The organism is Actinomadura sp. NEAU-AAG7, assembly GCF_018603865.1.
Taxonomy (GTDB): domain Bacteria; phylum Actinomycetota; class Actinomycetes; order Streptosporangiales; family Streptosporangiaceae; genus Spirillospora; species Spirillospora litoris.
Map to the genome: position 1 here is coordinate 56210 of NZ_JAHFZY010000004.1, position 112764 is coordinate 168973.

Consider the following 112764-nt stretch of genomic DNA (forward strand, 5'->3'; position numbering starts at 1 on the left):
TGACCGACGCCGCGCAACTGCTGGTCGCGCACGCCGAGCGGATCCTCTCGCTCGTCGAGCAGGCCCAGTCCGACCTGGAGGCGCACCGCGGCTCCGTCGTCGGGCGGCTCTCCCTCGCCGCGTTCCCGACCGCCGTGCGCGGGCTGATGCCCGCCGCGCTGCGCAGGCTCCGCGCCGAGCACCCCGACCTGCGCGTCCTGCTCCGCGAGGAGGACCCGCTGCAGAGCGGGCCGCTGGTCTCGCGCGGCGACCTCGACCTGGCCGTCGTGCAGGACTGGAACAACGAGCCGCTGCCGCTGCCCGAGGGCCTGTGCAAGGGGGTGATCTGCGCCGACATCGCCGACGTCGCGCTCCCCTCCGACCACCCGCTCGCGGGGCGCGACACGATCGAGCTGAAGGAGCTGGCCGGTGACACCTGGATCAGCTCCTCGCCCGACAGCATCTGCTGCGACTGGCTCCTGCGGACGCTGCGCGCCGTCGACAGCGAGCCCCGCATCGACCACATGGCCTACGAGTTCGCCACCCAGCTCTCGCTCGTCTCGGCCGGGCTCGGCAACGCGATCCTGCCCCGCCTCGGCCGCTGCGACGTCCCGCCGGACGTGGCGGTCGTGCCGCTCGCCGAGCCGCTGACGCGCCGCGTCTACGCGCTCTGGCGGGAGGAGGCGGCGCGCCGCCCGGCGATCCGCGCGGCGGTGAAGGCGCTGCGCTCGGCCGTCCCGGCCGCGGGCTGAGCCGCGGCGGCGGGCGGGGCGCGGCCGGTGGGCCGGGACACCGCCCGGCCTGGGTAATCTGACGGGCGATGACCGAGAAGACGATCGTTCACCTGCTGCGGCACGGTGAGGTGCACAATCCGGACGGGATCCTCTACGGGCGGCTGCCCGGCTACCGGCTGAGCGAGGACGGCGTCCTCATGGCCAAGGCCGCCGCCAAGTGGTTCGGCGACCGGGACGTGACCGCGCTGTTCTCCTCGCCGATGCAGCGGGCCCTGGAGACGGCCGCGCCGCTGGCCGAGGCGTTCGACCTGCCCGTCACGGTGGACGACCGGCTGATCGAGGCCGAGAACCACTTCGAGGGGCTGACGTTCGGGGCGGGCGCGGGGTCGCTGCGCCGTCCCGAGCACTGGCGCCACCTGGTCAACCCGTTCCGCCCGTCGTGGGGCGAGCCCTACCGGGACCTCGCCGCCCGGATGCGCGCGGCGGTGATCAGGGCCAGGGAGGCCGGGCGCGGCCACGAGGCGGTGTGCGTGAGCCACCAGCTCCCGGTGTGGATCCTGCGGCTGCACGCCGAGCACCGCAGGCTCTGGCACCATCCGAACAAGCGCGAATGCGCCCTGGCCAGCGTCACGAGCCTCACGTTCGAGGGCAGCCGGCTCGTGGAGGTCGCCTACAGCGAGCCCGCCGCGGGGCTCGCGAAGGGGCCCAGTGTCGCGGGTGCCTGAGGGCACCGCTACCGTTTGTACTACGTCCTGTAGTAGTAGGAGGGTCCGTTGAACCCCCGACTTTCCCCCGCGCGCGCCGGAGCCGCCGCCGTCGCGCTCTGCGGGCTGCTCGCCGGCTGCGCCGGGACGAGCGCCTCCGAGAACGGCGCCGGCGGCAACGACAACCGCTTCATCTCGGGCAACGGGAACGTCACGGAGTTCAAGCCCGGCGACCGCAAGAGCGTCCAGGACGTCGAGGCCGAGGGCCTCGCCGGAGGCCGGCACCGCCTCGCCGACCTCAAGGGCAAGGTCGTCGTCGTGAACTTCTGGGCGTCCTGGTGCGCGCCCTGCCGCGGCGAGGCCCCCTCGCTGGAGCAGGTCTACAGCGAGAACAAGGCGAAGGGCGTGGAGTTCCTCGGCGTCAACTTCAAGGACGCCAAGGAGAACGGCAAGGCCTTCGAGCGCAAGTTCAAGGTCACCTACCCGAGCATGTTCGACGCGGACGGGCGGGTCACGCTCGCCTTCCGCGAGGTCCCGCCGAGCGCGATCCCGAGCACCCTCGTCCTCGACCGGCAGGGCCGCATCGCGGCCCGCGTCATCGGCGCCACGACCTACTCCAAGCTCGGTCCGCTGGTCGCCAAGACCCTCGCGGAGAAGTGAGCCCGCCATGATCCCCGGAAGCGGCGCGGGCCGATGAGCGCCGCCGAGACCGTCACGAGCGGGTCGCTGCTCGCGGCCGCGCCGCTGGCCGCGCTGGCCGGGCTGGTCTCGTTCGCCTCGCCGTGCGTACTGCCGCTCGTCCCGGGCTACCTGTCGTATGTGACCGGCATGTCCGGCGCCGACCTCGCCGAGCAGCGGCGCGGCCGGCTGCTGGCGGGCGTGTCGCTGTTCATCGCGGGCTTCAGCCTCGTGTTCGTCAGCTACGGCGTGCTGTTCGGCGGGCTCGGCCGGTGGCTGCTGGAGTACCAGGACCCGATCACCCGCGTCCTCGGCGTCGTCACGATCGTGTTCGGGCTGGCGTTCATGGGGTTCGTCCCCGGCCTCCAGTGGACGCTCAAGTCCGGCAGGATGCCCGCGGCCGGGCTGGCCGGGGCGCCGCTGCTCGGCGTCCTGTTCGGGCTCGGCTGGACGCCGTGCATCGGCCCGACGCTCGGCGCCGTCCAGGGCCTGGCGATCACGGAGGCGAGCGCCGGGCGCGGCGCGCTACTGTCGCTGGCGTACTGCGCGGGCCTCGGGCTGCCGTTCGTGGCCACCGCGATCGCCTACCGGCGCGCGCTCGGCGCGTTCGGCGCGGTGAAGCGGCACTACCCCCTCGTGATGCGCACCGGCGGCGGGATGCTGGTGCTCATCGGGGTGCTGCTGGTGAGCGGCCTGTGGGGCGATCTGACCATCGAGCTGAGGTCGTGGATCAGCGGCTTCGAACCGGTTATCTGAGATGGGCGAGACGACGGACGAGATCACGGACGAGGCCATCGCCGCCGCCGAGGGCGCCGAGGCCGCCGAGGGCGAGGCGGGGACGCGGGCGCCCACCGCCCGGCAGGCCCCCGGGGAGGTGCCCCGGCCCACCGGCATCGGCCCGCTCGGCTGGCTGCGCTGGGGCTGGCGGCAGCTCACCACGATGCGCACGGCGCTGATCCTGCTGTTCCTGGTCGCGCTGGGCGCGGTGCCGAGTTCGATCTTCCCGCAGCGCGACCAGGCGCCGGAGAAGGTCGCCAAGTACGTCGAGGACCACAAGACCCTCGCGCCCTGGCTCGACCGCTTCTCGCTGTTCGACGTGTTCTCCGCGCCCTGGTTCGCGGCGATCTACATCCTGCTGTTCGTGTCGCTGGCGGGCTGCGTGGTCCCGCGCGCCGTCAAGCACTACCGGTCGATGCGGGCGCGGCCCCCGGCGGCGCCCCGCAACCTCGGGCGGCTGCCGCAGTCGGCGTCCTACGAGACCGACGACGCGCCCGAGGACGTCCTCGCCGAGGCGCGCCGGGTATTGCGCGGCCGCCGGTTCCGCGTGGACGTCTCGGGGGGCGCCGCGTCCGCCGAGAAGGGATACCTGGGCGAGACCGGCAACCTGCTGTTCCACCTGGCGCTGCTGGCCCTGCTGTTCGCGCTCGGCCTCGGCAACCTGTTCGGCTACCGCGGCAACATCCTGCTGACCGAGGGCAAGTCGTTCGCGAACTCGCTGAGCCAGTACGACGACTTCAAGCCCGGACGCGCGTTCGGCGGCGACGACCTCTCGCCGTTCTCGATCACGCTGGACGACTTCACCGCCACCTACGAGACCAAGGGCGACAAGCGCGGCCAGGCCACCGACTTCCACGCCAAGATCCGCTACCGGAACTCCCCCGGGGCGAAGGAGAAGAGCTGGGACCTGCGGCTCAACCACCCGCTGAAGGTCGGCGGCGCCAAGCTCTACCTGCTCGGGCACGGGTACGCGCCGGTGTTCACCGTCCGCGACGGCAAGGGGAACATCGCCTTCCAGGACGCGGTGCCCTTCCTGCCGATGGAGCCGCGCAACCTCACCTCCGAGGGCGTCATCAAGGCGCCCGACGCCGAGCCCGAGCAGCTCGCCTTCTACGCGATCCTGTGGCCGACGGCGATGGCCAGCGAGGACCGGAAGCAGATCGTCTCGGCCTTCCCCGGGCCGATCCGCCCGGTCGTGACGATCTCCTCGTTCAAGGGCGACATCGGGCTCGACTCCGGCACCCCCCAGTCGGTCTACAAGCTGGAGGGCGTCGGCAAGACGCTCCAGCCCGTCAAGGACGGGCAGAAGCTGCTGGAGCCGGGCGAGTCGTTCAAGCTCCCCGGGAACGCGGGGACGATCACCTTCGACGGCCTCCGCGAGTACACGACGATGTCGGTCAACCGCGACCCGGGACGCCTGCCCGCGCTGGTCGCGGCCGTGCTCGCGGTGCTCGGCGTGGCGACCTCGTTCATGGTCAGGCGCCGCAGGGTGTGGGTCCGTGCGAGCGCCGGGAAGGGCGGGCGTACGGTGGTGGAGGTCGGCGGCCTCACGCTCGGGAACCCGACCTCGGAGTTCGACGACATCGTGACCGCGCTGCGCGGTCCCGGGCACGAGGCGCCGGAGGCCGAGCCCGCGCCGGAGAACGAGCCGCAGAACGAGCCGGAAACCGCTGAGACCGAGGCCGAGGCGGGACCGGCCGGGCACGACCCCGACACAGAACCGAAGGAGTGACGAGGGTGGGCGACGCCGACCTCGCGAACCTGAGCGACAAGCTCATGCTGACCACGGTGGTGCTCTACATCATCGCGCTGTTCGCCTACGCCGCGGACCTCGGCTTCGGCCGCCGCCGCTCGGCCGCGCTGGTGGCCGAGAAGGCCGAGGCGAAGGTCCTGGTGGGCGCCGGCGCCGCCGCCCCGACCCCGGCCGAGGAGGCGGCCGAGGAGGCCGCCGCCCCCGGGAGGCCGGACGGCGGGCGCCGCCAGGCCGACTGGGCGCGCCTCGGCGTCGTGCTGAACCTGCTGGGCTGGGCCGCGCACCTCGGCATGCTGGTGACGCGGGGGCTGTCGGCCGACCGCTGGCCGTGGGCGAACATGTACGAGTTCCTCGCCGCGATCGCCTTCGCCGCCGTCACCGCGTTCCTCGTCGTGATGTGGCGCTACCAGGCGCGGTTCCTCGGCGCGTTCGTGATGGTCGCCGCCGTGGTCGCGCTCGGCATCGACAACCTGTGGCTGTACGACTCGGTCGGCCCGGTGAGCCCGGCGCTGAACTCCTACTGGATCGCCATCCACGTGACCGCCGCGATCACCGCGACCGGCGCGTTCACCGTCGCCGGCGCGGCCACGATCCTGTACCTGGTCAAGTCGCGGGCGCAGGAGCGCGGCGGCGTCGCCGAGGGCGGGGTGCTCGCGCGGATCCCGGCCGTCGAGGCCCTGGACCGGCTGTGCCTGCGCGTGACGATGTTCGCGTTCCCGATCTGGACGGCCGCGATCATCATGGGCGCGATCTGGGCGGACGAGGCGTGGGGCCGCTACTGGGGCTGGGACCCCAAGGAGACCTGGTCGTTCGTCATCTGGATCGGCTACGCGGCCTACCTGCACGCGCGGTCCACGGCGGGCTGGAAGGGGCGCAAGGCCGCGATCCTCTCGCTGATCGCCTTCGCCGCGCTGCTGTTCAACTTCTTCGGCGTGAACTACATGTTCTCCGGACTGCACTCCTACGCTTGATATTCACGGCTGATATTCACGGCCAACGGGGGGACCGCAGCGGCGGTCCCCCCGTTGTCGTGTTCGCGGAACCGCGTCATCAGCGGATACGTCCCTGGCCTGAGGGCAGCGGGTGACCGGTGGGGATGACGCGGTGTCGGGTTCCGGCTTACCCTGCCTCCGGGACCCGGACGCTCGTCGACCCCCGCCGGGGTCCCGCCGACAGAGGAGCCCGATGCGCTTCAAAGGCATCCACCGCAAGCCCCGGGAGCTGAGGAATCGGGAGGCCGCCCGGGGCCGGCGGACCGACTGGAACGACCCGTCCGACCGGAACGACCCGACCGACTGGAACGACCGTCCGGGCGACACCGCGTACTCGCCCTCGCCGCCCGACTCGGGCGGACCCCCCGAGGCCGGACGCGTGCGCCCGCGCGGCAGCCAGCCGCGCGACCGGTTCGGCCGGTTCCGCAAGGCGGGGCGCGACGACGAGTTCACCGCCGGCCCCGACCGCCCGGACGAGGCCCGTCCGGGCGACGCGCCCGAGGGCGTCGTGGGCCGCTACGGGCGGCGCCGCCCCGGCGGCGGGGCGCGCGACCACGCGCTGCGCGCCTTCGAACTCGACGACGACACGCTCCGCGTGGAGCCCTATCCGCCGGGCATGCCGCACGTCGCCGACGGCCGCCGGCACTGCGGCGTCCTGGAGGGCGTGCTGTACCGGCAGTGGGACGCCCGGCTCGGCCCGCCCACCCCCGAGGTGATCCGCGCCGTGGACAGCCTCGCCGGGCTGCCCGCGCCGCTCAAGGAGAAGCTCGCGGCCGGGCTCGACGGCATCTATGTCGGCCCCGGCGGCGTCCCGCAGCTCGACGACATGGGCCACCTGCGCGACCGCCCGCTGCCGTCCGGCCGCGCGACGTGGGACATCTGCGCGGGCGCCTACGGCGACCGCAAGATCGTCGTGGGCGACCGGCCGTCGCCCACGCCCGACGTCATGCTGCACGAGGTCGGGCACGCGCTCGACGACATCGACGGCGACGACGGCGCGTGGACCTCCGACAGCCCCGCGTTCGTCGCGCTGTACGAGCAGTGCCTTCCGCACCTGGCCAGCGACTTCCACCGGCAGCCCGACGCGCTCGGCCGCCGCGAGTTCTTCGCGGACGCGTTCGCGGCGATCTCGTCCCGGCAGCGTCCCGCGCTGGTCGATATGCTCGCCGGCAACATCCGGACGGCACTTGAGGTCATGCTCTTCTTCAACCGCAGATACGGGATCTAGGACCCCCGATGGCCCCGACGCACACCGATGCACACCAAGGGTGATCGACGATGCAGGTGATCCGGCTCCCCGACGGCAGGCTCCGGGTACCCCACAGCGTCCTCGCCGACACCGGCGCGGACGAGCCGGGCCGCGGGCGGATCATCGCTGACGCCTACGTCGAGATCGGTCCGGACGATCCCGACTACGACCGGCTGCTCGACCAGTCGCTCACCGAGGACGAGCTGGCGGAGCGACGGCGGCGCTGGCGCGACGAGGACGCGGAGCTCCTCAGACGATTCGAGGAGTGGAAGGCGGACCGGACGGAGGACTAGGGCGCTTCCCCGTGAGGCGCCCTTCCCGCCGTGCGACGGTCCGGAAAGAAGTTCCGGGACGATGCCGGGACGGTAAGGTCAGCGTGCCGAGTGCTCGGCGACCGGCTCCTCGCCGCGCAGCAGCGCGTGCACCTCGGACTCGCGGAAGCGGCGGTGGCCTCCGGGAGTGCGGATGCTGCTGATCCGGCCCGCCGCGGCCCATCGTGTGACCGTCTTCGGATCGACCCGGAAGAGGGCGGCGACCTCTCCTGGGGTGAGCAGGCGCTCGCTCGTGCTCTCCACGTTTTCTCTCCCCCTTTGTCCCGCTCTCGTCGCGGGTGGACTGTTTACAGTGTGGCGGTTCAAGACCGATTTCTCCCTTGTTTTCGGAAAACATCACGCTGGGTAGTCGCATGACCTGCCGTGATGACCTGATGTGCTCGCGGGGTCGCTCGCAGCGGCCATCGGACCCCCGGCTGACCAGCCGTGTCACGCTCGCGACGCAGGGTTGACCGGGAGGCGGCGCGCGGGCGGCGGCGAAGCGAATAGTCTCCGGATCATGTCTAGTCTCCGGACCACGTCCGATCTCGTCTCGCTGGCCGAGATCGAGGGCGCGGCCGAGCGGCTCGCGGGGATCACCGTCCGGACGCCGCTCGTCCCGTTCCCGCTCCCGCCCGGTGCTCCCGCGCTGCTCGTCAAGCCCGAGTCGTTGCAGCCGGTCGGCGCGTTCAAGCTGCGCGGCGCGTACGCCGCCATCTCCTCTCTCCCGGATGACGTTCGGAAGCGGGGGGTCGTGACGCACTCCAGCGGCAACCACGCGCGCGCCGTCGCCTACACCGCCCGCGAGCTGGGGATCCGCGCCGTCCTGGTGATGCCGCACACCACGCCCGCCGTGAAGGTCGACGCGTGCCGGGAGCTCGGCGCCGAGGTCGTGTACGTCGAGCCGACCGCCGAGGCGCGCGTCGAGACGGCGGACCGGCTCGCGAACGCGCACGGCTTCACGATGATCCCGCCCTACGACGACCCGCGCGTGATCGCGGGCCAGGGCACGGTCGGCCTGGAGATCGTCCAGGACCGCCCGGACGTGGACGTCGTGCTCGTCCCGATCAGCGGCGGCGGCCTCGTCTCCGGCGTCGCGGCGGCCGTCAAGGCGCTGCGGCCGCGGGCGCGGGTCATCGGCGTCGAGCCGGAGCTGGCCGCCGACGCCCGCGACTCGCTGCGCCTCGGCCGGCCCGTCTCCTGGACGGCCGAGGACACCGGCCGCACCATCGCCGACGGCCTGCGCGTCCAGCGGGTGGGGGACCTCCCCTTCGCCCACATCCAGGCGCTCGTGGACGGCATCGTCACCGTCACCGAGGACGAGATCAAGGCGACGATGCGCCGCCTCGCCCGCGAGACCCGCCTGGTCTCCGAGCCGTCGGGCGCCGTGGCCACCGCCGCCTACCTGCACCACCGCGACGAACTCCCCGAGGGCGCGGCCTACGCGTCGGTGCTGTCGGGCGGCAACGTCGACCCGGCCCTGTTCCAGGAGGTGTACGCCTGACCTGCCGCGGGGTCGCGAGAGGGCGGGGGTAGGCTTTGCGGTGTCATGCGTTCCGTATTCTTCTACACCGCCGCGCGGTTGATGATCTTCGTGGCCACCGCGGGCGTGCTGGCGCTGCTCGGAACCCGCGGGTTCCCCCTCGTCCTGCTGGCGCTGCTGATCAGCGGCATCGTCAGCTTCGTCCTGCTGTCGGGCCAGCGCGACCGGATGTCGGCGGCCGTGCTGACCGGCGTCCGCGACCGGCGCCGGAGGTTCGAGCGGGCACGTACCAAGGAAGACGCGTAGCACTACCCGGCGTGGGCGGTGCGCGGCGGTGGTTCCGCTAGCTCTTAGGGTGGACCCATGACCCGCGCCTCACTCGACAAGCAGCCCGCCGACGTGGCGGCGATGTTCGACGGCACCGCCGAGCGCTACGACCTGCTGAACACCCTGATGACCGGCGGCCAGGACCGGCGCTGGCGCAGGGCGGTCGTCGCGGCGGTGGACGCGCGGCCCGGCGAGCGGGTGCTCGACCTCGCGGCCGGGACGGGCACCTCCTCGGTGCCGTTCGCCGAGGCCGGGGCCGACACGGTGGCGTGCGACTTCTCCCTCGGCATGCTGCGGGTCGGGACGCGGCGCCAGGCCGGCGTCGAGCGGCTCAGCTTCGTCGCGGGCGACGCGCTGCGGCTCCCCTTCGCGAGCGGCTCGTTCGACGCCGTCACCATCTCCTTCGGGCTCCGCAACGTCGCCGACACCGGCGCGGCGCTGCGCGAGCTGCGGCGGGTGGCCAAGCCGGGCGGGCGGCTGCTGGTGTGTGAGGTCAGTCACCCTCCGAACACGCTGCTCGCGCTCGGCCACAAGGCGCACCTGCGGTACGGGCTGCCGCTGCTCGCGCGGGTCAGCTCCAACCCCGGCTCCTACACCTATCTCGCCGAGTCGACGCTGGCGTGGCCCGGCCAGGCGGCGCTGGCGCGGCTGATCCAGGACGCCGGGTGGACGTCGGTGCGATGGCGCGACCTCACGTTCGGGGTCGCGGCGCTGCACCACGCCACCAATCCGGGATGACCGGGACGGCAGGTGGTTCGGGGACCGCTCCATATTTGGATCGGCCCAGAAGTACCCACCAGTCGTGATAAAGGAATAGACTCCCCACCGGATCCTTGTGAAGTACTTCACAAGCGAACGAGCTGAAGAGGAAAGCCGTGACCGACTCGACCCGACACGCGGACGTCATCGTCGTCGGGGCCGGCCCCGCCGGGGCCTCGACCGCCTACTGGCTGGCCCAGGCCGGCCTCAGCGTGCTGCTGCTGGAGAAGGCGACGTTCCCGCGCGACAAGATCTGCGGTGACGGGCTCACCCCGCGTGCGGTCCGCGCCCTGATCGGCATGGGCGTGGACGTCAACGATCCGGGGTGGGGGCGCAACAAGGGCCTGCGGATCTACGGCGGCGGGGTCAAGGTCGAACTGCCCTGGCCCGAGCTCGCGAGCTTCCCCGACTTCGGGCTCGTCCGCAAGCGCGCCGACTTCGACCAGCTCCTCGCCGAGCACGCCGCCAAGGCCGGCGCCCGGCTGCTCCAGGGCTGCACGGTCACCGGCCCGATCCTGGACGAGCGCACCGACCGCATCACCGGCGTCACCGCCACCTACGAGGGCGAGGAGACGTCCTTCCACGCGCCGCTCGTCGTCGCGGCCGACGGCAACTCCACCCGGCTCTCGCTGGCGATGGGCCTGCGCCGCCGCTCCGACCGCCCGATGGGCGTCGCGGTCCGCCGCTACTTCGAGACGCCCCGCCACGACGACGACTACATGGAGGCGTGGCTGGAGCTGTGGGACGGCGAGCGCCTGCTCCCCGGCTACGGCTGGGTGTTCGGCGTCGGCGACGGCACCTCCAACGTGGGCCTCGGCCTGCTCAACACGAGCAAGGCGTTCCAGAACGTCGACTACCGGGGCATGCTGCGGCGCTGGTGCGCGCAGATGCCCGCGGAGTGGCAGTTCTCGGAGGAGCACGCCACGTCCAAGATCCGCGGCGCCGCGCTGCCGATGGGCTTCAACCGGCAGCCGCACTACACCCGGGGCATGCTGCTCGTCGGCGACGCCGGGGGCATGATCAACCCGTTCAACGGCGAGGGCATCGACTACGCGCTGGAGTCCGGCCGGCTGGCCGCCGACATCATGGTGCAGGCGCTCGCCCGCCGCACCCCGGCGCAGCGCGAGCGGACCCTGTACGAGTACCCGCGCATCCTGAAGGACGAGCACGGCGGCTACTTCACGCTGGCGCGGGTGTTCGTCCAGGCCATCGGCGACCCGCGCGTGATGAAGTTCCTCACCGCGCACGGCCTGCCGCATCCGACGCTGATGCGCTTCACGCTCAAGCTGCTCGCCAACCTGACCGACCCGAAGGGCGGCGACGCGATGGACCGGGTCATCAACGCGATGCAGAAGGTGGCCCCGGCAGCATGAGCGCACACACGGGCGCACACAGGCAGGGGCCGCCAGCGACCCCGACCCGGAGGGGAGTGCTATTGACCACCTTGGCTAGGGTGGCGGACCGCGGAGGCGCCGCCCCGTATCGCGTCGCAGGTTCGAGAGGGAGGCGGTAGAGACATGGATCTCTATATCCCGATCATCGTGCTGGGGGTGCTCGCGTTCGTGTTCGCCGCCGGTTCGGTGGCGATGGCCTCGCTGACGGGGCCCAAGCGCTGGAACCGGGCCCGGTTGGACGCCTACGAGTGCGGCATCGAGCCGACGCCGCAGCCGGTGGGCGGCGGCCGTTTCCCGATCAAGTACTACCTGACGGCGATGCTGTTCATCGTCTTCGACATTGAGATCATCTTCCTGTACCCCTGGGCGGTCGCGTTCGACCGGATGGGGATCTTCGGCCTTGTGGAGATGGTCCTTTTCATCGTCACCGTGCTTGTGGCGTACGCCTACATCTGGCGGCGCGGCGGTCTGGAGTGGGACTGACATGGGCCTAGAGGAGAAACTCCCGAGCGGGTTCCTGCTGACGACGGTCGAGCAGGTCGCGGGTTGGGCGCGCAAGAGCTCGGTGTGGCCGGCGACGTTCGGCCTCGCGTGCTGCGCGATCGAGATGATGGCGACCGGCGACCCCCGGCACGACTTCTCCCGCTGGGGGATGGAGCGCGCTTCGGGGACGCCCCGGCAGGCCGACCTGATGATCGTCGCGGGCCGGGTGAGCCAGAAGATGGCGCCGGTGCTGCGGCAGATCTACGACCAGATGACCGAGCCCAAGTGGGTCATCGCGATGGGCGTGTGCGCGTCGTCCGGCGGGATGTTCAACAACTACGCGATCGTGCAGGGTGTGGACCACATCGTCCCGGTGGACATCTACCTGCCCGGCTGCCCGCCGCGGCCCGAGATGCTGCTGGACGCCATCCTGAAGCTGCACGACAAGATCCAGAACACCAAGCTCGGCCCGCAGCGCGAGCGCCAGATCGCCGAGCTGGAAGAGGCCAAGCGCCGCCGGCTCCCGCTGCTCGGACAGGGGGCCTGATGTCCTCCCAGCATCCCGAGCAGCAGGCCGAGCAGGCCGCCGACCGGCTCCCCGCGCAGGTCGAGGAGGAGCGCCGCGAGCAGCCGATCGCCCGCACGGGCATGTTCGGCTCGAAGACGACCGGCGACACCTCCGGGTACGGCGGGCTCGTCGTCCGGCAGAGCCCGAAGGTCGGCGCGCCGCGCCCCTACGGCGGGCCGGACGGCGCCGCCGAGCCGGGCGAGTTCGACGAGATCGCCGACCAACTGGAGCGCGCCTTCCCGGACTATGGGGACGCGATCGAGCGCGTGGTGATCCACCGCGGCGAGATGACGTTCTTCGTCAAGCGCGAGCACCTGCGCGAGGTCGCCCGCACCATGCGGGACGACCCGTCGCTGCGCTTCGAGCTGTGCTCGGCCGTGTCGGGCGTCCACTACCCGCAGGACACCGGCGCCGAGCTGCACTCGGTGACGCACCTGCTGTCGATCACCCACAACCGGCGCGTCCGGCTGGAGGCGACCTGCCCCGACGCCGACCCGCACGTCCCGTCGCTGGTGCCGGTGTACCCGACGAGCGACTGGCACGAGCGGGAGACCTACGACTTCTTCGGCATCGTGTACGACGGGCACCCGGCGCTGACACGGATCCAGATGCCCGACGACTGGGTCGGTCACCCGCAGCGCAAGGACTACCCCCTCGGCGGCATCCCCGTCGAGTACCGCGGAGCGGAGATCCCGCCGCCCGACGAGCGGAGGTCGTACACATGAGTTCCACGAAGTACACCGAGTACGACGCCTACGCCGCCGCCGACGAGGCGACCGAGGGCCGGGTGTTCGACGTCGCCGGGCAGGACTGGGACGAGGTCGTCGCGGGCGCCGAGGACCTCGGCGACGAGCGGCTCGTGGTCAACATGGGCCCGCAGCACCCGTCCACGCACGGCGTGCTGCGGATCATCCTGACGCTCGACGGCGAGACGGTGGACGAGGCCCGCGTGGTCATCGGCTACCTGCACACCGGCATCGAGAAGAACATGGAGTTCCGCACCTGGACGCAGGGCACCACGTTCTGCACCCGGATGGACTACCTCGCGCCGATCTTCAACGAGACCGCGTACTGCCTCGGCGTGGAGAAGCTGCTCGGCGTCACCGACCAGGTGCCGGAGCGGGCGCAGATCATCCGCGTCATGCTGATGGAGCTCAACCGGATCTCCTCGCACCTGGTCGCCATCGCGACGTTCGGGCTCGAACTCGGCGCGACCACGGTCATGCTGAACGGGTTCATCGAGCGCGAGTACACCCTCGACCTGTTCGAGGAGATCACGGGCCTGCGCATGAACATGGCCTACGTCCGTCCGGGCGGGGTCGCGCAGGACCTGCCGAGCGGCGCGCTCAGCAAGGTGCGCGACTACCTCGACCGGATGCCCAAGCGCCTCCAGGCGCTGCGCAAGCTGATGGACTCCAACCCCGTCTACCTCGCGCGGACCAAGGACGTCGCCTACCTCGACCTCACCGGGTGCATGGCGCTCGGCGTCACCGGGCCCGTCCTGCGCGCGACCGGCCTGCCCTGGGACCTGCGCAAGTCGCAGCCCTACTGCGGCTACGAGACCTACGACTTCGAGGTCGCGACGCAGGACACCTGCGACGTGTACGGCCGCTACCTCGTCCGGATGGCCGAGATGGAGGAGTCCCTGAAGATCGTCGAGCAGTGCGTGGAGCGGCTCCAGGGGACCAGGGGGCCGGTCATGATCGAGGACAAGAAGATCGGCTGGCCGGCGCAGCTCGCGATCGGCGCGGACGGCATGGGCAACTCGCCCAAGCACATCGCGCACATCATGGGCACCTCGATGGAGGCGCTGATCCACCACTTCAAGCTGGTCACCGAGGGCTTCCGGGTGCCCGCGGGGCAGGCGTACTCGCACATCGAGTCGCCACGCGGCGAGCTCGGCGCGCACGTGGTCAGCGACGGGGGCACCCGTCCCTACCGCGTGCACTTCCGCGAGCCGTCCTTCGTCAACCTGCAGGCCACGCCGGCGATGGCCGAGGGCGGCATGATCGCCGACGTCATCGCGGCCGTCGCCAGCATCGACCCGGTCATGGGGGGAGTGGACCGATGACGGCGAACGCGGCGGACGGAACGAGCCGGGCCTACGAGCCGGACGTCCGGGAGCGGCTGGAGCGGGACGCCAAGGAGATCATCGCCCGGTACCCGAAGCCGAGGTCGGCGCTGCTGCCGATGCTGCACCTGGTGCAGTCGGTCGACGGGCACGTCACGCGGGAGGGCATCGAGTTCTGCGCCGAGCAGCTCGGGATCACGCCCGCGCAGGTGACGGGCGTCGTCACCTTCTACACGCAGTACAAGCAGAGGCCCGTGGGCGAGTACCACGTCGGCGTGTGCATCAACACGCTGTGCGCGGTGATGGGCGGCGACCAGATCTGGGACGAGCTGAGCGAGCACACCGGGGTCGGCCACGACGAGGCCACCCCGGACGGCAAGGTCAGCCTGGAGCGGATCGAGTGCAACGCCGCCTGCGACTTCGCGCCGGTGATGATGGTCAACTGGGAGTTCTTCGACAACATGACTCCCGAGAAGGCCAAGAAGCTGGTCGACGACCTGCGCTCGGGTGAGCGGGTGCTGCCCTCGCGCGGCCCGAACACGCTCGCGAACTGGAAGGACGCCTCGCGCGTGCTCGCCGGGTTCCCCGACGGGCTCGCGCACGAGGGCGTCCAGGCCGGGCCCGAGTCGCTGCGCGGGTTGGAGCTCGCGCGCGAGCGCGGCTGGGAGGCGCCGCCCGCCGACGCGGGCCGCGAGCGGCCGGAGGAGCCGGTGCGGCCGGGTGAGATCACCGACCCGCCGCCGAACGAGCCGGGCAAGCCGATCGGCGGCGATGTGAAGCCCGGTAGCCAGGAGGGGCGGAACCAGTGACCACGCTCACCCCGATCCTCACCAGGAACTGGGACCAGTCCGACTCGTTCACCCGCGAGGGCTACGAGCGCGAGGGCGGTTACCGGTCGCTGCGCACCGCCTTCGGCATGGAGCCGGACGCGATCGTCCAGGCCGTCAAGGACTCGGGCCTGCGCGGCCGCGGCGGCGCGGGCTTCCCCACCGGCATGAAGTGGGGGTTCCTGCCGCCGAGCAGCCCGAACCCGCGCTACCTCGTCGTCAACGCCGACGAGTCCGAGCCGGGGACCTGCAAGGACATCCCGCTGATGATGGCGAACCCGCACGTCCTGGTCGAGGGCGTCATCATCAGCTCCTACGCGATCCGGTCCAACCACGCGTTCATCTACGTGCGCGGTGAGGTCCTGCACGTGATCCGCAGGCTCCAGCGGGCCGTCGCGGAGGCGTATGAGGCCGGGTACCTCGGCAAGGACATCCTCGGCTCCGGCTACGACCTGGACGTGGTCGTGCACAGCGGCGCCGGGGCCTACATCTGCGGCGAGGAGACGGCGCTGCTGGACTCCCTGGAGGGATTCCGCGGTCAGCCCAGGCTCAAGCCCCCCTTCCCGGCGGTCGCGGGCCTGTACGGCGGCCCCACTGTCATCAACAACGTCGAGTCGATCGCGTCCGTTCCCTCGATCGTCGGGAACGGCGCCGACTGGTTCGCCTCGATGGGCACCGAGAAGTCCCAGGGATTCGGGATCTTCTCGCTGTCGGGGCACGTGACGCGGCCCGGCCAGTACGAGGCGCCGCTCGGCATCACGCTGCGGGAACTGCTCGACATGGCGGGCGGCATCCGCGAGGGGCACCGGCTGAAGTTCTGGACGCCGGGCGGCTCGTCCACGCCGATCTTCACCGAGGAGCACCTGGACGTGCCGCTGGACTTCGAGTCCGTCGGCGCCGCCGGGTCGATGCTCGGCACCCGCGCCCTCCAGATCTTCGACGAGACGACGTGCGTCGTCCGGGCGGTCCTGCGCTGGTCGGAGTTCTACGCGCACGAGTCGTGCGGCAAGTGCACGCCGTGCCGCGAGGGCACCTACTGGTACAAGCAGATGCTGAAGCGGCTGGAGGCCGGGCAGGGCGCGGAGGAGGACCTCGAAACCCTCCTGGACCTGTCCGACAACATCCTCGGCCGCTCGTTCTGCGCGCTCGGCGACGGCGCGACGAGCCCGGTGGTCTCGTCCATCAAGCTGTTCCGGGACGAGTACCTCCAGCACTTCGAGCAGGGCGGCTGCCCGTTCGACCCGTCCAAGTCCACCCTCTGGGGAGGTGCCAAGTGACGGTCACCAGCGACTCGGCGGCTGTCGAACAGGTCGAGATGATCTCGTGCACCATCGACGGCTTCGAGATCGAGGTGCCGAAGGGCACCCTGATCATCCGGGCCGCCGAGCTGCTCGGCATCCAGATCCCGCGGTTCTGCGACCACCCGCTGCTCGACCCGGTCGGGGCCTGCCGCCAGTGCCTGGTGGAGATCCCCGACGCCGGGAACGGGCGCGGGATGCCGAAGCCGCAGGCGTCCTGCACGACGACGGTGATGCCGGGCATGGTCGTCAAGACCCAGCTCACCTCGCCGGTCGCCGACAAGGCGCAGCACGGCGTGATGGAGCTGCTGCTCATCAACCACCCGCTGGACTGCCCGATCTGCGACAAGGGCGGCGAGTGCCCGCTGCAGAACCAGGCGATGTCCAACGGGCGCGGCGAGACGCGGTTCGTCGAGGCCAAGCGGACCTTCCCCAAGCCGCTCGCGCTGTCCAGCCAGGTGCTGCTCGACCGCGAGCGCTGCATCCAGTGCGCGCGCTGCACCCGCTTCTCCGACCAGATCGCCGGCGACGCGTTCATCGACCTGTTCGAGCGCGGCGCGAAGGAGCAGGTCGGCACCGCCGACGGCAAGCCGTTCCAGTCCTACTTCTCGGGCAACACCGTGCAGATCTGCCCGGTGGGCGCGCTGACCGGCGCCGCGTACCGGTTCCGGTCGCGGCCGTTCGACCTCGTGTCGCAGCCGAGCACGTGCGAGCACTGCGCGTCCGGCTGCGCGCTGCGCACCGACCACCGGCGCGGGAAGATCACGCGCCGGCTGGCCGGGGACGACCCGCAGGTCAACGAGGAGTGGAACTGCGACAAGGGCCGCTGGGCGTTCACCTACGCGACCCGGCCCGACCGGCTGACGCACCCGCTCGTCCGCAACGAGGCCGGGGAGCTGGAGGTCGCCTCCTGGCCCGAGGCGCTGTCGGTCGCCGCGCGCGGGCTCGCGGCGGCGCGCGGCTCGGCCGGCGTGCTGACCGGCGGCCGGGTCACGCTGGAGGACGCCTACGCCTACGCCAAGTTCGCGCGGATCGCGCTCGGCACCAACGACGTCGACTTCCGCGCCCGCCCGATGTCGGACGAGGAGTCGCGCTTCCTCGGCTCGTCGGTGGCGGGCCGCCCGATCGAGGTGACCTACGCCGACCTGGAGAAGGCGCCCGCGGTGCTGCTCGCCGGCTTCGAGCCGGAGGAGGAGTCGCCGATCGTCTTCCTGCGCCTGCGCAAGGCGTTCCGCAAGAAGGCGCTGAAGGTCTTCTCGGCCGCGCCGTTCGCGACGCGCGGCCTGCGCAAGGTCGGCGGGACGCTGCTGCCGACACAGCCCGGCGCCGAGGCCGAGACGCTCGGCTCGCTGATCGGCGAGGGCGGGCACGCCGGCGTCCGCGCGCTGCTGGAGGCCCCCGGCGCCGTGATCCTGGTCGGTGAGCGGCTCGCCGGCAGCCCCGGCGCGCTGTCGGCCGTGGTGCGGCTCGCGCAGGTGACCGGCGCCCGGCTGGCGTGGGTGCCGCGCCGGGCCGGGGAGCGCGGCGCGGTGGAGGCCGGGGCGCTGCCCGGGCTGCTGCCGATCGGCCGCCCGGTCGCCGACCCGCGGGCGCGCGCGGAGGTCGCCCGCGCCTGGGGCGTCGCCGAACTGCCCGCCGAGCCGGGGCTCGGCACCGACGCGATCATCGCGGCGGCGGCGCAGGGCCGGCGCGGCGCGCTGCTCGTCGGCGGCGTCGACCCCGAGGACCTGCCCGACCCGCGTGCCGTGCTGGCGGCGCTGGAGGCGACCCCGTTCGTGGTGAGCCTGGAGCAGCGTCCGAGCGCGGTCACCGACCGCGCGGACGTGGTGCTGCCGGTCGCGGCGGTCGCGGAGAAGTCCGGCACGTTCGTCGACTGGGAGGGCCGCGGCCGCCAGTTCGACGTGGTGCTGAGGTCCGCCGGACGGATGTCGGACCTGCGCGTCCTGAACACGCTCGCCGACGAGATGGACGTCCACCTGGGCCTGCCCGGACCGGACGCGGCGCGCCGCGAGCTGTCCGCGCTCGGCGCCCACCGCGGCGAGCGCCCGGACGCCCCGAACGTGCCGCAGGCCATCGCGCCGCACCCCGAGCGGGGCGAGGCGCTGCTGGCGACCTGGCGGCTGCTGCTCGACCGGGGCCGCCTCCAGGACGGCGAGCCGTTCCTCGCGGGCACCGCCAAGCCCGCGGCGGCGCGGCTGTCGCCCGCGACGGCCGCGGAGATCGGCGCGGACGGCGCGGTGCGCGTGTCGGGCCCGCGCGGCGAGGTCACGCTCCCGCTGGAGATCACCGGCGACCTGCCCGACCGGGTGGTCTGGCTGCCGACGAACTCGGCGGGCTGCGCCCTGTACCGGGATCTCGGCGCGGTGGCGGGCGGTGTCGTGCGCGTCGCGGGCGCCTCGGGCGGTACGCTCACCGGCGCCGCCCCGCGCGGCGGCGCCATCGCGGCCAGGGACGTCCCGGGCGGCGTGGCCGACGGACCGGCCGACGAACCCGCTGGAGGCTCCCGATGAGTCCGCTCACGCTCGCGGCGGCGTCCGCGAAGGAACCCACGCTGAAGAGCTTCGGCGACGACCCGTGGTGGCTGATCGGCGGCAAGGTCCTCGCGATCTTCGTCTTCCTGGTGCTGACCGTCCTGCTGTCGATGTGGGTCGAGCGGCGCGTGATCGGCCGGATGCAGCTCCGGGTCGGCCCGAACCGGGTCGGACCGCAGGGGCTGCTCCAGGGCCTCGCCGACGGCGTGAAGCTGGCGCTCAAGGAGGACATCGTCCCCCGCCAGGTCGACAAGCTGGTGTTCATCCTGGCGCCGATCGTGTCGGCCGTCCCGGCGTTCATCTCCTTCATCATCATCCCGTTCGGGCCGACGGTGTCGGTGTTCGGGCACCAGACGGCCCTCCAGGGCACCGACCTCCCGGTCGCGGTGCTGCTGGTGCTCGCGATGTCCTCGATGGGCGTGTACGGGATCGTGCTGGCCGGCTGGTCGTCGATGTCGCCCTACTCGCTGCTCGGCGGGCTCCGCTCGTCCGCCCAGGTGATCTCCTACGAGATCGCGATGGGCCTGTCGTTCGTCGCGGTGTTCCTGTTCGCGGGGTCGATGTCGACCTCCGACATCGTCGCCGCGCAGCACGACAAGTGGTTCGTGGTGCTGCTGCTGCCGTCCTTCCTCGTGTACGTGATCACGATGATGGGCGAGTCGAACCGCATCCCCTTCGACCTCCCCGAGGGCGAGGGCGAGCTGGTCGGCGGCTTCCACACCGAGTACTCGTCGCTGAAGTTCGCGATGTTCTTCCTCGCGGAGTACATCAACCTCGCGACGCTGTCGGCGCTCGCCACGACGCTGTTCCTCGGCGGCTGGCGGGCTCCCGCGCCGATCTCCACGGTGTGGGCGGGCGCCAACGCCGGCTGGTGGCCGGTGCTGTGGTTCCTGGTCAAGCTGTGGCTGTTCATCTTCTTCTTCATCTGGCTGCGCGGCTCGCTGCCGCGCGTCCGCTACGACCAGCTGATGAAGCTCGGGTGGAAGGTGCTCATGCCCTTCTCGCTCGGCTGGATCCTGCTGGTGTCGACCATCCGCGCGCTGCGCAACGAGGGCCACGACATGCGGCAGATCGTCATCATCGCCGCCGTGGTCGCGGCGGTGGTGCTGGTGGCCACGGTGATCTGGGAGATGGTCCGCGGCGGCGAGGACGAGAAGGAGATCGTCCCCGGAGCGGGCCGGGACGTCGCGCCCGATCCCGCCGCCGGCGGGTTCCCGGTGCCGCCGCTGGACGCGCCGCACTACCACGGCGGTCCGGCCGGGGCCACCAAGGTCAAAACCCCTCCTGAGGAGGTCACCAGTGGGACTCACTGATTTCCTGAATCCCGTCAAGGGGTTCGGGGTCTCGTTCCACCAGATGTTCAGCAAGAGCGAGACCGTTCAGTACCCCGAGGTGAAGAAGCCGACCGCGCCGCGCTTCCACGGCCGGCACCAGCTCAACCGGTGGCCGGACGGGCTGGAGAAGTGCGTCGGGTGCGAGCTGTGCGCCTGGGCGTGCCCCGCCGACGCCATCTTCGTCGAGGGCGCCGACAACACCGCCGACGAGCGGTACTCGCCCGGCGAGCGGTACGGCCGCGTCTACCAGATCAACTATCTGCGCTGCATCCTGTGCGGGCTGTGCATCGAGGCGTGCCCCACCCGGGCGCTCACGATGACCAACGAGTACGAGCTCGCCGACGACAGCCGCGAGAGCCTCATCTACACCAAGGAGATGCTGCTGGCGCCGCTGCGCGAGGGCATGGAGCAGCCGCCGCACGAGATGCGGCTCGGCGACACCGAGGAGGAGTACTACCGCCTCGGCCTCCAGCCCGAGGAGTCCGCCCCGGCCGAGTCCGGCGGCGCCTCCGCCGCGGGCCGGGCGCGCGGCCGCAGGGGCGGTGAGACCCAGTGAGCGCCGGGCTGACCGGCCACGCGCTGGCGGGGCACGTCGCCTCCGGGCAGGTCCTGGCCGGGCACGTCGCCGACAAGCAGTCGGGCGAGCCGTTCTTCTTCTGGCTGCTGGCCGTCGTGTCGGTCTGCGCCGCGCTCGGCATGATCTTCATGCGGAAGGCGGTGCACTCGGCGCTGCTGCTGGCGACCGTGATGCTCTCGCTGGCCGCGCTGTACGCGATCCAGGACGCGCCGTTCCTCGCGTTCGTCCAGGTCATCGTCTACACCGGCGCGGTGCTGATGCTGTTCCTGTTCGTGCTGATGCTGGTCGGGGTCAGCTCCACCGACTCGCTGGTGGAGACGATCAGGGGCCAGCGGTTCTGGGCGGCGATCGGCGCGATCGGGTTCGTCGCGCTGCTGGCGGTCGGGCTCGGCAACGCGGCGCTCGGCGACTCGGCCGGGCTGAAGACCGCGAACGGCGACGGCAACGTCGTCGGCCTCGCGCGGCTGCTGTTCAAGGACTACGTGTTCGCGTTCGAGGCGACCAGCGCCCTGCTGATCACGGCGGCGCTCGGCGCGATGGTGCTCGCGCACCGCGAGCGGACCGAGCCGAAGCCGACGCAGCGCGACCTGTCCAAGGGGCGGTTCCTGTCCGGCGACCACCCCGGCCCGCTGCCGGGCCCGGGCACCTACGCCCGGCACAACGCCGTCGACATGCCGGCGCTGCTGCCCGACGGGACGCCGTCCGAGCTGTCGGTCAACCCGATCATCGCGGCGCGGACCGACACCGTCGAGCGGCACGTCGACCTGCACGGCGAGACCGAGGAGGAGGCCCTCGGGCAGGACGTGGCGGCTGTGCGGGCGGTGACCCGGGAGTCGCGGGACGCGGGCGCCGAGTCGCGCGTCGTCAAGGCCGGATCGCCGGTCGCGGGCGCCCCCTCCGAGGGCGGCGCCGGCGGCGGGTCGGCCGGCAACGAGCGTGAAGGCGAGGCTGGTCAATGAGTCCGGGGCACTATCTGGCGCTCTCGGCGATCCTGTTCACCATCGGTGCGCTCGGCGTCCTCGTGCGCCGCAACGCGATCGTGGTGTTCATGTGCGTCGAGCTCATGCTGAACGCGACGAACCTGGCGTTCGTCTCGTTCTCCCGCATGCACGGCGAGCTGGACGGCCAGATCATCGCGTTCTTCGTGATGGTGGTGGCCGCGGCGGAGGTCGTGGTGGGCCTGGCGATCATCATGACCATCTTCCGGACGCGCAGGTCCTCGTCGGTCGACGACGCGAACCTGCTGAAGTACTGAGAGGCCAGTGATGAAAGCGGAAGGCATCCAGGCCGCGTCCTGGCTTCTCATCGCGCTGCCGCTCGCGGGCGCCGCGATCCTCCTGCTCGGGGGGAGGCGCACCGACCGGTGGGGCCATCTGCTCGGCGTCACGATGTCGCTGGCCTCGTTCGTCGTGGGCGCGGCGATGTTCGTCCAGATGCTGGGCTACGAGGCCGAGGAGCGGCGCCGGACCCTGCACCTGTGGGACTTCATCGACGTCGGCTCGTTCAAGGTCGGGATGGACCTGCTGGTGGACCCGCTGTCCATCAGCTTCGTCCTGCTGATCACCGGGGTGGGTTCGCTCATCCACATCTACTCCATCGGCTACATGGCCGAGGACCCCGACCGGCGCCGGTTCTTCGCCTACCTGAACCTGTTCGTCGCGGCGATGCTGCTGCTGGTGCTCGGCAACAACTTCCTGGTGCTGTTCCTCGGCTGGGAGGGCGTGGGCCTCGCGTCCTACCTGCTGATCGGGTTCTGGCAGTACAAGCCGACCGCCGCGACCGCCGCGAAGAAGGCGTTCGTCGTCAACCGCGTCGGCGACCTCGGGCTGATCCTCGCGATCGCGCTGATGTTTTCCACGTTCGGGACGATCGGCTTCGACCAGATCCTCGGCACCGGCGCCGAGCACGTGGGCCTGGCGTCCCAGCTCAGCACCGGCACCGCGACCGCGATCGGGCTGCTGCTCCTGCTCGGCGCGTGCGGCAAGTCCGCGCAGCTCCCGCTCCAGTCCTGGCTGCTGGACGCGATGGAGGGCCCGACCCCGGTGTCGGCGCTCATCCACGCCGCGACGATGGTGACCGCCGGCGTCTACCTGATCGTCCGGGCCGGGCCGATCTTCGAGATGTCCGACACCGCGCAGCTCGTGGTGACGATCGTCGGCGCGGCCACGCTGCTCGCCGGTGCGATCATCGGGTGCGGCAAGGACGACATCAAGAAGGCCCTCGCCGGGTCGACGATGTCGCAGATCGGCTACATGCACCTCGCCGCGGGGCTCGGCAAGCCCGGCTACGTCTTCGCCATCGCGCACCTCATCGCGCACGGCTTCTTCAAGGCGGGCCTGTTCCTCGGCGCCGGTTCGGTCATGCACGGCATGAAGGACGACGTGAACATGCGCCACTACGGCGCGCTCCGCACGATGATGGTGATCACCTACGCCACGTTCGGGCTCGGGTACCTCGCCATCATCGGGTTCCCCGGCCTGTCCGGCTGGTTCACCAAGGACGGCATCATCGAGGCCGCGTTCGACAAGGGCGGCACGTCCGGGGCGATCCTCGGCTCGTGCGCGCTGATCGGCGCGGGCATCACCGCCTACTACATGTCGCGCGTGATGTTCATGACGTTCTTCGGTGAGAAGCGCTGGGCCGAGGACGTCCACCCGCACGAGTCGCCGAAGGTGATGACCGTTCCGCTGATGCTGCTGGCGGTCGGCTCGGTGTTCGCGGGCGGGTTCCTCATCCTCGGCGGGTTCTCCGACTTCCTGGAGCCGGTCGTCGGGGCGCCCGAGCACGAGCACGAGTTCAAGCTGATCACCGCCGCCGGCGCCGGCACGTTCGTGCTGATGGTCATCGGCGTCGCGATCGCCTGGCGGCAGTACGGCAGCCGGAAGGTGCCGCGCGAGGCGCCCGCCGGGTCGTTCGTCACCGTCGCCGCCCGCAAGGACCTGTACGGGGACGCGCTGAACGAGTCGCTGCTGATGCGGCCCGGCCAGTGGCTGACCCGGCTCGCGGTCTGGTTCGACGGCCGCGGCGTCGACGGCGCCGTCAACGGCCTGGCCGCGGGGGTCGGCGGCAGCTCCGGGCGCATCCGGCGCCTCCAGACCGGCTTCGCCCGCTCCTACGCCCTTTCGATGTTCTTCGGCGCGGCTCTCGTCGTCGCGGCGCTCCTGGTGGTGAACGTGTCGTGAATGACTTTCCCTGGCTGAGCGTCCTCATCGCGCTGCCGCTCGTCGGCGCGGTGCTCGTGGCGGTGCTGCCGCGCGAGCGCGAGGCGCTGGTCAAGCAGGTCGCGCTCGGCGCGTCCGCGGTCACGCTGGCGGTCGCCCTCGTGATGGCGGCGCGCTTCGACGCCGGCGGGTCGCGCTTCCAGTTCACCGAGAAGTACTGGTGGATCAAGGAGTTCGGCGTCCACTGGGCGCTCGGCGTCGACGGCGTCGCGCTGGTGCTGATCGTGCTGTCGGTGATCCTCGTCCCGCTGGTGATCCTCGCCTCCTGGAGCGAGGACGACCGGTCGGGCGGCGTGGACGTGCCCGCCAAGCGGTCGGTGAAGACCTACATGGCGCTGCTGCTCACGCTGGAAGCGGCGATGATCGGCGTGTTCGCCGCGACCGACGTGTTCCTGTTCTACGTCTTCTTCGAGGCGATGCTGATCCCGGTGTACTTCATCATCGGGTACTACGGCGGCGCGCAGCGCTCCTACGCCGCGGTGAAGTTCCTGCTGTACTCGCTGTTCGGCGGGCTGCTGATGCTCGTCGCGGTGATCTGGCTGTACCCGCTGTCGGCCAAGTCCACCGCCGAGGGCGGCCTCGGACACGGCACGTTCATGTTCGACGAGCTGTCGAAGATGAACATCGACCCGACCACCGCCAAGTGGCTGTTCCTCGGCTTCTTCGTCGCGTTCGCGATCAAGGCGCCGATGGTGCCGGTACACACCTGGCTGCCCGACGCGGCGCAGCAGTCCCCGCCCGGCGCGCTCGTGCTGATCGTCGGCGTCCTGGACAAGGTCGGCACCTACGGGATGCTGCGGTTCTGCCTGGAGCTGTTCCCCGGCGCCGCCAAGTGGGCGACGCCGGTCGTGCTCGGGTTCGCGGTGCTCAGCATCATCTACGGCGCCGTCCTCGCGATCGGGCAGGTCGACCTGAAGCGGCTCATCGCCTACACCTCGGTGTCGCACTTCGGGTTCATCGTGCTCGGCATCTTCGCGATGACCTCGCAGGGCCAGTCCGGCGCGACCCTCTACATGGTCAACCACGGGTTCTCCACCGGCGCGCTGTTCCTCGTCGTCGGCTTCATGATCGTCCGGCGCCGGTCGGCGCGGATCGGCGACTACGGCGGCGTCCAGAAGGTCGCGCCCGTCCTCGCCGGGACGTTCCTCGTCGCGGGCCTGTCCGGGCTGTCGCTGCCCGGCCTGTCCACGTTCGTATCGGAGTTCCTCGTCATCGTCGGGACGTTCAGCCGCTACCGCTGGGCCGCCGTGCTCGCGGTCAGCGGCGTCGTCCTCGCCGCGATCTACATCCTGTGGATGTACCAGCGGACCATGGGCGGGCCCAAGGCCCCGGCCGTCGAGGGCATGCGGGACCTGTCCGCGCGCGAGAAGTGGGCGGTCGCGCCCATCATCGCGATCATCGTGGCGATGGGCCTGTTCCCGCAGCCGGTGCTGCACGTCATCAACCCTTCGGTGAAGGAGACGCTGGTCCGGGTCGATCGGCATGATCCCGCGCCGAAGACCACCGGGAACGTCGCCGAGAACGGAGCCCGTCCATGAGCCGCAGCAGTCAGGTGAGCGCCGTCCTCGCGCAGGGGGGTGACATCCCGGCGCCGCACATCGAGTACGACCAGATCGGCCCGCTGCTGCTCGTGCTCGGGATCGCCGTCGCCGGCGTGCTGGTCGAGGCGTTCGTCGGACGCACCTGGCGCTACTACGCGCAGGTCCCCCTCGCCTTCCTCGGCCTCGCCGGCGCGTTCGCGTGGACGATCGTCCTCGGCGTCCACGACGAGCCGCACCACGTCGCCGCCGAGGGCGCGCTCGGCGTGGACGGCCCCACCCTGTTCCTCCAGGGCACCATCCTCGTGCTCGCGCTCGTCAGCCTGCTGCTGATCGCCGAGCGCGGCGGCAGCGTCGTCGGCGGCGGGCACTTCGCCGCGCAGGCGTCCGCGCTGCCGGGCAGCGAGGCCGAGCAGCGCAGCGCCGCCGCCGGGATCACCCAGACCGAGGTGTTCCCGCTGATGATGTTCGCGGTCGGCGGGATGCTGATGTTCCCGGCCTCCAACGACCTGCTCACGATGTTCGTGGCGCTGGAGGTCATGTCGCTGCCGCTGTACCTGCTGTGCGGGCTCGCCCGCCGGCGGCGCCTGCTCTCCCAGGAGGCGGCGGTCAAGTACTTCCTGCTCGGCGCGTTCTCCTCGGCGTTCTTCCTGTACGGCGCGGCGCTGCTGTACGGGTACGCGGGCTCGGTGCGGCTCGCCGACATCTCCGCCGAGATCAGCAAGGACGCCGGGAGCGAGACGCTGCTGCTCGCGGGCGTCGCGCTGCTGTCGGTCGGGCTGCTGTTCAAGCTCGGCGCGGTGCCGTTCCACATGTGGAAGCCGGACGTCTACCAGGGCGCCCCCACGCCGATCACGGCGCTGATGGCCTCCTGCACGCTCGTCGCCGCGTTCGGCGCGATCCTGCGCGTCTACTACGTCGGGTTCGAGACGCTCAAGTGGGACTGGGAGCCGATCATGTGGGGGGTGGCCATTCTCACAATGGTCATCGGCGCGGTCATCGCGATCACCCAGACCGACCTCAAGCGGATGCTGGCCTACTCCTCGATCGCGCACGCCGGGTTCCTGCTGACCGCGGTCGTCGCCACCTCCAGGGACGGCCTGTCCAGCGCGCTGTTCTACCTCGCGGCCTACGGCTTCACCACGGTCGGCGCGTTCGCGGTGATCACGATGGTGCGGGACGCGGGCGGCGAGGCGGCGCACCTGTCGCGCTGGGCCGGGCTCGGCAAGCGCTCCCCGGTCGTCGCGGGCACCTTCGCCTTCTTCCTGCTGGCCTTCGCCGGTATCCCGCTGACCAGCGGCTTCACCGGCAAGTTCGCGGTGTTCAAGGCGGCCGTGCAGGCCGACGCCACACCGCTGGTGATCGTCGGTGTGATCTCCTCGGCGATCGCGGCGTTCTTCTACGTCCGGGTGATCGTCGTGATGTTCTTCAGCGAGCCGGAGGCCGACGGCCCCACGGTCGTCGCCGGGCCGGCGACCGCGGCGGCGGTGGCACTCGGGTTGACGGCTACTGTGGTACTCGGTGTGCTCCCCCAGCCGATCCTGGACCTCGCGGGACACGCCACGACACATATGTTCGTCCGGTAAGGGGTCATGGGTGAGCAACGCCTTCGCTGAGGAGTCCGGGCAGGCCACTGGTGGGGGGGCGACCCCCCGCACCCCCCGGAACGGCCCGTCCCAGGGCGCGCGGGGGACTGCGTCCCCGCGGGCCCTGCGCGAGGAGACCGGCCCGTTCGGCCTGCACGTCGACGCGGAGCTGGCGGCCGACGCCAAGCGGCGCCTCGGCGCCGTGGAGGCGCTCCTGCTCGACTCGGTCCAGGGCGAGGACCCGCTGCTCACCGAGGCGTCCAAGCACCTGGTGGTCGCGGGCGGCAAGCGGTTCCGCCCGATGCTGGTGCTGCTCGCCTCGCACTTCGGCGACCCCGCCGCGGCCGGCGTCGTCCCGGCCGCGGTGGTGGTCGAGCTGACCCACCTCGGCACGCTCTACCACGACGACGTCATGGACGAGGCGACCGTCCGCCGCGGCCAGGAGTCGGCGAACTCCCGCTGGACCAACACCGTCGCCATCCTCACCGGCGACTACCTGTTCGCCCGCGCGTCCGACCTGCTCGCCGACCTCGGGCCCGAGGCCGTCCGCATCCAGGCCCGCGCGTTCGCGCGGCTCGTCCGGGGGCAGATCCAGGAGACCGTCGGCCCGGCGGAGGACGCCGACCCGCTCAAGCACTACCTCCAGGTCGTCGCCGACAAGACCGCCTCGCTGATCGCGGTCTCCGGCCAGTTCGGCGCGCTGCTGTCGGGCGCCCCCGCCTCGGTCGTCGACACGATCACCTCCGCGTGCGAGAAGATCGGCATCGCGTTCCAGCTGTCGGACGACATCCTCGACATCGACTCCGACGCCGAGCAGTCGGGCAAGACCCCCGGCACCGACCTGCGCGAGGGCATCCGCACGCTGCCGGTGCACCACGTCCTCGCCGGGACCGACGCCAAGGACGCCCGGCTGCGGGAGCTGCTCGGCCAGGACCTCGCTGAGGACGACGCCCTGCACGCCGAGGCGCTCGCGCTGCTGCGCGCGCACCCCGCGCTGGACCTCGCCCGCGCCGACCTGCGCCGCTGGGCCGAGGACGCCCGCACCGAGCTGCTCACGCTCCCCGACATCCCCGCGCGCTCGGCCTTCACCGGCCTGTGCGACTACGTCGTCTCCCGCACGGGCTGAGGGCCGCTCAGACGCTCTGGGGGGTCTCGGTGACCCCGCGCGACTTCATCGCGTGCAGCACGAGGTCGATCAGGACCTGCTTGCAGGAGCCGAGCTCGCGCGCGTCGCAGAGCATCACCGGGACCTTCGGGCCCAGGTTCAGGGCGAGCTGGATCTCCTCCAGCTCGTAGGAGCGGGCGCCCTCGAAGCAGTTGACGGCGACGACGAACGGGGTGGAGCGCCGCTCGAAGTAGTCGACCGAGGGGAAGCAGTCGGACAGCCGGCGGGTGTCGGCGAGGACGACCGCGCCGAGGGCGCCGAGCGCCACCTCGTCCCACATGAACCAGAAGCGCTCCTGCCCGGGCGTGCCGAACAGGTAGAGGACGTAGTCGTCCCGCATCGTGATGCGGCCGAAGTCCATCGCGACCGTGGTGGTCTTCTTGCGCTCCACCCCGGCCATGTCGTCGACGCCCACACTCTCGTCGGTGAGCAGCTCCTCGGTGCGCAGCGGCTGCGTCTCCGACACCGTCCCGACCATCGTGGTCTTGCCGACGCCGAAGCCGCCCGCGACCACGATCTTGACCGCGGTGGGGAGCCGGCGTGCGCGCACCTCGCGCCTAGAGCGCCCGGAGTCCATCGATCACCGCCTTGTAGAGCCTGATGTCGTGCATGTCCGCCTCCGGTTCCGGTTCCTGCATCGAGACGAACCCCTTGTCGAACAGGTCGCCCAGCAGCACCCGCACGGTCGCGACCGGCAGGTCGAGGCGCCCGGTGATCTCGGCCACCGACAGCACCGACTGGCACAGCCGGATGATCGACAGGTGCTCGGGGCCGAGCCCGATCGCGCCCTCGGGCTCGGGGCCCTCGGCCACCACGAGCGTGATGAGGTCGAACCTGCCGCGCGTCGGCTCGATCCGCCCGCTGGTCATCACATAGGGGCGCACCATCGGCCCGGCGTTCTCGTCCAGCAGCCTCGGGTCCTGGACGGGCGGCCGCGGTGCCGGCACCGCCGGCGGCGGCTCGTCCCGCCAGGGATCCAGCGGGTGCTCCTCGGGCGGCATCATCAGGCGCGTCCCTCCACGGCGGCCTCGGTGCGGGCGGGTGAGCTGAGGTGCTGCCCCATCGCGGTGACCAGCATCGCCATCTCGTAGGCGACCAGCCCCACATCGGCCTCCTCACTGGCGAGCACCGCCAGGCACGCCCCCTTGCCCGCCACCGACACCAGCATGAAGGCCGACTGCATCTCGATGATCGTCTGCCGCACCGGGCCGCCGCCGAAGCGGGTCCCGGCGCCCTTGGCCAGGCTCTGGATCCCCGCCGAGACCGCCGCGAGGTGCTCGCCGTCGTCCTGCGTCATGCCCTTGGAGGAGGCCATGAGCAGGCCGTCGGCCGACAGCACGACCGCGCTGCGCGCGTGCGGCAGCCGGTGGACCAGGTCGTCCAGCAACCAGCCCAGATCGGATGGAGAACCCGCCTTCTGCATCACTGGTCTTCCTCGCCTTCCTCTGCGTCACTGCCGAGGGCCACGGGCGCGGTGCCGTTCGCGGCGCCCGCCGCGTCGGTGCGGCCGCGCTGGGTGCCGCGCTGGTACGAGCCCATGATCTGCTTGATCTCCTCGGGCGACCGGCCGGGATCGTCCTGGCCGTCCGCCGCCTCGGCGGTGGCCGCCTCCCCGGCCCGCAGCGGCTCGGCGAGGTTCGCCTGCGGCACCCGGACGGGCAGCCCGGACGGTGTCGTGGAGAGTTCGGCCACGGGTGACTGGTCCTCCGCCTCACTGGTCGGTGCGTCGGTGGTGGTCGCGAGAGGCCCCCCGTCCACCGCCCCGGCCGGCGCCGGCGGCCCGGCGGGCGCCTCGGGCTCCGGCTCCTCGGCCGGCTCGGCCGGCTCGGACGCGGGCGGCGGCACCGCGACCAGCGCGGGCCCGGACGGCTGCGCCGGACGGTCCGGCGCCACGGTCAGCAGACCGCCGGAGGGCGTCGCCGAGGGCGCGCCGACGGCGGCGGGCCGCCGCACCTCCAGCCCGTTCCGCGTCCGCGCCCCGGCGGGCGCCGGTCCCTGCTCCTGCTCGACGACCAGTTCCTTGGGGATCACCACGACGGCGGTGGTGCCGCCGTAGGCGGAGCGCTTCAGCGACACCTGGAGCCCGTACCGCCCGGCGAGCCGGCTGACCACGTACAGGCCGAGCTGCACCGAGCTCTGGAGGTTGAACTCGGGCGGGTCCGCGATCCGCTCGTTGATCTCGGCGAGCCGCTCGTCGGTCATGCCGAGCCCGCGGTCCTCGATGTCGATCGCGAAGCCGTTGGCGACGAGGTTGCCGCTGACCTGCACCACGGTGTCGGGCGGGGAGAACGACACGGCGTTCTCGATCAGCTCGGCCAGCAGGTGCGTGACGTCGCCGACCGCGCGCCCGGCCAGCCCGAGCGGGCCGAACGGCAGGACGGTGACGCGGGTGTAGTCCTCGACCTCGCCGACCGCGGCGCGGACCACGTCCACCATCGGCACCGAGTTCCGCCATCCGCGGGCGGGCAGCGCCCCCGACAGCACGATCAGGTTCTCGGCGTTGCGCCGCATGCGGGTGGCGAGGTGGTCGAGCCGGAACAGCTCCTCCAGGTCCTTCGCCTCGATGTCGTGGCGCCGCTCCATCGTGTCGAGCATGGTGAGCTGCCGGTGCACGAGCGTCTGCGTCCGCCGCGCGAGGCTGAGCAGCACGTCCCGGATGCCGCGGCGCAGCTCCGCCTGCTCGACGGCGGTGCGGATCGCGGTCTCCTGGACGGCGTTGAACGCCCGGCCCACCTGCCCGATCTCGTCGGTGCCGAACTCCAGCGGCGGCGCCTCGGTGGCCACGTCCACCTGCTCGCCGTGCCCGAGCCGCTCGACGACCCCGGGCAGCCGCCGCTCGGCCAGCTCCCACGCCGCCGCCCGCAGCCGTTCGAGCTGCCGCATCAGCGCGCGTGCGGTGGTGATCGACACCACGACCGAGGCGATGACCGCGAGCAGGCCGAGACCGCCGGCGAGCACCAGCCGCACGACGACCCCGACCGCCACCGGCTTCGCCCGGTCCACCAGGCGGTCGCCGCCGTCGAGGACGACGTCCTCCAGACCGGACAGGACCGTTCCCATCAACGAGCGCCACTCCTCGGTCTTCACCCGCAGCGGCGAGCCGGGACGGCCCTGGTAGACGTAGTCCTCCAGGAAGCGGAGCCGCTTGTACTGGGCGGTGCTCGTCAGCCGCTGGTACTGGGCGAGGTCGTCGGAGGGAAGCTCGGCGGCGGCCTCCTCGTGCAGGTACCGCTGGGTGCCGACGAGCGAGACGAACTGCGCGTGGTCGGCGGGGGTCAGGCGCCCGGCGGCGAGCGCGCCCGACAGGAGCGTGTCCTCCCGGGAGAGCATCTCCTTGGCGCGCGTGAGGGAGTTGAGGGCCCGGCTGTCCCGGGCGATCTCCTCGTTGTTCACCGTGCCCGCGGCGTTGTAGACGCGGAACGCCGAGTCGATGACCTCGTTGTAGGGCCGGACGGCCGCCTGCCGGTCGATCGACCGCGAGTCGATCGCCTTGCGTCCCGTGGCGATGGCGTCGAGGTGGCCGGCCGTCTCCCTGATGCGCCTCTTGAGCGTCCCGCTGGCCGTGCCCATCGCGTCCTCGCCGACGGCGCGGTCGCGGAACGCGGCCTCCGAGGCGTCGACGCGGGCGCGTTGCGCGACGAGGGCCTGCCGCTGCGCGGCCCCCGGGCTGCTGAGGTAGATCGCCGAGAGCTTGCGCTCCTCCTGGAGATCCGTCACCAGCGTGACCATCGGGCGGGTGACGTTCTGGTCGATGGTGCTGGCCGACAGCAGCCCCAGGCCCTCGCGCAGCGTCACCCACGCGGCGAACGCCCACAGCGCGGCGAGGGACACCAGCAGAGCCGTGATCTTTGTCCGCAGACGCGTGTTGCGGATGCGCATCAACCTGTCCTCAACGAGTTCCGGAAGACTCGCGGTCCGTCGCGAGGGTCGCCGACGTCGAGCCGCTGCTGTCCTGGGCGCGCGGACGGCGGGGTACGCCGCGTCGCACAGCGCAGTACTTTAGCAACGCTCAGGGTTCAAATGGCGCACTTTGTCCACATGGAACGGACGGCGCCAGGAAGTCACATTGGTGATCTGCGTTACAAACTATTGACGGTCCTCCGCCTGATCCGGAGCGGTCCGGGAGGTGGCCGCCAGGTGAAGCGCGGACACGACCGACGCGCGCACGATCGCCGCAGGGTAGTAGAGGTCCTTGTCGTGCCACAGGGCCGGACCGGCCGCGCCGTTCTCCAGCGTGTTCCGCGCCGCCCGGTGGAGGAATTCATATCCCCGGGTAAAAGATTCTTGTACCTCCGGGCGGGCGGATCGGGTGAGCGCGAGGATTTGCAGCCCGTACGCGGTCTCCTCGGCCGAGCCCTCCCACCGCCCCCACGAGCCGTCCGGCCGCTGGGTGGTCACGACCCAGTCGCGGGCCCGCCGCACGGCCTCCGCCGCGGCCCGCCCGCCGAAGTCGTGGAGCGCGAGCGCGCAGCACGCCGTCGCGTAGTAGGGGGACGCGTGCCACCGGTCGACCCAGCTCCCGTCGGCCCGCTGGCGGTCGCGCAGCAGATCCGTGAGCTTGAGGACGGCCGTCCGGTACCGGTCGGCCGGGCCGTCCGCGGCCGCCCCCGGAGTCTCGGACGGCGCGGGCGCGCAAGCCTTCCGGGACGCCCGGCGGGCACGGAGGTACTGGCCGAAGGCGTCGAGTACGTGGGCGTTCACGCTGACCGAGAAGCCCTGCTCGCCCGGCCAGGTGCAGAAGTGCGTGTCCGTCTCGAACTCCCACAGCGCGTCCGGCGCGCGCTGGACGCCGAGCAGCCCGAGGGCGTGGAGGGTCACGGACGTGGTGTCGGCGTCCACCGGAAGCCCGCCCGCGGCCGCCGCGCCGTGCGGGCCGAGCGCGGCGGCGAGGTCGGCGACGATCCGCGGCGGCACGTCGACCTCCAGCCCCGCGCGCGCCAGGCCGCTCAGCACCCACGACCTCTCGAACACCGTGACGGGGATGCCGCAGGGCGCGAGGCCGTCGTGGTCGGCCACCACCCGCTCCAGGAACCGTTCGGCTCGCCGCCGTGAACCCGTCCAGGCGCCGTTCTCCCCGGGGGCGTCCAGCCAGGCGGCCGTCGCGGCGGCGGAGGCCCCCACCGTCCCGCTCTCCTCCGGATGGATCGCGGGGTGGCCGCGGGCGGCGGAGCCGGCGACCTCCAGCGCGTGGAGGATCTTGGCCGGCAGGCCCGCGCCGCCGCGCACGGCCGCCTGGACCATCGCCAGCCGCGCGCCGTCCACGCCCGCCGGGGGGCTCAGCCGTCCGGCGAAGCGCAGGCCGGGCGGCGCGGCACGGGCGAGCCGGTCGTTGATCGCGTCGGTCAGGGACGTCACGATCAGGTCCAGCGCGGGCATGTCCGGGACGGCGCACGCGTCGATCGCCGGGAGCGTGCACGCCAGGAACCGCAGCCCCCGCTCGGCCGCCCGGAGCAGGGACTCGGGGTCGGGGACCTCCGCCGTGCCGGAGCCTGTGGGCGCGGGGGGCAGGCTCGCCAGGCTCGCCAGGACCGCCTCGACGGCGCTGAGCGTCGGCACGAGCGCGTATCCGCCCGGCCCGCCCCAGCCCCCGTCCGGGCGCTGGGCGGCGACCAGGTACTCCAGCCGCCGCCGGTGACCGGTGAGCCACGGGGCGAGGGCCACGAGCCGTCCCGTCTCGTAGACCGACGGCGACACCTGCCCCCAGGGCATGGCCAGCAGGTCGCCGACCAGGGCGCGGGCGGCCGCGGGGAGGTCGACGTCCGGGACGATCCCGGCCGCCGGGCAGGCGTCGCCGACGGTCACAGCGCCCCCCAGTAGTCGGTGACCCCGTAGAACCCCGTGCTGAACCCGATCTGCCGCTCCAGGTAGACGGCGGCCTCGTGGCAGTCGTCCTTGAGCGGCTCGATCAGCTTGTGGGCGTGCTCGACCAGCTCCTCGATCCGCGCCGAGACCTCGGACCGCTCCAACCCCAGCATGAGGGCGTTGAGGTCGCCCCACTCGACGTCCCGCCGGTAGGTGGCGAGGTCGTTGAGCAGCCTCAGCACGCGCTGCACCTGCTGGCTCGCCTCCCACAGCTCGTCCACGCGGGCGACGGTCGCCTCGTCGCCGGTGACGATCCAGTGCGAGAGGTTGACCCAGGTCGTCCCGAAGTTGTCGGCGTTGTCGAGGTACTCCTCGAACGTCGGCAGCGGGCCGGAGCCCCGGGCGGACTTCCACTCCCACTCCCGCGCCATCGCGGCCAGCCACCGGGCGAGCTGCTCGCGCCATCTCGGCAGGACGCCCGCGGCGGGCCCCTGGGCGAGATCTCCCATTATCTCGCCCAGAAAAGTCGTGATCGAGCCGCGCGGAGCCGGGTCCGCGCCGTCCGCGACCGCCAGGCAGTCCTCGACCAGGCGCTCGACCTCCTCGCGCGTCCCGGCGACGTAGTCGATCTGCCAGTCCGCGGCGAAGTTCCACATCGAGGTCTTGATCAGCATCCGGAGGCGGGCCGCGTCCGCCCACGGCGAGCCGAACGCGTTGGCGAGCGCCACGGCGGCGAAGAGCCGGCCGTCGAACGGCCTGCTCGGGAACAGGTCGGGATAGGAGCCGACGCAGCGCTCCAGGTCGCGCTGGCACTCCATCGCCAGCGCGCAGATCCGTCCGTGCTCGGCGGCGGCCGACACCTCGCTCGCGAACGCCCGGCCCAGGTGGTCCCGGGCCCGCCCGCTTCCGGGCGCGGTCACCGCTCGACCGGACGCAGGCGGATCATGACCGGCTCCCGCGGCTTCAACGTGATGTCGACCCTCGGCCGCACCTCCGCCGTGTTCTCCAGGACCGGGCGGAACCGGCTCAGGAGCGTCGCCAGGATGAGGGGCGCCTCCAGGAAGAAGAAGACCCTTCCCGCGCACTGGTTGGGCCCGCCGCCGAAGGCCAGGTAGGCGAAGCGGTGCCGGGTCCGGTCCGCCGCGAACCGCTCGGGGTCGAAGACCTCCGGCTCCGGCCAGACCCCGGGCAGCCGGTGGGTGAGGTACGGGGAGATGGCCACGGTCGATCCGGCGCGGATGCGCACGCCGTCGATGACGTCGTCGGCCGCGACCGTCCGCGGCGTGATCCACGCGACCGAGTACACGCGCAGGACCTCGTGCAGGAACATCTTCGTGTACACGAGCCTCGGCAGGTGCTCGAAGCCGGGCTTGTCGGTCCCGACCACGGTGTCGATCTCGTCGTAGAGCCTCGCGCGGACGTCCGGGTGGGCGTCCAGCGCCGCCCAGAGGAACGACAGCGCCGACACGGTGGTGTCGGTGCTCGCGACGAACAGGCCGACGACGCCGTCCCGCACCGCCTTGTCGTCGACGCCCCGGCCCGCGTCGTCGCGCGCCCGGATCATCATCGACACGACGTCGCGGCCGTCCGCGCCGTCGCGGCGCGCCTTCCGGACGATCGGGTAGACGAGGTCGTCCACGGCCTGCACGCACCGGTTGAACATGCGGTCGCCCGGCAGCGGGACCGAGAGCGGCACGAACGGCATCAGCATCCGCGACCGGAACGACGACGTCGTCGCGGTCACCATCACCTGGCCCAACTCGTCGATGCCCGACAGGGAGATGCGGTCGCCGACGAGCACCCGGATGATCGTGCGGTACACCACGCGGGTCATCTCGGCGAAGGCGTCCACCGGACGGCCCGCTCCTCCGGAAACCCCCGCTCCGGCGCGGCGGGCGAGATCGTCGACGGCGTCGGCGATGGTGGCGGTCATCTCGTCCGCGAAGCCCGTGATGCTCGGCCCGGACAGCAGCGTCTGGAAGACCTTGCGCTTGACCGGCCAGCTCGGGTCCACATCGGAGCCCTCACCGGTGAGCCGGCTGAGGGGTTTCCACATCATCCCCTCGCGGCGGTAGTTCGCGACGTTGTCGCGCAGGACGTATTGCAGATGATCGGGATGGGTGATCAGGTACGGGCGGAACGGTCCCAGGTTGACGCGCGCGATCTCGCCGCCGGCCTCCCGTCCCACCTCCTCGAACGCCCGCAGTGGATCTCGGAGTAGCCGGGGGAGATGGCGTAGCGAGAGCGTCTTGGCCTCGTGGGCAGGGCGGGGACCGGCATCGATGGACATTCTGGGCCCTTTGTGAAGTCAACGGGGAAGTGGTTCACGAAGGTGGCTCGGAAGGGGGAAGCGAGTGCTTTCGGAGCTTTTGCGAATGAAGGCGGTGCATGGCCGTTTTATCGGAAGTATCACATGATCAATTAACGGAAACAAGCGTCGAGACCGGAAAAATCATGCCGTCTCGCTTGTGAGGTAGGTCACTTTGCAAGTGATTCGTCAAAGTGATACGCGGCACTCGCAGTGCCATTCAATGATCTTCTCAATCGATTCCGGGATCGATTGATGGTCCGCCTACAGCCCGTTCGAGGTGGGGAGAATGGCGGGCCAGGCGAGGCCGCTGGAGACCTTGAACCTGCCGGTGACCGTGCGGGTGCCGCAGCGCGCCGTGACCGTGTAGCGGCCGGGCTTGGCGTCCCGCCGGACCGTCGCGACGCCCTCACCGCGGTCGCCCTCGCCGCGCAGCGGGACATGCCTGGTGAAGGCGGGGGAGTCGGCCCCGTGCGGGTGCGGGCACCGCGGCACCGCCACCTCCACCCGCGAGCCGGGACGCGCCGCGCCCGGCTCGACCGAGACCTCTCCGCGTCCCAGGCCGGAGGTCTGCCCCGCCGCCGGTGCCGCGAGGCCCGCAGTAACGAGTGCGGTTCCCAACACGGTGACGCTGAGCAGGCGCAACGGGGGGCTCCTCGGCCGGGAGGGGATGTGACCTCCGGCACTCTAGTGCCTACCGGACGCCCACTCTAGGCGGCTTCGGACACCGGCTTCGGTATCCGGGCCGTCCTGCGGGCGGTTCTCAGCCCGTCCCAGGTCAGGACGATGAGCGCGAGCCAGACCAGGAGGAAGCCCGTCCAGCGGCTCGCGGGCATCTCCTCGCCCTGGACGAGCAGCCCGATGAGGAACTGGAGCGCGGGCGCCAGGTACTGGAGCATGCCGATCATGCTCAGCGGCAGCCGGATCGCCGCCGCGTTGAACATCATCAGCGGGAAGGCCGTGACCAGGCCCGCCGTCGCCAGCAGGGCCGCGTGCCCGGGGCCCGCGTGCCCGAACGCCGCGTCGCCGCGTCCTTCCAGGGTCAGCGCGAGGACGAGCGCGGGCACGAACATCGCCGCCGTCTCCACCCCGAGGCTCTCCGCCGAGGGCATGTTGGCGAACTTCTTCAGCAGCCCGTAGACGCCGAACGAGAACGCCAGGATCAGCGCGATCCAGGGCGGCTCCCCGTAGTCGGCGGTCAGCAGCACGACCGCCGCCGCGCCGAGCCCGACCGCGCCCCACTGCCAGGCCCGCAGCCGCTCCCGGAAGACGGCGACGCCGAACACCACGCTGATCAGCGGGTTGATGAAGTACCCGAGCGCGGCCTCGATCGTGCGCCCGCTGTTGACCGCGTAGATGAACACGCCCCAGTTGACGCTGATCATCACGGCGGCCAGCGTCAGCAGCCCCAGCTGGCGCGGCCTCAGCGCCCTGATCCAGCCCCAGTTCCGGGTGACCGCGAGCACGGCCGCCACCGTGATCAGCGACCACATGATCCGGTGGGCCAGGATCTCGGCCGCCCCCGCCGGCTTGAGGAGCGGCCAGTACAGCGGAAACAAGCCCCACAGGGCATACGCCCCGGCTCCGTACAGTACGCCCCGTTTCACGCCCCGCACGATAGCAGCGGCGTAATCACTCAACCTCACCCAGGCTCATGACGGAGCAGGCGAGCTACATTGGACGCATGTTCGCGAAGACCCAACTGGTCACCCCGGAGAACGCCCTGCCGGGCAGGGACACGCCGCTTCCCGTCCCGCCCCGCCACGAGATCCTGGACGCCCCCCTCGCGCCGCCGTTCCCGGCCGGCACCGAGATCGCCGAGTTCGCCCTCGGCTGCTTCTGGGGCGCCGAGCGCAGGTTCTGGCAGACGCCCGGCGTCGTCTCGACCTCCGTCGGCTACGAGGGCGGGCACACCCCGAACCCCACCTACGAAGAGGTCTGCAGCGGCCTGACCGGCCACACCGAGACCGTCCGCGTCGTCTACGACCCGTCGGAGGTCTCCTATGACGACCTCCTCCGCGTCTTCTGGGAGTCGCACAACCCCACCCAGGGCATGCGCCAGGGCAACGACGTCGGCACCCAGTACCGCTCCGCGATCTTCTACCGCGACGACGCCCAGCGCGCGGCCGCCGAGGCGTCCCGCGACGCCTACCAGCCCGTCCTCACCGCCGCCGGCCACGGCCCCATCACCACGGACCTGACCCCGGCGACGACCTTCTACTACGCCGAGGACTACCACCAGCAGTACCTCTCCGACACCAAGAACCCGAACGGCTACTGCGGCCTGGGCGGCACGGGCCTCTCCTGCCCCGTAGGCGCCGCCCGCACCACCGGCTGACCAGCGGGCACCGCTCCAGCAGAGGAGAACGTCGGCGCCGGGCGGCCGCGCCCTGCAATGGCTCGGGGCGCGGCCGAAGGCGCGGGTATATACTGATCCGGAAGTTGGATATACGGGGGTGGCCGTGACCAAGAAGCTGATCGACATCGACGAGGACGCTCTTGCCGCTGCTGCCGAGGTGTACGGCACCGACACCATGAAGGACACCGTCAACACGGCACTTGTCGAAGCCGCCGCCGTCCTGCGCCGTCGCCAGGCCCTTTCGCGGCTTCGTCGGCGCGCACTGGCAGGGGAGTTCGACGCCCTGTACGAGAAGGACGCCTACCGCCCCAAGCCTGCCGATGCCGGGGCCGCCGCCCGTTGACCGCCCACTGGCTCGCCGACACCTCCGCCGTCGCCCGGCTGCTCCGCGACGAACGGGCGTACGGCCGGTGGGAGGACATGCTCGCCCGCCGCCTCGTGGCCATCTGCCCGATAACCGAGCTGGAGATCCTCTACAGCGCGCGGTCGCCCGCCGACCGCGCCGATCTGGTCGACGATCTGGGCGAGGTGTTCGGCCGGCTTGCCGTGCCCGACCGCGCGTACGAGCGCGCCCTGGCGGTTCAGGCGGAACTCACCGCACGCGGGCGGCACCGAGCCCCCGGGCCCGTCGACCTGCTCGTCGCCGCGGCCGCTGACCTGCACCGTGTCACCCTGTTGCACTACGACCGTGACTTCGACCAGATCGCCGACGTGTCCGGCCAACCCATGCAGTGGCTCGCCGAACCCGGCACCCTTGACCGCCCCAAAGGGTGAGCGACTCGGTGGCACGGTCCTCTCCTGCCCCGTAGGCGCCGCACGCGTCCAGTAGGCAACTGTTGAACTAGTTCAACAATCGCCTACACTCGTAGGCATGACTGCCATGGCGAGTTTTCCGTGGAGCACGCTGGCGCGCGATGCCGGCAGCGTGTTCCCGGCGCTGGACGACTCCGACGTCGTCCTGGAGCGGCGCGACGGCGAGAACCTGGTGCTCATGCGCGCCGAGCGCTTCGAGGCGGCGCGCCAGGCACTGGTGATCGCGGCCAGGTCCCTGTCCATCCTGGCGCGCAGGCACCGGGCCCTGGCCGAGGAGGCCCTGGCCGAGGAGCTGCCCTGGCTGGTCTGGCTGCCGGTCGAGGAGCGTCCGCAGGCCGTGGGCGAACTGCTCGACAACCTGATCGCCGGGGTCGACACCCGCGAGTTCGGGCCGTTCCTCCGGGCCCTCGGCGCCTGGCGGAGCACCGCCATCGCGTGGAGCGACCCCAACACGGCGCGGCGCCTCGCGGACCCGTTCGACGAGACCGGTGGCGAGGTCGTCGGGCGGCCCGGCGATGATGCCTAAGCGCGGGGACGTCATCGAGCGCCCGCACCCGTGGACGCTGATCGCCGCCAACGGCGGCGCCGTGAAGGGCTGGGAGGAGCTGAAACGCCAGTCCCGCCCGAACCTCGACCGCGCGTACATGGCGATCACCGGTGATCCTCGCCGCACCGACGCGCGCCAGCACCGGCTGAAGGGATCCCTGGGCACGGTCAAGCACCGTGAGGGAAGCCTCGACCAGTGGCAGTACGAGGTCACGGGTGGCGGCCGGGTCTGGTACCTCGTCGACGACGAGAAGCGCACGCTGTGGCTGACATGGGCTGGGACGGGCCATCCGAAGCGGACGGAGTGATCCCGCCTCGGCGGCATCGCGCCTTGGCCCGTAAAAGGTCCGTGCCCTGACGGCCGGTGTTCCGTGGTGGTCGGTTGTGTGTTTCGGCGGGTTCTGGTCCTGATGGTGGGGCGGCGCTGGGTGTGGGGGCGCCGCCCCCTGTGCTAGGTCGTCAGGGTCTTGGAGTCGGGGACCCGGTGGACCGGGGTTCGGGTCTCGCTTTCGCGGCGGTCGCCGGTGAGCCATTGGAGGGCCCATTCGGCGGACATCAGGGCGCCCTCCTGCCAGCCGGGGAGTGCGGAGAGCTGGTCGCCCATCATCAGGAACCTGTTGTTGCCCTGGGGGTAGATCAGGGACTGGTAGATACGTTTGTGGTCGGGGATGGCGGGGTCCCAGTGGGCCCAGCCGTGCTGGATGTAGGGGACCTTCTGCCAGGCGATGGAGATCGCCTTCTCGTCGGGGACGATGGAGCGGCTGAGGAATTCCTGGTGGAGTTTCGCGCCGGCCTCGCGGGCGGTCGCCAGGCGTTGGACGTGGGTCTGCTCGCCCAGTTGGCGGCCGGCGTCATAGGAGGAGTAGGCGCCGGTGAGGGTGGCCTTTCCGGGGGCGAAGCAGTCGTTGGAGGGGTAGACGATCTGCCGGGCGAGGTTGCCGAGCCAGCTGATGCCGCCGTAGATCTGGTAGCGCTCCGATTCCCAGAACCGCTGGGTGACCTGCCAGCCGACCTTGACGGCGCCGGAGTTCTGCGCGTTCTCGACCGCCCAGGTGAATTCGGGGGAGAAGCCTTCGAGGTGGACTCGCTGGCGCAGCACCGGGATGGGAATGCTGCTCAGGCAGTGGTCGAAGGTCTTGTCGTGGGTTCCGTCGGCGTCCTTCCAGGAGACGCGGACGTTGTCGTCGGTGAGCCTGATGGCGTGGACGGGCGCGTTCAGCGTGATGATCCCGGCGGGGACGGTCTTGGCGATGGCGCGGACGATGGCGTCCATGCCGCCGACCGCCTGGAACATCGGGCTCTGCCAGGTGTTGTCGTCGCCGCGGAAGAACTGGTCGTTCCAGAACTCGCTGTCCAGCAGGTCGGCGAGGCGCAGCGGATCGGGGCCCTCGGCCGCCTGGGAGACGCTGAGGGGTTTCGCCAGTCCGGAGCGGGTGGAGCCGTGGAAGGAATGGTCGGTCTTGCTGAGCTGGCCGAACTCGATGAGGAGGGCCAGCAGTCTCTCGCGCTGGGAATCGGTCAGCCTGTCGCTGTCGAGCAGGCCCTTCTTGACGGCCGCGGCGGCGTACTCGGCGACGTATCCGCGGGTGTCGAAGGCGACCTGGCGATAGGTCCTGGCGGCCTTCTGGAACGCCTTGTCGGTCTGGTAGAGGTTGGCGGTCGCCTGCATGATGTAGGGCTCAAGGGGGATGCGGAACCGGCGGCAGAGCGCGAAGACGCGCTGGTGCTGGTGGGAGAGCCGGCTCGGTCCGATGTTGAGGTAGAGGCCCTGGTCGAACTGGCAGGTCAGGGTGTGGGACGAGCCGTCCGCCCACACCTCGGTGATCGTGTCGCCGCGGCGGAGTGTGCGGGCGCGGCCGTTGGTGTGGTCCTGGGCCTCCAGGACGGTGACCGCGAAACCGGCCTGGACGAGTTTGACGGCGGCCGTCATCCCGCTGACGCCGGCGCCGAGGATCGCCACGGACCTGCCGTTGCCCTTTCTGGGGGGCGGCGTGAAAAGGCGGGACGGCGCCGACTCGGCATGGGCGGGGAGGGCGCCGGTCATGACCTGGAGCAGGCCGGCGGAGGCCGCCATGCCCAGGAAATTCCTTCGTGACGATCCCTTGTGCGAATTCTCCATCATGTCTCCTTGGGGGCGAAACCGGCGGGGGTGGGGTGGGGCCGCCGGAGGAGCTCGCGGGCGAGGCATGGGGAGTGGGACTTATGGCGCTGATCGCGTCGTGGGCATGGGCGAAGGCTACGTGGGGCGGGTGGTGTCATCCACGGGAACGGACGGAAGCGGTCACGTTCCCATGCCCCTTTCGCCGCCTCGGGGTGGGCCGTTTATCCGTCATTCGGTGAGGAGCGTTTTGTGCAGGTTTTCTGTAGCCGGAGTTCGGAGCGGGACGTGGTGTGCGCTCGTGTTCAGAGCGGTGGCGGATTTCCGGTCCCCGGGCGGGACTGGCCGTAGATGTGGACCTCCTGGCCGCGGTAGGTCGTGTCGCGCAGGTGCGTGTGGCCGATCCGGGTCGCCACGGCGATGGAGCGGACGTTGGACGGCAGGATCACCGAGATCACCTCGTCCGCGCCGAGTTCGGTGAAGCAGTAGGCGACGGCGGCGCGGCCCGCCTCGGCGGCGTAGCCCTTGCCCCAGTGGTCGCGGGCCAGGCACCAGCCGACGCCGAGGCCGGGGAAGCCGTGCGGGCGCCAGGGTCCGGCGCGTCCGGCGAAGCGCCCGGTGGACTTCTCGACGATCGCCCAGTGCGAGTAGCCGCGGATCTCGCGGTGGCCGATGAAGGTGGCGAGGCTGCGCCAGGCGTCGGCGGGGGACGTGCCGACGGACTCGGCCAGCCCGCCCGCGACGTCCGGGTCGGCGAGCATCGCCGCGTAGTCGTCGAAGTCGTCGCCCGCCAGCGGACGCAGCAGCAGTCGTTCCGTCTCCACCACACTCATGATCACAGTGTGCCTGCGCCGTCAACGGCGCAGGGCCTTCCCGGTGCCGGGAAGGCCCTGCGTTTCACGTGTTCCGCGGGAGGCGGAGTCTGTCTCCGTGTCGGACGGGTGCGTCCGGTCAGTACGGCAGGAGGCGGCCCGAAGGCGTCCTCAGGTCGGGCGGGCTCGGTTGACGTGGGGGCTTGGGGCGCTTGATGAGCTGCTGCCGTGCCATGGTGATCATCTCCCCCGTCGGGCCGGGTGTTAACCCGTTGATCGAGCCGATGTCGCCTGCACTTGTACGACGCGCCAGCCGTACGTGAGGTTCGCCGAGCTTATGCTCTAATCTCTGCCTCTTCGACCGAATTTCGTTGACGCAGAGTGACCGTGGACGCGTGGCCGACCACGGTCAGGAGACGATGTCGCGGTCGCGGAAGCGGCGGAACGCCAGGGCGAACAGGACCGCCGCGTAGGAGATCGAGATCGCGGAGCCCTTCGCCATGCCCGTCCACTGGATCTGGGGCTGGAGGGCGTCCATCCACGAGTACATCCAGTGGGTGGGCAGGAAGTCGCGCCAGGAGCCGAGCGCGGTCACCGCGTCCAGGATGTTGCTGACGATCACCAGCCCGACCGCGCCGCCGACCGCGCCGAGCGGGGAGTCGGTGGTGACCGACAGCAGGAACGCCAGGGCCGCGACGACGAGTTGGGCGACCAGCGAGTAGCCGATGATGACCGCCATCCGGCCGAGCGCGGTGCCCGCCGGGACGGTGCCGCCGGTCGGCAGCTCGACCGGGCCCCAGCCGAACCCGACGACGCCGGCGACCAGCGCCATCAGCGGGAGGCTGACGACCGCGACGACGGCGTAGGACAGCGCGACGGCGAGCTTCTGCCGCAGCAGCCGCGCGCGTGGGACGGGCGCGGCGAGCAGGTAGCGCAGCGACGACCAGCCCGCCTCGCTCGCGACGGTGTCGCCGCAGAACAGGGCGACCGCGACGACGAGCAGGAAGCCCGTCGAGACGAACAGCGCGAACAGGGCGAAGTTGAGCGCGCTCGCGGTGGCGACGTCGACGAGGCTGGGCACGCCGTCCGGCCCCGGGTCGCCGCCGATCTTGAACGCGCCGACCAGCACCCACGGCAGGGCGAGCAGGATCCCGAACGCGACCAGCGTGCGGCGCCGCCGGAACTGGCGGATCGCCTCCACGCGCAGCGGCAGCGTCCGCCGGACGCGGTACCCCGAGCCGCCCTCCGCGGCGGCGGTGATCTCTCCGGTGGTCATGGGGCCTCCCCGATGATCTCCAGGAACGCGTCCTCCAGCCGCCGCCCGGACCCGGTGATCTCGGCGACGGGACCGGCGGCGACGCGGCGCCCCCCGGCCATGACGACGGCGTGCGTGCAGGTCTGCTCGACCTCGGCGAGCAGGTGGCTGGAGACGATGACGGTCCGGCCGCCGGCCGCGTAACGGACGAGGACCTCGCGCATCTCGCGGATCTGCGGCGGGTCGAGGCCGTTGGTCGGCTCGTCCAGGACGAGGAGGTCCGGGAGGCCGAGCATCGCCTGCGCGATCGCGAGCCGCTGCCGCATGCCCTGCGAGTACGTCCGGACGGCGCGCTCCAGGGCCGGTCCGAGGCCGGCGATCCGCAGCGCCTCGTCCTTGTGGGCCTCGTCCAGGGGACGGCCGGTGGCGCGCCAGTAGAGGTCGAGGTTGTCGCGCCCGGACAGGTGGGGGAGGAATCCGGGCCCCTCCACGAAGGACCCGAGCCGCGACAGGACGGGCGCCCCGGGCGTGACGCGGTGCCCGAAGATGCGGATCTCACCCGAGTCGGGGTGGATGAGGCCCATCAGCATGCGGAGTGTGGTCGTCTTCCCCGCGCCGTTGGGGCCGAGCAGCCCGAGCACCTGGCCCTTCTCCACGCGGAACGACAGATCCGCCACGGCGAGGTGGCCGTTCTTGTACTTCTTGGTGAGGCCGCTTATCTCCAGCGGCACGTCGCTCAGGGACGGCTCGGTCATACGCCCCCTGCGTCCGCGCACCAGGATCCCGGCGGCTACGGCGAACGCGACGAGCGGCAGCACCCAGACCCACGCCGGGATCGGGGTGGGCTCGGTCTTCAGCGCCGGGACGGTCGGGACGGTCAGCCCCGACACCACCCGCACCTTGTACGAGGCGGGCTGCGGCGGCGTCGCGAACCCCATGTCGGTGGTGGCGAGGACGACGCGGAGCCGGTGGCCGCGGTCGAAGCGGTAGTCCATCGCCGGGAGCGTGACCGTCGCCTCGCCGCCGGGGGTGACGCGCAGCGGCGCGGCGATCCGCCGGGCCGGGACGGAGAGCCCGCCCGGCGAGACGTCGTACAGCTTGGCGAACAGGGGCACCGGCCCCTTGCCGCTCACCGCGATCCGGACGGTGGCGGCGCCGGTCAGCCGCAGCGGGCTCGCCAGCGGGGCCGTGTCGAACTGGGCGGACTGGCCGGGCATGTCGACCGGCAGCCCGCCGCCCAGACCGCCCGCGAGCCCGCCCAGGTCGCCGAGGCCGCCGAGCGCGCCGAGGCCGGGCAGCGCCGAGATCGACGCGGGCGACCCGCCCGCCGGGTTGAAGACCGTCTGCTCCCGGCCGTCCAGCGGGAGCGTGCGCGGCCCGGCGCCGAGGCCCGGGTAGGCGCGGGCCGTCGCCTCCTCGACGACGACCTGCTGGGTGGAGGAGTCGAGCCCGCCCGCGCGCGTCACCGCGAAGCCGTCCCGGGACGCCGCGCCGCCCCGGAGCCGCGCGTCGAAGAAGTCGCGCAGCAGCCCCCGGACGCGTCCGGTCTCGGAGTCGCCGCCGTCGTGCCCGCCCTGGTACCAGACGACCGACACCGGCGCGCCGTTGCGGGCGATGCCGCGGGCGTTGGCGTCGGCCTGGTCGAGCGGGAACAGCGAGTCGGCCTGCCCCTGGACGAGCAGCGTCGGCACCGTGACGCGGTCGATGACCGACGACGGGCTCGACCTGCGCAGCGTCGCCACCGCGTCCGCGGTGGGGGCGCCCGTCTCGGCGACCTTCTGGTACATCTCACACAGCGACGGCAGGAAGCGTCCGCATGCGGAACCGCCCGCGCCGTCGGTGAAGAACAGGCCCGCCCACAGCTTCTTGAAGACGCCGTTCCCGGCGCCCCCGCCGGAGGCGTCGGGGAACAGGGAGTCGGCGAGGTCGTTCCAGGTGATCTGCGGCGCGATGGCGTCCACCCGCCGGTCGTAGGCGGCGGTCATCAGCGCGATCGCGCCGCCGTAGGACTCGCCCGCCATGCCGAGCCGCGGGTCGCCCGGACCGTCGAGCTGCACCTCGGGGCGCTTGGCCAGCCAGTCGATGAGCTGCCGGGTGTCCTTGACCTCGTAGTCGGGGGAGTTCAGCGCGATCTCGCCGGTGGAGCGCCCGAAGCCGCGTGCCGACCACGCGAGCACCGCGTAGCCCTCCCGGGCGAGCGCCCGCGCCTCCTCGGCCACGCCGTGCTTGTCGCCGCCGAAACCGTGCCCGATCATGACGGCCGGGCCCTTCGCGCGGCCCACGGGCGCGTAGAAGGTGGTGTCGAGGGTGACGCGCTGGTCGTCCTTCGGGCCGTCCACGACCGCGACGTTCTGCTCGGACGTCCGGACGCGGGCCGCCTCCCCGGCGGTGGCGCCCACGGCGGCGGTGCCGCCGACCAGCGCGATCGCCGCGGCGGCGGCGCTCCAGCGGGCGGCGCGGCCCGTCCTGCCCCACCGCGCCCGGAGCGCGCCCCCCAGCCTCATGTCCAGCAGCCTATGCGCGGCTCCGCGGCGTCCGCTCCGCCACCGAGTCGATCTTCGCTGCGCCCGCTGCCGTACGCGGCGGCCCGCCCCTACATCCCGGGCTGTACGCCGCCCCCCGGCGTGAGCGCGGCCGTGAACATCGCCGTGAGCCGGTCGGCCAGGTCGGCGGGGTCGGCGTCCTCCAGCGCGTGGACGCCGAGCAGCCGCCGGATGGGCCCGCCGCCCATGATCAGCGCGGACGCGAGCAGCGCGCGGGCGCGGGCGTCGGGGCCGTCGAGCTGCGCGGCGATCGGCTGGACGATGACCTCCTCCAGGTAGGTCAGCATGATCTGCTTGACCTCGGGGTCGCCGCTGGAGCGGTCGATCATCCGGGTGACCACGGTGGTCTCCCGCTGGTCGAGGTGCCGGACGTAGTGCTCGGCGAGGCGCCTGGCCAACCCGTCCGGATCACCGGCGATGACCGCGCGCAGTGCCGACTCGCCCGACAGGACCTCGCCGAACAGCGCCGCCTTCGAGCCGAAGTACCGGTTGACCAGCGCCGTGTTGGCCTCGGCCGCACCCGCGATCATGCGGACGGTGACGTCGGCGTAGCCGTGCTCGCCGAACAGGTCGCGGGCGGCCGCGAGGATGCGCCGCCGCGTCGCCTCCCGGTCGCGCTTGGGCCGGACCGGCCCCGCCTCGGCGGGCGACGCCGTTTCCGCAGGTCGCGCCGTCTCCGCAGCCCGCATCCCCATCGCGTTCCATCCTCGATCACCCGGCATCCGGACAGGTTCCAGTATCCCCGAGTTGCAAGTAAACAAGCGTCTACATAATATACATGCAAAGCACAGGTAATCGGTTGAATTGGGGGCAGGGTGGCTCAACCGAGCATGGCGGCCCAGGGCCCGGGGTCGCCGGAGCGGGCGCAGGCGGCGCGGCCGTCCGACCAGGGCGAGCCCGCGCGGCGGTACTACACGCACCGCCAGATCCTGGAGATCCTCTCCGGGCTCATGATGGCGATGCTGACCGCCATGATCTCGACGTCGGTGATCAGCACCGCGCTGCCGACGATCGTCGGGGAACTGGGCGGCCAGGACCAGCTGTCCTGGGTCGCCAGCGCCGCCCTGCTCACGATGACGGCCTCGACGCCGCTGTGGGGCAAGCTGTCGGACATCTTCGGCCGCAAGCTGATGTTCCAGTCCGCGCTGCTGCTGTTCGTCCTCGCCTCCGTCGGCGGCGGGCTCTCGCAGAACATCGGCCAGCTCATCGCGGCGCGCGCGTGCCAGGGCCTCGGCGTCGGCGGCCTCTCCGCGCTGGCCCAGGTGATCCTCGGCGACGTGGTCGAGCCCCGCCAGCGCGGCCGCTACGCCGGATACATGGGCGCGACGTTCGGCGTCGCGACCGTCGCCGGGCCGCTGCTCGGCGGGTTCATCGTGGACGCCGACGCCCTCGGCTGGCGCTGGTGCTTCTACGTCTGCGTCCCGCTCGCGGTGATCGCCTTCCTGGTGATCCAGCGGGTGCTGAAGCTGCCGAAGGTCCGCCGCGACACCAGGCTCGACGTCTTCGGCGCGGTCACGATCACCGGCGCGGCCACCGCCGTGATGCTGCTGCTGTCCATGGGGGGCCAGCAGTTCGCGTGGGCCTCGCGGTGGACCGGCCTCCTGCTCGGCGCCACCGCCCTCCTGCTCGTCCTCGCGGTCTTCGCCGAGCGCGGCGCCCGCGACCCGATCCTGCCGCCCCGGCTGTTCCGCAACCGGACGTTCGTGCTCGCCAGCCTCACCTCGGTCTGCATCGGCGTCGCCATGTTCGGCGGCATGATCTACATGCCGCAGTACCTCCAGGTCGTGAAGGGGATGAGCCCGACCGCCTCCGGCCTGATGACGCTCCCGCTCGTGCTCGGCATGCTCGCCACCTCCACCGGGTCGGGCCAGCTCGTCACCCGCACCGGCCGCTACAAGATCTTCCCGGTGCTCGGCCTGGTCTTCGTCGGGGTCTCGATGCTGCTGCTGTCGCGGCTGCACGTCGGCTCGTCCGAGCTGCTGATCGGCGCGGACCTCGCCGTCCTCGGCGTCGGCCTCGGGCTGACGCTCCAGATCCTCATCCTCGCCGCGCAGAACGCCGCCGCGCCCGAGGACCTGGCCTCCACCACGTCCGGGGTCTCCTTCTTCCGCAGCCTCGGCGGCGCGATGGGCGTGGCCGCGTTCGGCGCGATCCTGTCCAACCGGCTGGCGGCCGAGCTGGCCGACGGGCTCCGCGCCGCGCACGTCGCGCCCCCGGCGGGCGGCGGCGAGCTGGGCTCGCCCGACCAGATCGCCGCGCTGCCCGAGCCGTTCAAGCACATCGTGCTGACCGCGTTCACCAACGCGCTGGAGAGCGTGTTCACGGTCGGCATCCCGATCGCGGTGCTCGGCTTCCTCGCGGCGCTCGCGCTGAAGGAGCTGCCCCTGCGCGGCTCGGCGGGACGCGGCGGGACCTCCGCGCCCGCCTCCGCGCCCGCCTCCGCGCCCGCCTCCGCGCCCGCCTCCGCGGCCGCCCCGGCGCCCGCCCCCGCGCCCGAGCCGGTGCCCGCACCCCCTACGCTGTCCGACATCCCGGTCGTCGCCGGGCGCGAGCAGGAGCTGGTCACGGTCGCCGCCGGTGGCCCGCCCGACGGGAGGCCCGCCGCGGTGAACGAGATGTCGCCCAACGGGGCGTCCCCGCCCGGCCCTCCGGCCGGTGGCGGTATGGAGCGGTCCGAACCGGCCGACGCGCGGGGCGGCGGCGTCCCGGTCCAGGGCGTGGTGCGCTCGGCCGAGGGCGCGGCCGTCGCGTCCGCCGCGCTGACCCTGATCGGGGTGGACGGGCACCAGCTCGCCCGCGCCATCACGCGCCCCGACGGCCGGTACGCGCTCCCCACCCCCGGCCCCGGCACCTACGTGCTGATCGCCGCGACCGGCGAGCACGAGCCGCAGGCCGCGACCGTCGTCGTCGGCGACCGCCCGGTGGACTTCGACCTGATGCTGGCCGGGAACGGCGGCCTCGGCGGGACGGTCCGCGGCGCGGGCGGCGTCCCGATCACCAACGCGATGGTGGTGATCACCGACGTGCGCGGCGAGGTCGTCGGCACCGGCCGCACCGACGCCTCCGGGCACTACGCCTTCCGGGACGTGATGTCCGGCTCCTACACGCTCGCGGTCAGCGCCGCCGCGCACCGTCCGGTCGCGGTGCCGGTGGAGGTGACCGGAGGCGGCCAGCACCGCGTGGACGTCGACATGCCGCCCGGCGCGCGGGTGCGCGGAACGGTCCGCACCGCGGCCGGCGAGCCGATCGGCGAGGCCAGGGTCACGCTCGTGGACGCGGCGGGCAACGCCGTCGCGATGGCGATCACCGGCCCGGACGGCGAGTACGCCTTCACCGACCTCGCCGCGGGCCGGTACACCGTGATCGCCTCCGGCTATCCTCCGGTCGCGACCGGCCTGGCGCTGTCGGGCACCGGCGCGGACGGGCACGATCTCACACTCGGCTACCCGGACGAATGACGGCACAGGCGAGCGACGGCACGGACGAGTGACGGCACAGGCGAGTGACGGATCCCAGGCAACGAGAGCGCGGGTCGAGCATGGATGACGGTCAGGGGCTGCGCGCGGCGGTGCGGACGCGGGACGGCTGGGCCGTGCCGCACGCCATCGTCACGATCACCGACATGGCGGGCCGGCAGGTCGCGCGCGAGCGCACCGGCGAGGACGGCGTGCTCGCCGCCGGGCCGCTGCCCGCCGGGACCTACACGGCGATCGTGACGGCGCCCGGCTACCGGCCGCAGGCCGCCACGCTGATCGTGCACGGCTCCGGCTCGGCCGACCTCGGCACGCTGGTGCTGGCCCGCGCGGGCGGCGCCGCGCTGCCCCCGGCCGGCACCTGGACGATCGACCCCGCGCACTCCACCGTCGGCGCCGTCGCCCGGCACATCGGGCTGTCGAGCGTGCGCGGCCGGTTCGGGTCGTTCGAGGGGCGGATCGAGATCGCCGAGCCGGTGGAGCGCTCGCTGGTCACGGCGCGGATCGACGCCGCGTCCATCGACACCGGCAACAAGCTCCGCGACGACCACCTGCGCTCGGCGGACTTCCTGAGCGCCGACGTCCACCCCGTGATCGAGTACGCGGGCGAGGGGCTGACCGCCGTCGGCCCGGACCGCTGGACCGTCCACGGCGGCCTCACCCTCAACGGCGTCACGCGCCCCGTCGACCTGGACATGACGTTCCTCGGCAGCGGCGGCGACCCGTGGGGCGGCCTCCGGGCGGCGTTCCGCGCCGAGGCGGAACTGCGCCGCGCCGACTTCGGCATCCGCTTCAACCAGATCATGGAGGCGGGCATCGCGATGGTCGGCGAGAGCCTCAAGGTCGAGCTGGAGATCCAGGCCGTCCAGGGCACGGAGCTGCCGCAGGCGTGACCGGCGGGGCTAGCGCCCCTTCAGCTCGCGGACGAGCCGCTCGGCGGCCGCGCGGTCGGGCGACCCGGTCACGGCGACCTTCCCGTCCAGCACCGCCGTGTCGACGCGCGGCAGCGTGACCAGCCGGTCGCGTACGACGAACGCCAGGTCGTGGCCCACGGTCATGCGGGTCAGGGTGGCGAAGGCGCGCCGGTCCACCGGCCGCAGCGTGACCGCCACGTCGTAGCCGGGCGCGCCCTTCACCCGCTGGACGCGCAGGTCGGCCACCTTGTGGATCGCGATGCCCCGGTTCAGCCAGTAGCAGGTCGGCCCGGCGCCGACCTGGCCGGTGATGCCGGGCGTCCCGGCGGGGCACTGCCCGGGGGTCGTCATCTTCACCGGGTAGATGTGCAGCGGCGAGGCCAGCGTCACCGGACGGGTCCGCAGCGACGCCGCGACCATCCCGCCGGTCACCACGACGGCCGCGATCAGCAGGCCCAGCGTCAGCACCATGACCAGCAGCGCCGACCGGTGCTGCGCGGCCGCCCGGTCCGCGGCCGTGGGCCGCCTGGCCCGCTGCGCGGCGCGGCTGCGCTTGGCCTCGGCGGCCTCGCGGCGCCGCGCCGCCGCCCGCTCGCGGCGGCGCTGGTCGGAATCGGGTACCGCGCCCGGAGCGGCGGGCGGGAGCGGCGCGGTCCGTCCGTCGGAGACGCGGCTGGTGAGAGGCCGGACGGGCGGCGGCGCGGGCCTCGGCGGCACCCCCTGGGTCGGAGGCATCACCGGAGAAGGCGGGCCCGGAGAAGGCGGGGCCGAGGAAGGCGGGCCCGAGGAAGGCGGGGTCGGAGGGGGAGGGGGCGGCTGGGGCGCGGTGGGGGCGAACGCCTGGTCGCCCGGTGGAGGCGCGGGAGCCGCGCTCCCCGGACGACCCTTGTTGCGGCGCGGAACGACCCGCATCGTCACCTCCAGGGCTGGATGGTCTCGACAGTCTGTCAGCACGGGGCCGCGCCCCGCACCCGTGCGATCGGCCGAAAGGCGCGCCGCGCCCCTGCCGAAAGGCGCGCCGTGCCGGGACGGGGCCGCCACCTGACAACCGTGCCCCGTCAGCGCGGTTTCAATGCGGCCGAGGCCCGCCCCCCAGGGACAACCGGGGGACGGGCCTCAAAGGTTCCGGCGCCGGATTCCCGCTAGTCGATCCGCCAGGTGTCGCCGCTGCCCAGCAGCGCGGCCAGGTCGCCCTGGCCCTGGGTCTGGACGGCCTCGTCCACCTGCCCGCGCATCAACTCGTCGTAGGACGGCCGGTCCACGTCGCGGAACACGCCGATCGGGGTGTGCTCGAACGCCGGGGAGTCCAGCCGCGACAGCGCGAACGCCTGCGAGGGGTCCGGGTTGTGGGCGTCGTGCACCGCGATCTCCGACGGGTCGACGTCGGCGGTGTCCACGATCTCGAACGAGCCGGACGGCGTGCGCCGCAGCGCCTTGGTCCGCTCCGCGCCGAAGACGATCGGCTCGCCGTGCTCCAGCCGGACCGTGATGTCGTCGCGGACCGCCGCGTCCTTCAGCGGCTCGAACGCGTTGTCGTTGAAGATGTTGCAGTTCTGGTAGATCTCCACCAGCGCCGTGCCCCGGTGCTGCGCCGCCGCCCGCAGCACCGACTGGAGGTGCTTGCGGTCGGAGTCGATCGTGCGGGCGACGAACGTGCCCTCCGCGCCGATCGCCAGCGACAGCGGGTTGAACGGCGCGTCCAGCGACCCCATCGGCGTCGACTTGGTGATCTTGCCGAGCTCCGAGGTGGGCGAGTACTGGCCCTTGGTCAGCCCGTAGATCCGGTTGTTGAACAGCAGGATCTTCAGGTTGACGTTGCGGCGCAGCGCGTGGATCAGGTGGTTGCCGCCGATCGACAGCGCGTCGCCGTCGCCGGTGACGACCCACACCGACAGGTCGGGACGCGAGGTCGCGAGCCCGGTCGCGATCGCGGGCGCGCGGCCGTGGATCGAGTGGAACCCGTAGGTGTTCATGTAGTACGGGAACCGCGACGAGCAGCCGATGCCGGACACGAACGTGATGTTCTCCCGGCGCAGCCCCAGCTCGGGCAGGAAGGACTGGACGGCCGCCAGGATCGCGTAGTCACCGCATCCGGGGCACCAGCGCACCTCCTGGTCGGTCTTGAAGTCCTTCATCGTCTGCCGCTCGTCCGCCTTCGGGACGAGGGAGAGCAGCGACCGGCCGGCCGAGGCGCTCGCGCCGTTCACTCCGTTGTCACTCACTGTCGATCACATCCTGGATGACGCCCTGCAGCTCCTCCGCCTTGAACGGCAGGCCGCGGACCTGGTTGTAGCCGATCACGTCGACGAGGAACCGGCCGCGCAGCAGCAGCGCGAGCTGGCCGAGGTTGATCTCCGGCACCACGACCCGGTCATAGGACCGCAGGACCTCGGCGAGGTTGGCGGGGAAGGGGTTGAGGTGGCGCAGGTGCGCCTGCGCGACGTGCCCGCCGCCGGCCCGGACGCGGCGGACGCCGGCGGAGATCGCCCCGAACGTCCCGCCCCAGCCGAGCACCAGCACCCGCGCCACACCGGACGGGTCGTCCACGTCGAGCGGCGCGATGTCGTTCGCGATCCCCTCGATCTTGGCCTGCCGGAGCCGGGTCATGCGGTCGTGATTGGCCGGGTCGTAGGAGATGTTGCCGGACCCGTCGGCCTTCTCCAGGCCGCCGATCCGGTGCTCCAGACCGGCCGTGCCCGGGATCGCCCAGGGCCGGGCGAGGGTCTCCGGGTCGCGCGCGAACGGCTGGAAGTCCTCCTGGCCGGGCGCGGCGAAGTTCGGCTCGATCTTCGGCAGCGACGCCACGTCCGGCAGCTTCCACGGCTCGGACCCGTTGGCGAGGTAGCCGTCCGACAGCAGGATGACCGGGGTGCGGTACTTCACCGCGATCCGCGCGGCCTCCAGCGCGGCGTCGAAGCAGTCCGAGGGCGACCGCGGCGCGATCACCGGGACCGGCGCCTCGCCGTTGCGGCCGTGCATCGCCTGGAGCAGGTCGGCCTGCTCGGTCTTGGTCGGCATCCCGGTGGAGGGCCCGGCCCGCTGGACGTCGATGACCAGCAGCGGCAGCTCGGTCGCGACGCCGAGGCCGATCGTCTCGCTCTTCAGCGCGATGCCCGGCCCGGACGTCGTGGTGACGCCGAGCGACCCGCCGAACGAGGCGCCGAGCGCGGCGCCGACGGCGGCGATCTCGTCCTCGGCCTGGAACGTCCTGACCCCGAACCGCTTGTGCTTGGACAACTCGTGCAGGATGTCGGACGCCGGAGTGATCGGGTAGGAACCCAGGTAGATCGGCAGTCCGCTCTGCTCGCCCGCCGCGACCAGCCCGTAGGCGAGGGCCACGTTCCCGGTGATGTTGCGGTACAGGCCGGGCTCGTGCTCGGCCGGCTTGATCTCGTACTGCACCGAGAACGCCTCGGTGGTCTCGCCGTAGCTCCAGCCCGCCTGGAACGCGGCGATGTTGGCCTTCATGATCGCGGGCTTGCGGGCGAACTTCTTCTCAAGGAAGGACACCGTGCCCTCGGTGGGACGGTGGTACAGCCACGACAGGAGCCCGAGCGCGAACATGTTCTTCGCGCGCTCGGCGTCCTTCTTGGAGATCTCGAAACCGGCCAGCGCCGTCACCGTCATCGAGGTGAGCGGCAGCGCGTGCACGCGGTACTCGGCGAGCGCGTCGTCCTCGACGGGGTTGCTCGCGTAGCCGACCTTCGCCAGGTTGCGCTTGGTGAACTCGTCGGTGTTGACGATCAGGTCCGCCCCGCGGGGGAGGTCCCCGAGGTTGGCCTTGAGGGCGGCCGGGTTCATCGCGACCAGGACGTTGGGCGCGTCGCCCGGCGTGAGGATGTCGTGGTCGGCGAAGTGCAACTGGAAACTGGACACGCCGGGGAGGGTCCCGGCGGGGGCGCGGATCTCGGCCGGGAAGTTCGGCAACGTCGACAAGTCGTTGCCGAATGCCGCCGTCTCCTGGGTGAAGCGGTCGCCGGTCAGCTGCATGCCGTCGCCGGAGTCGCCGGCGAAGCGGATGATGACGCGGTCGAGTCGCTGGACCTGTTTGGTCACAGAGGAAGACCTCCTCGACGCGCAGCACCCGCCCCGGGGGAGGCTCCCGGGAGCGGGGTGCTACTTAGGCTTACCTTCATGGTATGTCCGGGATGACATGCTCTTCGTGGGGGACGGGGGGCACGCCGGAAGAAGCGCGCGGGCCGCGCTCGTGCCGCTGCCGGCCCGCCGGTGGCCACCGGCCGGGAGATGAGATCCGACCGGAAACCCTTGCTCCGCCCGTCATGTGACGTCCCGCTTCCAGGGAGGTCGTCGCCCCGTAACACAAGACGTACCACTCCCGACCGGAGTTCACCTGACTCCCCTGGATTCGGGCAGGCCCTATCCCATCGTGCGACCTGGGCGGGTCCCCCGCTTCATCGCGAACACAGGCAGCTCGCCTGGCGGCACAGGTCGACGTGGAGCCGACGCACGAGCCGCGCGGGGATCGTCGAGGAGCCGGGGCTCCCGGGCACGGATTTCACGCCTGAAGTGTAGATGGCACGAGCAAAGCCGCTCTGAACCGGCCCCTGACCGAGGCTCTCGTCCGGCCCCGGAACAAGGGTCGTCCCTAGGGTGATTTCGGAGATGAGGCAGGGTTCGACAAGGGATCGGGCAGGGGTGGGCTAAGGCGCCGGAGGCGCCGGACGCCTCACCGGGGTGTGCCGGACCTCACTCCGGACTTCTCCCCGGACCGGGCGCTCACCGTCGGCTTGGGCTTCTTCCCGCGCTCCTTGTCGATCTTCGCGAGCAGGCGGGGGACGTCCGCCAGGGCCACCGCCTCGCCGACGACGCGCGCCTGCGCCTCGTAGGGGTGCGGGCCCGGCTTGTCGAGCGCGGCCTTCATCCACGTGCGCCAGGGCCGGCCCGTGACCGTGCACCGCAGCTCGACGCGGCGCCCGGAGGGCACCGGCTCCGAGCCCGTGCACGAGCCGAGCGGCCTGCCCTTGGAGACGATCGCCGTGCGGAGCGCGGCGCGGGCACCGCGCGGGACGTCGCCCTCCGGCGAGGAGAGGACGGCGGGGACGCTCACCGTGCAGCCGTTGGTGTTCTGGTTGCAGTTGACGAACTCCAGCTTCCCGGGCGCGAAACGCAGCCCGGGGTCGGCGGCGCCGCCGAGACCGGCGACCCGGGCGCGCACCTCGGAGAACAGCCCGACCGGGTCGCCCAGCGGCGCGGAGGTGAAGCGGGGGCCGCGCGGCCCGGCCGCCCGGACGGCCAGCAGCGCGTGCGGGGCCGCCGCCGTGACCAGGTAGTCGGCGCCGTCCGTCTTCACCCGGTAGGCGCGGACGCCGTTCACGTCCTCGGTCGGCGGGTTCGGCTTCGCCCGCGCGAGCCGTCCGGCGATCGACTTCGGGCCCAGCACGTCCGGGACGTCGAAGCCGGGCAGCGACGCCGGGGCCTTCGCCCAGCGGCCCGCGTAGTTGTCGGGGTGCGAGGTCTCCCCGGCGTAGTCGCGCCAGAACGCGACCGGGGCCCTGAGGTAGGTGACGCCGTCCACGGCCACGACGTCGGCCTTGAGCGCGCCCGCCGTGAGCGTGCCGCTCGCCGAGCCCGCCCTGGTGACCCGCAGCCGCGCCTGGACGGGCCTGCCGTCCACGGTCAGCGTCCCGTCGTAGCGCAGGCCGGGGCCGGAGGTGAGCTGCCGTCCGGCCCCCAGCGCCCAGCTCGACGGGGGCGGCGACGCCTTCTTCGGCGCCCCCTTCTCCGTCCCGCCGCCGCTGGTGAGGGCGAGGGCGCCCACCCCGGCCGCCACGACGGCGGCGGCCACGGCAGCGGCGACGATCAGCTTCAGCGGCCGCCCGCCGGGGCCCGGCGGCACGGCGCCCGGGGAGGGGGGCAGGGGAGGCGGGGGCAGGGTGGGCTGGAAGCCGTCCGGGACGGTCGCCCTCGGCGAGACGGGTGCGAGGACCTCCGGGACGGGGATGTCGGTGACCGTCGCGCTCGCCACGCCGACCGCCGGGGCCGCGAAGCCGTCCGGCACGGTCGTGTCGGCGATGCCCGCCGCTTCCTCGACCGGTGCTTGCCCGGCAGGCGCTTGCTCGACGGCCGCGGCTTCGGCGGAGGCTTCCCCGGTCGGCGCGTCCTCGGAGGGCGCGGGGTCGGAAGGTGCGGGTTCGGCGGCGACCGGCCGTTCGGGTTCCGGCCCGCCCGCCACCGGCCTCCAGGACGCGGGTCCGCCCGCGACGAGCTTGTCGCCGGGCGCGGGGGTCGGACGCGGGGCCGCGGAGGACGGCTCGTCCTGTTCAACGCTCACTCGACGCTCACTCTGCTCGCTTCCGGGCCGCGTCGGCCCACTCCTGCCAGGTACGGGGGTGGCTGCCGGGGCTCGGGGGGAGCGCCCACCCAGAGCATAAGTGTGCCCGGCGACGCGTCCCGCCGGAGCGGGAATCACGCATCGCCGGGCACAAGCCCTCAGCTCGGACGAATCACACCAGAAACGGCGGCTCGGACATCGTCGGCCGCGCGTCCGGCGTCACTCGCCGTCGAGGCCGCCCTGCAGGGCCTGCACCTCGCTCGCCGTGGCCCCGATGACCTTGTAGTCGGCGTGCTTGTAGTACGTGCCACCGGTGGACTTCGCCCAGCTCGACCAGGAACTGCTGGTCACGCGGCAGCTCGCCCACTGCGCGGTGCTGCTGGTGATCGTGATCCGGGCGGTGCAGTTGCCGAGGTCCCTGCCGGTCAGCGTCCCGGCGGTGAGGCGGAACCGGACGTCGATCGTGACCGGCGTCTCCACCCCGTACGGCGGGCGGATCTTGGCCTCGACCGTGCAGCCGGAGTCGCCGTTGCAGCCGCCCTTCTTCCACTCGTCGACCGTCGGGCGCGCCGAGCCGTCGAAGGAGTCCTTCAGCTCGCCCATGCTGGTGCGCATGTCGGAGACGATCGAGGACGCCTGGCCGGAGCTCTTCGGGGTCACATCCAGCGCGAGGCGCGGCGTCGTCGACTCGTAGCGCAGCAGCTCCGCGTCGTCGGCGTCGGTGATGTAGAGGGTGGAGGAGAACGTGCTGAACCGCAGCGCCTTCTTGCCCTGCCAGGTGGTCTCGGTCGGCTTCACCTTCGCGGCGGCCGCCGCGCGCAGCTTGTTGGACAGGGCCGTCGGCGTCAGCTCCTGCTTGAAGTCGACGTCGAGCTTGTCGGCGCTGAGCCGTCCCCACTGCTCGCCGGAGCCGAGGTAGTAGGGCGTCTCCGTGCCGGAGATCTGCCGCCGCCAGTAGGAGGAGTCGGCCTTGACGAACAGCTTCCCGTCGGCGGCCAGCAGCGTGACGCTGTCGCTGTTCCACCGCACGGGGCCGGTGACCCGGCCGCCCTTGGTGACGTTCAGCTCACCCTGGATCGTCTCGGCCCCGCCGCCGAAGTTGCCCTTGAGCCCGACCGCGCGCGCCGCGCCCATCGTGTCGGCGGCCGCCCGCAGCTTCTCCTCGGGCTTCTTGCCGCCGCCGGAGGCCAGCACGAGCACCACGGCGCCGATGATCACGACGACGACCAGCACGCCGCCGAGCAGCGCCGCGATCAGCGCGCCGCCGCCCCGCTTGCGCGGCGGCGGCATCGGCGCGCCCGGGGGCGGCGGGTAGAAGCCGGGAGGAGTATTGGGAGGGCCGAAACCGCCAGGTGGAGGGGGTGCCCCGCCCGGTCCGCCGGGGCCGCCCGGGATGCCGGGACCACCCGGACCGGGAGGACCGCCGGGGCCCGCGGGCGGTGGCGGCGGCGGCCATGAGGCGCCGCCGGGGGGTTCCCAGCCCGGGGGAGGCGGAGGGTTGCTCATCCGGTCACGTCCTTCCAGGTCAACTGACCCCAACGCTTCTCTAGTGTGCAGCAAAACATTGACATTGTGATCCTCTCGGGAGGAGGTACGACGTCACACTCACGCGCACGCGCATCAGCGATACTGGTTGGACGCTCCCCGGGAGGTAACGGTGCGGGACTATTTCGACTCGTACGGGGTCTTGGTGGCGCTGATCGCGGTCGGCGGCGGCATCGTCGGGGGCGGTCTGGCCGCGAACCGGCTGCTCAGACCGAACCGCCCGACGGCCGAGAAGCTGCTCACCTATGAGTGCGGCGTCGATCCCGTGGGGGGCGGGTGGGCGCATTCATACGTGCGCTACTACGTCTTCGCCTACCTGTACGTGGTGTTCGCCGTGGACGCGGTGTTCCTGTTCCCCTGGGCCACGGTGTTCTCCGCCCCCGGATACGGCGCCACCACGCTGGGGGAGATGTTCGTCTTCCTCGCCTTCCTCGCGGTGGGCCTCGCCTACGCGGGGAAGAAGGGCGTCCTGTCCTGGGTGTGACCCCGAGGGGCCGGGACGCGTCGGGGACAGGGGCCGAAACGGGGCCCTGGCGTGATCGGCGAGGGCTGCAAGAATGCCCTGTGTGAGCACTATCGATCTCCCGCCGCCCAGCGTCGGGCCGGTCTCCCGGCTGGCGCCGAAGCCGATCAAGTTCGTGCTCAACTGGGGCCGCCGGTATTCGCTGTGGGTGTTCAACTTCGGCCTGGCCTGCTGCGCGATCGAGTTCATCGCCACCTCGATGAGCCGGCACGACTTCATCCGGCTCGGCGTGATCCCGTTCGCGCCCGGCCCGCGGCAGGCCGACCTGATGGTCGTGTCGGGGACCGTCAGCGACAAGATGGCGCCCGCCGTCCGCCGCCTCTACGAGCAGATGCCCGAGCCCAAGTACGTCATCTCGTTCGGCGCCTGCTCCAACTGCGGCGGCCCGTACTGGGACTCCTACTGCGTGACCAAGGGCGTCGACCAGATCATCCCGGTGGACGTGTACGTGCCGGGCTGCCCGCCGCGTCCGGAGGCGCTGCTGCACGGCATCGTCCACCTCCAGGAGAAGATCGCGGGCGAGTCGCTCGGCGAGCGCTACGACGGCGGCGAGCCGATGTCGCCGCCGCCGGCGCCGCGTCCGCTCTCGGCCACCGTGCTGCGCCGCCCGATCCAGCCCGCGCCCGAACCGGCGCCGGACCCCGCACCCGAGACCGCACCCGGGCCAGTGGCCGAGCCGGAGGCGGAGACGCGGCCGCTGCCGCCCGTCCGGGAACCCGTCCGCGAGGAGCCCGTCCGCGAGGAGAGGCCGTCGCCGCCCGACGACGCCGGGCCGCCGCTCGACCACGATCCCTCGATCATCCCGGGCCTGACCGACCACGGGCACGACGACGAGATCGGACGCGACCGGTGAACGCCGCCCCCGACCCGAACGAGCGGACCGCGGAGCTGACCGCCGCCTGGACGGAGCGGTTCGGCACGGAGATCACCACCGGGGAGACGTTCGGCGGCCTCGCGGTCGGCGTGCCGCCCGAGCACTGGGTGGCGGCGCTGGCGTTCGCGCGCGACGAGCTGTCGTGCGGGTTCTTCGACTGGCTGACCGGCGTGGACGAGCTGGAGGACGGCTTCGCGGTCGTCGTCCACGTGTACTCGCTGGAACGCCGCCACCACCTGCTCGTCCGCACCCGCGTCCCGCGCGCGGAGCCGGTGCTGCCCACCGCGACCGGCGTGTACCGCGGCGCCGCCTGGCACGAGCGGGAGACGTTCGAGATGTTCGGCGTGCGGTTCGAGGGGCACCCGCACCTCGTCCCGCTGCTGCTGCCGGACGGCTTCGAGGGCAACCCGCTGCGCAAGGAGTTCGTGCTCGCCGCGCGCGTCGCCAAGCCCTGGCCGGGCGCGAAGGAGCCCGGCGAGTCGGGGCACGGCGCGCCGAGCCGGCGCCGCGTCCGCCCGCCGGGCGTGCCCGAGGAGGGGACGTGGGGCCCGGCCCGGCGGCCCCCGGCCCCGGAGAACCCCGATGCTTGAGATCGTCGGCAAGCTGGTGCTGGTCGCGGCGGCGTTCGCGCTGCTGCCGCTGCTGGTGGGGCAGGCCGAGCACAAGGTCATGGCCCACATGCAGGGACGGCTCGGCCCCATGTACGCGGGCGGCTTCCACGGCTGGGCGCAGCTCGTCGCCGACGGGGTGAAGTTCGCCCAGAAGGAGGACGTCGTCCCCCGCGACGCGGACCGGTGGGTGTTCAAGCTCGCGCCGGGCGTCGCGCTGGTCCCCTACCTGCTGGTGCTGCTCGTCGTGCCGGTGGGCCCGGACGGGCAGGTCGTGCTCGACCTCGGCCTCGGCCTGTTCTTCGCGCTGGCCGTGATGGGCGTCGGCGTCATCGGCGCGATCATGGCGGGCTGGGCGAGCGCGAACAAGTACGCGCTGCTCGGCGGGATGCGGGTCGCGGCGCAGCTGATGTCCTACGAGCTGCCGATGGTGTTCGCGGCGTCGTCGGCGGCGATGGCGGCGGGCACCGTCTCGCTGACCGGCATCCCGGAGGAGTGGCGCTGGTACTGGCTGCCGTGGCAGGCGGTCGGAGCGGTGGTGTTCTTCGTCGCGGGCCTGGCGGAGCTGCGCCGCCCGCCGTTCGACATGCCGGTCGCCGACTCGGAGATCATCTTCGGCCCGTACACCGAGTACGGCGGGCTGCGGTTCGCGCTGTTCCTGCTGGCCGAGTACGCCGGGATCGTGGTGCTGTGCGCGCTGACGACCGTCCTGTTCCTGGGCGGGTGGAAGGGCCCGTTCCTGAACACCGAGCTGGGCTGGCTCTGGACGCTGGCCAAGGTCGGCGTGCTGGCGTTCGTCGTCATCTGGCTGCGGGTCAGCTACCCGCGCATGCGCGAGGACCAGCTCCAGAAGCTCGCGTGGGCGTACCTGGTGCCGCTGTCGCTGGCGCAGCTCGCGCTGACCGGCGTCCTGAAGGTCGCGTTCGGCTAGCCCTCACGGAAGGAAGATCGAGTACTCCGAGAGCTGCGGGACGATGTCGGGCGGCAGGTCCGCGTTGACCGCCAGCTCCTCGGCCGACACGAACGGGCCCTGGGTGTCCCTGAGCCGGACGACGCGCTCGGCGAGTTCGGCGTCCATGCCGGGGAGCGCCGCGATGATCTCCCCCGGGGCGTGGTTGACGTCCACGAGGCCGCCGTCGTCGTAGGTGCGGGGCGCGTCGGGGCGGCCGATCCGCAGCTCGTGGGCGAGCGCCGGGTCCTCGGCGGCGAGGGCGCGGGCCTCCTCGCGCAGCGTCCTGCGGTACTTGGCCACCTCGATGGCGTGCTGGTTGATCCGGTTGCGCGGGAGCTCGCGCGGGAAGACCGAGGAGCGGACGGCGAACGCGTGCGCGGTGCCCGCGACCCACAGCATCATCGTCAGCATCGTGCCGAACGCGACCGGGACCACCTCGTCGGACGAGGTCAGCGCCAGGCATCCGACCAGCGCGATGCCGTAGCCGGCGGCGGTGACGCCGAGGTTCCTGGAGCCGCGCCGCAGCGCCGCGTACAGGAACGAGAACGGCGTCCCGAAGCCGAACGTCAGGAACGGGACGAACGCCCAGAGGATCCCCTTCGGCCCCTCGGCGGACGCCGGGGCGGGCGGCATGGGCTGGAGGGGCTGCATCGGCGGCCCGACGAACGGGGGCCGCCAGCCGGGCGCGCCGTACGGACGGCCGGGGGGATACGGAGTGGCGCGAGGGTCGTGGGGAACCTGTCCGTAAGAAGGACGCCCATGGGGCGGGCGGTTATACGGCGGGCGCCCGGGGGACGGGCGGCCATAGCGCGAGCCCCCCTGGTCGTGGCCGGATTCCGGACCGTTGGGGCCGTCCGCGTGATGGCTCACATGCCCTCCTCGCCCGCAGGCCGTCCCGAGCGCGGGACGACAGGTCCCACGTGTGGTTTGACGAACGCGGCCACCGCCGCGTTCCCTGGCGGCGCTTCGTACGCAATCATGGGGCGCGTGGGACGGCTACCAGGAGGCGGGCTGGCCAAGGGGCTCGCCGTGACGCTACGGACGATGACGCGGCGATCCATCACGCGCCAGTATCCGGAGGTCCAGCCTGACCTGGCCCCGCGCAGCCGGGGCGTGATCGCGCTGTTCGAGGAGAACTGCACGGTCTGCATGCTCTGCGCGCGCGAATGCCCCGACTGGTGCATCTACATCGACTCGCACAAGGAGACGCTCCCGGCCGAGGGCGGCGGGCGCGCGCGCATGCGCAACGTCCTCGACCGGTTCGCCATCGACTTCGCGCTGTGCATGTACTGCGGCATCTGCATCGAGGCGTGCCCGTTCGACGCGCTGTTCTGGTCGCCGGAGTTCGAGTACGCCGAGTACGACATCGCCGAGCTGACCCACGAGAAGGAGCGGCTGCGCGAGTGGATGTGGACGGTCCCGCCGCCGCAGGCGCACGACCCGTCCGCCGAGCCGCCGAAGGAGGTGGCCGCCGCCGAGAAGGCGTCCGCCCGCGCGGCCCGCGCCCCCCGCACGCCGCCGGGGGCGGGCGCGTGAGCGGTCAGGAGGTCGTCTTCGCGCTGCTCGGCGTGGTCGCGGTCGGCGCCGGGATCATGGTGGTGACGACGCGGCAACTGGTGCACGCGGCGCTGTGGCTGGTGGTGACGTTCGGCGCGCTGGCCGGGGGCTACCTCGTGCTCACGGCGGAGTTCGTCGCCTGGGTGCAGGTGCTCATCTACGTCGGCGCGGTGGTCGTGCTGCTGCTCTTCGGGATCATGCTGACGCGGGCGCCGATCGGGGAGTCCGCCGACCTGGACTCCGGCAACCGCTGGGTCGCGGCGGGCGTCGCGCTCGCCACGGCCGCCGTGCTGGTGACGGTCATGGCCATGGGCTTCCGGGACGACCGGATGCCGCTGAAGGCGGGCGGCGGCTCGGCCGACGAGCTCGGCGCCAGCGTGTTCCGCACGTGGGTGCTGCCGTTCGAGGTGCTGTCGGTCCTGCTGCTGGCGTCGCTGGTCGGCGCGATCGTCCTGTCCCGCACGGACATCGGCGGCGGCGCGGACATCGGCGGTCGCGCGGACGAGGAGGGCGGCGCCTGATGCATCTCGCCTATCCGACGGTCGTGGCGGCGCTGCTGTTCTCCGTGGGCGTGTACGGGGTGCTCGCGCGCCGCAACGCGATCCTCGTGCTGATGTCGGTCGAGCTGATGCTGAACGCGGTGAACCTCAACCTCGTCGCCTTCGACATCCGCTTCGCCGACCGGCTGCACGGCGGGCAGGTCCTGACGCTGTTCACGATCGTGATCGCGGCGGCGGAGGTCGGGCTGGGGCTGGCGATCGTCCTGCTGGTGTACCGCAACCGGCGGATGGTCGACGTCGACCGGATGGACGCGCTCGCCGAGGAGCGCGACGCGCCGTCCGTTCCCGCCGCGGAGACTCCCGCCGCGCAGGCGCCGCACGAGGAGGCGGCCCGGTGATCTGGCTGGCGTCGCTGACCGTCCTGCTGCCGTTCCTCGCCGCGTTCGCCGGGATGCTGCTCGGACCGGGCCTGACGCGCCTGCTCGGCGGCCGCCCCGGCTCGCCGCGCAACGGGCCCGCGCTGATCGCCTGCGTGCCGATCGCCGTGTCGCTCGTCTTCGCCGCGATCGTCGCGTTCACCGTCTGGCGCGACCCGGGGCAGCGGAACGGCGAGCTGGCGACGATCGACACCGGTTCCGTCCCGATCCACGTCGGCCTCCAGGTGGACGGCCTGGCGGCGGTCGTCGCGCTGATGGTCTGCTGCGTGGCGCTCGCGGTGCAGGTCTACTCCGTCGCGTACATGCGGGAGGACGGGCGCTACTCGTCCTACGCCGCGTTCATCTCGATGTTCACCGCCGCGATGCTGCTGGTGGTCTACTCGGGCGACCTGATCGTCCTGTACGCGGGCTGGGAGGTCATGGGCATCTGCTCGTACTTCCTGATCGGGCACCACTGGGAGGACCGCGGCAACTCGCGGGCGGCGGTCAAGGCGTTCCTGGTGACGCGCCTGGGCGACGTCGGTTTCCTCATCGGGATCCTGGTGCTCGGCGTGGGCGCGAACACCTTCTCCATACGGGGCGTGCTCGCCGAGGCGGGCGGCCTTCCGCATTCGACGGTGACGGCGGCGGCCCTGCTCCTGCTCGCCGGTGTCGCGGGCAAGAGCGCGCAGTTCCCGCTGCACACCTGGCTCCCGGACGCGATGGCGGGCCCCACCCCGATCAGCGCCCTGATCCACGCGGCGACGATGGTCGCGGCGGGCGTGTACGTCGTCGCCCGCCTGTACGGTGTGTTCGTCCTGAGCTCGGCGGCGCTGACCGTCCTCGGTGTCGTCGCGGTGGTCTCCATGGTCGGGTCGGCGCTCGCCGCCCTCGCCCAGGACGACCTGAAACGCGTCCTCGCCTACTCCACGATCAGCCAGCTCGGCGTGATGGCGGCGGGCCTGGCGGTCGGCGCCGACACCGCCGCGATCTTCCACCTGCTCACGCACGGCGCGTTCAAGGCGCTGCTGTTCCTGTCGGCGGGCTGCGTGATCGTCGTCGCCGGGTCGAACATGCTCGCGCACTACGGCGGGCTGCGGCGCGGCATGCCGGTCACGTTCTGGTCGATGACGGTCGGGTTGGCCGCGCTCGTCGGCGTTCCGCCGTTCAGCGGCTGGTTCAGCAAGGACTCGGTCATCGAGGCCGCCCAGCACTCCGCGCTGCACGGCGGCGAGTCCCCCATCAGGCCCGCCCCCGCCGGTTGGTTCCCCGCCCCCTTCGCCCTGCCGGAAGTCAAGTCGTTCCCTCAGCTCATCCGGCCGCCGGCATGCGCGAACGACGTCACGGCCGCCTGCCTGTCGCGGCCGGACGAGGCGCGGGCCACGATGACCGCCTCCCTGGGGCACGCTGAATTCCGCGCCTTCAGCGTGGACCTGCCCGCCGGGGTGGCGTGGCTGGTCTACCTCGGGCTGCTGCTCACGGTCGCGCTGACGGCGGCGTACGCGACGCGCGCCTGGCTGATGACGTTCTTCGGCGAGCCGCGCGGCACCTATGAGATCCGCGAGGCGCCCCGGGCCATGTCGTGGACGGTCGCGGTGCTGGCCGTCCCCGCCGCGATCCTCGGGTTCTTCGGGCTCGGCGCCGAGGAGCTGCGCCCGCATGTCGGGTCCGCGCTGCTCGGGCTGCTGCTGGCGGTGCTCGGCGCGGGCGCGGCGTTCCTGATCTGGAACCGCGATCCGGCGGCCGACCCGTCGCGCGCGCTGGGGCGGGCGCGTCCGGTCTTTGCGCGGGCCTTCTACGTGGACGAGGTGTACGCGGCGCTCGTCGTCCGCCCGTTCCTGGCGCTGGCGCGCGGGGTCGTCACGTTCGACTCGCGGCGCGTCGACGGCGCGGTGGTCGGCGCCGGACGCGGCGCGCGGCGGCTCGGCGGGCTGCTGCGCGTCCCGCAGAACGGCAACCCGCAGACCTACCTGACCGGCCTGCTCGCGGGCGTCGTCGTCATCGTCGCCGGGGTGGTGATCTTCCGATGATCTTCCTGCTGATGATGGCGCTCCCGCTGCTCGGGGCGCTCGCGATGCTCGTCCCGGCCGACCGGTTCCTGCGCACCGACTCCTCCGTCCGCGTGTTCGGGACGGCCGTGTCCGGCGCGACGCTGCTCGTCGCGGTCTCCGCGCTGACCGCGTTCGACTTCGACGCGCCGTCCTCCGCGGGCATGCAGCTGGAGATCGACCGGTCGTGGGCGCCCGCGATCGGGCTGCGCTTCCACCTCGGCGTGGACGGGATCTCGCTGCCGCTCGTCGCGCTGACCGCGCTGCTGACGTTCCTCTGCTTCCTCTACACGCTGCGGCACCCGCCCGCCGGGGGCCGGATCCGGCTGCTGACCGCGCTGCTGCTCGTTCTGGAGATCGGGCTGGTCGGCACGTTCGTAGCGCTCGACCTCGTGCTGTTCTTCGTGTTCTTCGAGGTCGTCCTGATCCCCATGTACGCGGTGATCATTCTCTGGGGCGGCCCGGCCCGCCAGGCCGCCGCCTACAAGTTCATCCTCTACACGCTGCTCGGCTCCGGCCTGCTGCTCGCCGGGATGCTGCTCGTCGCGGTGAACGCGGGCACGCTCGACATGACCGAACTCGCCGCCCGGCACGGCGCGGGCGTCTCGCACGGCGTCCAGATCGCCGCGTTCGCGCTGATGGGGCTCGGGTTCGCGGTCAAGGCGCCGATGTGGCCGCTGCACACCTGGCTGCCGGACGCGCACACCGAGGCGCCGACCGTCGGGTCGGTGCTGCTCGCCGGGGTCCTGCTGAAGATGGGCACCTACGGGCTCGTCCGCGTCGCGCTGCCGCTCGCCCCGCACGGCGCGCAGGTCTGGGCGCCCTGGCTCGGCCTCCTCGCCGTGATCGGCATCGTGTACGGGGCGCTCGCCTGCCTCGCCCAGCGCGACCTCAAGCGGATGATCGCCTACTCGTCCGTCGGGCACATGGGGTTCGTGCTGCTCGGCATCGCCACCCTCACCCCGGTCGGCATCAACGCCGCGCTGTTCGGCAACATCGCGCACGGCCTCATCACCAGCCTGCTGTTCTTCCTCGCGGGCGCGGTCAAGGAACGCTGGGGCACCGCCGACCTGGACGCGCTCGGCGGCGGCCTGCTCGGCACGTCCCCGCGGCTCGCCTCGATCCTCACCTTCGCGTCCGTCGCCTCGCTCGGCCTGCCGGGCCTCGCCGGGTTCTGGGGCGAGATGCTCGCGCTGCTCGGCGCGTACCGTCCGCACGCCGACCTGCCCCGTGAGACGTTCGTGACGTTCATGGGGGTCGCCGCGCTCGGCGCCGTGCTGACCGCCGCCTACTTCCTGCGGATGCTCGCGAAGCTCACGCACGGGCCGCCGTCCGGCGTGAGCGCCGCGCCCGGCCCCGCCGTCTCGACGCAGGAGTACGCCGCCTGGGTCCCGCTGATCGCGCTCACGCTGCTGGTCGGGCTCTGGCCGAAGACCCTGCTGGACGTGACCACCGGGCCCGTCCACGCGCTGTTCGGAGGCGGCTGATGATCCAGGGCATCGACTACGCGGCGATCGCGCCGCCGCTGATCCTCGCCGTCGCCGCGATCGGGCTGCTGCTCGCCGACGCCTTCGACGCCCCGCGCCGCGTCCTCGGCCTGGCCAGCGGCGGCGCGCTCGCCGTCGCGCTGGCCGCCGTCGGCGCGCTGGCCGCCGGGGACCGCCGCGCCACCTTCTGCCTCCCGGACGGCCTGCGCTCCGGCGGCCCCCGCTCCTGCTCCTACGTCGCCGACGACTTCACCCTGCTGTTCCAGGGGATCGTCCTCGCCGCCGCCGCGGTCGTCGTCCTGCTGTCCCTCCAGGAGATCACCGACTCGAAGATCCCGGTGGGGGAGTACCACTTCCTGCTGCTGTCGGCCGTGATCGGCGCGCTGGCCCTGGTCGCCGCCCGCGACCTGATCCTGCTCGTCGTCGCGCTGGAGACGCTGTCGCTGCCGGTCTTCGCGCTCGTCGGGCTGCGCCGCTACGACGGGAACGCCTCCGAGGCCGCGCTCAAGCTGTTCCTCGTCTCGGTCGTCTCCGCAGCGGTCATGCTGTTCGGGATCAGCATGGTCTACGGCGCGACCGGCGCCATGCACCTGGACCGCATCGCCCCCGCGCTGGAGGACCTCCCCGCCGACCTCGACCCGGTCGCGGCCGTCGGCGTCGTCCTCGTGCTCGCCGGGTTCGGGTTCAAGGTCGCCGCCGTCCCGTTCCACTTCTGGGCCCCCGACGTCTACCAGGGCGCCCCGCTGCCGGTCGCCGCGTTCCTGTCGGTCGTGTCGAAGGCCGCCGGGTTCGCCGGGCTCGCGATCGTCCTCGCCCTCGGCTTCCCCGCCTACGCGCACGTGTGGGGGCCGCTCGTCGCCGTCCTCGCCGCGATCACGATGACGCTCGGCAACCTCCTCGCCCTCCGGCAGCGGACCGCGATCCGGCTGCTCGCCTGGTCGTCGGTCGCCCAGTCCGGCTACATGCTCGCGCCGCTGTCGGTCGGGACGCACCGCCTCCCCGAGGCCGTCGCCGCCACCACCGCCTACGTCGCCCTCTACGCCGTCATGAACCTCGGCGCGTTCGCCGTCGTGATCGGCTTCCACCGGCGGCCCGGCGCCCGCGCCTACGACACCCTCGACGACTTCCGCGGCCTCGCCCGCAGCAGCCCCGCCGTCGCCGCCGCCCTCGCCTTCTTCCTGATCTGCCTCGCCGGGCTCCCGCCCGGGGTGATGGGCCTGTTCGCCAAGGTCGTGGTGTTCCGCGCGACCGTCGCCGGGGACGTCACCTGGCTCGCCGTCGTCATGGCGGTCAACACCGTGATCGGGCTGTACTACTACCTCGTCTGGGCGGCGCGCCTGTTCGCCCCTGGACCGGCCGCCGGCGACGCCGCGCCTGGACTGCCCGTCCGCGCCGCCATCGCCGCGACCGCCGCGGGCGCGCTCGTGCTGTCGGTCGCGCCGCAGATCGTCCTGCAGACGGTCGCGCAGGCCACCTGACCAGGGCCGCCGCCCCTCCCGGCCCCGGGAACGTTTGAGCAGGTCAAACCGTTGATGTTCATGGCCGGTACGAACGGGGAGGCGCAGCGAAAGTGCAGTTCAACGGCGTCCGGACCGCGGCGCTGATCGCGGCGCTGTCGGCATTGATGCTCGTCGCCGGATGGGTGTTCGGCGGCGGCGCCGGGCTGACCATCGCGCTGGTGATCGCGCTCGGCACCAACGGCGTCGCCTTCCTGTTCAGCGACCGCATCGCGCTGCGCTCGATGCGCGCCCACCCGGTCGGCGAGGTCGAGGCGCCCGTGCTGTACCGGCTCGTCCGCGAGCTGTCGACCTCGGCCCGCCAGCCCATGCCGCGCCTGTACGTCTCCGAGACGCGCCAGCCCAACGCCTTCGCCACCGGACGCAACCCCCGCAACGCCGCCGTCTGCTGCACCCGCGGCATCCTCCAGATGCTGGACGAGCGGGAGCTGCGCGCCGTCCTCGGCCACGAGCTGTCCCACGTCTACAACCGCGACATCCTCATCTCCTCCGTCGCCGCCGCGATCGCCACCGTGATCACCTACCTGTCGCACCTGGCGATCTTCCTGCCGATCGGCCGTTCGGACGACGACGACGGGCCCGGCGTCCTCGGCGCCCTCATGATGCTCGTGCTCGGCCCGGTCGCCGCCGCCGTCGTCCAGATGGCCATCAGCCGCACCCGCGAGTTCGCCGCCGACGCCGCCGGCGCCCGCCTCACCGGCGACCCCCTCGCCCTCGCCTCGGCCCTCCGCAAGATCGACGCCGGCACCCGCGCGATGCCGCTGCCCCAGGACCCCGAGCTGGCGACCACCAGCGCCCTGATGATCGCCAACCCGTTCTCCGGCGCCGGGATCGGCAGGCTGTTCTCCACCCACCCCCCGACGGCCGACCGCATAGCCCGCCTGGAACGCATGGCGGGCCCCCGCCACTAGGGCGCCGTCAAGACCACCGGCCCATCCCCGGTGACCGCCACCGTGTGCTCGAAATGCACGGCCCGGCTCCCGTCGACGGTGGCGACCGCCCACCCGTCCGGCATCTGCCACGTCTCGTCCCGCCCGCTCTCGGTGACGAGCGGCTCGATCGCGATCGTCAGCCCCTCCCTGAGCGGCATCCCGCGCCCGGCCCGGCCCGTGTTGGGCACCGGCGGATCCTCGTGCATCTCCGTCCCGATCCCATGCCCCCCGGACCCGTCGGCGATCCCGTAACCGGCGTCCCGCGCCGTCCGCTCCACCGCGGATGCGACATCGCCCATCCGGTTCCCCGGAACGGCCGCCGCGATAGCGTTCTCCAACGCCCGCCGCGTGGTCTCGACCAACCTCGTGGACGCCGCGTCCTGCGTCCCCACCACGAACGACACCGCCGCGTCCCCGCAGTAGCCCCCGAGCTTCGCCCCGGCGTCGATCGTCACGAGATCCCCGTCCTCCAGCACCCGCCGGCCCGGAATGCCGTGCACCACCACCTCGTTGACCGAGACGCAGATGTTCGCCGGGTACGGAAACGGGGCCCAAACCGGCTTGTAGTGCAGGAACGGCGACGTCGCCCCGCACTCCTTGAGGATCCGCCCGGCCAACGCGTCCAACTCGGCCGTGACGACACCGGGCACCGCCGCTTCCCGTCCCTCGGCGAGGATCCGGGCCACGACCCGTCCCGCCTCCCGCATGAGCTCCCACTCCCGTGGGCTTCGATAGGTCACCATGCAGAATATTTTAATACCAGTATTACAATGCTCGCATGGTCCGAACACCGCTCACCGAGGAGCAACGCGACCGGGGCCGCGCCCTGGGCCAGATCCTCCGCGCCGCCCGAGGCCCCCGCAGCGCCGCCGACGTCGCCCGCTCCGCCGGCATCTCCCTCGACACCCTCCGCAAGATCGAACGCGGCGCCATCGCCGTCCCCGCCTTCTTCACCGTCGCGTCCCTGGCGGACGTCCTCGACCTGGACCTCACGGCCCTGGCCCGCACCCTGGCCCCCTTCGACGACCCCGCCTCCGAATTGGCGGGCTGAGAGCCGAACCATTTCGCGAACCCCCGCGTCATACCAGTTACGAGCGCGCCGGCCACTTCTGCGGGGGAAGAAGTCGGCGCGCTCGCTTTTTCGTGCCCAGCCGCCTCCCCCGGGACAGAACACGTGGTCTGTGCGGAGACCGTGGCAATGACCAACGAGTCGTCTGGCGAAGCCACCCGAGCCTGACCCGACACCGGCCGGAGCGCCGGCCCGGCGTGCGACCCCGCACTCCGAGCAGTACGACCCAAGTTCCGCACCCCGAACTGGAGATCCACCGATCCAGTCGGCAGTGAGGCGCAGCGGCTTCCGTGACCGGTGAACGCACCAGGCGGCCGGGGCGCGCGCCGACCAAGCACGGCGCCCCGTCCACCCATGGGCGGACGGGGCGCGACGCCGAGCACAACCAGATGGCCCAGCCTCACCGCCAACGAGCCGCGGGTCGGCAGAGGCCGTTGAGCAGCACCTACCGGTAGTTGACGAACTGGAGCGCGACGTCCAGGTCCTTGCCCTTGAGGAGGGCGATGACGTCCTGGAGGTCGTCCTTCTTCTTGGAGCTGACCCGCAGCTCGTCCCCCTGGATCTGGGCCTTGATCCCCTTGGGCCCCTCGTCCCGGATGATCTTGCCGATCTTCTTGGCGTCCTCCTGGGCGATGCCCTCCTTGAGGCCGATCCCCAGCTTGTACACCTTCCCCGACAGCTTCGGCTCGCCGGGATCGATCGCCTTCAGCGAGATCCCGCGCTTGACGAGCTTGTCCTTCAGCACGTCCAGGACGGCGTTGGCCCGCTCCTCGGTGTTCGCCTGGACCTCGATGGTCTCCCCCGACCACTTGATCCCCGCGTCCACGTTCCGGAAGTCGAACCGGTTGGCCACCTCCTTCGCGGCCTGGTTCAACGCGTTGTCGACCTCCTGCCGATCAAGCTTGGACACGATGTCGAACGATGAGTCGGCCATAGCACACGCACATCCCCTCAGCAGCAGCTTCCCGATCCAGGGATCGTAGCGACGAACCCGCCCCCGAGCACCCGGCCGCCCCGTCCGCTCCGATGTCACGACCGCTCCGCCCGTCCGCTATCCTTTCCAGTGCCGTCGCGAGAGCGACGCCCAGGCGGGTTGCCCGAGTGGCCAATGGGAGCGGACTGTAAATCCGTCGGCTTAGCCTACGCAGGTTCGAACCCTGCACCCGCCACACCACGCAAAACAGCCCCTCACCAGGCACGACACAGGTGAGGGGCTGTTTCGCTACTGTCCGACTGTTCCTGATCGTCTACGGCTTCCTACGGGTGGCTGTGCCGAATACGTGCCGAAGTCCTCAGCGACCTAAGCCGCCTTGCCCTCGCCCCCTTCGGGCTGTTCTGGGCTCGGCTCTGGCGGTGTTCCGGCGTCGCTCGCGAGGGTCCGCTTGTCAGTCTCCATGGCCTCGGAGATCCGGTGCTTGGCCGCCTCTGCCAAGCCAGCGATGACCTTGGCATAGATCTGGAGGAGAACCCCGATGCTGTTGCCGCCCCAGAGTGAGACCTGGGCGGGCGGGACGCCTGCCGCTAGCCAGGTGGACAGAGCGGCGTGTCGAAGGTCGTAAGGCCGTTGGGCAAGCGGCGAAGCGGACTCGGCAGCGGTCAACGCCTCGGCGCGGGCATCATGCCAAACGCCGAGATAGGTCCGGTCGGTCATGATCCCGCCGCGCGGGCCGGTGAAAAGCCTCTGGCCGGGCTTGATTTCGAAGGTCTCGATGTGCTCGCGGAGAATACGAACGAGGTCAGGGTGGATCGGGACAGGACGGGTCTCGCCTTCTGCGCGGTGCTTGAGTGGTTGCCTGTCCCTCGCCTTCCCCGAGTTGGTCCATCGGGAACCGCTACGGGGCTCGGCGTGCGTGAGTTCCATCTCGCCCCATCCCTCATCAGGCAGCGAGACCAGATGTTCGGGGCGGAGGTCAACGGCCTCCTCTGGACGAAGGGCGGCGTAGTACATGACGGCGTAGAAGGCCACCATGCGGGGCCCTCTCTTGCCCTGGCGGCGGACGGCGTCCAGCAGCCGAGAAGCTTGCTCCGGATTCACGACAACCCGCATGTCCAGCGTCTTGGCGGTACGCGGTCGGTGCAGCTTCACGCGCTGAAGCGGATTACCGCTCAGGATGCGGCGCTCACAGGCGTATTCGAGGGCGTTGTTGAACGTGACGCGCTTGCGGATTGCGGTGCTGCTCGCGGCGGGCTTGCCGTTCTGCTTCACGCTGAGACGGTCAACCACAGCACGCGCCAACTCCGGTCCCTTCGCTTCCGGGTCTAGGGCCGCCATGTCGATGGTGTTGCGTTCCAGCCACCGGAGGGCGTGAGTCAGGTCCTCGGGGGGCTCCGTGTCCCCCTTCTGGAGTCGACCGCTGTACGCCCAGCCCCGCAGAGCCGCTCGTAGTTCGCTGCGAGAGGGACCGCCGCTCGCGGTGGTCAGGAGCGCCTCGGTCGCGTCGGTCAGTGCCTCCGCGATGCCGCGCCGATGGTTGGGCGACGCGAAAGGCCACTTTGCGGCGGCGTACTCAAGAGAGAACGTGTACCAGGTCATCGCGTTCTCCCGGCGGGACCAGGAGGCGGGACGGCCGGTGCGGACGCTGAACGCCTCGCCCCTGTTGACGGCGCTGCGCAATTCGGCGATGAAGCTCTCTGCCTGCGCCTTGTTACGAAAGGCTTCCTTCCAAGACTTGCGGTCGGTCTTCCACCGGACCGTGTACGTGTTGACCTTGACGCCTTTGCGGACCTCGGTCTTGTAGATCCTCACGTCGTAAGTGGTGTCCTGCATCAGGCAGCGTCCTCGCACGAGTTGAGCCAGCGGTCGAGTTCAGATCGGCGAACGCGAAGGGTTCCGTTCGGGAGGGTCATGCAGCGCGGCGCGCGCCCCTTCTGGCGCCAGTCGTAGAAGGTCGATCGGGAGATCTGGAGTTCTCTGCACACCTGAGCGAGCGTGAGCTTTTCGTCGGTGAACGCGGCGGTCTTCAAGGCGCTACCTCGGTTCTTTCGTGGCCTTAGGTTTGACGGAGAGTGATCGCCGGTCCGTAGTGGGCGGAGGTCTGGCAACTGTCAACGGGTCTACGGAATCCAACAGAATGGATTTCGTTGGATTCTGTGGCCCTGTTGTCGTGTTGACCGGGCACTGAGGCAGAGGCCACGGGTGACGCTCGGTGAGGGTGGCCGGGCGGGTCATGAGGCGTCGCCTATGGCGTCGGGATGGGCTTCGTAGACGGTTCCGGCCTTGCGTCCGGGGCCGACCTTGGGCGGGGTCGGCAGGCGGCGAATCCAACCGTGGGACTCCAGGACGCGCAGGGCGGGCTCTAGGTCGGCGACCTTGCGGAACCGCTTGAGGGCGTGGATGACCTCGCGCGCGGTGAATCGAGTCGTCGCGGTGCGTTCGATCCAGTCCAGGAGGGCGCGGGCGTCGTTGACGGCGGGATCGGCGCCGATGGCTTCGTATGCGGCTTGGGCGTGGAGCGTGAAGTACTCGCCGATGAGCCGGGCGTTGATGAACGTGGTCAGGGTGATGGGACGGTCCCAGCCGTCGCGGATGTGCTCGGCGAGGTGGAGCAGGGCGGCGATGCGGACGACGGCACCGACGTACTTACCTGCCCAGTCGGTCATGTGTGCCAGGTCGCCGGTGCCGGGCCGGAGCCTGATCTCGTGCTCGCGGGCCAGGTCGAGGATGGCGGCTTGGGCGTCGGGGGCGAAGTGCAGGGTGGCGGGCTCGGCGAGGGCGGCCAGGGACAGGACGAGCGCTTGGACGTTGGCGCTGTAGGTGGTCTGGACATGCTCGGGCATCGGGTCGGGCCGCTCGTTGCGGAAGCCGAGCAGCGAGGCGGGCACCGAGTAGAGCAGGCGGCCGAGCAAGCCTTGCTCGGCGAACTGGGGTGTCTCGCCGAGGCGTGCCAGGACGCCGGGTTGGGTGCAGATGCCGAGGGTGATGGTGGCGGCGGCGATGCGCTCGGACGCGCGTCCCATGCGGTCGATGCGCATCTCCTCGCCCGCGTGCCCGGACTTGAGGACGGCCAGGTTCGGAGCGCCGGAGTAGCGTCCGGCGGCAATGGAGAAGATCTCCCCCTCGGGCGACAGGATGGCGAACCGGCCGCCCTGCTCGGCCACGTGGCTCGTAAGCCGCTCCACGGTGGCGTCATCGGAGAAGAGACACGGCTCGGCTGGTATCGGCGTCTCGTCCAGGTCGAGGCGAGCGGTAGCGGCCTCATCCATCGCCACGCCGCGCTGTGTGGGGTCGTGGGCGGCAGTGGCGGCCTTCTCGGTCTTCTCCGCGTGAGCCTCGGCGACCTTGCGCGCTATGACTGCCTCGGCGATTACCGGCTTGGCCTGCTTGATCAAGGCGGCCTCGGCGGCTTTGATCGGGGCGGTCATGTGCTTGTAGACCTCGGACTTGCGGTTGCCGGGCGGCAGGACGACGAGCGTGAAGAGGTTGGTGGGCTCGGTCCATGTGGTGGCGCGGGCCCAGACCTTTCCGCCAGCGGCGACGGCCAGGACGGCGAGCGCCAGGCACCCGGCAAGGTCGGGCGGGGTCTGGGTGACCTCGGCGAGTCCGGCCACGTACTCGCCGAGCCAGTCCGGGAACGCCCAGACCGGGAACGGCGGCAGCTCGGCGGCGGCCGAGAGGGGAGTCGGCTCTGCCCAGCTTCGGCCTTGGGGTTTGGTGACGGCGGCCAGCTCGGCGACGACGGCGCCGCGTAGGTCGTCGTGGGTGTCGCCGGTCGCTGCGTAGCCGAGCTGCATCAACCGAGTGCCCGAGGTGACGACCTGACGGGCGTATGCCAGGTCTCGCACGAGGTGCGCGTAGTAGGGGCCGTTGGCAGCGGTGGGGACCTGGCTGATCAGAGTGTGTAGGTAGGGGGCGCCGCCCATAGCGGCCAGGTCGCGCGGGTCGATGGCGGCGGCGACCGCGACCGGTTCGACGGGTGCGCCACGGTCGGCCAGACCCTCGATGGCGTTCCAGATCAGGCCGTGGGCGGGGCGGTAGAACTCGGTGCCGTCCAGGAGTTCGCGGATCTCGGCCAGCGCTGCCGGAGCCAGCATCGCCGCGCCGAGGGTGTGTTGCTCGGCCTCGATGTTGTGCGGCAGCGGCCGGACGAACTCGGCCAGCTCGGCCGGTCCGTGTGGGTCGTCGCCCTGGATGACGTGCAGGCGGGGCGTGGTCAAGGAGAGTCCTCTCGGAGAGAGCAGGCTTGGAGTGACGACCGGGCGTGGGTCAGCGCTTGAGGCCGTTCCAGATGCGGCGGCCGAGGCGCAGTTGCGCGCCCTTGCCTCCGCAGCGGCGGCAGTAGCGCCAGGTCCGGCCGGACGGTGAGCGGAACTTGCCAGCGCCGTCACAGCGCGTGCAGGCGCGGAACGGCCAGATCCAGCAGGAGACGCCATAGCCGACGAGCACCAGGAGGCCGATCGCGAGGAGGATTGGCGTAGCGCTGGCATCGGTAGCGGTAGCGGCGGCGTAGGGGGTCACGGTGCCTCCAGACGGAGTTTCCGGGCAGGACAGAGGGGCGCGCTACCCGCTACCTGCGGGTATTTGCGCTGATCAGTGCGGTAGCGGGGGCGGTAGCGCGGTCGCTACCGCTGTGGGGTGTCCGCTACCGTCCGCCCGGCCTCGGCACGCGGCCGAGGCCGGGCGGCGGGGTCACGGTGTGCGGGCCCTGAGGGCGTCGGTGATGGCGTCGCGCTTGGCGCCCTTGAGCACCTGGCCGTCGCGCTTGCCGTTTACGCTCGGTACACCGAACGAGCGGACCTGAGCCGAGACGGCCTCGGCGGTCAGGTCGCCGTACGAAGCGGGAAGTTGGTCGGCCAGCCGCGCGGCCAGCTCTTGCCAGGGCAAGAACGGCTCGCCGGGAAGGAACATGGCGTGCGTGTCGGCGAGCACGTCCCGCACCTGGCGCGCGGTGCGGTCTCCGGCCGCGTGCCCGGACAGCGTTCCGGCACGCTCGCGGAGGTTGCGCGCGGCCAGGAGGATCTTCTCGGCGTCCTCGGCGTCGGCCAGGTGAGAGCGCACCGTTGGCGTCTCGTCGGAGGCTCCCCGCAGGATGCCTACGCCTTTGTAGGAGGGCAGCAGCAGGGAGGAGTCCAGCCCTTCGCCGTAGGCGCCTGCGCCGAGCACCAGATCCGACACCTGCCACGAGCCGGTACGGAGGCTGAAACGGGTCTGGTGGTTGTCGCGGAACGAGTTGAACGAGGTCGCAACCTGTCCGGCGCCGATGCCGGACGGCTTCTGTGTGGCATCGACCATGAACACCCCGGCGGCCGGAGCGGTCTTGACCAGGAACAGCAGCAGGGACGCGATCTCCTTGTTCGCCTCAGCGTCCGGCGTGTCGTAGTACTCCTGAAACTCGTCCAGGAACACGCCTCGTACGGGCATCCCGTACATGGGGTCACGCGCGATCTCCCGCGTGAGCTTGCCCTCGGGGCACACGTCGGTGGGCAGGTCCGAGAGTCGCTGATAGCGGTCTTGGACGTCCGCCTTCAGTTCCCGCAGAGCCTCGATGAGGATCTCGACCGGGTCACCGTCACGGGTCATCACCAGTCCAGAGGAGAACTGGTGTGCGACCAGTGCGAACTTGCGCCAGTCGGGTTTGCCCGAGGCGTCGAAGACGCTCAGCCGCACGTACGGGTCCAGCGCCGCATACAGCGCCAGGAGGCGCGCGAAGAACGTCTTTCCCTGGCGAGGCTGCGCCCCGACCATGGTCGAGTTCCACAGCAGCGGCACCGTGACCGCGCGGCCTCGCTCGTCCAGGCCCACGGGCGCGGGCTCCCAGATGTCGGTGGGCTTGCAGCGCAGCAGCGGCGTACGCCCGACTGGGACGGCGAGCGGGTCACGGTTGGCGACCCACAGCGTGTGACGGCGGTGCGAGGTCGCGTCACGAGTGACGAACACCTGGGACAGCGCCACGTCCAGTCCGGAAGCCAGCGCGCCCTTGGCCTTGACGACGTCGTTAAAGCCCTTCCCGTACGGGAGATCGACGGTCACCTTGGACCCGTCGCCATCAGCGGCCAGGCCGGGCGCGGCGAACTGGACTTGCTGCTGGGGCTTGTCGGGGTGACCGAGTCCGGCGGCGTAGTAGGCGCGCGGCACCACGTCATGGGTGATGACGCGATACCGCGACGGGATCACGGCGTGACCGAGGAGGGAGTGGCCGGCGGGGCGCCCGTACCGCGCCAGCACCGGCACGACCACCACCAGCGCACCCGCCAAAGCCACCGGAGATCCGGCCAGGAGCACCCCCGCCGTGCCGATCGCGGCGGCCTCGCCGAGCACCGCCAGGCCGCGCCCGGTACGGACCTTGGCGGCCTCGCGGTGCAGCTTGAGCCACAGGTCCGCGTCGCCCTTGTTCGCGGCGGCTTGGCGCAACGGCTCTTGTTCCAGCAGCCACCACCAACGCACCTGTCGCCCGGCGAGCTTGACCGCGCCGAGGGCGGCGTAGCCGGTCATCTTGACCGTGTACCAGGGCGCCCGGACGGCGTGATAGCCGGTGATGTGCAGCCACCGGCCGACCAGCTTGCGGACGGCGGCCTCGAAGGTGACCCGGTCCTGGAACACAGGCGGGATGATCGGGCGTCGCGCACCTTCGGTGACCGGGTCGTCGCCCGCGGGGCGCAGCACGGTTCCCGACAGCACACGTTCGGAATCGGGGCCCTCGGTGGTCTCCTCCGGGTCGTCAAGCGCCTTCTCATAAGAGGCGTCCTGCATCACCAGCGGCTCGTCGCCGTTGGGCGGTTCGCCGTGCTGGCTGGACTCGAAGAACTGATCGGGGTCAGTGTCGCGGTGCGGCAGGGGCGGACGGACGACACCGGCGATGGGGACGCCATTCAGCCTCATCGGGCCTCATCTCCCTCGCTCGCCTGGACGGTCACGGTGGTGGTCGGGTCGTCGGGTGCCTCGGTCTTGAGCCGAGAGAGCAGGGCGCCGACGCGTTCGTTACCGGTCGGGCTTCCGGCCTCGCGCAGCTCGGCAGCGAGGGCATCGCGGGTAAGGGGCTTGCCTCGCTCGGCCAGGTCGGCAGAGATCCGCCAGCCGAGAGGCATCAGGTCGTCCACGTCGGGAGCCGTCCGCGTCTTGCGGCTCCGGCCGGTCCTGGCACCGGTTCGGGACGTGCTGCGGGACGAGCGGGCGGACCGTCCGCGCGCCGTCTTCGGAGCCGTCTCAGGAGTCGTCTCCGGGACGGTCCCGGACGTGGTTCCGGACGGCTGCTCAGGACCGTCCGAGACGGCGGCAACGGCCGAGGGCGCCAGTTCGCCGAGACGGTAGAGGGCGCGGACGCGACGCGGAGCCGTGCGGCGCCAGGACCACCGGCCGTAGGTGTCCTGGAGATCGGTCAGCGCCAGGACGCGGTCACGCTCGCGGCCGAGGGCCTCGGGGTAGGAGCGGATCTCCCACAGCACCATGCGGCGCCAAAGCTTGAGCGTCGGCCAGGGCGCCAGGAACCACCGTGAGACGCGGATGCCGTCCATGCGCGTTCCGGCCTGGATGCCCGCGCGGATGCGGACCACATGGGAGCCGATCTCGACGGCCAGGACCCACAGGCACGGCAGCGCCGCGTGCGCCACGACACCGAACATGGTCGTCTCGTCCGCGACGTTCAGGTACACCGTCGCGGCCGTGAGCGTCCACGGGATCAGGCGCAGCCACCGCACCCGCATGTCCAGGCGAGCGAGGACGATGTCGAGTGCGGCGAAGATGGCGATGCCGAGGTCAACCCCAAGCGGGACCGTCCACGCGAACCAGCCGAACGAGGGCCGGGCGGCGTGCTCGACGGCAGCGAAGCTGTTGACGAAGCCGAGCAGGCCGAGGAACACCACGCACGCGACGACCACGGCGACGGCGGTGAACTCCTGCTCTGACAGGGCACGGCCACGGGCCACGCGTGCGTCGGGTTGATCGTGGTTACCGAAGGATGGCGGGGGCGTTGTGAACGCATCGGCCATGATGAGGGGGCTCCTGTCGCTGCGAAGGGACGGGGAGTCATCGGGGCGGCCGGTTTCTTGGCGGAGACGGGGCCGCCCCGATGCTGCTGAGGACGTGTGCTGGCCGGTCATGTCAGGCCACTGCGCCGAAGCTGATGGCGGCCAGCGCTGCGATCTCCTCGGCGGTGAAGCCCGCCCACACACCGGTCTGAGGCAGCGTCGCCACGGCGTACTCCAGGCAGGGCAGCCGGAGCGGGCAGGTCTCGCAGACAGAGATAGCGACCGCTTCGCGGGCCTCGCGCTCCTCCGGGGACTCCGCTGTGATGCGGGCCGGGCCGGTGTGCAGCTCGGGGTCAAAGCGGCACTGAGCGCCCTTGATGGGCTTACCGCGAAGATCGACCATGGTCGGGTCGGCAACGTGAATCACGATGTAGCTCCTTGCAGGGGGGTGGACGCGAGCGCCGTCAGCCGATGTTGTTCGCGAGGGTCTGGATGACCTGGACGGCGTGGTTGACCAGGTCCGCAGCCTTGGCCGGGTTGTTCCAGACGAAGAGCACGATCACGGCGGTCACGAGGTACTGCGTGAGTTTGCTGGTGTGCTGCTGAAGCATCGAGCGACCTCCCGAACGCTGATCTGACCAACTTGGCTAGTCAGATCTCTTGATCGGTAATCATGGCCACCCTGGCTAGCCAAGTCAAGATTGTTTTTGAAAATTCCTCTGGCTTGGCTAGCCAGGGCGTACGCTTGCGGGCATGACCGCAGAGACCGAATACCTCGGTGACCTGGACCCGGATGATCCCCGGACGCCCTCGCAGCAGATCGCGAACAAGCTTCGGGCGGCGATCCTGACGGGCAAGCTCAAGGCGGGCGACAAGCTGCCGTCTCAGCCAGACCTGGCGACGCGGTACGGCGTCGCACGCGAGACGGTCAAGGCAGCGCTACGCGTGCTCCAGACCGAGCGCCTGATCGTCAGCCGCCAGGGGAGCGGCTCTTACGTGCGCGCACAGACCGAGCGTCCCGTGGGCCTCCGGCCGCACATCGAGGCCGCGTTCGAGAGCGCCCACGTCTCCATCGACTTCGCTGGCTTCTCGGGGGAGACCCTCCACAACACCCTGATCGAAGTCCTCGACAAGGTGAGGGCCGGGCGCCTCAGGCCAGAGTCGCTCAAGGTCCGGATCATGATGATCGACACCTCGGCGCTGATGCCGCTCCCTCGGCGAGTGGGGACCGACTCCGCCGAGCCAGCCATCAAGAAGCGCGCCGACCGGATCACGCGCCGGGCGGTGGACAGCATCGTCGATGCGGTACACGAACTGGCGGACCTCGGCCTCATCAAGTCAGCGGACGCGGAGGTCCGCGTCCACGAGCTGACTCCGGCGTTCAAGCTCTACATCATCAACGGAAGCGAGGTCTTCTACGGCCTCTATCCGGTCGCCAGGCACTCGATCCGGCTCGAAGGGGAGTCGGTCGAGATTTTCGATCTCCTCGGCAAGGACACGACCCTCTTCCACTTCTCGGCCACCGACGACTCCGAGACCTCTAACGCCCCCCAGTTCGTCAAGGAGTCCAAAGCGTGGTTCGACGCACTGTGGGAGACGATCTCGCGAGAGTACGAGCAATGACGTCTCTGCGCTCGCTCTTCGAGCAGGCGGACGCCCTGCTCCTGGACTTCGACGGGCCGGTCTGCGCGCTCTTCGCTGGGTACTCCGCGCAAGAGATCGCGAACGAGATCCGGTCGCTCCTGGACGGCCACTCGAACCGGCTCCACGAGCGGCTCAAACGCGGTCCTGACCCGCTGCAACTAGTGCGCTGGACTGCGGAGAACGCTCCGCGGCTGCTGCCCACCGTCGAGCAGGCGCTAGCCCAAGCGGAGTGCCGCGCCACAGAATCAGCCGTACCGACACCGCATGCCGACGACCTGATCCGCGTGACAGCCAAATCGGGTTGCCCCGTCGTCATGGTGAGCAACAACTCGGCACAAGCCATCGCGCAGTACCTCAAGACCCATGAGCTTGCTCAGCACGTCAACTCCGTCATCGGCCGTGATCCCCTCCGACCGGACCGAATGAAGCCCGACCCCTGGCCGGTCCTTCAGGCCGCCAGTGCGGCGGGCGCTCGGCCGTCCCGCTGCCTGCTCGTCGGCGACTCACCCACAGACATCGAAGCAGCCCGTAAGGCCGGGGCCGCCAGCATCGGCTACGCCAAGCGGGAGAGTCGCGTGCGGGAGCTGAGCGACGCGGGCGCTGACATCGTCATCGAAAGCATGGCACTCGTCGCCGAGGCGGCCGGTTCACTACGCGGGGTCCGCCCATGACCGCCGTCCCTGTCAGCGTCCCCGCCTCCGTACGCCAAGCGGTCTCGGTCCGATGGCCTGACCGGGCATCGGCATGGTTAGGCCAGGTGAGCCAGGAGCTTGCAGAGCTTTGCGGGCGCTACAACGCAACCGTGCTATCAACCTTCGACTCCCGGTATGGCCTGGTCGTAGAAGTAGCAACCACCAGCGAACGCCTGGTGATGCGCTCGTCCCCAGACCCCGACGCAGCGGCCCAAGCGGAAGTTTCACGATCGTTGGCCCACCTCGGCGTCGGTCCTGAGATCCGCGAGGTCATCGAGGCGCCATCAGGGGTCTGGACCGTGGCCGTCCGCGTCCTTCCAGGGGACACCCTGAAGAACCGGGTGGTGCCGATCGAGGCTTTGGCCACCGTCCTCCGCCCGATGCACAAGAGGCCGGCGCCGCCCGGCCTGCCCAGCTTGGCCGCCTGGCTGGAGGAGCGCCTCCACGACGAGAAGCCGATCGACCTTCCGATCGGCCGCACACTCGCGCCAGCAGCCGACCGGCAACACGCGATCCGCCTTCTGGCGGACCTCTCCACGAGCACCGGTCACCAGCTCTGCCACGGAGACGCCTCGTCCAAGAACATCCTGCTTGGTCATGCCGGGAAGCTCTTCCTAATCGACCCACGCGGAGTGTCCGGAGACCTCGCCTACGACGTCGCGGTCGCTGCCTGGAAGACGGCGGGCAGTGAACCGGCTGGCCGTAGAGCGGCCGAGCTGTCGTCGCTCCTCGACATCGACGCCCCCCGCGTCTCCGCATGGCTCGACATCGCCCAAGCCGCCCGGGTCTGAACGACCGAGCGCACGCCACCATCCCCAAGCTCACCAACTGCGCTGGTCTAACGAAGGGGATGACCAACTGGGTGTGTCACGTTCGGACACACCCCCAACCAGGGAGGGCGCCATGGCGCTACGTTTCCTCGGCAAGGACCCCGACAGCAAGGACGGCGACTCGCCTACGTTCTGGCACGACGACAGCGACAACAGCGTGCTCGTCCAGGGGTGGAAGGAGGAGGACCCAACAGTGATCGCTGAACTCCTGGCGACCTCTGGGAGCGATCACGTTCCCGCGCATGAGGCCATCGTCAGAGTCCCCGGGCGCCTCCTGCCGACTCTCAGGGAGCTGGTCAATGACGACACCACCGACGCCATCTGACCTCCTCAGATCGGCGCGATCGAGTGCCGTGCATCTGGAGATGCGCGACGTCTACTGGGTGCCCCAGGAAGACGCGGAGTTCAAGGCGTGGAAGGCAGGAGCGCGCGACGACCCCACCGAACCTGAGTCGTGGTGGCGACCCTGGCTGACCCTCGTCCAAGAGGTGACCGCTCGCGGGGTGGCGATACGACGCGCACGGATCGTCTCCGAACCGGTGAGCGAGTACATCCGGTTCGAGTACGACGGCACGTTCACCAACGTCTACGCAGGGGAGCGGGTGCGCTGGCTCCCTCGACGCCAAGCGGCCGACCTCTGCCTACCGGGCACCGACTTCTGGCTGTTCGATGGCGAGCTGGTCCTGTGGAACCACTTCGACGGCGACGGACGACCGACCCCCAAGGAGACCACCACCGACCCGAAGCTGGTCAAGCTGTGCTCAACCGCCTTTGAGGCGGTCTGGGAACGCGGCATTGACCATGCGGAGTACCGGCCGACCTGACCACCGTGACCACCACCTCACCCTCGTCCAGTGCTCAGCAGGCGCGGCAAGCGCTGGCCGATCGACTTCGTGAGCTGCGTCTTGATGCGGGCCTGACCGGTCGCGCCCTTGCGGTGGCGGCCGGTTGGGACCGCACGAAAGTCAGCAAGATCGAGCACGCTGCCCGCGCCCCTAACGCACATGACATTCGCACGTGGTGCCGTGTGTGCGGCGCAGAGGAGCAGAGCGGCGACCTGATCGCGACGCTGCGCGCCGTCGAGGGCGCGTTCGTGGAATGGAAGCGCCTCCAGCGCTCAGGTCTTCGCCGTCTGCAAGAGTCCCGCGCGACCCTGTACGAGCGAACCCGCGTCTTCCGCGTCTATGAGCCCGGAGTGGTGCCGGGCTTGCTCCAAACCCCCGGCTACGTGCGAGCGATCCTCGCCAAGGTCGGCTCGTTCCGCGACGTCCCCACCACCGACCTGGACGAAGCGGTCGCCGCGCGCATCGCCCGGCAACGGGTGCTGCGCGAAGGGGCACATCGCTTCGCCTTCCTCATGGAGGAGTCGGCCATCTGGACCCGTTTGGGCGGAACCGAGGTGGCTCGTGAGCAGCTCGCCGACCTCCAGCAGGTGATGACGTTGCCGAGCGTCTCTCTGGGCATCATCCCGGCCGACGCCCACCGTGAACTGTGGCCTGTGGAGGGCTTCTGGATGTTCGACCGGGAACGCGTCACCGTCGAGACCGTGTCCGGGTGGCTGACCATCACCCAACCCGCCGAGATCGTCCAGTACGAAGCCGTCTTCGAGGAGTTCGCCGGGTTGGCCGCCTACGGCTCGGCAGCACGCGAACTCCTCCAAAAGGCGCAAAATCACCTGGTCTGAAAGTCGCGTGCCACACTCGGGCACACTCCTGGGCCCTGCCGACGCCGCGAATCTAGCGTTCTCGGTAGCGCGCTTCGAACGGTTCCAGCAGGTGACAGGAGGTCTGATCATGGCCAGTCTTGACCGGCCGCGCGAGTCCCCGGAAGGCGACACCCCCAGGCGCACGAGCGATGAGGCGATGTCGCGTCTGAACGTGCTCAGCAACGCCGCCGCGAACGCCCACCGGATGCCGACCGAGGTCAGTACGTCGGACGGCGGCCAGAACTACTACGTCCGACTCGACCGCAAGCCCCAAGCCCCCGCCCGCGTGTTCTGCGGTACCCGGCCAGGCGACCGCGACCGGCTGTGGTTCTACGGCGACGGCGGCGAGTGGATCGCCGAGGCATCCGACATCACGACCACACTGATGTGGCTCAAGACCAAGCACACCGAAGCCGAGCAGCACCGCCAGGCCGAAGACAACCCGGACGACCAGCCCGACGACGAGGACGAGACGGCGGAGAACGAACCGCTCGTCACGACGTGATCGGCAAGTGGCTGCGGCGCCGGCACCCCGGCCGTCATCGCGACGAGACCGAGCAACCGGCCCGACCGCCACGCCCATACGTCATCTATTCCACGTACGGACGCATGTACGGCTGGGAGTGCTTGGAACCTCCCAGCCCCACCCACCGCACGGCCAGTCCTGAACCTACCGGAGAGGGCCCGAACGAGGCGGAGCACGACTGAGCACACGCCACCGTTCAGAATCCCCCGTTTGATGAGGTCGCACGACTCGACCCCCGTGCCTTCCGTCCTTCGTGCCCTCTCCGGTACAAGCGGCGGGCGCCCCTAGTCCATTATCCAGCGGGGCGCCCGCCCTCCAAGCAGTACCTATGAACGCTCCGCTTCGTCACCCCCGACGACGAAGGCGGGCGGGCGGCTTCTTGGGCCAATCCCCCTTCCCGGACCGCCCTGGCAACAGTGCACGACCGCAAGAGAGTGCGAGCGACCAGCCCTGTCTGAGATGCTTCAGACGTGCGTCGCCGTCAAGATCAGCCTTGATCGTTTCAGCGACACGCCGGGGGTCTCGCGCCCTACCGGAGGCTTGCTGAATCGCACTCCATAGACGGATGTCCACACGGTATCCGGCCAGCGGCTTTACCATGGGGTCATCGCCCCACGAGGGTTCGCAACTGGACGAGTAGACCCCACAGGTCCCCTTCGTCCTTAGGTCATCGCCCCTACGAGAGTTCGCAACATGATGCGCGTGTAGCGGACCTTGGCCGCGTAGGCATCCTCATCGCCCCTACGAGGGTTCGCAATTCGAAACGTACCCGCGCGACTTCGCCGAGTCTTGCCGTCCTCATCGGCCCTACGAGGGTTCGCAACAGCGCGTCTTGGAGCCACTTCACCCGCGCGCCGGGGGTCCTCATCGCTCCAACGAGGGTTCGCAACTCGACGACCTCCCAGCCGGACCGGCGGTACACGTGTCCTTATCGCCCCTGCGAGGGTTCGCAACTCCTGCGGCGCGCCGGTCCGCTCATGGTCGGTGGTGGTCCTCATCGCCCCTACAAGGGTTCGCAACCTGTCGCAGAGCGTGGCGGCGGACAGTTCGACCAGGGTCCTCATCGCCTTACAAGGGTTCGCAACCTAGCCAAGGTGGCGTACGGAACTCCTGTCTCCTCCTCATTGCCCCTACAAGGTTCGCAACCCCATGACACGCGACCACGCGATGTGCACGGGCACCTGGTCCTCATCGCCCCTACGAGGGGTCGCAACGAGTTCTGCCAGACGATCGCCTCGACGTACTGGCGTCCTCATCGCCCTACGAGGGTCCGCAACCAGGAGGTGAACCCGCCCTGCACCCAACCGTTCGCCACGGTCCTCATCGCCCCTGCAAGGGGTCACGACATCGCGCAGCAGTGAGTTCGAACTTCTCCGCACGCCCTTGCGCACAGAAAGTCCGGCTCGTGTGTGGGCCGAATACGAGCCGAGAAGCCTGATTGTTGGCGGGTTCTTGCAGGTCAGGGGAGTTCGGCGGTGGGACTGTAAATCCGTCGGCTTAGCCTACGCAGGTTCGAACCCTGCACCCGCCACACCAAGCAATACAGCCCCTCACCAGGCACAACACAGGTGAGGGGCTGTTCTGCTGTTCTCGTTGGGGGGCCTGTGGTTCCCCGTGGTTCTCCGCCTTCGCGGGCACGCTGGGGGCACGGGGTCCACCCCGAAGGCCCGGCGACAGCCGGGCGGGTCCGCTGCCGTTCTACAGCCGATGCCGAGCAGGCGAGCGAACGCCCTCGTGCCGTCGGTTGTCTCGACTCTGCGGGTACCTCGTTAGGAACCAGCGGGCGCGGGCTTCGTGCCGGGGTCTCTGTCCGGGCCGTAGAGCCGGGCTACGTCGGGAGAGTCGAGCCACTTGGAATAGGCGGGCGATTTCGGCCAGCCGTCGGGTGAGTCCTGCCACTCTTCCTGGCGGCCCCACGGCAGGATGTCCACCAACGCGAAGGTGTAGCTGAGCTGTTCGGTACCGCGGCTGGCGGTGTGCCAGGTGCGGTAGACCTTGTCGCCGTTGCGGAGGAACACGTTCACCGCGAAGCCTCCGCCGGGGGGCGCGTCCACGTCGGCGCCGAACGAGCTCTGCGACGACGAGTACCACTCCATTGTGTTGCCCACTTTGGCCTTGTAGGCCAGCGCTTCTTCGATGGACCCGTTGGTGATGATGACGAAGCGGGCGTCGTAGTTGTTGAGAAGGTCCAGGCGAACGTACTGCGACGTCAGTCCTGTGCAGCCGCCGCACTGCCACTCCGCGCCATCGGTCCACATGTGGTTGTAGACGATGAGCTGGGACCGCCCGTCGAATACGTCGACCAGGCGGATCGGACCGTCCGGGCCGATCAGCGTGTAGTCCGGGAGCTCGACCATCGGCAGCCTGCGGCGCTGCGCAGCGATGGCGTCGAGTTCACGGGTGGCGGCCTTCTCCCGCACACGCAGGTCGTCGAGCGCGGCCTGCCAGGTCTGCCGGTCGACGATCGGGGGTAGGGCGTTGGTGGTCTGGTCGGTCACGGTTCCTCCCGGGCTCGGACGGGTCTGCTCAGATGTGTTGACCAGGGAGGGCCGCAGAAGTCATCGACGGGCGCCGGTATTTCCCATCGAGGTCGTATGGGCGGTTGGACGGGCCCGAAGTAGGCCCTGGGACGGGAGGGAGCCGGGTTTCCGCCACGCGGTGACTGGGGCTGCGTCGGCGTCCACTCATCGGGCTACATGTCGCTGTGGTTCCGCTTGGTGGTGCGGGTTAGGTGGGGTCGGGGCGCTGTGCTGCTCGGTTGTGGTCGGCTAGGCGGCGGGCGAGTTCGTCGCGTTCGCGGGTGATCTCTTGGAGCTCATGCTGGAGTTCGAAGATGCGCCGGATGGCGGGCAGGGACATGCCCTGGTCCATCATGGTGACGACCTCCTGGATGCGGCCGATCTCGGCGCGGCTGTAGCGGCGCTGCCCGCCGTTCGAGCGCTGGGGGGAGACGACCTGTTGCGCGTCGATGCGTCGCAGGAACGCGTGTTGCACCTGCAGCATGTCGGCGACCTGCCCGACGGTGAACAGGGCGGCGTACTCGTCGTCCATGGGAAGTTTCACCGTCCGCCCTCCTTCCTTGCGGTTCGGCGGGGATGGCTCGTCGGACGAAGTTCGCGGCTTGGGTGGGGCTATGAGGCAGCGGCCCCGCCGCCGGGGCTGCGGTGTGACTCTGGATACCGCTCGCGCCGGCGCGGGGCCGCTGTCTCGGGCCGTCACCGGATTCGAGCCTCTTGCGGTGCCGCCGGTGACGGGCCGTCGCTGTGTTGTTCGCCGCTCCGAGGTCAGTTGCTGAGGGCCTTCTGTCCGCCGGCCTGGACGGTGATCTTGCGGGGCTTGGCCTGTTCCAGGACCGGGATGCGGACGGCCAGGACACCGTTGTTGTAGGCGGCCTCGATCGCCTCGGCGTCGAGGTGCTCCGAGAGGTACACGCGACGGGTGAAGGCTCCCATCGTGCGCTCGCGGACGAAGACGCGGTCGTCCTCGCCGAACTCCTCCTCGCGCCGCGCACTGACCGTCAGTACGCCGCGGTCCACCGTGACCTCGATTGAGCCGGGGTCGACCCCGGGCAGGTCGAACCGCAGGACGACGTCGTCGGCGCGGCGGATTCCGTCCACCGGCATGGTGCCCGCGCTCTCGGTGCGGCCGTTCAGGCCGACCTGCCGGATCGCACGGTCGAACTGACGCTCGAACTCCTGGACGAACGGGTCGATCGACGTCAGCAGCATCTTTCGCTCACCTCCGAAGATCCCCGGGAGCCTCCGCCCCGGGACTGTGCCTCTGCTGAGAGAAACCCTGCAACTCAAACTATAGGTATGGTGCCCGGCTGGTTGTCAAGTGCTGGTTCGAGCTTCCCGTGCCGCTCTGAGGTCGGGTTGGAGCTCCTTTGCAGTTCAGAAGGCTAGGCAGGGGTGCCGCAGCTGAGTGGGCTGGTCAAGTCGATGAGTGTGGTTTGCTTGGCGAGCTTCGTCGGCACCCTCGGGCAGGACGGCTTAGCTGATCCTGTGGTTGTAGGTATGGGGGGCGTCGGTGGAGGGCCTGGTCGTTTCCAGGAGTGATCGGTATGCAGAGGGCTGCCGTGGCGGGTCGGCCGCGAGTTCGCGGAGCCGGGCTTTGTCGACGGCCGGTGCCTGTGCGAGGAGCCGACGCGCGGCTGCCACCCGGCTGGCCCGGCGGCTGCACCCCGCTCACCGGGTAACCGTCGTGACATGACGTGAGACTCCACCCCGGTCGTGGTCGGGGATAACAGGTTCCCGCGTCAGCGCTCACCTTCTCCGTACCTACGTTGCCCCTAGCCCTTAAAGCAGTCGTTGCCTGCGGCCCGGTAGGTGCGGCCGATGAGATCGCGCTGGTGATGGGTGGTGCCGGTAAGGGGTTTGTGGTTCAGGTGGGGGCTTCCGGGCGTCTGGTGAGGGTTGCTGGAGAGTAGTGGGGGTGTCACTCTTTGCGTATAGCGGGGTGTGATTGGGCGGTGACAGGGTGAGGTCGTTGTGTTCGGGTGCGACTGGAGGGGTGTGGGTGGTGGCCGGTGCCATGAAGGACAGGGTGATTCGGAGCGGTAGTCCGGATTCGTCCATGGACCGGGTAGCTGACTTCTATGGGGCTTACATCGACGCGCGGCTGGATCGCATGGACGATCTGGCGGAGCGGTTGCGCGCCTACTACCTCACCGAAGGGCTTCAGCGGAGGCTTGCCGTGTGGGAGGAGGCCAACCGGGCCGACGGGGTTCTGCGCACCCCGGACAGTCCCATTGACTGGGAGGTGCGCTACCACGAGACCGGTGTCGGGCTCCTGTTCACTGTTATCACTTTGACCTGGGAGAACGGGGACGACGTGGGGCATACCCGGCTGGCTGTGCAGAGTGATGTCGGCAGCAAGCTGATCTCCGATATCCGGGATGCGGAGTAGGGCGCTTGTGCCTGCCGTCCACCTGCCGGGGTGAGGGTGGGCCGGCGGAGTCGGGGGTGGGGGTGGGTTGTGCGGGTTTCGTGGGCGGAGAGCTTGGCGGTTGCTGATCTTCGGTGAGCGGTGCGGTGCCTTGCGGGGGGCATCGAGATGGCGCTCGTACTGGAGAGAGGAGCTGGCCTATGTGTCCAGAGCGGAACCGGCCTGCGTTGGTTCTTGGAGGCACGGTGTCGCTGATCCGGTTGGTCCTTGAGATCGTCCGCGACTGGGATCGCTCGTAGCGGTTTCGTGGGTGGCGAGGCCCATTGTTTTTAGGCCGGGTTGTGCTGGGGGGCGGCCAAGGGGGTTTTGTGGTTGATGGGGTAGACCAGAACGGGTGGGAGCGTCGGGTCTAGAAGGGTGATCGGGGTTCCCCAGCAGAAGTAGGACGGTTGGAGGACCAGGCCGCGGCCGTCCAGGGCTATGTCGTGGTCGTCGGGGTAGTCCATTTCCAGGACGGGGAAGCTCCAGCGGGCCGACGGGTGGACGGTGGTGAGGAAATCGTGGTCGATTCCGTCGGTGATCTGCCTGTTCAGTTGTGCGCGGTCGCGGTCGATCAGTTCGCGGATGCGGGGCCAGTAGGGGTCGAGGCAGGTGGTGAAGTAGGTGGCGGCGGTGCCCGCTATCTGCCCGACGATCTCGGGGCGGCCGGCGGCCAGGGCGCGGGTCCAGCCCGGGGTGGGGCGCCCGGGGTGGCGGGCGGCGAGTTCGGACAGGTCAGCCGCCAGGCGGGTGCTCGGCGTGCTGCGTAACGCTTCCAGGCCCGCGTCCAGTGTGCCGGTCTGGGTGGCGGGGGTGAGGAAGTCGGGGGCGTAGCCCGCCGGAGGGATCAGGTCGGTCAGCAGGCGCGCCGAGGCCGGGACCCTGGGACGTATCGCGCGTTTCCACGGGCCGAATACGTCCTTGCCTTCGGGACGGCGTAAGCGGTACAGGCTGAGGAGCAATTCCCACAAGGCGTCCGGGCCCGGGGCCACGTGGATCCTTGACAGATCGTCGCTGGTGAAGTGAATTCTGAGCATGGCCACCCCCGTGGCGAGCAGCGGTCGCGGGCCACGCGGTCGCCCGCTTCCTCACGCTTGGTCTCCACCGCACAATGAACCGTGCATTGACCTGCTGTCAAGCGAGTTTGTCTTTCCTCTGATCATTGGCCGTAAGAAATATGCGAAAATGGCGTGGACGGTCCGGAATGGAGAATTCGATCTTCGGTCGCCGCGGTCGGTTGAAGATCGTCTTCGTGGGCGGCTGGGGCCGGTGTTCCTGTCTGGGGCCGGATGCGGTCAGATGTCCGGTAGTGAACTCTCTAGGCAGTTGCCCCAGGTCGTTCTAATTTGAAATGGAGGCGTCGTCCGGAGACGGCGCACGTCCTGCGGGGTGGGACGCCGTTCCTGTGTGGCCGTGTTGGGGGCCGGCAGAGAGGTGGTCCAGTGATCGCACGCAGACGGCTGGGGACGGCCCTGGCGGTCACGACGTTCATCGCCGTGGTGGGTGGGTCCGGACCCCTCTCGGCGGGGGTGGTCGCGGCGACGCGGCCGGAGACCCCGAAGGTCGAGCCGCCCCCGCTGCCCGTCGACCCGCGGACGCCGCAGGAGGCGTTGGACGGGCTCGGGATCAGCGGATATCCGGACCGGCTGAGCGTCGAGCCCGGGCAGTCCGTGAAGATCAGCGTGAGCACGAAGAGCCCGGCGTTCAAGGCGACGATGGTGCGGGTGGTGCACGGGGACGCGGATCCGCGCGGGCCGGGGATCAAGGAGCAGGTCGTCGCGTCCGACGCCAACAAGGAGTACCCGGGCAAGTACCAGACGCTTCCGCTGGGCTCGTATGTGAGCGTCCCCGACGACGACAGCCTGCGGTTGGACGGGAGTTTCACGCTCACGGCGTGGATCGCGCCGACGACCGTGCCGGGCTCCAAGCTCAACCCCGTCGCCTACCAGCGGACGCCGGTCGGGACGGGTGCGGTGCAGGGCATCGTGACCAAGTGGTCGGACGCGGAGCAGGCCGGTTACGGCATGGTCGTCGACCGGGACGGCGGGCTGGGCCTGCGGCTGACCGACCGGTCGGGACGGGTGCACGCGGTGAGCACCGGGGTCAGGCTCAAGCCGTGGGCTCCGGCGCTGCGGGGCGTCGAGCCGGGCGGTGTCGTCCGGCCGCAGCACGTGAACTCCTCCGGCTGGTACTTCGCGGCCGTCTCCTACGACGCCAGGACGGGCAAGGTGCGGCTCTACCAGCGGCCGCTGAGCGGGCATCCCAACAATTCCGATGCCGTCGTCACCAAGACGATTGACGCCCGGGGGCTGAAGAACGCCTCCGGTCCGCTGCTGGTCGCCGCTTATCAGGGCGGGCAGAAGAAGCCGGCCGGTTTCTACAACGGCAAGATCGACGCGCCGCGGGTGTTCGACCGGGCGCTGGACGAGAAGGAGATCGGCGCCCTCCAGCGGGGCGGCCCCGCGCGAAGCGCCGTGGCCGACTTCGACTTCTCCCAGAAGATGGACACCGACCGGGCCGTCGACACCTCGGGCAACCATCTGAACGGGCGCGTGGTCAACCTGCCGGTCCGCGCGGTCACCGGGCACAACTGGAAGGCGGACGAGCAGAACTTCACGCGGGCGCCCGAGCAGTACGGCGCGATGTACTTCCACGACGACGACCTCGGCGATTCCGCCTGGGAGCCCGATTTCACCTGGCGGGTACCGGACGACGCGCGCAGCGGTATCTACGCGGCCAAACTGGAGGCGGACGGGAAGATCTACCACGCGACGTTCGTGGTGCGTCCCAAGAAGCCCACATCGAAGATCGCTCTGTTGGTTCCGACGTTCAGCTACCTCGCATACGGCCTGAGCGGCGACTTCGTGAGCGGCTTGAGCCAGTACTCCCATCACACCGACGGGAGCGGCGTCGTCTATTCGTCGGGGCTGCGGCCCATCGTCAACCTGCGGCCGATGTCCACCGGGCGCAAGGGCGAGGGGCGGCCCTGGCAGTTCGAGGCCGACACGCATATCACCGACTGGCTGGAGTCCACCGGTCGCAAGGTCGACTACATCACCGACCACGACCTGCACAAGCAGGGCAGAAAGCTGCTCGACGGCTATGACGTCGTCATCACCGGCAGCCACCCCGAATACACGTCGGAGACCATGCTCGACTCCCTCCAGGGCTGGCTCAACGACGGCGGGCGGCTCATGTACCTCGGCGGCAACGGCTTCTACTGGGTGACGCCGATGGACCGCACCGGCACCTACACCGAGTTGCGCCGCCACGACGGAACCGAGGCGTGGCAGGGCGCTCCCGGCGAGCATTACCACAACACGACCGGCGAATACGGCGGCCTGTGGCGGTTCCGCGGGCGGCCCCCGCAGCAGCTCGTCGGCGTCGGTTTCACCGCGCAGGGCTTCGGGTCCCGAATGGGGACCGGCATGTACAGCCGTCCCCTGGACCGCTCGCCGCAGAGCCACGATCCGAAGGCCGACTGGGTCTTCAACGGCGTCAAGGCGACCGGCCAGATCGGCGACTTCACATCGCTGCAAAGCCCGGGCGGGCCGATGGGCGAGGAGCTCGACCGCGCCGAGTACGCGCTGGGCACGGCCGACAACACGATCGTCCTGGCCTCGGGGACCGGCTTCGGCGACGAGTACCTGTTCGTGAAGGAGGAGAACAACACCGCCAATCTCATGGAGGGCGGCACCGTCAACTGGCTCGTTCGCGGCGACGTCGCGCTCACGCAGTACCCGCATGGGGGCGCGGTCTTCTCCGCCAGTTCCATCTCCTGGGCCGGAAGCCTCTTCTACAACAAGTACGACAACGACATCGCGACCATGACCGGGAACGTCCTGAACGCCTTCGCCTCCGGCAAGCCGCTCCCGGGCACCGACTGATCCCGTCCGCCGCTCTCCGGAGGCTCCATGTACGTATCGGTGCGCGGTATCCCGCGCGGCACGGGGATCAGGTCGCGGGTGCCCAGGGTCGTCGTGGTCCTGGGCATGGTGAGCCTGATCACCGATGTCTCGACCGAGATGGTGACGGCCGTCCTGCCGATATATGCGACGCTGGTGCTCGGGCTCACGCCGCTCGCGTACGGGATGCTGGACGGCCTCTACCAGGGCGCGACCGTTCTGGTGCGGCTGCTCGGCGGCTTCTTCGCCGACCGGTTGCGCCGTCCGAAACTCGTGGCGGGTTCGGGTTATGCCATCGGCGCGGCCGCCAAACTGCTGCTGCTTCCCGTGGGCGGCGCGGGAACGCTTTCGGCGGCCGTGGGCATGGACCGCGCGGGCAAGGGGCTGCGGACCGCGCCGCGCGATGTGCTGATCGCCACGGCGGGCCCGCGGGACCGGCTCGGCAGGTATTTCGGCGTGCACCGGGCGCTGGACGCGACGGGCGCCCTTCTCGGGCCCGTCGTCGCCTTCGGCCTGCTCGCGCTCGCGCCGGGGGATTTCGACATGGTGTTCGTCGTGTCGTGCTGCGCCGCCGTTCTCGGGGTGCTGCTGTTCGTCCACCATGTGCCGGAGCATCGGGCCGAGACCGAGGGCGGCGTCTCGCTTCGGGACGTCGCTGCGCTGCTGCGCATCACCGGATTCCGGCGTCTGCTCTGCGCGGCGGCCGTGCTTTCCGTGGCGACGATCGGCGACGGTTTCCTTTATCTCGTCCTGCTGCGAAACGAGTCCGTCACCACGCGCTGGTTTCCGCTGCTCTTCGTCTGCACGAGCCTGGTCTATCTGGCGTTGGCGGTGCCGCTCGGACGGGTGTCCGACCGCTATGGCAGGAACCGCGTCTTCACCGCCGGATACGGCCTGCTGCTGTGCGCATATCTCAGCGCGATCCTTACCGCCGGGGCCGCCGGGGCGGGATTGTGCCTCATGTTCCTCGGCGCCTATTACGCGGCGACCGACGGCGTACTGCCCGCCGCCGCCGCGCCGCTGCTGCCCGCCGAGCTGACGGCGACGGGGATCTCCGTCGTCCAGGCGGCGGTCGCGGGCGGGCGCGCGCTCGGCGCGGTGGCGTTCGGCGCGGTCTGGACGGCCGCCGAGGGCGCCACCGCCGTGTGGACCTTCGCGGCCGTGCTCGCGGTCGCGCTGCTCACCGCCGTACCGATGATCACACGAGCCCGCGACCAGCGGACGGAGGCCCGATGACGCAGCCCGACCGGCGCCGGTCCAGGGACGGCAAGATCATGTTGGTGCTGACGATCGTCGTCGTCGCCGTCGCCGCGAGCTGGGTCACCGTGTCGGTGCTGCGCGCGGGCGCGTCCGGCGAGGGCGGCGGCGGGGGACTGCCCGGCGGGCGGCAGCTCGTGTTCCGGTCGCTGCGGGCCGGGCCCGAGTTCGGCCACATCGCCGTGGTCCCGGCCGGTGACGCGGGGCGGGAGCGCGTCGTCCTGCCGGCCCGGTGCGAGCGGGCGGCCGCCGCGCCCGCCGGGGGCCTGTGCCTGCGGCAGACGCGCAACCCGATCCAGCTCTTCGCGGTAACGCTGCTGGACGAGCGGCTGCGGCCCGGCAAGGAGACGCGGCTCAACGGGATTCCGAGCCGCGCGAGGTTCTCCGAGGACGGCCGCTACTACGCCACGACCGCCTTCGTGACCGGGCACTCCTACATCTCCGACGGCTTCTCCACCGAGACCGTCATCGGACGCGTCGACGGCGAGCCGGTCGGCAATATCGAGGACTTCACGTTCCTGCTGAACGGGCAGCGCAACGACAACGCCGACCGCAACGTGTGGGGCGTGACGTTCGTCCCCGGCGGCGACCGGTTCTTCGCGACCGTCGCCACCCAGAACCGCAGGTACCTGGTCGAGGGCGATATCCGGCGGCGCACGCTCACCGCGCTGCGCGACAACGTCGAGTGCCCGTCCCTCTCCCCGGACGGCCGGCGCCTCGCCTACAAGAAGCGGACCGGCCTCAACAACGACGTCTGGCGCTTCCACGTCCTCGACCTGGCCTCCGGCGTCGAGACGCCGCTCGCCGAGACCCGCAGCGTGGACGACCAGGCGGCGTGGCTCGACGACGGCCACGTCATGTACGGGGTGCCCAAGGGCGGCGCGGGCGGGCGCAACGCCGACGTCTGGGTCGTCGCCTTGAAGGGCGGCGCGCCCCGGCTGCTCATTCCGGACGCGGATTCGCCGACCGTCCGTTCCCCGGCCAAGTCCCACTCCCAGCGCTGACCCACGGAAAAGGGAGGGGTACCGGTCGGCGGCGCGTACGGTGCCTGCGAAAGCGAGCGACGGAGGGCGACGCATGGACATGAGAACATCGGTCGAACGCACCTTTGTCCGGTCCTTCGACTGGAGCGGCAGGGCCTCGCGTTCGGAGTACTGGTGGTTCTACCTCTTCTCGATGGTCATCCTTGCCGTCGCCTACACGCTCGCGTTCACGGTCGCCTCGCTTTTCACTCCGCTGATCTGGATCCTTCTGAGCCTCGTGCCGAGCCTCGGCGTATCCGTGCGGAGGCTCCATGACACCGACCGTTCGGGATGGTGGCTCTTATTGGCCCTCGTGCCCTACATCGGCGCGTTCGTGGTCCTGGTCTTCACCTGCCTGCCGAGCACGCCCGGCCACAACGGGTACGGCCCGCCGGACGACGCCGCCGCGCAGGCGAACGTGCACCGCAGACTCGCCCGCCAGGTCGACAAGTACGGGGATATCTACGTCGCGGTCGGCTACGCCGCACTCGCCGTGGTGTACGCGGGCGAGGCGGGCAAGAAGGCCGACGACGATCTGACCTGGCTGTCGCTGCGACGCGAGGTGATGGGGGACCAGGCGTTCCGGCAGCGCCTTCTGGAAGTGCTCGACGAAGGCGGAACCGACGACCTCGTCCGGCTGACGAACCCGCCGCCCCTCGGGCCCGCCGCGCACACGGTTTCCGACCCGCCCGAAGGGGCCGTCTAGGCGCCGACGGATGGCGCGGCGTTCGGCATAGGCGGTTACCGGTGCGGTCTCCATCCGCTGGACGCCGGGCGACGCGCCTATCTGCTCGGTCGGATAGGTGAACGCGCCGTCGCGACCGCTTCGGAGTCGTTGGAAAGGGATCGAGCGACCGGAACAAGCTGTGACGGGGCGACCGCAAACAAGCACCCTGAATTGCGCTGAGAAACCGATTTCGGCATCGAAATGGATCGTTCGGGATCGGCGCGGCGTCGCCGGACGGCCGATCCCGACCACCCGGCGGCGGGTGCGGCACGCCGCCCTGATCTTCACCGACTGATCACCGCGGCGCCCACCGGTCCGCCGGATTGCGGGTAAACCTGGGGATGTGCAGGTGAGCTATGTGAGTGAGGCGGCGCCCGGACGGCCGAACGAGGACTTCGTCGCGGCGGGTCCCGGCTGGGTCGTGCTGCTGGACGGCGCGACCGAACCGGACGGGGTGGACAGCGGATGCCGGCACGACCCGGCGTGGCTCGTGCGGCGGGTCGGCGGGCAGATCGCGGCGCGGCTGGCGCTGGAGGGCGGCGAGCCGCTGCCCGACCTGGTGGCCGAGGCGATCAAGGTGACCGGCGAGGCGCACACCGCGACCTGCGACCTGGAGAACCCCGACAGCCCCTCGGCGACCGTGTCGCTGCTGCGGCGGCGGGACGAGGTCGTGGACTGGTACGTCCTCGCCGACTCGCCGATCGTGGTGGACGGCGGCGGGATCCGCGTGTTCCGCGACGACCGGGTCGACCGGCTGCCGAGCTACACGCCGGAGTCGGTACGCCGGTCCAGGAACAGCCCCGGCGGGTTCTGGGTCGCGAGCACCCGTCCCGAGGCCGCGTACGAGGGGCTGACCGGGGAGGTGCCGGTGCGGGGGCTGACGCGCGCGGCGGTCCTCAGCGACGGCGCGTCCCGGCTGGTGGAGCGGTTCGACGCCCTCGGCTGGGACGAGCTGATCGACGTCCTCGACGAGGAGGGCCCCCGCGAGCTGGTCAGGCGCACGCGGGTCGCGGAGGCGCGGGCGGACGTCCGGCCCGGGGGCAAACGCTACGACGACGCCACCGCCGTCCTCGTCCGCTTCTGACATGGACGCACGGGACTTCGCCGACGTGCTCGCGACCGTCCGCGCCTTCGTGCGCGACCGGGTCGTCCCGAGCGAGGACGAGATCGAGGAGACCGACGCGATCCCCGAGCCCATCCGGCGGGCCGCCCGCGACATGGGCCTGTTCGGGTACGCGCTGCCCGAACGCTACGGCGGGCTCGGCCTCTCGGTGGGCGAAGAGGTGCGGCTGGTGTTCGAACTCGGCTACGCGAGCCCCGCGTTCCGCTCGATGTTCGGCACCGGCAACGGCATCGCCGGGCAGGTCCTCGTCCGGGCCGGGACCGACGCGCAGAAGGACGCCTGGCTGCCGCGCCTGGCCTCCGGCGAGGCCGTCGGGGCCTTCGCGCTCACCGAGGCCGGGGCGGGCTCCGACCCGGGCGCGCTGACCACCGCCGCGCGGCGGGACGGCGACGGCTACGTGATCGACGGCGCCAAGCGGTTCATCACCAACGCGCCCGAGGCCGACGTGTTCATGGTCTTCGCCCGGACGGGCGGCCCCGGCGGCCGCGGCATCTCCACCTTCCTCGTCGAGCGGGACGCGGCCGGCCTTCGCGTCGGGCCCGCCGACGCGAAGATGGGCCAGCGCGGCGCCCACACCGCCGAGGTGCTCCTGGACGGCGTCCGCGTCCCCGCCTCGTCCATGGTCGGGACGGAGGGCACCGGGTTCCGCACCGCCATGGCGTCCCTCGCCCACGGCCGGTTGAGCATCTCCGCCGTCTGCGTGGGCCTCGCCCAAAGGCTCCTGGACGAGACCGTCGCCTACGCCAGGGAACGCGTCCAGGGCGGAAAGCCGATCGGGGAACACCAGCTGGTCCAAGGGCTCATCGCGGACTCCCAAGCCGAACTCTATGCCGGGCGTTCGATGGTGCTGGAGGCGGCGCGCCTACGACGCGGGAGAGGACACGGGGCTCGGGCCGTCCTGCGCGAAGTACTTCTGCTCCGAGATGGCCGGACGCGTCGCCGACCGCGCCGTACAGGTGTTCGGCGGCATGGGCTACATGCGCGGGGTCGCCGTCGAGCGCCTCTACCGGGACGTGCGCCTCTTCCGCATCTTCGAGGGCACCAGCCAGATCCAGCAGCTCGTCATCGCCCGTCACCTGCTGCGCTGAGCAGGCACGACGAAGACCCTCCAAACGATTTCGCAACCGGGCCGGGAACCCTGTATGGTTTCACTGCGCGAACGGCGCAGGCCCCTTTAGCTCAGTCGGCAGAGCGTCTCCATGGTAAGGAGAAGGTCTACGGTTCGATTCCGTAAAGGGGCTCACGGCACCTCGGCCGCCATCCGGAACCAGCGGACGGCGGCCTTCGTCGTTCCGGGGCCTGCGCGGGCCCCGGCGATCACGGGCACCGGGTGCCTGATTCGCTCCATACGGGGCCCTGTGGTACCGTCCCACCGGTTCCAGTAGGACGTTTCGCAGGTCATCGGCCACTGCCGGTAGCCTGGGCGACGCTCCCGGGAGCCCGCGGAACGATTCCCCGATCATGGCGCGGGGTTTTCTCGTTTCCAGGGCTCGGTGGGCATCCGGTATCCTTGCAATCCGGTCCACACCGACCATCGCGGCGGGGTAGCTCAGTCAGGCAGAGCAAGCGGCTCATAATCGCTGTGTCGCCGGTTCAAGTCCGGCCCTCGCTACTACCCATGTCTCTCACCTCCACCCGGGGGTGAGCAGGCTGGGTTCGAATCGCCGGCCGCCCGCAGGGGCGGCCGAGGTACGTAGTCCATGTCCCTAGCCCAGAAAGGCACTCCATCGTGGCTGCCACCGACGTCCGGCCGAAGATCACGCTGGCCTGCCAGGAGTGCAAGCACCGCAACTACATCACGCGGAAGAACCGGCGCAACGACCCGGACCGCCTTGAGATCAAGAAGTACTGCCCCAACTGCCGGACCCACCGTCCGCACCGGGAAACCCGCTAGCCGAGGCCAGGACGGCGAAATACTGCCCCGCAGGGCAGGCCGTACCGTCCACACGGGGAGTCCTGCTGACCAAGCAGGCCCCAGGCCCGCAGTGGGGTGGCTTCTTCGCAAGCTTGCCCTGACGTGATCAGCCCGTCCTCGCCGAGACGACCCGCGAGGGCGGGCTGAGCGTTGTTCTGTTACGGTCCCGTCCGGGAACGCGCGGGCGGACGGGGCGGCGCGGCGGCAGGGGAGGCGCGAGGCGTGGAACGACCGGAGGGACGGACCGCATGGCACTGAACCGCGACTTCGTCGGGCGGGTTTTTCCGCCCGGTGAGCCGTACGAGGTCGGCAGGGTGAAGATCAGTGAGTTCGCGGACGCGATCGGCGACCCGAACCCGGTCTTCCGCGACCGGGAGGCGGCCAAGGCGGCCGGATACCCCGACGTCATCGCGCCGCCGACCTTCCCGATCGTGATGTCGCTCTACACCCCCGGGCTCGCCGACCCCGAGCTCGGCCTGAACTTCGCGATGGTCGTGCACAGCGGGCAGAGCTTCGCCTACGTCCGGCCGCTGCGTGCCGGGGACGTCGTCACCTGCACGTCCACCATCACCGAGATCAAGTCGGTCGGCAGCCACGAGAGCATGACCGTGCGGACCGAGATCGCGACCGTCGAGGGCGAGCCGGTCTGCACCTGCCACAACACGCTCGTGGAACGGGGGGCCTGATGACCGCCACCGTGAAGTACGACGACGTCGAGGTCGGCACCGAGATCCCCGCGCGGACGTTCGCGGTCGACCGGGCGAACCTCGTCATGTACGCGGGCGCGTCCGGCGACTTCAACCCGATCCACTGGCGCGAGAGCACGGCGAGGTCGGTCGGGCTGCCGGACGTCATCGCGCACGGCATGTACACGATGGCCCAGGGCGGACGGTTCGTCTCCGACTGGGCGGGCGACCCGGGCGCCGTCCTCGACTACGGGGTACGGTTCTCCTCGCCGGTCGTGGTGCCCGACGAGGGCGGCGCGACGCTGGAGATCAGCGGCAAGGTCGAGAGGAAGCTCGACGACAACACCGTCGTCGTGGCGCTCACCGCGCGGTCGGAAGGCCAGAAGGTCCTCACGCGCGCGAAGGCCACCGTCCGGCTCGCCTGAACGAGCGCCCGAGGCGCGGCCGGGACGTACGGGAGGGGAAGACGACGTGGCGGTGTTCGCTGAAGAGGTGAACCTGGCCGGGTACACCACGCTGCGGCTGGGCGGCCCCGCGCGCCGCTTCGTCGAGGCGACGACGGAGGCGGAGCTCGTCGCCGCCGTCCGCGAGGCCGACGAGGCGGGCCAGGACGTGCTCGTGCTCGGCGGCGGCAGCAACCTGGTGGTGTCCGACGACGGCTTCCCCGGGACGGTCGTCCGCGTCGGGACGCGCGGCACCGACTGCCGGCCGGGCGAGGGCGACACGGTCCTCGTCCGCGTCCAGGCCGGGGAGGACTGGGATCCGTTCGTCGCCCGCTGCGTGGCCGACGGCCTCGCCGGGGTCGAGTGCCTGTCGGGCATCCCCGGACGCGTCGGCGCGACCCCCATCCAGAACGTCGGCGCCTACGGGCAGGACGTCGGCGAGACGATCGTGGAGGTCCGCGCCTACGACCGGCGGTCCGGCGCGATCGTGGCCCTCGACCGCGACGCGTGCCGCTTCACCTACCGGCACAGCGTGTTCAAGGGCGATGACCGCTACGTCGTCCTGGACGTGACGTACGCGCTGCGCGAGGCCGAGGAGTCGCAGCCCGTGGCCTACGCCGAGCTGGCCAGGCGCCTCGGCGTGCGGCCGGGGGAGCGGGTGACGCTGAAGGAGGCGCGCGACGCCGTCCTCGAACTGCGGCGCGGCAAGGGCATGGTCCTGGACGCGGCCGACCCCGACACCCGCAGCGCCGGATCGTTCTTCACCAACCCCGTGCTCGACGCGGCCCAGCTCGCCGACCTGGAGCGCCGGGTCGCCGAACGGCTCGGCCCGGACGCGGCGTTCCCCCGCTACCCCGAGGCCGGCGGCAGGGTCAAGACGTCCGCCGCCTGGCTGATCGACCGCGCGGGCTTCACCAAGGGCCACGCGCTCGGCCCGGCGCGGATCTCCACCAAGCACACGCTCGCGCTCACCAACCCGGGCGACGGCGGGACGCGCGACCTGCTCGCGCTGGCCCGCGAGGTCCGCGAGGGCGTGCGCGCCGCGTTCGGGGTGGAGCTGGTCAACGAGCCCGTCCTCGTCGGCGTGACCCTCTGAGCCGGGCCCTTCTGAGCCGGGCCCTTCTGAGCCGGGGTCCCTCCGCGCGGGCGTGACCCTCTGAGACCGCTTGGTAAGGTGAGCGGCGTCGAGGGGGAGTAGTCCCAATCGCGTGATCGACATACTGGCGCCACCCGCGGTGCCCGGTCACGCGGGCCTCGGGCCGCGCGCGCCGCGCCCGGCCGCCGAGGCGGACGAGACCTTCGGTCCGGCAGTCATGCCGGGCCGAGGTCGTGTGCCCGTGAAAGCTCCCGCCCTCCGCCCGGCATCCGAGCGAGAGGGATCCGTGTACGCCTTCATCATCAGCCTGGCCGTGATCTTCGTCGCCGAACTCGGCGACAAGAGCCAGCTCATGGCCATGACCTTCGCCACCCGCTTCCGCGCGCTGCCCGTCCTGGTCGGGATCACAGCGGCGACGGCGCTCGTCCACCTGGCGAGCGTCGCCCTGGGCGCGGCGCTCGGCGCGGCACTCCCCACCGGGCCGATCTCGATCCTCGCCGGGCTCGCCTTCATCGGGTTCGCGATGTGGACGCTGCGCGGCGACGAACTCGACGACGAGGAGCGCGACAAGGCCAAGCACGCGACGGGTTCGGCGATCCTGGCCGTCGGCGTGGCGTTCTTCCTGGCTGAACTCGGCGACAAGACGATGCTCGCGACCGTGACGCTCGCCGCCGACCACGGCGGCCTGCTCGCGCTGACCGGCGTCTGGGCGGGCTCGACGATCGGCATGGTCGCCGCCGACGGGCTCGCGATCATCGTCGGGCAGATGCTGGGCAGGCGGCTGCCCGAGCGGGTCATCAAGTACGGCGCGGCGGCCGGGTTCGCGATCTTCGGCGTGCTGCTGCTGGTCGAGGGCATCACCGCGTAGCCGTTGACCAAGTTAGTGATTGAGTACTAACTTACGTCGCATGGGTCCGCGGATGAGCGCCGAGGAGCGCCGGGAGATGGCGATCGAGGCCGCGCTGGTCGAGTTCGGCCAGACCGGCTACAACGGCACCTCCACCTCGGTGATCGCCGAGCGGGTCGGGGTGTCGCAGCCGTACCTGTTCCGGTTGTTCCCGACCAAGCGGGCCCTGTTCCTCGCCGCCGCCGAACGCTGCTTCGACGACATCGAGGCCATGATGCGGGACGCCGCCGGAGGGCTCTACGGCGTGGAGGCGCTGCGGGCGATGTCCACCGCCTACCGCTGGACGCTCAGCGAGCGGCCCGTGCTGCTGCGGTTCCAGCTCAAGCTCTACGCGGCCGCCGTCCACGACGAGGAGGTCAGCAGGCTCGGCCACGTCCGGTGGGCGCGGCTGTGGCGGCTGATCACCGAGCTGTCCGGCGGGGAACCGGAGGAGGTGCTGCGGTTCGTCGCCGTCGGCCTGCTGGCGAACGTGCTCACCCTGTTCGACGTCCCCTACACCTCCGGTGAGGCGTTCGCCGGCTCGGTGCGCGACTGGTCGGAGCAGCTGCGGGGCGTCGAGCACCTCGCCGACTGGCCGATCGGGCAGGCCGAACCGAGGAGGCCCGGGGAGCCCTGACCGCATCCGTCCCTCTCGCGTGCGCGTGGGCACCGCCCAGGGCGCGCGTTTTTTTTGCCCGGCTAAGTTAGTGAGTGATAACTAAATGCAGAAGCCGCATCCGATCCGGACGTTCGTCATCACCGGCATCGCGCTGTTCATGGTCGCCCTCGACAACCTGATCGTCACCAACGCCCTGCCCGAGATCCGGGTGGACCTCGACACCGGCCTCGAAGGGCTGGAGTGGACGGTCAACGCCTACACCCTCACCTTCGCCGTCCTGCTCCTGCCCGCGTCCGCCATCGCCGACCGCTACGGGCGCCGCCGCCTGTTCATCGGCGGCCTCGCGGTCTTCACCCTCGCCTCCGCCGGGGCCGCGCTCGCCCCCGGCATCGGGACGCTGATCGCCGCGCGCGCCGTCCAGGGCGCGGGCGGGGCGGTCGTGCTGCCGCTCACGCTGACGCTGCTCGCCGCCGCCGTCCCCCCGGCCCGCCGGGGCGTCGCGATCGCCGCCTGGAGCACGATGAGCGGGCTCGGCGTGGCGCTCGGGCCCGTGCTCGGCGGCGCGATCACCGAGTACGCCGCCTGGCAGTGGATCTTCTGGATCAACGTCCCCGTCGGGGCGGTGCTGCTCGCGCTCGCGCCCGGGTTCCTCACCGAGAGCCGCGGCGCCGCCCGCCGGCTGGACGCGCCGGGCACCCTGCTGGTCACCGGCGGCCTGCTCGGCGTCGTCCTCGGCCTGGTCCGGGGCAACGAGCACGGCTGGACGAGCGGCCAGGTGCTCGGCTCGATCGTCCTCGGCGCCGTGCTGCTCGCCGCGTTCGTCGGCTACGAGCTGCGCGCCCGCGAACCGATGCTGCCGATGCGGCTGTTCCGCGCCCGCGGGTTCGCCGTCGTCAACGCCGTGATGCTGGCGATGGGGGCCGGGATGTTCGGGGCGACGTTCCTGCTCGTCCAGTTCCTCCAGGGCGTGAACCACATGAGCCCGCTGGAGACCGGGATCCGGACCCTGCCGTGGACCGCGATGCCGATCCTCGTCGCGCCGCTCACCGCGCCGCTCATCGCCCGGCTCGGCGTCCGCGCCGTCCTCACGCTGGCGCTGGCCTCGCAGGCGGCCGGGCTCGCCTGGCTCGCGTCTGTCATCTCGCCGGACGTCACCTACGGCGCGCTGGTGCCCGCGTTCGTCCTCGCCGGGACCGGCATGGGCCTGTTCTTCCCGCCCGCCGCCCGCTCCGCCCTCGGCTTCGCGCCGCCGGAGATGGCGGGCGTCGCGTCCGGGGTGAGCAACGCCGCCCGGCAGCTCGGGACGGTGTTCGGCATCGCCGTGCTCGGCGCGGTCTTCTCCGCGCGAGGCGGCTTCACGAGCCCGCAGGCGTTCACCGACGGGCTGCTGCCCGCCCTGTGGATCGCCGCCGGGCTGATCGCCGCCGCGGCGCTCGCCACGCTCGCGATCCCCGCGCACCTCCCCGTCCAGGGCGAGGCGGTCTCCGCCCCCGCGCCCGCCCCTACGAAAGCCAGGCGGTGATGCCGGACAGCAGGCGGGCGCGGACGTCGTCCGGGGCCGCCGACGCGCGGACCGACTGACGCGCCAGATCGGCCAGTTCCGCGTCGGTGAAGCCGTGCTCGCCGCGGACGAGGTCGTACTGTCGGGCCAGCCGCGAGCCGAACAGCAGCGGATCGTCGGCGCCCAGCGCGATCGACGCGCCCGCCTCGTACAGGCGGCGGACCGGGACGTCCGCCGCCGTCGCCGCCACACCGAGGCTCACGTTGGACGCGGGGCAGACCTCCAGGGTCACCCCGCGTTCGACGATCCGCTCCAGCAGCCTCGGGTCCTCCACCGCGCGGACGCCGTGGCCGAGCCGGTCGGCGTCCAGGTTCTCCAGGCACTCCCGGACGCTGGCCGGGCCGAGCAGCTCACCGCCGTGCGGCGCCGACAGCAGCCCGCCGCGCTTGGCGATCCGGAACGCGCCCTCGAAGTCGTAGGCCCGGCCGCGCCGCTCGTCGTTGGACAGCCCGAACCCGACCACGCCCCGGCCCGCGTACCGGACGGCGAGCCGCGCGAGCGTCTTGGCGTCCAGCGGGTGCTTCGTCCGGTTCGCCGCGATCACCACGCCGATGCCGACGCCGGTCGCCTCCGACGCGCCGCGCGCCGCGTCCAGCACCAGCTCGACGGTCGGGGTCAGGCCGCCGAAGCGCGCCGCGTACCCGCTCGGGTCCACCTGGATCTCCAGCCAGCCCGAGCCCTCCGCCGCCTCGTCCTCGGCGGTCTCGCGCAGCAGCCGCCGCAGGTCGTCCGGCGTCCGCAGCACGGACCGCGCGATGTCGTACAGGCGCTGGAACCGGAACCAGCCGCGTTCGTCGGTGGCGCGCAGGCGCGGCGGCCAGTCCTCCACGAGCGCGTCCGGAAGCACCACGCCATGCGTGGCGGCCAGCTCCACGAGCGTGGAGTGCCGCATGGACCCGGTGAAGTGCAGGTGCAGATGCGCCTTGGGGAGCAGGGCCACGTCCGGGCGGGCGGGGCGGGACGCGACGGCGGCGTCCTCGCGGCGGTCCGGCGCGGAACGCGGCCGGGCCGGGTGGGGTGACACGGTAGGGGCCTCCATGGACGTATGTTGCCGGATCACATCGCCTCCTCGGCGTCCGCCCCGGCAGGACCACCTGACCGGACTATCCGCAATGACACGCGGCGGCCATGCGCGCGGCGGCGCGGAGTGGCCCGGACCGGCCCGGCGACCGGGACGGTCGCACGGGTGGACGCAGTCCCCAGGACATGCCCGAAAAAACTTTGGAATCGCGTGCAACCCCGCTCCGGGGTCGCGCGTATACGAGGGGTGCAAGAGACAGACGGGCAGAGAGGGATACAGGATGATCACGCTGAAGGCCGCCCTGATCGCGGCGTCCGCGGTCGGCGCCATCTCGGTGGGCGGCGGCGCGACGTGGGCGATGACCGGTTCGCACCAGGACGCGGGCCTCCAGTCCGAGAGCTCCAGGACCACGGCGGCGCACGACCTGAAGAAGATCGCGCCCGCCCCCGCCGCCCCGACGTGCCTCCCGGCCAAGCCGGGCACCCCCGGCGTCCCGAACGTCCCGGGCGCGAAGCTGCCCGGCGCCGGGCTCCCGGACGCGCGGGTCCCCGGCGGCGCGAAGCTGCCCGACCCCAAGCTCCCCGACACCAAGCTGCCCGACGGGAAGGTCCCCGGCGGCACGAAGCTTCCGGACGCGAAGCTCCCGGACGCGAAGGTGCCCGGTGCGAAGCTGCCCGACGGCTCCCTCCCGAAGCCCGGCACGCACGGCATCGCCCCCGGTGACACACAGAAGAAGCTGCCGTCCGTGCCCGGCGGGAAGGTGAACGTCCCGGGTGGGCAGCACCTCCCCGGCAAGGCGACTCTCCCCGGCAAGGGCAAGCCGCCCACCTGCCTCCCGGACGCCAAGCGGACGCTGCCCAAGGGCACCGCCCCGCACGCGCCGGCCGTGCCCCTCCCGGCCAAGCCCGGCGTTCCGGCCGTCCCCGCCCTGCCCGGCGCCAAGGGGCTCGACTGCTCCAAGCTGCCGCCCGCGGTGAAGGTCGGCGGCCCGGTGGAGAAGGCCGTCATGCTGACCAAGGGCCTCACCTACACCTCCACCACCCCCGGCTCCAAGGCGCTGAAGGCCAAGAAGATCTGCGGCGTCACCCAGAAGTGGACGGGCAAGGCCGGGCAGTGGCTCACCGTCGAAACCCTGAAGACCCCGGCGGGCATGCCGCAGACTGAGCTGCGCAAGGCGCTCGCGCTCCCCGCCACCGGCGGTAGCCCGGTGACCGTCGGCGGCTTCGCCGGCTGGCAGGGGCCCGCGGGCGGGGGCGTGCTGGTCTTCGACCCGAACGGCTACTCGCTGTTCGTCGACGGCAGCCCCGTCATCGCCGGTGACCTCCGGGACGTGGCCGCCGCGCTGCGGCAGGCCAAGTAGGACGCGGACGGGCGGCTCCGGCGCGGGAGCCGCCCGTCCTCGGCAGGCGTATCCGCTCTCAGCCGGACGGAGCACAGTGGCGCGTCGAGACGACAGGTCGTTCGTGGAGTTCGTGACGGACCGCGGCAACGCGCTGCTGCGAACCGCGTCGCTGCTGTGCGGCGCCCACCAGGACGCCGAGGACATGCTCCAGACCGCGCTGGAGAAGGCGTACCGGCACTGGGGAAGGCTGGACGCCGACACCGATCCCGAGCCCTACGTCCGCCGGATCCTGGTCAATCTCGTGATCAGCCGGTCCCGGCGCTGGAAGGTGCTGCGGGAGATCCAGATGGCGAGGCTGCCCGACACCCCGGCCGCCTCGTCCGACCACGCCGTGGAGCTACGGGGGACGCTCATGAACGAACTGCGCAAGCTCGGGCCGCGGCAACGCGCCGTGCTCGTCCTGCGCTTCTGGGAGGACCTCTCGGAGGCGGAGACCGCGCAGGCTCTCGGCTGTTCCGTCGGGACGGTCAAGAGCCAGGCGTCCCGGGGCCTCGCCAGGCTCCGGGAGCGCCTCGGCACTCACCTGGCGCCGTTGGGGAGCTGAGCGATGGACCTGGAGAGTGAACTACGGAAGGCGATGGCCGAGCAGGTCGCGACCGCCACCGCGCCGCCCTCGCTCGTCGCCGACGTGCGGCGCCGCCACCGGCGCCGGGTCACCCGGATCCGGGTGGGCATGGGCGTCGCCGCCGCGTCCGTCGCCGCCGTCGCCTTCGTGCCCACCTACCACTCGTTCACGGCCACGCCCGCCGGAGCGCCCGAGAGCGGTCGGCCGTCCACCGGCGTCTCGGTGCTCCAGCGGCCGGAGGAGCCGCCCGCCCCGGGTGCCCCCGCACCTTCACCGGCGAAGGGGAAGCCCGGGGCGGGCCCCACGCACGGCTCGCCGGGCGCTCATCCATCCGGGGGCGGGTCCGAGGGGCGTCCGGCCAAGCCGGGGCCGCCTCCCGTCCGGGGTCTACCCGACTGGGTGACGTTCCTGCCGGACGGGCTCACCCCGTCCGAGCCGTGTGCGAGCACAGGCGAGGACGGGCGCCGGACCACCACCTGCGCATGGCACGGGCCCAGCGGCTGGGTCGAGGTCGCCATCGTGCGGGGGACGGGGTTCGGCATCGGGGACCTCGCCCCGGTGCGCGGCGTCCCCGGCCACACCTCCGTGGACGGGACGCCCGCGCTCACGAGCGACGTCCCCGGCTCCGGACGGGCCGGGCGGCAGGTGTCCTGGCTGGCCCGCCCCGGCGTGGGCGTGATCGTGCGGGCGGGCGGGTCCGCGGAAGGGCAGTTGATGCGAATCGCCGAGGGGGTCCGTCCCTAGAACGGCTCTGGAAGGGAGGCACCCCCGCGGCGAATCCCCGCTCCGGCGGGGCGTCCCACGGCGGAGAGGGGCCGCCGTGGGACGCCCCGCCGAAGTGACCCTCTCCACCGGCCACGGACTCCGGCCACGGACTCCACCGACCACGGACGGGACCCTGGTGTGCCCCGTCCCGAATGCGACCGGCCCCGGGGCAGGGGTGCCTCCGGGGCCGGTCGCCTCTCCGGTCGCCTCTCCATGCGCCGCCGAGCGGCTCAGACCGCCTCGGACAGCAGCTTGCCGACCCGCGACACGCCCTCGACGAGGTCGTCGTCGCCCAGCGCGTAGGACAGCCGGAAGTAGCCCGGCGTCCCGAACGCCTCACCCGGCACGATCGCGACCTCCGCCTCCTCCAGGATCAGCGAGGCCAGCTCCACCGACGTCCGCGGGCGCTTCCCCCGGATCTCCTTGCCGATCAGCGCCTTGACCGAGGGGTAGGCGTAGAACGCGCCCTCCGGCTCGGGGCACACCACGCCGGGGATCTCGTTCAGCATCCGCACGATCGTCTGGCGGCGCCGGTCGAAGGACTTGCGCATCTCGGCCGCCGCCGACAGGTCGCCGGTCACCGCCGCCAGCGCCGCCGCCTGCGACACGTTCGCCACGTTGGACGTCGCGTGCGACTGGAGGTTCGCGGCGGCCTTCACCACGTCCGCCGGGCCGATCAGCCAGCCCACCCGCCAGCCCGTCATCGCGTACGTCTTCGCCACACCGTTCAGGACGAGCGTCCGGTCGGCCAGCTCCGGCACCACGACCGGGAGCGAGTGGAACTCGGCGCCGCCGTACACCAGGTGCTCGTAGATCTCGTCGGTGACGACCCACAGGCCGTGCTCCTCGGCCCAGCGGCCGATCGCCTCGACCTCGTCGCGGGTGTAGACCGCGCCGGTCGGGTTGGACGGCGAGACGAACAGCAGGACCTTCGTCCGCTCGGTGCGGGCGGCCTCAAGCTGCTCGACGCTCACCTTGTAGCCGGTCGTCTCGTCGGCGACCACGTCCACGGGCACGCCGCCCGCCAGCTTGATCGACTCGGGGTAGGTCGTCCAGTACGGGGTCGGGACGATCACCTCGTCGCCCGGGTCGAGCAGCGCCGCGAACGCCTCGTACACCGCCTGCTTGCCGCCGTTGGTGACCAGCACCTGCCCGGCCTCGACCTGGTAGCCGGAGTCGCGGGCGGTCTTGTCGGCGATGGCCGCGCGCAGCTCGGGCAGCCCGCCGGCGGGCGTGTACTTGTGGAAGCGCGGCACCCGGCACGCCGCCACCGCCGCCTCCACGATGTAGTCGGGGGTCGGGAAGTCGGGCTCGCCCGCGCCGAACCCGATGACCGGGCGGCCCGCCGCCTTCAACGCCTTGGCCTTGGCGTCGACGGCCAGCGTGGCGGATTCGGATATCGCGGCGATGCGCTTGGAGATGCGAGGACGGTCGATGCTCATGTCCCTATCGTTACAGACGCCGCCGCCTCACCCGAGACATATATCCGCGCCGGTCGGACGGGCCGCCCGCGCACCGCCCCGATGATCTCCGGCGCTCTGGTTCGACGCGGGGGCCCGTGGGACGTAGACTCACCCTCCAAGTGACGCGTCGTCGGTATATGAGGCTGTCCGCACACGGAGGCGGCAGGTTCTAGACTGAAGGCGGGGCACGGCCCGGTTCCGTGGCCGGGGTTCTCCATCCGGAGAATGAAGGGCAGTGGCTCAATTGGTAGAGCTCCGGTCTCCAAAACCGGCGGTTGGGGGTTCGAGTCCCTCCTGCCCTGCGAGGTGCGGTGCGCGCACCGCGCCGTCCGCGCTGCGGCGGTCGCCGTGGCACCCCGTGGCACGGGCACGCGCGACAACCACCGGGGTGGTTGGACCACGACCTATGAGGTGAACGGCGGCTATGGCGACTGAGACGCGCGGCGAGGCCGCGGAGAAGGACGAAGGCAAGGGCAGGGCCGCGCACAAGCGGACCACGCCTCCCCTCTTCGTGCGCCAGGTCATCGCCGAACTGCGCAAGGTCATCTGGCCCACGCGCCGGGAGCTCATCACCTACACGACGGTCTCGCTCGTGTTCGTGCTGGTCATGGTCGGCATCGTCTCCGGCGCCGACTGGGGCCTCCAGAAGCTGATCTACCAGATCTTCGCCTGATCCCCAGGCTTTTCGCCGGGTCGGTCGCCGCCGCACCCGTCGCCAGTTACATCACCGCATACCGAACGAGAGAAAGAGTCATCGTGTCCGAGTCCTCACAGCCCTACGACGAGGCCGTTGAAGAGGCCCAGTCCGCTGCGGCTGCTGCGGCCGACCAGGCGGCCGAGCCCGCCGACGAGACGGCCGAGGCTGCCGTCGCCGCCGGCGAGGCCGAGCCCGCTGACACGAAGACCGAGGGCGAGGACGAGCCGCCCGCCGAGGCCGCCGAGGGCGCGGCCGACCTCGCCGAGGCGGTCGAGGGCGCCGACGCCGACGCCGAGGCCGGGGAAGACGCCGGGGCAGCCGGGGAAGAGGCCGCAGAGGAGGAGGAAGAGGAGCCCGCCGGTCCGCCGGCCGACCCCTACGCCGACTTCAAGATGCAGCTCCGCCTCCAGCCGGGCGACTGGTACGTCGTGCACTCCTACGCGGGCTATGAGAACCGGGTCAAGACCAACATCGAGACCCGCACCCAGACCCTCAACATGGAGGACTTCATCTTCCAGATCGAGGTCCCCCAGCACGAGGTGACCGAGATCAAGGGCGGCAAGCGCCAGAAGGTCAACGAGAAGGTGCTGCCGGGCTACATCCTCGTCCGGATGGAGCTGACCGACGAGTCGTGGGCCGCCGTCCGCAACACGCCCGGCGTGACCGGCTTCGTCGGCCTGCTGAACAAGCCGTCCCCGCTGAGCCTGGACGAGGTCGCCAACCTGCTCGCCCCCGAGCCGGAGGAGGGCGTCGTCAAGACCAAGGAGCAGGCCAAGGTCGCCGCGACCGTCGACTTCGAGGTCGG

At 71.3% G+C, this 112764-nt stretch carries 109 protein-coding genes, 5 tRNA genes and 2 pseudogenes (2 of these 116 only partly in view); 78 read left to right on the forward strand and 38 right to left on the reverse strand.

Going from position 1 to position 112764, the window contains the following annotated elements:
- From KLI87_RS19215 to KLI87_RS19250, 8 genes are all read left to right on the forward strand, one after another.
- Window positions 1-731, forward strand: partial view of a LysR family transcriptional regulator gene (locus KLI87_RS19215; RefSeq protein WP_156222196.1) — the 3' portion only. 172 nt of this gene lie to the left of the window's left edge; 731 of the gene's 903 nt are visible here — the last part of the coding sequence; its start codon lies off the left edge, out of view; it ends in the stop codon at window positions 729-731.
- 68 nt (window positions 732-799) lie between these two features.
- Window positions 800-1438: a histidine phosphatase family protein gene (locus KLI87_RS19220; RefSeq protein ID WP_156222194.1), complete on the forward strand. Its 639-nt coding sequence runs from the start codon at window positions 800-802 to the stop codon at window positions 1436-1438.
- A gap of 48 nt (window positions 1439-1486) precedes the next feature.
- Window positions 1487-2077, forward strand: coding sequence for a TlpA disulfide reductase family protein (locus tag KLI87_RS19225; RefSeq protein WP_156222192.1), 591 nt, complete (start codon window positions 1487-1489; stop codon window positions 2075-2077).
- 33 nt (window positions 2078-2110) lie between these two features.
- Window positions 2111-2851, forward strand: a complete 741-nt coding sequence (locus tag KLI87_RS19230; protein WP_214618156.1) for a cytochrome c biogenesis CcdA family protein — start codon at window positions 2111-2113, stop codon at window positions 2849-2851.
- Between the two features lies 1 nt (window position 2852).
- Window positions 2853-4604 (forward strand): cytochrome c biogenesis protein ResB, encoded by a 1752-nt coding sequence (locus KLI87_RS19235; RefSeq protein ID WP_156222188.1) that lies wholly within the window; start codon window positions 2853-2855, stop codon window positions 4602-4604.
- A 5-nt stretch (window positions 4605-4609) separates the two neighbouring features.
- Window positions 4610-5596 carry a c-type cytochrome biogenesis protein CcsB gene (gene ccsB, locus KLI87_RS19240; protein ID WP_214618157.1) on the forward strand — a complete coding sequence of 329 codons (987 nt, stop codon included), beginning with the start codon at window positions 4610-4612 and terminating at the stop codon, window positions 5594-5596.
- A 214-nt stretch (window positions 5597-5810) separates the two neighbouring features.
- Window positions 5811-6845, forward strand: coding sequence for a hypothetical protein (locus KLI87_RS19245; RefSeq protein ID WP_214618158.1), 1035 nt, complete (start codon window positions 5811-5813; stop codon window positions 6843-6845).
- 50 nt (window positions 6846-6895) lie between these two features.
- Window positions 6896-7159: a hypothetical protein gene (locus KLI87_RS19250; RefSeq protein ID WP_156222184.1), complete on the forward strand. Its 264-nt coding sequence runs from the start codon at window positions 6896-6898 to the stop codon at window positions 7157-7159.
- A 78-nt stretch (window positions 7160-7237) separates the two neighbouring features.
- Here KLI87_RS19250 and KLI87_RS19255 read toward each other — a convergent pair whose 3' ends face one another.
- The gene (locus tag KLI87_RS19255) at window positions 7238-7441 is read right to left on the reverse strand and encodes a BldC family transcriptional regulator (protein WP_021593176.1); all 204 of its coding nucleotides are present in this window, start codon (window positions 7439-7441) and stop codon (window positions 7238-7240) included.
- A 256-nt stretch (window positions 7442-7697) separates the two neighbouring features.
- Between KLI87_RS19255 and KLI87_RS19260 the strand changes: the two genes are divergently transcribed.
- The 19 genes from KLI87_RS19260 (at window position 7698) to KLI87_RS19350 (ending at window position 28300) form a co-directional block, all read left to right on the forward strand.
- Window positions 7698-8681 (forward strand): threonine/serine dehydratase, encoded by a 984-nt coding sequence (locus KLI87_RS19260; RefSeq protein ID WP_156222182.1) that lies wholly within the window; start codon window positions 7698-7700, stop codon window positions 8679-8681.
- A 45-nt stretch (window positions 8682-8726) separates the two neighbouring features.
- On the forward strand, window positions 8727-8966 hold the full coding sequence (locus tag KLI87_RS19265; protein ID WP_156222180.1) for a DUF4229 domain-containing protein: 240 nt from the start codon (window positions 8727-8729) through the stop codon (window positions 8964-8966).
- A 57-nt stretch (window positions 8967-9023) separates the two neighbouring features.
- Window positions 9024-9725, forward strand: a complete 702-nt coding sequence (locus KLI87_RS19270; RefSeq protein WP_156222178.1) for a demethylmenaquinone methyltransferase — start codon at window positions 9024-9026, stop codon at window positions 9723-9725.
- Between the two features lie 137 nt (window positions 9726-9862).
- Window positions 9863-11119: a geranylgeranyl reductase family protein gene (locus KLI87_RS19275; protein ID WP_214618159.1), complete on the forward strand. Its 1257-nt coding sequence runs from the start codon at window positions 9863-9865 to the stop codon at window positions 11117-11119.
- Window positions 11120-11263: 144 nt separating this feature from the next.
- Window positions 11264-11623 carry an NADH-quinone oxidoreductase subunit A gene (locus KLI87_RS19280; RefSeq protein ID WP_156222174.1) on the forward strand — a complete coding sequence of 120 codons (360 nt, stop codon included), beginning with the start codon at window positions 11264-11266 and terminating at the stop codon, window positions 11621-11623.
- A 1-nt stretch (window position 11624) separates the two neighbouring features.
- Window positions 11625-12170, forward strand: a complete 546-nt coding sequence (locus tag KLI87_RS19285; protein WP_156222172.1) for an NADH-quinone oxidoreductase subunit B family protein — start codon at window positions 11625-11627, stop codon at window positions 12168-12170.
- Window positions 12170-12916 carry an NADH-quinone oxidoreductase subunit C gene (locus tag KLI87_RS19290; protein WP_156222170.1) on the forward strand — a complete coding sequence of 249 codons (747 nt, stop codon included), beginning with the start codon at window positions 12170-12172 and terminating at the stop codon, window positions 12914-12916. Before KLI87_RS19285 ends, KLI87_RS19290 begins: the two co-directional genes overlap by 1 nt.
- The gene (locus KLI87_RS19295; protein WP_156222168.1) at window positions 12913-14262 is read left to right on the forward strand and encodes an NADH-quinone oxidoreductase subunit D; all 1350 of its coding nucleotides are present in this window, start codon (window positions 12913-12915) and stop codon (window positions 14260-14262) included. The genes KLI87_RS19290 and KLI87_RS19295 overlap by 4 nt, the downstream gene beginning before the upstream one ends.
- Window positions 14259-15071 carry an NADH-quinone oxidoreductase subunit NuoE gene (nuoE, locus tag KLI87_RS19300; RefSeq protein ID WP_214618160.1) on the forward strand — a complete coding sequence of 271 codons (813 nt, stop codon included), beginning with the start codon at window positions 14259-14261 and terminating at the stop codon, window positions 15069-15071. Before KLI87_RS19295 ends, nuoE begins: the two co-directional genes overlap by 4 nt.
- Window positions 15068-16366 carry an NADH-quinone oxidoreductase subunit NuoF gene (gene nuoF, locus KLI87_RS19305; RefSeq protein WP_214618161.1) on the forward strand — a complete coding sequence of 433 codons (1299 nt, stop codon included), beginning with the start codon at window positions 15068-15070 and terminating at the stop codon, window positions 16364-16366. The genes nuoE and nuoF overlap by 4 nt, the downstream gene beginning before the upstream one ends.
- Window positions 16363-18897: an NADH-quinone oxidoreductase subunit G gene (locus KLI87_RS19310; protein ID WP_214618162.1), complete on the forward strand. Its 2535-nt coding sequence runs from the start codon at window positions 16363-16365 to the stop codon at window positions 18895-18897. The genes nuoF and KLI87_RS19310 overlap by 4 nt, the downstream gene beginning before the upstream one ends.
- A complete protein-coding gene (nuoH, locus tag KLI87_RS19315; protein ID WP_214618163.1) occupies window positions 18894-20231 on the forward strand; it encodes an NADH-quinone oxidoreductase subunit NuoH in 1338 nt (445 codons plus the stop codon). Before KLI87_RS19310 ends, nuoH begins: the two co-directional genes overlap by 4 nt.
- Window positions 20232-20274: 43 nt before the next feature.
- The gene (gene nuoI, locus KLI87_RS19320) at window positions 20275-20808 is read left to right on the forward strand and encodes an NADH-quinone oxidoreductase subunit NuoI (protein ID WP_246251259.1); all 534 of its coding nucleotides are present in this window, start codon (window positions 20275-20277) and stop codon (window positions 20806-20808) included.
- Window positions 20809-20831: 23 nt separating this feature from the next.
- A complete protein-coding gene (locus KLI87_RS19325; RefSeq protein WP_173391022.1) occupies window positions 20832-21788 on the forward strand; it encodes an NADH-quinone oxidoreductase subunit J in 957 nt (318 codons plus the stop codon).
- On the forward strand, window positions 21785-22084 hold the full coding sequence (gene nuoK, locus KLI87_RS19330) for an NADH-quinone oxidoreductase subunit NuoK (RefSeq protein WP_067466785.1): 300 nt from the start codon (window positions 21785-21787) through the stop codon (window positions 22082-22084). Before KLI87_RS19325 ends, nuoK (KLI87_RS19330) begins: the two co-directional genes overlap by 4 nt.
- 10 nt (window positions 22085-22094) lie before the next feature.
- Window positions 22095-24011, forward strand: coding sequence for an NADH-quinone oxidoreductase subunit L (gene nuoL / locus KLI87_RS19335; RefSeq protein ID WP_156222293.1), 1917 nt, complete (start codon window positions 22095-22097; stop codon window positions 24009-24011).
- A complete protein-coding gene (locus KLI87_RS19340; RefSeq protein ID WP_214618164.1) occupies window positions 24008-25588 on the forward strand; it encodes an NADH-quinone oxidoreductase subunit M in 1581 nt (526 codons plus the stop codon). The genes nuoL and KLI87_RS19340 overlap by 4 nt, the downstream gene beginning before the upstream one ends.
- Window positions 25585-27174, forward strand: a complete 1590-nt coding sequence (nuoN, locus tag KLI87_RS19345) for an NADH-quinone oxidoreductase subunit NuoN (RefSeq protein ID WP_156222162.1) — start codon at window positions 25585-25587, stop codon at window positions 27172-27174. The genes KLI87_RS19340 and nuoN overlap by 4 nt, the downstream gene beginning before the upstream one ends.
- A gap of 151 nt (window positions 27175-27325) precedes the next feature.
- Window positions 27326-28300, forward strand: coding sequence for a polyprenyl synthetase family protein (locus KLI87_RS19350; RefSeq protein WP_214618574.1), 975 nt, complete (start codon window positions 27326-27328; stop codon window positions 28298-28300).
- 7 nt (window positions 28301-28307) lie between these two features.
- Here KLI87_RS19350 and KLI87_RS19355 read toward each other — a convergent pair whose 3' ends face one another.
- From KLI87_RS19355 to rarD, 9 genes are all read right to left on the reverse strand, one after another.
- Window positions 28308-28916: an ATP/GTP-binding protein gene (locus KLI87_RS19355; protein ID WP_156222161.1), complete on the reverse strand. Its 609-nt coding sequence runs from the start codon at window positions 28914-28916 to the stop codon at window positions 28308-28310.
- Window positions 28897-29343: a DUF742 domain-containing protein gene (locus KLI87_RS19360; RefSeq protein WP_214618165.1), complete on the reverse strand. Its 447-nt coding sequence runs from the start codon at window positions 29341-29343 to the stop codon at window positions 28897-28899. The genes KLI87_RS19355 and KLI87_RS19360 overlap by 20 nt, the downstream gene beginning before the upstream one ends.
- Entirely contained in the window at window positions 29343-29762 is a 420-nt protein-coding gene (locus KLI87_RS19365) for a roadblock/LC7 domain-containing protein (protein WP_214618575.1), read from the reverse strand. Before KLI87_RS19365 ends, KLI87_RS19360 begins: the two co-directional genes overlap by 1 nt.
- Complete coding sequence (locus KLI87_RS19370) at window positions 29762-32218, reverse strand: nitrate- and nitrite sensing domain-containing protein (protein WP_214618166.1); 2457 nt, start codon at window positions 32216-32218, stop codon at window positions 29762-29764. The genes KLI87_RS19365 and KLI87_RS19370 overlap by 1 nt, the downstream gene beginning before the upstream one ends.
- A 207-nt stretch (window positions 32219-32425) precedes the next feature.
- Window positions 32426-34141: a prenyltransferase/squalene oxidase repeat-containing protein gene (locus tag KLI87_RS19375; protein WP_308166080.1), complete on the reverse strand. Its 1716-nt coding sequence runs from the start codon at window positions 34139-34141 to the stop codon at window positions 32426-32428.
- On the reverse strand, window positions 34138-35061 hold the full coding sequence (locus KLI87_RS19380) for a terpene synthase family protein (RefSeq protein WP_214618167.1): 924 nt from the start codon (window positions 35059-35061) through the stop codon (window positions 34138-34140). Before KLI87_RS19380 ends, KLI87_RS19375 begins: the two co-directional genes overlap by 4 nt.
- The gene (locus KLI87_RS19385) at window positions 35058-36329 is read right to left on the reverse strand and encodes a cytochrome P450 (protein ID WP_214618168.1); all 1272 of its coding nucleotides are present in this window, start codon (window positions 36327-36329) and stop codon (window positions 35058-35060) included. Before KLI87_RS19385 ends, KLI87_RS19380 begins: the two co-directional genes overlap by 4 nt.
- 384 nt (window positions 36330-36713) lie before the next feature.
- Entirely contained in the window at window positions 36714-37070 is a 357-nt protein-coding gene (locus tag KLI87_RS19390; RefSeq protein ID WP_214618169.1) for a hypothetical protein, read from the reverse strand.
- Between the two features lie 89 nt (window positions 37071-37159).
- Window positions 37160-38065, reverse strand: coding sequence for an EamA family transporter RarD (gene rarD / locus KLI87_RS19395; protein ID WP_214618170.1), 906 nt, complete (start codon window positions 38063-38065; stop codon window positions 37160-37162).
- A gap of 68 nt (window positions 38066-38133) precedes the next feature.
- Between rarD and msrA the strand changes: the two genes are divergently transcribed.
- The 5 genes from msrA (at window position 38134) to KLI87_RS19420 (ending at window position 40475) form a co-directional block, all read left to right on the forward strand.
- Window positions 38134-38787, forward strand: a complete 654-nt coding sequence (gene msrA, locus KLI87_RS19400; protein ID WP_214618171.1) for a peptide-methionine (S)-S-oxide reductase MsrA — start codon at window positions 38134-38136, stop codon at window positions 38785-38787.
- 124 nt (window positions 38788-38911) lie between these two features.
- The gene (locus tag KLI87_RS19405; protein WP_214618172.1) at window positions 38912-39151 is read left to right on the forward strand and encodes a type II toxin-antitoxin system VapB family antitoxin; all 240 of its coding nucleotides are present in this window, start codon (window positions 38912-38914) and stop codon (window positions 39149-39151) included.
- Window positions 39148-39582: a PIN domain nuclease gene (locus KLI87_RS19410; protein WP_214618173.1), complete on the forward strand. Its 435-nt coding sequence runs from the start codon at window positions 39148-39150 to the stop codon at window positions 39580-39582. Before KLI87_RS19405 ends, KLI87_RS19410 begins: the two co-directional genes overlap by 4 nt.
- Before the next feature lie 97 nt (window positions 39583-39679).
- Window positions 39680-40147: a hypothetical protein gene (locus KLI87_RS19415; protein ID WP_246251235.1), complete on the forward strand. Its 468-nt coding sequence runs from the start codon at window positions 39680-39682 to the stop codon at window positions 40145-40147.
- Window positions 40137-40475 (forward strand): hypothetical protein, encoded by a 339-nt coding sequence (locus KLI87_RS19420; protein WP_214618174.1) that lies wholly within the window; start codon window positions 40137-40139, stop codon window positions 40473-40475. Before KLI87_RS19415 ends, KLI87_RS19420 begins: the two co-directional genes overlap by 11 nt.
- 143 nt (window positions 40476-40618) lie before the next feature.
- On the opposite strand, the gene KLI87_RS19425 is transcribed toward KLI87_RS19420, so the two are convergent.
- From KLI87_RS19425 to KLI87_RS19445, 5 genes are all read right to left on the reverse strand, one after another.
- Complete coding sequence (locus tag KLI87_RS19425; protein ID WP_214618175.1) at window positions 40619-42241, reverse strand: FAD-dependent oxidoreductase; 1623 nt, start codon at window positions 42239-42241, stop codon at window positions 40619-40621.
- Between the two features lie 329 nt (window positions 42242-42570).
- A complete protein-coding gene (locus KLI87_RS19430) occupies window positions 42571-43098 on the reverse strand; it encodes a GNAT family N-acetyltransferase (protein ID WP_156222150.1) in 528 nt (175 codons plus the stop codon).
- A gap of 388 nt (window positions 43099-43486) precedes the next feature.
- Window positions 43487-44353 (reverse strand): ABC transporter permease, encoded by an 867-nt coding sequence (locus KLI87_RS19435; RefSeq protein ID WP_214618176.1) that lies wholly within the window; start codon window positions 44351-44353, stop codon window positions 43487-43489.
- Entirely contained in the window at window positions 44350-46836 is a 2487-nt protein-coding gene (locus KLI87_RS19440) for an alpha/beta fold hydrolase (RefSeq protein WP_214618177.1), read from the reverse strand. The genes KLI87_RS19435 and KLI87_RS19440 overlap by 4 nt, the downstream gene beginning before the upstream one ends.
- Window positions 46837-46925: 89 nt before the next feature.
- Window positions 46926-47570 carry a TetR/AcrR family transcriptional regulator gene (locus KLI87_RS19445; protein ID WP_250904056.1) on the reverse strand — a complete coding sequence of 215 codons (645 nt, stop codon included), beginning with the start codon at window positions 47568-47570 and terminating at the stop codon, window positions 46926-46928.
- A 135-nt stretch (window positions 47571-47705) separates the two neighbouring features.
- On the opposite strand from KLI87_RS19445, the gene KLI87_RS41580 reads away from it, so the two are divergent.
- Entirely contained in the window at window positions 47706-50333 is a 2628-nt protein-coding gene (locus KLI87_RS41580; protein WP_214618178.1) for an MFS transporter, read from the forward strand.
- 80 nt (window positions 50334-50413) lie between these two features.
- The gene (locus KLI87_RS19455; RefSeq protein WP_250904057.1) at window positions 50414-51241 is read left to right on the forward strand and encodes a YceI family protein; all 828 of its coding nucleotides are present in this window, start codon (window positions 50414-50416) and stop codon (window positions 51239-51241) included.
- A 9-nt stretch (window positions 51242-51250) separates the two neighbouring features.
- On the opposite strand, the gene KLI87_RS19460 is transcribed toward KLI87_RS19455, so the two are convergent.
- From KLI87_RS19460 to KLI87_RS19480, 6 genes are all read right to left on the reverse strand, one after another.
- Window positions 51251-51997, reverse strand: coding sequence for a hypothetical protein (locus tag KLI87_RS19460; protein ID WP_214618179.1), 747 nt, complete (start codon window positions 51995-51997; stop codon window positions 51251-51253).
- A 407-nt stretch (window positions 51998-52404) separates the two neighbouring features.
- On the reverse strand, window positions 52405-53484 hold the full coding sequence (locus KLI87_RS19465; protein WP_214618180.1) for a 2-oxoacid:ferredoxin oxidoreductase subunit beta: 1080 nt from the start codon (window positions 53482-53484) through the stop codon (window positions 52405-52407).
- On the reverse strand, window positions 53477-55318 hold the full coding sequence (locus tag KLI87_RS19470) for a 2-oxoacid:acceptor oxidoreductase subunit alpha (RefSeq protein ID WP_214618181.1): 1842 nt from the start codon (window positions 55316-55318) through the stop codon (window positions 53477-53479). The genes KLI87_RS19465 and KLI87_RS19470 overlap by 8 nt, the downstream gene beginning before the upstream one ends.
- A gap of 356 nt (window positions 55319-55674) precedes the next feature.
- On the reverse strand, window positions 55675-55782 hold the full coding sequence (locus KLI87_RS41885) for a putative leader peptide (protein WP_372492438.1): 108 nt from the start codon (window positions 55780-55782) through the stop codon (window positions 55675-55677).
- A gap of 167 nt (window positions 55783-55949) precedes the next feature.
- On the reverse strand, window positions 55950-57554 hold the full coding sequence (locus tag KLI87_RS19475) for a hypothetical protein (protein WP_214618182.1): 1605 nt from the start codon (window positions 57552-57554) through the stop codon (window positions 55950-55952).
- Between the two features lie 219 nt (window positions 57555-57773).
- Entirely contained in the window at window positions 57774-58844 is a 1071-nt protein-coding gene (locus KLI87_RS19480; protein ID WP_242891859.1) for a hypothetical protein, read from the reverse strand.
- A 367-nt stretch (window positions 58845-59211) separates the two neighbouring features.
- Between KLI87_RS19480 and KLI87_RS19485 the strand changes: the two genes are divergently transcribed.
- The 4 genes and pseudogenes from KLI87_RS19485 to KLI87_RS19500 all read left to right on the forward strand — a co-directional run bounded on the left by KLI87_RS19485 (window position 59212) and on the right by KLI87_RS19500 (window position 62035).
- Window positions 59212-59583: an NADH-quinone oxidoreductase subunit A gene (locus KLI87_RS19485; protein WP_214618183.1), complete on the forward strand. Its 372-nt coding sequence runs from the start codon at window positions 59212-59214 to the stop codon at window positions 59581-59583.
- Between the two features lie 73 nt (window positions 59584-59656).
- Window positions 59657-60148, forward strand: a pseudogene (locus KLI87_RS41890) (NADH-quinone oxidoreductase subunit B); the annotation flags it as partial.
- Between the two features lie 323 nt (window positions 60149-60471).
- Window positions 60472-61086 (forward strand): NADH-quinone oxidoreductase subunit C, encoded by a 615-nt coding sequence (locus KLI87_RS19495; protein ID WP_242891861.1) that lies wholly within the window; start codon window positions 60472-60474, stop codon window positions 61084-61086.
- Window positions 61079-62035 (forward strand): complex I subunit 1 family protein, encoded by a 957-nt coding sequence (locus tag KLI87_RS19500; protein WP_214618185.1) that lies wholly within the window; start codon window positions 61079-61081, stop codon window positions 62033-62035. The genes KLI87_RS19495 and KLI87_RS19500 overlap by 8 nt, the downstream gene beginning before the upstream one ends.
- Window positions 62036-62038: 3 nt before the next feature.
- Here the strand turns inward: KLI87_RS19500 and KLI87_RS19505 are convergent, their stop codons facing one another.
- On the reverse strand, window positions 62039-62689 hold the full coding sequence (locus KLI87_RS19505; RefSeq protein WP_246251233.1) for a helix-hairpin-helix domain-containing protein: 651 nt from the start codon (window positions 62687-62689) through the stop codon (window positions 62039-62041).
- Between the two features lie 411 nt (window positions 62690-63100).
- Here KLI87_RS19505 and KLI87_RS19510 point away from each other — a divergent pair, with 411 nt between their 5' ends.
- The 7 genes from KLI87_RS19510 (at window position 63101) to htpX (ending at window position 70492) form a co-directional block, all read left to right on the forward strand.
- Window positions 63101-63592 (forward strand): 4Fe-4S binding protein, encoded by a 492-nt coding sequence (locus tag KLI87_RS19510; RefSeq protein WP_214618186.1) that lies wholly within the window; start codon window positions 63101-63103, stop codon window positions 63590-63592.
- Window positions 63589-64134: an NADH-quinone oxidoreductase subunit J gene (locus tag KLI87_RS19515; protein WP_214618187.1), complete on the forward strand. Its 546-nt coding sequence runs from the start codon at window positions 63589-63591 to the stop codon at window positions 64132-64134. Before KLI87_RS19510 ends, KLI87_RS19515 begins: the two co-directional genes overlap by 4 nt.
- Window positions 64134-64511: an NADH-quinone oxidoreductase subunit NuoK gene (nuoK, locus tag KLI87_RS19520; protein WP_214618188.1), complete on the forward strand. Its 378-nt coding sequence runs from the start codon at window positions 64134-64136 to the stop codon at window positions 64509-64511. The genes KLI87_RS19515 and nuoK (KLI87_RS19520) overlap by 1 nt, the downstream gene beginning before the upstream one ends.
- Complete coding sequence (locus KLI87_RS19525; RefSeq protein ID WP_214618189.1) at window positions 64508-66559, forward strand: NADH-quinone oxidoreductase subunit L; 2052 nt, start codon at window positions 64508-64510, stop codon at window positions 66557-66559. Before nuoK (KLI87_RS19520) ends, KLI87_RS19525 begins: the two co-directional genes overlap by 4 nt.
- Entirely contained in the window at window positions 66556-68064 is a 1509-nt protein-coding gene (locus KLI87_RS19530; RefSeq protein ID WP_156222128.1) for a NuoM family protein, read from the forward strand. Before KLI87_RS19525 ends, KLI87_RS19530 begins: the two co-directional genes overlap by 4 nt.
- Window positions 68064-69542, forward strand: coding sequence for an NADH-quinone oxidoreductase subunit N (locus tag KLI87_RS19535; RefSeq protein WP_156222127.1), 1479 nt, complete (start codon window positions 68064-68066; stop codon window positions 69540-69542). Before KLI87_RS19530 ends, KLI87_RS19535 begins: the two co-directional genes overlap by 1 nt.
- Window positions 69543-69634: 92 nt before the next feature.
- A complete protein-coding gene (gene htpX, locus KLI87_RS19540) occupies window positions 69635-70492 on the forward strand; it encodes a zinc metalloprotease HtpX (protein ID WP_214618190.1) in 858 nt (285 codons plus the stop codon).
- On the opposite strand, the gene map is transcribed toward htpX, so the two are convergent.
- The gene (gene map / locus KLI87_RS19545) at window positions 70489-71256 is read right to left on the reverse strand and encodes a type I methionyl aminopeptidase (protein ID WP_214618191.1); all 768 of its coding nucleotides are present in this window, start codon (window positions 71254-71256) and stop codon (window positions 70489-70491) included. The genes htpX and map overlap by 4 nt on opposite strands.
- A 35-nt stretch (window positions 71257-71291) precedes the next feature.
- Between map and KLI87_RS19550 the strand changes: the two genes are divergently transcribed.
- Window positions 71292-71564 carry a helix-turn-helix domain-containing protein gene (locus tag KLI87_RS19550; RefSeq protein ID WP_156222123.1) on the forward strand — a complete coding sequence of 91 codons (273 nt, stop codon included), beginning with the start codon at window positions 71292-71294 and terminating at the stop codon, window positions 71562-71564.
- Window positions 71565-72027: 463 nt separating this feature from the next.
- On the opposite strand, the gene KLI87_RS19555 is transcribed toward KLI87_RS19550, so the two are convergent.
- On the reverse strand, window positions 72028-72516 hold the full coding sequence (locus KLI87_RS19555; protein WP_156222120.1) for a YajQ family cyclic di-GMP-binding protein: 489 nt from the start codon (window positions 72514-72516) through the stop codon (window positions 72028-72030).
- A gap of 153 nt (window positions 72517-72669) precedes the next feature.
- On the opposite strand from KLI87_RS19555, the gene KLI87_RS19560 reads away from it, so the two are divergent.
- Window positions 72670-72751 (forward strand) — tRNA-Tyr (locus KLI87_RS19560).
- A gap of 131 nt (window positions 72752-72882) precedes the next feature.
- Here the strand turns inward: KLI87_RS19560 and KLI87_RS19565 are convergent.
- From KLI87_RS19565 to KLI87_RS19600, 8 genes are all read right to left on the reverse strand, one after another.
- Complete coding sequence (locus KLI87_RS19565) at window positions 72883-74349, reverse strand: tyrosine-type recombinase/integrase (RefSeq protein WP_214618192.1); 1467 nt, start codon at window positions 74347-74349, stop codon at window positions 72883-72885.
- Window positions 74349-74546 (reverse strand): AlpA family transcriptional regulator, encoded by a 198-nt coding sequence (locus KLI87_RS19570; protein ID WP_214618193.1) that lies wholly within the window; start codon window positions 74544-74546, stop codon window positions 74349-74351. The genes KLI87_RS19565 and KLI87_RS19570 overlap by 1 nt, the downstream gene beginning before the upstream one ends.
- A 201-nt stretch (window positions 74547-74747) precedes the next feature.
- Window positions 74748-76736 carry a DUF3987 domain-containing protein gene (locus KLI87_RS19575; protein ID WP_214618194.1) on the reverse strand — a complete coding sequence of 663 codons (1989 nt, stop codon included), beginning with the start codon at window positions 76734-76736 and terminating at the stop codon, window positions 74748-74750.
- Between the two features lie 49 nt (window positions 76737-76785).
- Complete coding sequence (locus tag KLI87_RS19580) at window positions 76786-77037, reverse strand: hypothetical protein (RefSeq protein ID WP_214618195.1); 252 nt, start codon at window positions 77035-77037, stop codon at window positions 76786-76788.
- A 171-nt stretch (window positions 77038-77208) separates the two neighbouring features.
- On the reverse strand, window positions 77209-79398 hold the full coding sequence (locus KLI87_RS19585) for a hypothetical protein (protein WP_214618196.1): 2190 nt from the start codon (window positions 79396-79398) through the stop codon (window positions 77209-77211).
- Window positions 79395-80441: a DUF2637 domain-containing protein gene (locus KLI87_RS19590; RefSeq protein ID WP_214618197.1), complete on the reverse strand. Its 1047-nt coding sequence runs from the start codon at window positions 80439-80441 to the stop codon at window positions 79395-79397. The genes KLI87_RS19585 and KLI87_RS19590 overlap by 4 nt, the downstream gene beginning before the upstream one ends.
- Window positions 80442-80616: 175 nt before the next feature.
- Complete coding sequence (locus KLI87_RS19595; RefSeq protein ID WP_214618198.1) at window positions 80617-80910, reverse strand: WhiB family transcriptional regulator; 294 nt, start codon at window positions 80908-80910, stop codon at window positions 80617-80619.
- A gap of 37 nt (window positions 80911-80947) precedes the next feature.
- Entirely contained in the window at window positions 80948-81094 is a 147-nt protein-coding gene (locus KLI87_RS19600; protein ID WP_214618199.1) for a hypothetical protein, read from the reverse strand.
- Between the two features lie 142 nt (window positions 81095-81236).
- Here KLI87_RS19600 and KLI87_RS19605 point away from each other — a divergent pair, with 142 nt between their 5' ends.
- The 8 genes from KLI87_RS19605 to KLI87_RS19640 all read left to right on the forward strand — a co-directional run bounded on the left by KLI87_RS19605 (window position 81237) and on the right by KLI87_RS19640 (window position 87411).
- Entirely contained in the window at window positions 81237-82106 is an 870-nt protein-coding gene (locus tag KLI87_RS19605; protein ID WP_214618200.1) for a winged helix-turn-helix domain-containing protein, read from the forward strand.
- Window positions 82103-82798: an HAD family hydrolase gene (locus tag KLI87_RS19610; RefSeq protein ID WP_214618201.1), complete on the forward strand. Its 696-nt coding sequence runs from the start codon at window positions 82103-82105 to the stop codon at window positions 82796-82798. Before KLI87_RS19605 ends, KLI87_RS19610 begins: the two co-directional genes overlap by 4 nt.
- A gap of 86 nt (window positions 82799-82884) precedes the next feature.
- On the forward strand, window positions 82885-83610 hold the full coding sequence (locus KLI87_RS19615; protein WP_214618202.1) for a phosphotransferase: 726 nt from the start codon (window positions 82885-82887) through the stop codon (window positions 83608-83610).
- A gap of 112 nt (window positions 83611-83722) precedes the next feature.
- Complete coding sequence (locus KLI87_RS19620; protein WP_214618203.1) at window positions 83723-83974, forward strand: hypothetical protein; 252 nt, start codon at window positions 83723-83725, stop codon at window positions 83972-83974.
- Window positions 83949-84473 (forward strand): DUF6879 family protein, encoded by a 525-nt coding sequence (locus tag KLI87_RS19625; protein WP_214618204.1) that lies wholly within the window; start codon window positions 83949-83951, stop codon window positions 84471-84473. The genes KLI87_RS19620 and KLI87_RS19625 overlap by 26 nt, the downstream gene beginning before the upstream one ends.
- A gap of 5 nt (window positions 84474-84478) precedes the next feature.
- A complete protein-coding gene (locus KLI87_RS19630; RefSeq protein ID WP_214618205.1) occupies window positions 84479-85333 on the forward strand; it encodes a helix-turn-helix transcriptional regulator in 855 nt (284 codons plus the stop codon).
- Window positions 85334-85442: 109 nt separating this feature from the next.
- Window positions 85443-85859, forward strand: a complete 417-nt coding sequence (locus tag KLI87_RS19635) for a hypothetical protein (RefSeq protein WP_214618206.1) — start codon at window positions 85443-85445, stop codon at window positions 85857-85859.
- A gap of 1464 nt (window positions 85860-87323) precedes the next feature.
- A tRNA-Tyr gene (locus KLI87_RS19640) sits at window positions 87324-87411 on the forward strand.
- Between the two features lie 238 nt (window positions 87412-87649).
- Here the strand turns inward: KLI87_RS19640 and KLI87_RS19645 are convergent.
- The 3 genes from KLI87_RS19645 to KLI87_RS19655 all read right to left on the reverse strand — a co-directional run bounded on the left by KLI87_RS19645 (window position 87650) and on the right by KLI87_RS19655 (window position 89608).
- Window positions 87650-88378, reverse strand: a complete 729-nt coding sequence (locus KLI87_RS19645; RefSeq protein ID WP_214618207.1) for a DUF899 family protein — start codon at window positions 88376-88378, stop codon at window positions 87650-87652.
- Window positions 88379-88607: 229 nt separating this feature from the next.
- The gene (locus KLI87_RS19650) at window positions 88608-88943 is read right to left on the reverse strand and encodes a MerR family transcriptional regulator (RefSeq protein ID WP_308166081.1); all 336 of its coding nucleotides are present in this window, start codon (window positions 88941-88943) and stop codon (window positions 88608-88610) included.
- A gap of 221 nt (window positions 88944-89164) precedes the next feature.
- On the reverse strand, window positions 89165-89608 hold the full coding sequence (locus KLI87_RS19655; protein WP_156219818.1) for an Hsp20/alpha crystallin family protein: 444 nt from the start codon (window positions 89606-89608) through the stop codon (window positions 89165-89167).
- An 847-nt stretch (window positions 89609-90455) separates the two neighbouring features.
- On the opposite strand from KLI87_RS19655, the gene KLI87_RS19660 reads away from it, so the two are divergent.
- The gene (locus KLI87_RS19660) at window positions 90456-90788 is read left to right on the forward strand and encodes a hypothetical protein (RefSeq protein ID WP_214618208.1); all 333 of its coding nucleotides are present in this window, start codon (window positions 90456-90458) and stop codon (window positions 90786-90788) included.
- A 308-nt stretch (window positions 90789-91096) separates the two neighbouring features.
- Here KLI87_RS19660 and KLI87_RS19665 read toward each other — a convergent pair whose 3' ends face one another.
- Window positions 91097-91798: a hypothetical protein gene (locus tag KLI87_RS19665; RefSeq protein WP_214618209.1), complete on the reverse strand. Its 702-nt coding sequence runs from the start codon at window positions 91796-91798 to the stop codon at window positions 91097-91099.
- Window positions 91799-92248: 450 nt separating this feature from the next.
- Here KLI87_RS19665 and KLI87_RS19670 point away from each other — a divergent pair, with 450 nt between their 5' ends.
- The 16 genes and pseudogenes from KLI87_RS19670 (at window position 92249) to KLI87_RS19740 (ending at window position 106007) form a co-directional block, all read left to right on the forward strand.
- Window positions 92249-94693 (forward strand): N,N-dimethylformamidase beta subunit family domain-containing protein, encoded by a 2445-nt coding sequence (locus KLI87_RS19670; RefSeq protein ID WP_156219816.1) that lies wholly within the window; start codon window positions 92249-92251, stop codon window positions 94691-94693.
- A 27-nt stretch (window positions 94694-94720) separates the two neighbouring features.
- A complete protein-coding gene (locus KLI87_RS19675) occupies window positions 94721-95947 on the forward strand; it encodes an MFS transporter (protein ID WP_156219815.1) in 1227 nt (408 codons plus the stop codon).
- The gene (locus KLI87_RS19680; RefSeq protein ID WP_156219814.1) at window positions 95944-96972 is read left to right on the forward strand and encodes a hypothetical protein; all 1029 of its coding nucleotides are present in this window, start codon (window positions 95944-95946) and stop codon (window positions 96970-96972) included. Before KLI87_RS19675 ends, KLI87_RS19680 begins: the two co-directional genes overlap by 4 nt.
- Window positions 96973-97045: 73 nt before the next feature.
- Window positions 97046-97696, forward strand: a complete 651-nt coding sequence (locus KLI87_RS19685; RefSeq protein WP_214618210.1) for a DUF805 domain-containing protein — start codon at window positions 97046-97048, stop codon at window positions 97694-97696.
- A gap of 370 nt (window positions 97697-98066) precedes the next feature.
- The gene (locus KLI87_RS19690) at window positions 98067-98801 is read left to right on the forward strand and encodes a protein phosphatase 2C domain-containing protein (protein WP_308166082.1); all 735 of its coding nucleotides are present in this window, start codon (window positions 98067-98069) and stop codon (window positions 98799-98801) included.
- Window position 98802: 1 nt separating this feature from the next.
- Window positions 98803-99645 (forward strand): annotated as a pseudogene (locus tag KLI87_RS19695) (acyl-CoA dehydrogenase family protein); the annotation flags it as partial.
- Between the two features lie 22 nt (window positions 99646-99667).
- Entirely contained in the window at window positions 99668-99928 is a 261-nt protein-coding gene (locus KLI87_RS40190) for an acyl-CoA dehydrogenase family protein (RefSeq protein WP_250904059.1), read from the forward strand.
- An 80-nt stretch (window positions 99929-100008) separates the two neighbouring features.
- Window positions 100009-100081: transfer RNA gene (locus KLI87_RS19700), tRNA-Thr, on the forward strand.
- Between the two features lie 297 nt (window positions 100082-100378).
- Window positions 100379-100452 (forward strand) — tRNA-Met (locus KLI87_RS19705).
- Between the two features lie 117 nt (window positions 100453-100569).
- Entirely contained in the window at window positions 100570-100734 is a 165-nt protein-coding gene (gene rpmG, locus KLI87_RS19710) for a 50S ribosomal protein L33 (RefSeq protein WP_026404241.1), read from the forward strand.
- Window positions 100735-101003: 269 nt separating this feature from the next.
- Complete coding sequence (locus KLI87_RS19715) at window positions 101004-101441, forward strand: MaoC family dehydratase N-terminal domain-containing protein (protein WP_156219811.1); 438 nt, start codon at window positions 101004-101006, stop codon at window positions 101439-101441.
- On the forward strand, window positions 101441-101866 hold the full coding sequence (locus KLI87_RS19720) for a MaoC family dehydratase (RefSeq protein WP_156219810.1): 426 nt from the start codon (window positions 101441-101443) through the stop codon (window positions 101864-101866). The genes KLI87_RS19715 and KLI87_RS19720 overlap by 1 nt, the downstream gene beginning before the upstream one ends.
- Before the next feature lie 46 nt (window positions 101867-101912).
- Window positions 101913-102980 carry a UDP-N-acetylmuramate dehydrogenase gene (locus tag KLI87_RS19725; RefSeq protein WP_214618212.1) on the forward strand — a complete coding sequence of 356 codons (1068 nt, stop codon included), beginning with the start codon at window positions 101913-101915 and terminating at the stop codon, window positions 102978-102980.
- A gap of 286 nt (window positions 102981-103266) precedes the next feature.
- On the forward strand, window positions 103267-103848 hold the full coding sequence (locus tag KLI87_RS19730; RefSeq protein WP_214618213.1) for a TMEM165/GDT1 family protein: 582 nt from the start codon (window positions 103267-103269) through the stop codon (window positions 103846-103848).
- Window positions 103849-103888: 40 nt separating this feature from the next.
- A complete protein-coding gene (locus KLI87_RS19735; RefSeq protein ID WP_214618214.1) occupies window positions 103889-104503 on the forward strand; it encodes a TetR/AcrR family transcriptional regulator in 615 nt (204 codons plus the stop codon).
- A gap of 85 nt (window positions 104504-104588) precedes the next feature.
- Complete coding sequence (locus KLI87_RS19740) at window positions 104589-106007, forward strand: MFS transporter (RefSeq protein ID WP_156219808.1); 1419 nt, start codon at window positions 104589-104591, stop codon at window positions 106005-106007.
- Here the strand turns inward: KLI87_RS19740 and KLI87_RS19745 are convergent.
- The gene (locus KLI87_RS19745; RefSeq protein ID WP_156219807.1) at window positions 105988-107085 is read right to left on the reverse strand and encodes an adenosine deaminase; all 1098 of its coding nucleotides are present in this window, start codon (window positions 107083-107085) and stop codon (window positions 105988-105990) included. The two genes, KLI87_RS19740 and KLI87_RS19745, sit on opposite strands and share 20 nt — an antisense overlap.
- Before the next feature lie 262 nt (window positions 107086-107347).
- Between KLI87_RS19745 and KLI87_RS19750 the strand changes: the two genes are divergently transcribed.
- The 3 genes from KLI87_RS19750 (at window position 107348) to KLI87_RS19760 (ending at window position 109778) form a co-directional block, all read left to right on the forward strand.
- Entirely contained in the window at window positions 107348-108427 is a 1080-nt protein-coding gene (locus tag KLI87_RS19750) for a hypothetical protein (RefSeq protein ID WP_156219806.1), read from the forward strand.
- A gap of 76 nt (window positions 108428-108503) precedes the next feature.
- Window positions 108504-109013: a SigE family RNA polymerase sigma factor gene (locus KLI87_RS19755; RefSeq protein ID WP_214618215.1), complete on the forward strand. Its 510-nt coding sequence runs from the start codon at window positions 108504-108506 to the stop codon at window positions 109011-109013.
- 3 nt (window positions 109014-109016) lie between these two features.
- Window positions 109017-109778, forward strand: a complete 762-nt coding sequence (locus tag KLI87_RS19760) for a hypothetical protein (protein ID WP_156219805.1) — start codon at window positions 109017-109019, stop codon at window positions 109776-109778.
- Window positions 109779-110029: 251 nt separating this feature from the next.
- On the opposite strand, the gene KLI87_RS19765 is transcribed toward KLI87_RS19760, so the two are convergent.
- Entirely contained in the window at window positions 110030-111241 is a 1212-nt protein-coding gene (locus KLI87_RS19765; protein ID WP_214618216.1) for a pyridoxal phosphate-dependent aminotransferase, read from the reverse strand.
- Window positions 111242-111491: 250 nt separating this feature from the next.
- On the opposite strand from KLI87_RS19765, the gene KLI87_RS19770 reads away from it, so the two are divergent.
- The 3 genes from KLI87_RS19770 to nusG form a co-directional block, all read left to right on the forward strand.
- Window positions 111492-111564, forward strand: a tRNA-Trp gene (locus KLI87_RS19770).
- Window positions 111565-111686: 122 nt separating this feature from the next.
- The gene (secE, locus tag KLI87_RS19775; protein WP_156219803.1) at window positions 111687-111935 is read left to right on the forward strand and encodes a preprotein translocase subunit SecE; all 249 of its coding nucleotides are present in this window, start codon (window positions 111687-111689) and stop codon (window positions 111933-111935) included.
- A gap of 80 nt (window positions 111936-112015) precedes the next feature.
- Window positions 112016-112764, forward strand: the 5' portion of a protein-coding gene (nusG, locus tag KLI87_RS19780) for a transcription termination/antitermination protein NusG (RefSeq protein ID WP_214618580.1). The gene runs 154 nt beyond the window's last position; only the first 749 of its 903 coding nucleotides appear in the window; its start codon is at window positions 112016-112018; its stop codon lies beyond the right edge, outside the window.

Coding starts and splice junctions, on each gene's coding strand:
- KLI87_RS19740 (WP_156219808.1), top strand. CDS start 104,589: ATGCAGAAGCCGCATCCGATCCGGACGTTCGTCATCACCGGCATCGCG.
- KLI87_RS19360 (WP_214618165.1), bottom strand. CDS start 29,343: ATGATGCCGCCCGAGGAGCACCCGCTGGATCCCTGGCGGGACGAGCCG.
- nuoN (WP_156222162.1), top strand. CDS start 25,585: ATGAGCCGCAGCAGTCAGGTGAGCGCCGTCCTCGCGCAGGGGGGTGAC.
- KLI87_RS19585 (WP_214618196.1), bottom strand. CDS start 79,398: ATGAGGCTGAATGGCGTCCCCATCGCCGGTGTCGTCCGTCCGCCCCTG.
- KLI87_RS19265 (WP_156222180.1), top strand. CDS start 8,727: ATGCGTTCCGTATTCTTCTACACCGCCGCGCGGTTGATGATCTTCGTG.
- KLI87_RS19720 (WP_156219810.1), top strand. CDS start 101,441: ATGACCGCCACCGTGAAGTACGACGACGTCGAGGTCGGCACCGAGATC.
- KLI87_RS19460 (WP_214618179.1), bottom strand. CDS start 51,997: ATGCCTCCGACCCAGGGGGTGCCGCCGAGGCCCGCGCCGCCGCCCGTC.
- map (WP_214618191.1), bottom strand. CDS start 71,256: ATGGTGACCTATCGAAGCCCACGGGAGTGGGAGCTCATGCGGGAGGCG.
- KLI87_RS19745 (WP_156219807.1), bottom strand. CDS start 107,085: ATGGAGGCCCCTACCGTGTCACCCCACCCGGCCCGGCCGCGTTCCGCG.
- KLI87_RS19735 (WP_214618214.1), top strand. CDS start 103,889: ATGGGTCCGCGGATGAGCGCCGAGGAGCGCCGGGAGATGGCGATCGAG.
- KLI87_RS19565 (WP_214618192.1), bottom strand. CDS start 74,349: ATGCAGGACACCACTTACGACGTGAGGATCTACAAGACCGAGGTCCGC.
- KLI87_RS19530 (WP_156222128.1), top strand. CDS start 66,556: ATGATCTTCCTGCTGATGATGGCGCTCCCGCTGCTCGGGGCGCTCGCG.
- msrA (WP_214618171.1), top strand. CDS start 38,134: ATGTTCGCGAAGACCCAACTGGTCACCCCGGAGAACGCCCTGCCGGGC.
- KLI87_RS19250 (WP_156222184.1), top strand. CDS start 6,896: ATGCAGGTGATCCGGCTCCCCGACGGCAGGCTCCGGGTACCCCACAGC.
- KLI87_RS19715 (WP_156219811.1), top strand. CDS start 101,004: ATGGCACTGAACCGCGACTTCGTCGGGCGGGTTTTTCCGCCCGGTGAG.
- nuoI (WP_246251259.1), top strand. CDS start 20,275: ATGTTCAGCAAGAGCGAGACCGTTCAGTACCCCGAGGTGAAGAAGCCG.
- KLI87_RS19290 (WP_156222170.1), top strand. CDS start 12,170: ATGTCCTCCCAGCATCCCGAGCAGCAGGCCGAGCAGGCCGCCGACCGG.
- KLI87_RS19625 (WP_214618204.1), top strand. CDS start 83,949: ATGACGACACCACCGACGCCATCTGACCTCCTCAGATCGGCGCGATCG.
- KLI87_RS19415 (WP_246251235.1), top strand. CDS start 39,680: ATGACTGCCATGGCGAGTTTTCCGTGGAGCACGCTGGCGCGCGATGCC.
- KLI87_RS19760 (WP_156219805.1), top strand. CDS start 109,017: ATGGACCTGGAGAGTGAACTACGGAAGGCGATGGCCGAGCAGGTCGCG.
- KLI87_RS19635 (WP_214618206.1), top strand. CDS start 85,443: ATGGCCAGTCTTGACCGGCCGCGCGAGTCCCCGGAAGGCGACACCCCC.
- KLI87_RS19365 (WP_214618575.1), bottom strand. CDS start 29,762: ATGCAGAAGGCGGGTTCTCCATCCGATCTGGGCTGGTTGCTGGACGAC.
- KLI87_RS19285 (WP_156222172.1), top strand. CDS start 11,625: ATGGGCCTAGAGGAGAAACTCCCGAGCGGGTTCCTGCTGACGACGGTC.
- KLI87_RS19220 (WP_156222194.1), top strand. CDS start 800: ATGACCGAGAAGACGATCGTTCACCTGCTGCGGCACGGTGAGGTGCAC.
- KLI87_RS19425 (WP_214618175.1), bottom strand. CDS start 42,241: ATGGCGGCCTCCGCCGGCCTGCTCCAGGTCATGACCGGCGCCCTCCCC.
- KLI87_RS19295 (WP_156222168.1), top strand. CDS start 12,913: ATGAGTTCCACGAAGTACACCGAGTACGACGCCTACGCCGCCGCCGAC.
- KLI87_RS19505 (WP_246251233.1), bottom strand. CDS start 62,689: ATGCCGCCCGCCCCGGCGTCCGCCGAGGGGCCGAAGGGGATCCTCTGG.
- nuoE (WP_214618160.1), top strand. CDS start 14,259: ATGACGGCGAACGCGGCGGACGGAACGAGCCGGGCCTACGAGCCGGAC.
- KLI87_RS19610 (WP_214618201.1), top strand. CDS start 82,103: ATGACGTCTCTGCGCTCGCTCTTCGAGCAGGCGGACGCCCTGCTCCTG.
- KLI87_RS19620 (WP_214618203.1), top strand. CDS start 83,723: ATGGCGCTACGTTTCCTCGGCAAGGACCCCGACAGCAAGGACGGCGAC.
- KLI87_RS19235 (WP_156222188.1), top strand. CDS start 2,853: ATGGGCGAGACGACGGACGAGATCACGGACGAGGCCATCGCCGCCGCC.
- KLI87_RS41580 (WP_214618178.1), top strand. CDS start 47,706: ATGGCGGCCCAGGGCCCGGGGTCGCCGGAGCGGGCGCAGGCGGCGCGG.
- KLI87_RS19370 (WP_214618166.1), bottom strand. CDS start 32,218: ATGCGCATCCGCAACACGCGTCTGCGGACAAAGATCACGGCTCTGCTG.
- KLI87_RS19600 (WP_214618199.1), bottom strand. CDS start 81,094: ATGCTTCAGCAGCACACCAGCAAACTCACGCAGTACCTCGTGACCGCC.
- secE (WP_156219803.1), top strand. CDS start 111,687: ATGGCGACTGAGACGCGCGGCGAGGCCGCGGAGAAGGACGAAGGCAAG.
- KLI87_RS19420 (WP_214618174.1), top strand. CDS start 40,137: ATGATGCCTAAGCGCGGGGACGTCATCGAGCGCCCGCACCCGTGGACG.
- KLI87_RS19355 (WP_156222161.1), bottom strand. CDS start 28,916: ATGGACTCCGGGCGCTCTAGGCGCGAGGTGCGCGCACGCCGGCTCCCC.
- KLI87_RS19655 (WP_156219818.1), bottom strand. CDS start 89,608: ATGCTGCTGACGTCGATCGACCCGTTCGTCCAGGAGTTCGAGCGTCAG.
- KLI87_RS19555 (WP_156222120.1), bottom strand. CDS start 72,516: ATGGCCGACTCATCGTTCGACATCGTGTCCAAGCTTGATCGGCAGGAG.
- KLI87_RS19500 (WP_214618185.1), top strand. CDS start 61,079: ATGCTTGAGATCGTCGGCAAGCTGGTGCTGGTCGCGGCGGCGTTCGCG.
- KLI87_RS19550 (WP_156222123.1), top strand. CDS start 71,292: ATGGTCCGAACACCGCTCACCGAGGAGCAACGCGACCGGGGCCGCGCC.
- KLI87_RS19510 (WP_214618186.1), top strand. CDS start 63,101: ATGACGCGGCGATCCATCACGCGCCAGTATCCGGAGGTCCAGCCTGAC.
- KLI87_RS19430 (WP_156222150.1), bottom strand. CDS start 43,098: ATGAGTGTGGTGGAGACGGAACGACTGCTGCTGCGTCCGCTGGCGGGC.
- KLI87_RS19260 (WP_156222182.1), top strand. CDS start 7,698: ATGTCTAGTCTCCGGACCACGTCCGATCTCGTCTCGCTGGCCGAGATC.
- KLI87_RS19440 (WP_214618177.1), bottom strand. CDS start 46,836: ATGAGGCTGGGGGGCGCGCTCCGGGCGCGGTGGGGCAGGACGGGCCGC.
- KLI87_RS19270 (WP_156222178.1), top strand. CDS start 9,024: ATGACCCGCGCCTCACTCGACAAGCAGCCCGCCGACGTGGCGGCGATG.
- KLI87_RS19535 (WP_156222127.1), top strand. CDS start 68,064: ATGATCCAGGGCATCGACTACGCGGCGATCGCGCCGCCGCTGATCCTC.
- KLI87_RS19435 (WP_214618176.1), bottom strand. CDS start 44,353: ATGACCACCGGAGAGATCACCGCCGCCGCGGAGGGCGGCTCGGGGTAC.
- KLI87_RS19280 (WP_156222174.1), top strand. CDS start 11,264: ATGGATCTCTATATCCCGATCATCGTGCTGGGGGTGCTCGCGTTCGTG.
- KLI87_RS19445 (WP_250904056.1), bottom strand. CDS start 47,570: ATGGGGATGCGGGCTGCGGAGACGGCGCGACCTGCGGAAACGGCGTCG.
- nuoK (WP_067466785.1), top strand. CDS start 21,785: ATGAGTCCGGGGCACTATCTGGCGCTCTCGGCGATCCTGTTCACCATC.
- nuoH (WP_214618163.1), top strand. CDS start 18,894: ATGAGTCCGCTCACGCTCGCGGCGGCGTCCGCGAAGGAACCCACGCTG.
- KLI87_RS19455 (WP_250904057.1), top strand. CDS start 50,414: ATGGATGACGGTCAGGGGCTGCGCGCGGCGGTGCGGACGCGGGACGGC.
- KLI87_RS40190 (WP_250904059.1), top strand. CDS start 99,668: ATGCCGGGCGTTCGATGGTGCTGGAGGCGGCGCGCCTACGACGCGGGA.
- KLI87_RS19765 (WP_214618216.1), bottom strand. CDS start 111,241: ATGAGCATCGACCGTCCTCGCATCTCCAAGCGCATCGCCGCGATATCC.
- KLI87_RS19230 (WP_214618156.1), top strand. CDS start 2,111: ATGAGCGCCGCCGAGACCGTCACGAGCGGGTCGCTGCTCGCGGCCGCG.
- KLI87_RS19680 (WP_156219814.1), top strand. CDS start 95,944: ATGACGCAGCCCGACCGGCGCCGGTCCAGGGACGGCAAGATCATGTTG.
- nuoL (WP_156222293.1), top strand. CDS start 22,095: ATGAAAGCGGAAGGCATCCAGGCCGCGTCCTGGCTTCTCATCGCGCTG.
- KLI87_RS19480 (WP_242891859.1), bottom strand. CDS start 58,844: ATGCCGCCGCCGCGCAAGCGGGGCGGCGGCGCGCTGATCGCGGCGCTG.
- KLI87_RS19605 (WP_214618200.1), top strand. CDS start 81,237: ATGACCGCAGAGACCGAATACCTCGGTGACCTGGACCCGGATGATCCC.
- KLI87_RS19675 (WP_156219815.1), top strand. CDS start 94,721: ATGTACGTATCGGTGCGCGGTATCCCGCGCGGCACGGGGATCAGGTCG.
- KLI87_RS19750 (WP_156219806.1), top strand. CDS start 107,348: ATGATCACGCTGAAGGCCGCCCTGATCGCGGCGTCCGCGGTCGGCGCC.
- KLI87_RS19685 (WP_214618210.1), top strand. CDS start 97,046: ATGGACATGAGAACATCGGTCGAACGCACCTTTGTCCGGTCCTTCGAC.
- KLI87_RS19660 (WP_214618208.1), top strand. CDS start 90,456: ATGGACCGGGTAGCTGACTTCTATGGGGCTTACATCGACGCGCGGCTG.
- KLI87_RS19245 (WP_214618158.1), top strand. CDS start 5,811: ATGCGCTTCAAAGGCATCCACCGCAAGCCCCGGGAGCTGAGGAATCGG.
- nuoK (WP_214618188.1), top strand. CDS start 64,134: ATGCATCTCGCCTATCCGACGGTCGTGGCGGCGCTGCTGTTCTCCGTG.